97 protein-coding genes, 1 tRNA gene and 5 pseudogenes (1 of these 103 running past the window's edge) are annotated in these 115,343 nt (G+C 72.1%); 56 read left to right on the top strand and 47 right to left on the bottom strand.

Annotated elements, in window-relative coordinates; translation table 11 throughout:
- Positions 1-57 precede the first annotated feature (57 nt).
- Positions 58-1,428: a DUF1015 family protein gene (locus tag ACWGJO_RS00800; RefSeq protein ID WP_387693572.1), complete on the bottom strand. Its 1,371-nt coding sequence runs from the start codon at positions 1,426-1,428 to the stop codon at positions 58-60.
- A gap of 335 nt (positions 1,429-1,763) precedes the next feature.
- On the opposite strand from ACWGJO_RS00800, the gene ACWGJO_RS00805 reads away from it, so the two are divergent.
- Both ACWGJO_RS00805 and ACWGJO_RS00810 read left to right on the top strand, forming a co-directional pair.
- Positions 1,764-2,249, top strand: a complete 486-nt coding sequence (locus tag ACWGJO_RS00805) for a tetratricopeptide repeat protein (RefSeq protein WP_452181502.1) — start codon at positions 1,764-1,766, stop codon at positions 2,247-2,249.
- Positions 2,250-2,465: 216 nt separating this feature from the next.
- Positions 2,466-3,503: an HAD-IIA family hydrolase gene (locus ACWGJO_RS00810; RefSeq protein ID WP_452181503.1), complete on the top strand. Its 1,038-nt coding sequence runs from the start codon at positions 2,466-2,468 to the stop codon at positions 3,501-3,503.
- A 144-nt stretch (positions 3,504-3,647) separates the two neighbouring features.
- Here the strand turns inward: ACWGJO_RS00810 and ACWGJO_RS00815 are convergent, their stop codons facing one another.
- Positions 3,648-3,995, bottom strand: coding sequence for an SCP2 sterol-binding domain-containing protein (locus ACWGJO_RS00815; RefSeq protein WP_452181504.1), 348 nt, complete (start codon positions 3,993-3,995; stop codon positions 3,648-3,650).
- A 199-nt stretch (positions 3,996-4,194) separates the two neighbouring features.
- Between ACWGJO_RS00815 and ACWGJO_RS00820 the strand changes: the two genes are divergently transcribed.
- The 4 genes from ACWGJO_RS00820 to ACWGJO_RS00835 all read left to right on the top strand — a co-directional run bounded on the left by ACWGJO_RS00820 (position 4,195) and on the right by ACWGJO_RS00835 (position 7,227).
- Positions 4,195-5,169, top strand: a complete 975-nt coding sequence (locus ACWGJO_RS00820; RefSeq protein WP_452181505.1) for a hypothetical protein — start codon at positions 4,195-4,197, stop codon at positions 5,167-5,169.
- A 37-nt stretch (positions 5,170-5,206) separates the two neighbouring features.
- Positions 5,207-5,386, top strand: coding sequence for a hypothetical protein (locus ACWGJO_RS00825; RefSeq protein ID WP_452181506.1), 180 nt, complete (start codon positions 5,207-5,209; stop codon positions 5,384-5,386).
- A 35-nt stretch (positions 5,387-5,421) separates the two neighbouring features.
- On the top strand, positions 5,422-6,228 hold the full coding sequence (locus ACWGJO_RS00830; RefSeq protein WP_387693635.1) for a TlyA family RNA methyltransferase: 807 nt from the start codon (positions 5,422-5,424) through the stop codon (positions 6,226-6,228).
- 93 nt (positions 6,229-6,321) lie between these two features.
- Positions 6,322-7,227 carry an NAD kinase gene (locus tag ACWGJO_RS00835; RefSeq protein WP_387693578.1) on the top strand — a complete coding sequence of 302 codons (906 nt, stop codon included), beginning with the start codon at positions 6,322-6,324 and terminating at the stop codon, positions 7,225-7,227.
- 165 nt (positions 7,228-7,392) lie between these two features.
- Here the strand turns inward: ACWGJO_RS00835 and yczR are convergent, their stop codons facing one another.
- Positions 7,393-8,892, bottom strand: a complete 1,500-nt coding sequence (gene yczR / locus ACWGJO_RS00840; protein ID WP_387693579.1) for a MocR-like transcription factor YczR — start codon at positions 8,890-8,892, stop codon at positions 7,393-7,395.
- Between the two features lie 210 nt (positions 8,893-9,102).
- Between yczR and yczE the strand changes: the two genes are divergently transcribed.
- From yczE to ACWGJO_RS00855, 3 genes are all read left to right on the top strand, one after another.
- Positions 9,103-9,723, top strand: coding sequence for a membrane protein YczE (yczE, locus tag ACWGJO_RS00845; RefSeq protein WP_452181624.1), 621 nt, complete (start codon positions 9,103-9,105; stop codon positions 9,721-9,723).
- 88 nt (positions 9,724-9,811) lie between these two features.
- Positions 9,812-11,545, top strand: a complete 1,734-nt coding sequence (recN, locus tag ACWGJO_RS00850; RefSeq protein WP_452181625.1) for a DNA repair protein RecN — start codon at positions 9,812-9,814, stop codon at positions 11,543-11,545.
- A 166-nt stretch (positions 11,546-11,711) separates the two neighbouring features.
- Positions 11,712-12,890: a glycosyltransferase family 4 protein gene (locus ACWGJO_RS00855; RefSeq protein ID WP_452181507.1), complete on the top strand. Its 1,179-nt coding sequence runs from the start codon at positions 11,712-11,714 to the stop codon at positions 12,888-12,890.
- Positions 12,891-12,928: 38 nt separating this feature from the next.
- Here the strand turns inward: ACWGJO_RS00855 and ACWGJO_RS00860 are convergent, their stop codons facing one another.
- A complete protein-coding gene (locus ACWGJO_RS00860; protein ID WP_452181508.1) occupies positions 12,929-14,929 on the bottom strand; it encodes a glycoside hydrolase family 15 protein in 2,001 nt (666 codons plus the stop codon).
- 718 nt (positions 14,930-15,647) lie between these two features.
- Here ACWGJO_RS00860 and ACWGJO_RS00865 point away from each other — a divergent pair.
- From ACWGJO_RS00865 to ACWGJO_RS00910, 10 genes are all read left to right on the top strand, one after another.
- Positions 15,648-17,327, top strand: a complete 1,680-nt coding sequence (locus tag ACWGJO_RS00865) for a CTP synthase (RefSeq protein ID WP_359899194.1) — start codon at positions 15,648-15,650, stop codon at positions 17,325-17,327.
- Between the two features lie 134 nt (positions 17,328-17,461).
- Complete coding sequence (locus ACWGJO_RS00870) at positions 17,462-18,109, top strand: NUDIX domain-containing protein (RefSeq protein WP_452181509.1); 648 nt, start codon at positions 17,462-17,464, stop codon at positions 18,107-18,109.
- Between the two features lie 355 nt (positions 18,110-18,464).
- Entirely contained in the window at positions 18,465-20,777 is a 2,313-nt protein-coding gene (locus ACWGJO_RS00875) for an AAA family ATPase (RefSeq protein ID WP_452181510.1), read from the top strand.
- A gap of 260 nt (positions 20,778-21,037) precedes the next feature.
- The gene (ald, locus tag ACWGJO_RS00880; RefSeq protein WP_387693583.1) at positions 21,038-22,153 is read left to right on the top strand and encodes an alanine dehydrogenase; all 1,116 of its coding nucleotides are present in this window, start codon (positions 21,038-21,040) and stop codon (positions 22,151-22,153) included.
- Positions 22,154-22,579: 426 nt separating this feature from the next.
- Positions 22,580-23,647, top strand: coding sequence for a ParA family protein (locus tag ACWGJO_RS00885; RefSeq protein ID WP_030245868.1), 1,068 nt, complete (start codon positions 22,580-22,582; stop codon positions 23,645-23,647).
- Between the two features lie 41 nt (positions 23,648-23,688).
- Positions 23,689-24,273 (top strand): hypothetical protein, encoded by a 585-nt coding sequence (locus ACWGJO_RS00890; protein ID WP_452181511.1) that lies wholly within the window; start codon positions 23,689-23,691, stop codon positions 24,271-24,273.
- Positions 24,274-24,740: 467 nt separating this feature from the next.
- Complete coding sequence (locus tag ACWGJO_RS00895; protein WP_452181512.1) at positions 24,741-25,706, top strand: segregation and condensation protein A; 966 nt, start codon at positions 24,741-24,743, stop codon at positions 25,704-25,706.
- Between the two features lie 377 nt (positions 25,707-26,083).
- Positions 26,084-26,677 (top strand): SMC-Scp complex subunit ScpB, encoded by a 594-nt coding sequence (scpB, locus tag ACWGJO_RS00900; protein WP_452181626.1) that lies wholly within the window; start codon positions 26,084-26,086, stop codon positions 26,675-26,677.
- Positions 26,678-26,739: 62 nt separating this feature from the next.
- The gene (locus tag ACWGJO_RS00905) at positions 26,740-28,050 is read left to right on the top strand and encodes a pseudouridine synthase (protein WP_452181513.1); all 1,311 of its coding nucleotides are present in this window, start codon (positions 26,740-26,742) and stop codon (positions 28,048-28,050) included.
- Positions 28,051-28,390: 340 nt separating this feature from the next.
- Positions 28,391-29,398 carry a helix-turn-helix domain-containing protein gene (locus ACWGJO_RS00910; protein WP_387693587.1) on the top strand — a complete coding sequence of 336 codons (1,008 nt, stop codon included), beginning with the start codon at positions 28,391-28,393 and terminating at the stop codon, positions 29,396-29,398.
- Between the two features lie 286 nt (positions 29,399-29,684).
- On the opposite strand, the gene ACWGJO_RS00915 is transcribed toward ACWGJO_RS00910, so the two are convergent.
- From ACWGJO_RS00915 to ACWGJO_RS00925, 3 genes are all read right to left on the bottom strand, one after another.
- Positions 29,685-30,047, bottom strand: coding sequence for a DUF952 domain-containing protein (locus ACWGJO_RS00915; protein WP_452181514.1), 363 nt, complete (start codon positions 30,045-30,047; stop codon positions 29,685-29,687).
- Positions 30,048-30,131: 84 nt separating this feature from the next.
- Positions 30,132-31,679 carry a mucoidy inhibitor MuiA family protein gene (locus tag ACWGJO_RS00920; protein ID WP_452181515.1) on the bottom strand — a complete coding sequence of 516 codons (1,548 nt, stop codon included), beginning with the start codon at positions 31,677-31,679 and terminating at the stop codon, positions 30,132-30,134.
- Positions 31,680-31,682: 3 nt separating this feature from the next.
- Positions 31,683-33,965, bottom strand: a complete 2,283-nt coding sequence (locus ACWGJO_RS00925) for a DUF4139 domain-containing protein (protein ID WP_452181516.1) — start codon at positions 33,963-33,965, stop codon at positions 31,683-31,685.
- Positions 33,966-34,348: 383 nt separating this feature from the next.
- On the opposite strand from ACWGJO_RS00925, the gene ACWGJO_RS00930 reads away from it, so the two are divergent.
- The 3 genes from ACWGJO_RS00930 to der all read left to right on the top strand — a co-directional run bounded on the left by ACWGJO_RS00930 (position 34,349) and on the right by der (position 38,138).
- Positions 34,349-35,434, top strand: a complete 1,086-nt coding sequence (locus ACWGJO_RS00930; RefSeq protein ID WP_380546829.1) for a prephenate dehydrogenase — start codon at positions 34,349-34,351, stop codon at positions 35,432-35,434.
- A gap of 359 nt (positions 35,435-35,793) precedes the next feature.
- The gene (gene cmk / locus ACWGJO_RS00935; RefSeq protein ID WP_452181517.1) at positions 35,794-36,507 is read left to right on the top strand and encodes a (d)CMP kinase; all 714 of its coding nucleotides are present in this window, start codon (positions 35,794-35,796) and stop codon (positions 36,505-36,507) included.
- Positions 36,508-36,683: 176 nt separating this feature from the next.
- Positions 36,684-38,138, top strand: coding sequence for a ribosome biogenesis GTPase Der (der, locus tag ACWGJO_RS00940; protein WP_452181518.1), 1,455 nt, complete (start codon positions 36,684-36,686; stop codon positions 38,136-38,138).
- Positions 38,139-38,383: 245 nt separating this feature from the next.
- On the opposite strand, the gene ACWGJO_RS00945 is transcribed toward der, so the two are convergent.
- Positions 38,384-39,262, bottom strand: a complete 879-nt coding sequence (locus ACWGJO_RS00945) for a hypothetical protein (protein WP_452181519.1) — start codon at positions 39,260-39,262, stop codon at positions 38,384-38,386.
- 318 nt (positions 39,263-39,580) lie between these two features.
- Positions 39,581-40,456: a hypothetical protein gene (locus ACWGJO_RS00950; protein ID WP_452181520.1), complete on the bottom strand. Its 876-nt coding sequence runs from the start codon at positions 40,454-40,456 to the stop codon at positions 39,581-39,583.
- Positions 40,457-41,055: 599 nt separating this feature from the next.
- Between ACWGJO_RS00950 and ACWGJO_RS00955 the strand changes: the two genes are divergently transcribed.
- From ACWGJO_RS00955 to ACWGJO_RS00980, 6 genes are all read left to right on the top strand, one after another.
- A complete protein-coding gene (locus ACWGJO_RS00955; protein ID WP_452181521.1) occupies positions 41,056-41,856 on the top strand; it encodes a transglycosylase family protein in 801 nt (266 codons plus the stop codon).
- 353 nt (positions 41,857-42,209) lie between these two features.
- Positions 42,210-42,899, top strand: a complete 690-nt coding sequence (locus tag ACWGJO_RS00960) for an alpha-ketoglutarate-dependent dioxygenase AlkB family protein (protein ID WP_452181627.1) — start codon at positions 42,210-42,212, stop codon at positions 42,897-42,899.
- Between the two features lie 140 nt (positions 42,900-43,039).
- Positions 43,040-43,909, top strand: a complete 870-nt coding sequence (locus tag ACWGJO_RS00965; RefSeq protein WP_387693596.1) for an acyl-CoA thioesterase — start codon at positions 43,040-43,042, stop codon at positions 43,907-43,909.
- 194 nt (positions 43,910-44,103) lie between these two features.
- Positions 44,104-44,895: a DUF1684 domain-containing protein gene (locus tag ACWGJO_RS00970; RefSeq protein WP_452181522.1), complete on the top strand. Its 792-nt coding sequence runs from the start codon at positions 44,104-44,106 to the stop codon at positions 44,893-44,895.
- Positions 44,896-45,056: 161 nt separating this feature from the next.
- The gene (locus ACWGJO_RS00975) at positions 45,057-46,478 is read left to right on the top strand and encodes an MFS transporter (RefSeq protein WP_452181523.1); all 1,422 of its coding nucleotides are present in this window, start codon (positions 45,057-45,059) and stop codon (positions 46,476-46,478) included.
- 136 nt (positions 46,479-46,614) lie between these two features.
- A tRNA-Pro gene (locus ACWGJO_RS00980) sits at positions 46,615-46,688 on the top strand.
- A 64-nt stretch (positions 46,689-46,752) separates the two neighbouring features.
- Here ACWGJO_RS00980 and ACWGJO_RS00985 read toward each other — a convergent pair.
- The 3 genes from ACWGJO_RS00985 to ACWGJO_RS00995 form a co-directional block, all read right to left on the bottom strand.
- Positions 46,753-48,111, bottom strand: a complete 1,359-nt coding sequence (locus tag ACWGJO_RS00985; protein WP_452181524.1) for a tyrosine-type recombinase/integrase — start codon at positions 48,109-48,111, stop codon at positions 46,753-46,755.
- Positions 48,112-48,290: 179 nt separating this feature from the next.
- Positions 48,291-49,433, bottom strand: a complete 1,143-nt coding sequence (locus ACWGJO_RS00990; protein ID WP_452181525.1) for a Voldacs domain-containing protein — start codon at positions 49,431-49,433, stop codon at positions 48,291-48,293.
- A gap of 250 nt (positions 49,434-49,683) precedes the next feature.
- Positions 49,684-50,769, bottom strand: coding sequence for an integrase core domain-containing protein (locus ACWGJO_RS00995; RefSeq protein WP_452181526.1), 1,086 nt, complete (start codon positions 50,767-50,769; stop codon positions 49,684-49,686).
- A 100-nt stretch (positions 50,770-50,869) separates the two neighbouring features.
- Here ACWGJO_RS00995 and ACWGJO_RS01000 point away from each other — a divergent pair.
- Positions 50,870-51,175: pseudogene (locus ACWGJO_RS01000) on the top strand (GmrSD restriction endonuclease domain-containing protein); the annotation flags it as partial.
- A gap of 158 nt (positions 51,176-51,333) precedes the next feature.
- On the opposite strand, the gene ACWGJO_RS01005 reads toward ACWGJO_RS01000, so the two are convergent.
- From ACWGJO_RS01005 to ACWGJO_RS01025, 5 genes are all read right to left on the bottom strand, one after another.
- Complete coding sequence (locus ACWGJO_RS01005; protein WP_452181527.1) at positions 51,334-52,998, bottom strand: trypsin-like serine protease; 1,665 nt, start codon at positions 52,996-52,998, stop codon at positions 51,334-51,336.
- A 74-nt stretch (positions 52,999-53,072) separates the two neighbouring features.
- A complete protein-coding gene (locus ACWGJO_RS01010; protein ID WP_452181528.1) occupies positions 53,073-53,258 on the bottom strand; it encodes a hypothetical protein in 186 nt (61 codons plus the stop codon).
- Between the two features lie 33 nt (positions 53,259-53,291).
- Entirely contained in the window at positions 53,292-53,816 is a 525-nt protein-coding gene (locus tag ACWGJO_RS01015; protein WP_452181529.1) for a hypothetical protein, read from the bottom strand.
- Between the two features lie 46 nt (positions 53,817-53,862).
- Entirely contained in the window at positions 53,863-54,351 is a 489-nt protein-coding gene (locus ACWGJO_RS01020) for a hypothetical protein (RefSeq protein WP_452181530.1), read from the bottom strand.
- Positions 54,352-54,456: 105 nt separating this feature from the next.
- The gene (locus ACWGJO_RS01025; protein WP_452181531.1) at positions 54,457-54,591 is read right to left on the bottom strand and encodes a hypothetical protein; all 135 of its coding nucleotides are present in this window, start codon (positions 54,589-54,591) and stop codon (positions 54,457-54,459) included.
- Between the two features lie 405 nt (positions 54,592-54,996).
- Between ACWGJO_RS01025 and ACWGJO_RS01030 the strand changes: the two genes are divergently transcribed.
- The 4 genes from ACWGJO_RS01030 to ACWGJO_RS01045 all read left to right on the top strand — a co-directional run bounded on the left by ACWGJO_RS01030 (position 54,997) and on the right by ACWGJO_RS01045 (position 60,626).
- On the top strand, positions 54,997-59,031 hold the full coding sequence (locus ACWGJO_RS01030) for a polymorphic toxin-type HINT domain-containing protein (protein ID WP_452181532.1): 4,035 nt from the start codon (positions 54,997-54,999) through the stop codon (positions 59,029-59,031).
- On the top strand, positions 59,013-59,468 hold the full coding sequence (locus ACWGJO_RS01035) for an Imm1 family immunity protein (RefSeq protein WP_452181533.1): 456 nt from the start codon (positions 59,013-59,015) through the stop codon (positions 59,466-59,468). The genes ACWGJO_RS01030 and ACWGJO_RS01035 overlap by 19 nt, the downstream gene beginning before the upstream one ends.
- A 229-nt stretch (positions 59,469-59,697) precedes the next feature.
- On the top strand, positions 59,698-59,979 hold the full coding sequence (locus ACWGJO_RS01040; protein ID WP_452181534.1) for a hypothetical protein: 282 nt from the start codon (positions 59,698-59,700) through the stop codon (positions 59,977-59,979).
- 209 nt (positions 59,980-60,188) lie between these two features.
- Positions 60,189-60,626 (top strand): Imm1 family immunity protein, encoded by a 438-nt coding sequence (locus ACWGJO_RS01045; protein WP_452181628.1) that lies wholly within the window; start codon positions 60,189-60,191, stop codon positions 60,624-60,626.
- Between the two features lie 287 nt (positions 60,627-60,913).
- Here ACWGJO_RS01045 and ACWGJO_RS01050 read toward each other — a convergent pair whose 3' ends face one another.
- Positions 60,914-61,477 carry a hypothetical protein gene (locus tag ACWGJO_RS01050; protein ID WP_452181535.1) on the bottom strand — a complete coding sequence of 188 codons (564 nt, stop codon included), beginning with the start codon at positions 61,475-61,477 and terminating at the stop codon, positions 60,914-60,916.
- Positions 61,478-61,804: 327 nt separating this feature from the next.
- Here ACWGJO_RS01050 and ACWGJO_RS01055 point away from each other — a divergent pair, with 327 nt between their 5' ends.
- Positions 61,805-62,425: a hypothetical protein gene (locus ACWGJO_RS01055; protein ID WP_452181536.1), complete on the top strand. Its 621-nt coding sequence runs from the start codon at positions 61,805-61,807 to the stop codon at positions 62,423-62,425.
- A gap of 129 nt (positions 62,426-62,554) precedes the next feature.
- On the opposite strand, the gene ACWGJO_RS01060 is transcribed toward ACWGJO_RS01055, so the two are convergent.
- The 4 genes from ACWGJO_RS01060 to ACWGJO_RS01075 form a co-directional block, all read right to left on the bottom strand.
- On the bottom strand, positions 62,555-63,457 hold the full coding sequence (locus tag ACWGJO_RS01060) for a tyrosine-type recombinase/integrase (protein ID WP_452181537.1): 903 nt from the start codon (positions 63,455-63,457) through the stop codon (positions 62,555-62,557).
- Positions 63,458-63,529: 72 nt separating this feature from the next.
- On the bottom strand, positions 63,530-64,225 hold the full coding sequence (locus ACWGJO_RS01065; protein WP_452181538.1) for a restriction endonuclease: 696 nt from the start codon (positions 64,223-64,225) through the stop codon (positions 63,530-63,532).
- Entirely contained in the window at positions 64,215-64,958 is a 744-nt protein-coding gene (locus ACWGJO_RS01070) for a restriction endonuclease (RefSeq protein ID WP_452181539.1), read from the bottom strand. Before ACWGJO_RS01070 ends, ACWGJO_RS01065 begins: the two co-directional genes overlap by 11 nt.
- Positions 64,958-65,164 (bottom strand): hypothetical protein, encoded by a 207-nt coding sequence (locus ACWGJO_RS01075; protein WP_452181540.1) that lies wholly within the window; start codon positions 65,162-65,164, stop codon positions 64,958-64,960. The genes ACWGJO_RS01070 and ACWGJO_RS01075 overlap by 1 nt, the downstream gene beginning before the upstream one ends.
- A gap of 559 nt (positions 65,165-65,723) precedes the next feature.
- Here ACWGJO_RS01075 and ACWGJO_RS01080 point away from each other — a divergent pair.
- From ACWGJO_RS01080 to ACWGJO_RS01100, 5 genes are all read left to right on the top strand, one after another.
- Complete coding sequence (locus ACWGJO_RS01080) at positions 65,724-66,509, top strand: restriction endonuclease (RefSeq protein ID WP_452181541.1); 786 nt, start codon at positions 65,724-65,726, stop codon at positions 66,507-66,509.
- 180 nt (positions 66,510-66,689) lie between these two features.
- The gene (locus ACWGJO_RS01085) at positions 66,690-67,268 is read left to right on the top strand and encodes a DUF6932 family protein (protein WP_452181542.1); all 579 of its coding nucleotides are present in this window, start codon (positions 66,690-66,692) and stop codon (positions 67,266-67,268) included.
- A gap of 20 nt (positions 67,269-67,288) precedes the next feature.
- Positions 67,289-68,170 (top strand): hypothetical protein, encoded by an 882-nt coding sequence (locus ACWGJO_RS01090; protein ID WP_452181543.1) that lies wholly within the window; start codon positions 67,289-67,291, stop codon positions 68,168-68,170.
- 214 nt (positions 68,171-68,384) lie between these two features.
- Positions 68,385-69,743 (top strand): AAA family ATPase, encoded by a 1,359-nt coding sequence (locus ACWGJO_RS01095; protein WP_452181544.1) that lies wholly within the window; start codon positions 68,385-68,387, stop codon positions 69,741-69,743.
- Positions 69,740-70,480, top strand: a complete 741-nt coding sequence (locus ACWGJO_RS01100; RefSeq protein ID WP_452181545.1) for an HNH endonuclease — start codon at positions 69,740-69,742, stop codon at positions 70,478-70,480. The genes ACWGJO_RS01095 and ACWGJO_RS01100 overlap by 4 nt, the downstream gene beginning before the upstream one ends.
- A gap of 115 nt (positions 70,481-70,595) precedes the next feature.
- On the opposite strand, the gene ACWGJO_RS01105 is transcribed toward ACWGJO_RS01100, so the two are convergent.
- Entirely contained in the window at positions 70,596-72,101 is a 1,506-nt protein-coding gene (locus tag ACWGJO_RS01105; protein ID WP_452181546.1) for a restriction endonuclease, read from the bottom strand.
- 227 nt (positions 72,102-72,328) lie between these two features.
- Here ACWGJO_RS01105 and ACWGJO_RS01110 point away from each other — a divergent pair, with 227 nt between their 5' ends.
- Together ACWGJO_RS01110 and ACWGJO_RS01115 are read left to right on the top strand one after the other, a co-directional pair.
- Positions 72,329-74,548, top strand: coding sequence for a hypothetical protein (locus tag ACWGJO_RS01110; protein WP_452181547.1), 2,220 nt, complete (start codon positions 72,329-72,331; stop codon positions 74,546-74,548).
- 49 nt (positions 74,549-74,597) lie between these two features.
- Positions 74,598-75,893, top strand: coding sequence for a hypothetical protein (locus ACWGJO_RS01115; protein WP_452181548.1), 1,296 nt, complete (start codon positions 74,598-74,600; stop codon positions 75,891-75,893).
- 66 nt (positions 75,894-75,959) lie between these two features.
- Here the strand turns inward: ACWGJO_RS01115 and ACWGJO_RS01120 are convergent, their stop codons facing one another.
- Positions 75,960-76,997 (bottom strand): tyrosine-type recombinase/integrase, encoded by a 1,038-nt coding sequence (locus ACWGJO_RS01120; RefSeq protein ID WP_452181549.1) that lies wholly within the window; start codon positions 76,995-76,997, stop codon positions 75,960-75,962.
- Positions 76,998-78,165: 1,168 nt separating this feature from the next.
- The gene (locus tag ACWGJO_RS01125; RefSeq protein ID WP_452181550.1) at positions 78,166-79,200 is read right to left on the bottom strand and encodes a tyrosine-type recombinase/integrase; all 1,035 of its coding nucleotides are present in this window, start codon (positions 79,198-79,200) and stop codon (positions 78,166-78,168) included.
- 1,542 nt (positions 79,201-80,742) lie between these two features.
- Here ACWGJO_RS01125 and ACWGJO_RS01130 point away from each other — a divergent pair.
- The 5 genes from ACWGJO_RS01130 to ACWGJO_RS01150 all read left to right on the top strand — a co-directional run bounded on the left by ACWGJO_RS01130 (position 80,743) and on the right by ACWGJO_RS01150 (position 84,764).
- Entirely contained in the window at positions 80,743-81,099 is a 357-nt protein-coding gene (locus ACWGJO_RS01130; RefSeq protein ID WP_452181551.1) for a hypothetical protein, read from the top strand.
- Positions 81,093-81,353: a DUF6296 family protein gene (locus ACWGJO_RS01135; RefSeq protein WP_452181552.1), complete on the top strand. Its 261-nt coding sequence runs from the start codon at positions 81,093-81,095 to the stop codon at positions 81,351-81,353. Before ACWGJO_RS01130 ends, ACWGJO_RS01135 begins: the two co-directional genes overlap by 7 nt.
- A 152-nt stretch (positions 81,354-81,505) precedes the next feature.
- Entirely contained in the window at positions 81,506-83,980 is a 2,475-nt protein-coding gene (locus ACWGJO_RS01140) for a molybdopterin oxidoreductase family protein (protein WP_452181553.1), read from the top strand.
- Positions 83,977-84,468: a hypothetical protein gene (locus ACWGJO_RS01145; protein ID WP_452181554.1), complete on the top strand. Its 492-nt coding sequence runs from the start codon at positions 83,977-83,979 to the stop codon at positions 84,466-84,468. Before ACWGJO_RS01140 ends, ACWGJO_RS01145 begins: the two co-directional genes overlap by 4 nt.
- A 20-nt stretch (positions 84,469-84,488) precedes the next feature.
- On the top strand, positions 84,489-84,764 hold the full coding sequence (locus tag ACWGJO_RS01150) for a DUF6296 family protein (RefSeq protein WP_452181555.1): 276 nt from the start codon (positions 84,489-84,491) through the stop codon (positions 84,762-84,764).
- 32 nt (positions 84,765-84,796) lie between these two features.
- On the opposite strand, the gene ACWGJO_RS01155 is transcribed toward ACWGJO_RS01150, so the two are convergent.
- Positions 84,797-85,327, bottom strand: coding sequence for a CinA family protein (locus tag ACWGJO_RS01155; protein ID WP_452181556.1), 531 nt, complete (start codon positions 85,325-85,327; stop codon positions 84,797-84,799).
- A gap of 111 nt (positions 85,328-85,438) precedes the next feature.
- On the opposite strand from ACWGJO_RS01155, the gene ACWGJO_RS01160 reads away from it, so the two are divergent.
- Positions 85,439-86,536, top strand: coding sequence for a carboxylate-amine ligase (locus ACWGJO_RS01160; RefSeq protein ID WP_452181557.1), 1,098 nt, complete (start codon positions 85,439-85,441; stop codon positions 86,534-86,536).
- 11 nt (positions 86,537-86,547) lie between these two features.
- Here the strand turns inward: ACWGJO_RS01160 and ACWGJO_RS01165 are convergent, their stop codons facing one another.
- From ACWGJO_RS01165 to ACWGJO_RS01225, 13 genes and pseudogenes are all read right to left on the bottom strand, one after another.
- The gene (locus ACWGJO_RS01165) at positions 86,548-88,014 is read right to left on the bottom strand and encodes an aminotransferase class I/II-fold pyridoxal phosphate-dependent enzyme (protein WP_452181558.1); all 1,467 of its coding nucleotides are present in this window, start codon (positions 88,012-88,014) and stop codon (positions 86,548-86,550) included.
- 50 nt (positions 88,015-88,064) lie between these two features.
- Positions 88,065-88,568 (bottom strand): hypothetical protein, encoded by a 504-nt coding sequence (locus tag ACWGJO_RS01170; protein ID WP_452181629.1) that lies wholly within the window; start codon positions 88,566-88,568, stop codon positions 88,065-88,067.
- A gap of 72 nt (positions 88,569-88,640) precedes the next feature.
- A complete protein-coding gene (locus tag ACWGJO_RS01175) occupies positions 88,641-89,606 on the bottom strand; it encodes an SDR family NAD(P)-dependent oxidoreductase (RefSeq protein WP_452181559.1) in 966 nt (321 codons plus the stop codon).
- A 65-nt stretch (positions 89,607-89,671) separates the two neighbouring features.
- A complete protein-coding gene (locus tag ACWGJO_RS01180; RefSeq protein WP_452181560.1) occupies positions 89,672-90,856 on the bottom strand; it encodes an alcohol dehydrogenase catalytic domain-containing protein in 1,185 nt (394 codons plus the stop codon).
- A 160-nt stretch (positions 90,857-91,016) separates the two neighbouring features.
- Positions 91,017-91,220: pseudogene (locus ACWGJO_RS01185) on the bottom strand (hypothetical protein); the annotation flags it as partial.
- A 750-nt stretch (positions 91,221-91,970) separates the two neighbouring features.
- Positions 91,971-93,017, bottom strand: a complete 1,047-nt coding sequence (locus ACWGJO_RS01190; protein ID WP_452181561.1) for a cation diffusion facilitator family transporter — start codon at positions 93,015-93,017, stop codon at positions 91,971-91,973.
- A 37-nt stretch (positions 93,018-93,054) separates the two neighbouring features.
- Positions 93,055-93,666: an endonuclease gene (locus ACWGJO_RS01195; RefSeq protein WP_452181562.1), complete on the bottom strand. Its 612-nt coding sequence runs from the start codon at positions 93,664-93,666 to the stop codon at positions 93,055-93,057.
- Positions 93,666-94,654: pseudogene (gene ligD, locus ACWGJO_RS01200) on the bottom strand (non-homologous end-joining DNA ligase). The gene ACWGJO_RS01195 and the pseudogene ligD (ACWGJO_RS01200) overlap by 1 nt, the downstream one beginning before the upstream one ends.
- The gene (gene ligD / locus ACWGJO_RS01205; RefSeq protein ID WP_452181563.1) at positions 94,651-95,673 is read right to left on the bottom strand and encodes a non-homologous end-joining DNA ligase; all 1,023 of its coding nucleotides are present in this window, start codon (positions 95,671-95,673) and stop codon (positions 94,651-94,653) included. Before ligD (ACWGJO_RS01205) ends, ligD (ACWGJO_RS01200) begins: the two are co-directional and overlap by 4 nt.
- Positions 95,673-96,293, bottom strand: a complete 621-nt coding sequence (locus ACWGJO_RS01210; protein WP_452181564.1) for a DNA polymerase ligase N-terminal domain-containing protein — start codon at positions 96,291-96,293, stop codon at positions 95,673-95,675. Before ACWGJO_RS01210 ends, ligD (ACWGJO_RS01205) begins: the two co-directional genes overlap by 1 nt.
- A 377-nt stretch (positions 96,294-96,670) precedes the next feature.
- Complete coding sequence (locus ACWGJO_RS01215; protein ID WP_452181565.1) at positions 96,671-97,090, bottom strand: CBS domain-containing protein; 420 nt, start codon at positions 97,088-97,090, stop codon at positions 96,671-96,673.
- A gap of 132 nt (positions 97,091-97,222) precedes the next feature.
- Positions 97,223-97,375 (bottom strand): hydrophobic protein, encoded by a 153-nt coding sequence (locus ACWGJO_RS01220; RefSeq protein ID WP_452181566.1) that lies wholly within the window; start codon positions 97,373-97,375, stop codon positions 97,223-97,225.
- A gap of 504 nt (positions 97,376-97,879) precedes the next feature.
- Positions 97,880-98,434: a type 1 glutamine amidotransferase domain-containing protein gene (locus ACWGJO_RS01225; protein ID WP_452181567.1), complete on the bottom strand. Its 555-nt coding sequence runs from the start codon at positions 98,432-98,434 to the stop codon at positions 97,880-97,882.
- Between the two features lie 446 nt (positions 98,435-98,880).
- Between ACWGJO_RS01225 and ACWGJO_RS01230 the strand changes: the two genes are divergently transcribed.
- The 9 genes and pseudogenes from ACWGJO_RS01230 to ACWGJO_RS01270 all read left to right on the top strand — a co-directional run bounded on the left by ACWGJO_RS01230 (position 98,881) and on the right by ACWGJO_RS01270 (position 112,212).
- Positions 98,881-100,668 carry a thiamine pyrophosphate-requiring protein gene (locus ACWGJO_RS01230; protein ID WP_452181568.1) on the top strand — a complete coding sequence of 596 codons (1,788 nt, stop codon included), beginning with the start codon at positions 98,881-98,883 and terminating at the stop codon, positions 100,666-100,668.
- A gap of 3 nt (positions 100,669-100,671) precedes the next feature.
- On the top strand, positions 100,672-103,731 hold the full coding sequence (locus ACWGJO_RS01235; protein ID WP_452181569.1) for an FAD-binding and (Fe-S)-binding domain-containing protein: 3,060 nt from the start codon (positions 100,672-100,674) through the stop codon (positions 103,729-103,731).
- A gap of 235 nt (positions 103,732-103,966) precedes the next feature.
- Positions 103,967-105,076, top strand: coding sequence for an enolase C-terminal domain-like protein (locus tag ACWGJO_RS01240; protein WP_452181570.1), 1,110 nt, complete (start codon positions 103,967-103,969; stop codon positions 105,074-105,076).
- An 82-nt stretch (positions 105,077-105,158) separates the two neighbouring features.
- Positions 105,159-106,919 carry a glycoside hydrolase family 15 protein gene (locus ACWGJO_RS01245; protein ID WP_452181571.1) on the top strand — a complete coding sequence of 587 codons (1,761 nt, stop codon included), beginning with the start codon at positions 105,159-105,161 and terminating at the stop codon, positions 106,917-106,919.
- A gap of 35 nt (positions 106,920-106,954) precedes the next feature.
- Positions 106,955-107,476, top strand: a complete 522-nt coding sequence (locus ACWGJO_RS01250; protein ID WP_452181572.1) for a DUF1360 domain-containing protein — start codon at positions 106,955-106,957, stop codon at positions 107,474-107,476.
- Between the two features lie 34 nt (positions 107,477-107,510).
- Positions 107,511-107,816, top strand: coding sequence for a WhiB family transcriptional regulator (locus tag ACWGJO_RS01255; RefSeq protein WP_402385746.1), 306 nt, complete (start codon positions 107,511-107,513; stop codon positions 107,814-107,816).
- 105 nt (positions 107,817-107,921) lie between these two features.
- Positions 107,922-108,383: pseudogene (locus tag ACWGJO_RS01260) on the top strand (SRPBCC family protein); the annotation flags it as partial.
- A 502-nt stretch (positions 108,384-108,885) separates the two neighbouring features.
- Positions 108,886-111,054, top strand: coding sequence for a catalase (locus ACWGJO_RS01265; RefSeq protein WP_452181573.1), 2,169 nt, complete (start codon positions 108,886-108,888; stop codon positions 111,052-111,054).
- A 201-nt stretch (positions 111,055-111,255) separates the two neighbouring features.
- Positions 111,256-112,212, top strand: coding sequence for a TIGR03557 family F420-dependent LLM class oxidoreductase (locus ACWGJO_RS01270; protein WP_452181574.1), 957 nt, complete (start codon positions 111,256-111,258; stop codon positions 112,210-112,212).
- A gap of 61 nt (positions 112,213-112,273) precedes the next feature.
- Here the strand turns inward: ACWGJO_RS01270 and ACWGJO_RS01275 are convergent, their stop codons facing one another.
- The 8 genes and pseudogenes from ACWGJO_RS01275 to ACWGJO_RS01310 form a co-directional block, all read right to left on the bottom strand.
- Positions 112,274-112,675, bottom strand: coding sequence for a hypothetical protein (locus ACWGJO_RS01275; RefSeq protein ID WP_452181630.1), 402 nt, complete (start codon positions 112,673-112,675; stop codon positions 112,274-112,276).
- Positions 112,630-113,112, bottom strand: a complete 483-nt coding sequence (locus ACWGJO_RS01280; RefSeq protein ID WP_452181575.1) for a hypothetical protein — start codon at positions 113,110-113,112, stop codon at positions 112,630-112,632. The genes ACWGJO_RS01275 and ACWGJO_RS01280 overlap by 46 nt, the downstream gene beginning before the upstream one ends.
- A gap of 20 nt (positions 113,113-113,132) precedes the next feature.
- Positions 113,133-113,273, bottom strand: a pseudogene (locus tag ACWGJO_RS01285) (DNA topoisomerase IB); the annotation flags it as partial.
- A 69-nt stretch (positions 113,274-113,342) separates the two neighbouring features.
- On the bottom strand, positions 113,343-113,924 hold the full coding sequence (locus ACWGJO_RS01290; protein ID WP_452181576.1) for a CinA family protein: 582 nt from the start codon (positions 113,922-113,924) through the stop codon (positions 113,343-113,345).
- Positions 113,925-114,074: 150 nt separating this feature from the next.
- Entirely contained in the window at positions 114,075-114,257 is a 183-nt protein-coding gene (locus ACWGJO_RS01295) for a hypothetical protein (RefSeq protein ID WP_452181577.1), read from the bottom strand.
- Between the two features lie 62 nt (positions 114,258-114,319).
- Complete coding sequence (locus ACWGJO_RS01300; protein WP_452181578.1) at positions 114,320-114,580, bottom strand: DUF4235 domain-containing protein; 261 nt, start codon at positions 114,578-114,580, stop codon at positions 114,320-114,322.
- Positions 114,581-114,679: 99 nt separating this feature from the next.
- Positions 114,680-115,156, bottom strand: coding sequence for a ferritin-like domain-containing protein (locus tag ACWGJO_RS01305; RefSeq protein ID WP_452181631.1), 477 nt, complete (start codon positions 115,154-115,156; stop codon positions 114,680-114,682).
- 185 nt (positions 115,157-115,341) lie between these two features.
- Positions 115,342-115,343: a 2-nt sliver of a Rieske 2Fe-2S domain-containing protein gene (locus ACWGJO_RS01310; protein ID WP_452181579.1), read on the bottom strand. 907 nt of this gene lie beyond the right edge of the window; only 2 of the gene's 909 nt are visible here; its start codon lies beyond the right edge, outside the window — the gene reads right to left on this strand; only part of the stop codon is in view: it crosses the right edge, with 2 bases visible at positions 115,342-115,343.

Genomic DNA, 115,343 nt, shown 5'->3' on the forward strand with positions numbered 1-115,343 from the left:
GGGCCTCACGGCGTTCCGGCCCGGCGTTCCGGCCCGGTGTCCGGGCCGGCGGTGTCGTCAGCCCAGCGCGAGGTTGCGCAGCACCAGCCCGGTGGCCGGCTTCGGCCCGAAGGAGGTGGACTTGCGCGGCATTGTGACGCCCTGTTCGGCCAGCCGTCTCACCACCGACTCCCGGACCGGGTGCAGCAGGACGGCGGTGCCGCCGGTGCGCGCGGCCTCCTGCTCGGCGGCCACGGCGGTGTGCAGGTAGCCGATGTCGTCCGGGCCGTCGGGGACGTGCCAGGTGTGGTCCAGCAGGGTGGCGTGCAGGACGGTGGCGTCCAGGTGGCGCCACTCCTCGGGCCGCCCCTGCGGCACGGTGGCGTCGAGCAGGGACTCCTCGGGCTCGCCGAGCAGCCAGTAGACGCCGTCACCGCCGGTGAGGACGAAGCCGTTGCCGCCGTGCCGCTTCTGCTCGGCGAGGGCCTGGAGCGCGGCGGACAGCGGCCCGGGGACCTCCTTGACCTTCCACTGGTCGCCGAGCCGCTCCAGGGCCTCGGCCACCGGCAGCCGGTACAGCACGCGGTGGATGGCGCGGACCCGCAGCGGGTAGCGGGCGGTGTCCACCAGGAGTACCAGGCCGCGGTCCCAGGGACTGCGCGGCAGGTGGCGGTGCTCGCGCTGGAGGCGCAGGTACATCTCCCAGCGGTGGTGGCCGTCGGCGATCAGCGCCCGGCAGGTGGCGAGGTCGCGGCTGATCCCGGCGATCTCGGCGGGGTCGGTGACCGCCCACAGCCGGTGGTGGGTGCCGTCGCTGGTGGCAGTGGAGAGCAGCGGCTCGCGCTCGACCGTCCGTTCGATCACGCCGGAGGCGCCGCCGTTGCCCCGGTAGGTGAGCAGCAGCGGTTCCAGGTTTGCCCGGGTGGTGCGCATCAGGCCGACCCGGTCGGCGACCGGCCGCGGCATCACGTCCTCGTGCGGGAGCACCACGCCGCCCTCGCGGCCGCTCACCGCGAGGGCGCCGATCAGGCCGCGCTGGAGCAGTTCGGGGGAGTCGTCGGTGGCCGGCACCCGTTGCTCGTAGACGTAGAGCGCGGGCTCGGGGTCGGCGGCCAGGATGCCCTCGCGCTGCCAGGCGGCCAGGAGCCGGGCGGCGTGCCGGTAGCGGGTGTCGCGGTCGGGGCGGTCGCCGGCGTCCTCGGGCTCGGGCCTGGGAAGGATCAGCCGGACCACGTTGTGCGGGTCGGCGGTCTCCAGGTCGAGCCGGCGGCCCGGATCCACGACGTCGTACGGCGGGGACATCACCGCGGCCAGGGCGCCGACCCGGTCGGGGACGTAGCGCAGGCCGCGGAAGGGGGACAGGGACAGGCCGGCGGTGGCGACGTGCCCGGGATCACCGGGGCCGCCCTCGGGAGTCTCGACTCCGTCTTCTGCACTGGGTGTGCTCATTCTGGGCATCGTAACCGGGTACGCGTTGTTGAGAGATCGGAATGCCCGTGCCGATTTGTGGGCCGGGTGTGCGACCGAGGGCGAGGTACGGCATGGACGACGGGCAGGAACGGGTGGACGGCGGCGGCCCGGTCGAGTCGGGCGGACCGGTCGGGTCGGTCGGTGCCACCCGCGGGGATACTCCGGCCGACGGCGTGCCGGGCCGTGCACCGGGCGACGAAGCACCAGGCGACGAAACACCGGGCGGCGGCGCGGGGGCCGGCAGCGCGGGGGGCGACGGTACCGGGGCCGGCAGGGTGCCGCGGCAGAGCCGTTCCGGGGAGCCCGCCGGGGACGTGTACGACTGGTTCCGCCGGGGTGCCCAGCTGCTGGCCCAGGGGCATCCGGCGGCCGCCGAGCAGTTGCTCGCCCGGGCGGTGGCGGCCGAGCCGCACTCGCGCAGCATCCGGGAGGCGTTGGCGCGGGCCCAGTTCGACGCGGGCTCGTACGCGGCGGCCCTGGGGAACTTCCGCGCCGTGGCGCTGGCGGACCCGGCGGACGACTACGCTCAGTTCGGGTGGGGCGTCGCGGCGGCCCGGTTGGGCGATTTCGAGACCTCCGCCGAGCACCTGGCGCTGGCCGTGGCGATGCGGCCGGAGAGCGATCACTACCGGCAGGCGCTGCGGCAGACCCGGGCGACCCTGGCGGCCCGGGCCGGGGCGTACGGCCCGCTGCTGCCGGGAGCACCCGGGTACGCGGCGCCCCCGATGGGTGCCGAGGGCCCAGCCGGAGGGCCGGCGGGCGATGCCGGCGCGGGCGACGGTGCCGACGGCGGCGCCTGACCGCCCGGCGCGAGGACCGGCCGCACGCCGTGACGGACTCCGTGACGCACGCCGTGACGGAAACCGTGGCGCACGCCGTGACGGACTCCGTGGCGGACCAGTGATGGACGCCGTGACGGGCTCCGCCACGCACGAGTGACGGAAGCCGCGCCGCACGAGGACGTGCGGCGCGGACGACGCAGTGAACGACGACGCAGTGAATGAGGTAGCGCAGCCATGACCGAGACGGCCACCCCCTTGCGACGGACCGCCCCCGGCGGCAGCGAGCGGCCGCTGACCGACGCGTACGACACCGCGCTGCTGGACCTGGACGGCGTGGTCTACGCGGGCGCACACGCGATCGAGCACGCCGTGGACGCGCTGGACGCCGCCCGCACCGCCGGGATGCGGCTCGCCTACGTGACCAACAACGCCTCCCGCCCGCCGCGGGTGGTGGCCGAGCACCTGACCGAGCTGGGCGTTCCGGCCGAGCCGGCCGACGTGATCAACTCGGCCCAGGCCGCCGCCCGACTGGTCGCCGAGAAGGTGCCGGCCGGCTCGAAGGTGCTGGTCGTGGGCGGGCTCGGACTGGAGGAGGCGCTGGCCGAGCTGGGGCTGGTCGCGGTCCGCTCGTTGGCCGACGGTCCGCTCGCGGTGGTCCAGGGCTTCGACCCCTCGGTGGGGTGGACGGACCTGGCGGAGGCCTCGTACGCCGTGCAGAGCGGTCTGCCGTGGGTGGCGTCCAACCTGGACCTGACGGTGCCGAGGGCCCGTGGCATCGCGCCCGGCAACGGCACCCTGGTGGCGGCGGTGCGGGCGGCGACCGGGGTGGAGCCGGAGGTGGCGGGCAAGCCGCTGCCGCCGATGCACAGGGAGACCGTGCTGCGTACCGGTGCGGAGCGTCCGCTGGTGGTCGGGGACCGGCTGGATACCGACATCGAGGGCGCGTTCAACGGCGGGGTGGACAGCCTGCTGGTGTTCACCGGGGTGACCACGCCGGAGCTGCTGCTGGCGGCCCCGGTCGAGCACCGGCCGACCTACCTGGCCGCAGACCTGCGCGGACTGCTCGTCCCCCACCCCGCGGTGGCGGCCGTGGACGGCGGCTTCGGGTGCGGCGGCTGGGTCGCGGGCGTCGAGGCCGGTGTGCTGCGGCTGTCCGGGGCGGGGGACCGCTGGGACGGCCTGCGGGCGCTGTGCGCGGCGGCGTGGTCGGTGCTGGACGCGGGCGGCGCGCCGGTGGACGGCCGCAAGGCGCTGGCCGATCTGGGGTTCTGAGGACAGGCCGGCGGTCGACCCGGGGCCGCCCTCGGCAGCGCCGGGTCCGACGGCCGGGTCCGACGGCCGGGTCCGAGGGCCGAATCCGGGAGGGGTCCGGGACGGGCCCGGTGGCCGAACTCGGGACCGGTTCGGCGGCCGGGCTCAGAGCAGGGTGCGCAGTCGCAGCAGGTCGCGGAAGCCCGCCTCCAGCCTGACCCGGCCGCTCGCCCAGGCGGAGGCGAAGCCGAGCCGCCCGCCGACCAGTGCGACCAGGTCGTCGCTGGTCATGGTGAGCCGGATCTCCGCCTTCCCTGCCGGGGCGCCGGGGGAGACCACGATGTCCTGGATCCGGCCGTCGCGCAGTCGCCCGGTGAAGGTCAGGTCGAGGTCGGTGATCCGGCAGCTGAGCGAACGGTCGAGGGCCGCGGCCTTGCGGACGTCGCCGGTGGACTTCGCCATGTTCCGGCTGAGCTGCTCCAGTGCCTCCCGGCACTCCTCGGCGTTCGCCACGGGGCGGCTCCCTCCCCCGGTCGCTACGGTGCTGACTGCGGGCCACGGTACCTCAGGCGGGTTTTGGCGGTAGCGTCGTCCGTGGGGTGCCCGGACGTCGTCTGTGGGGTGCCCGGAACGGCCCGGGTACTGAGGGCGACGGAGCGACGCGCGTACGCGATTGGGAGGCACCCGGATGCTGCCGAGGACGGTTCGGGGAGTGGTGGAGACCGCCGCCGGAGTGGTCGAGGAGGTCGGCAAGCTGGTCGTCGGGACGGCGACCTCGATCCTGGAGAAGGCCGGGGTGGACGTCGCCGGGGTCGAGCGCCGGCTGGGCGGTCAGTTCCCGCCGTCGGTGGAGACCTTGCAGACCCTGGCCGGGGAGGCGGTCACCGCCGGGCGCGCCGGGGTGGACCTGGCGGTCGGTGTGGCGCGCAACGAGGCGGAGAAGGTCTTCGAGAAGGTCGGCGACCAGGTGACCAAGGTCGGCGTGGTGCTGGCGTACCTGGAGACCAAGCTGCGCGAGGTCGAGGAGGAGGCCCCGGCGGCCGGGTCCGGGCCGGGGTCGTACGAGGCCGAGGAGCCGGTGCCGGCGCCGCGGGCCGGTGACCTGTTCGGGCGCGGCTGGGAGTTCGAGGAGGAGCGCTCGGCGGTCCCGGCGACGGGGGAGCCGATAGTCGCCGAGCGGGTGGAGGTGGACGAGCCGGTCGAGGTCGATCCACCGGTTCCGCCCGTGTCCGGGGCCGCCCCGGTCCCGCCGGAGGCGCCCGCTGCCGGGGAGAGTTCCGCCGGGGAGGGCCCGGCGAAGAAGAGCCCGGCCAAGGAGAGCACGGCCGAGGAGAGCGCCGCCGGGGAGGGCCCGGCGAAGAAGAGCCCGGCCAAGGAGAGCACGGCCGAGGAGAGCGCCGCCGGGGAGGGTCCCGCGAAGAAGAGCGCCGCCAAGAAGAGCACGGCGAGGAAGAGCGCGGCCGAGAAGCCGGCGACGACTGGGACGGCCGGGAAGGGGACGGTGGCCGGGAAGGCCACCGCGAAGAAGAAGACGACGACCGTCAAGAAGACCGCCACCGCCAAGCAGACCGAGGCCCGGTCCGAGGCCGCCACCCGGTCCGGGACGCCCGCGAAGCGTGCCGCGACCAGGAAGACCACCGTCCGCAAGGCCACCAGCACGAAGAAGCCCGATGCCCGGGACGAGTGAACCGCCCGAGTCCGTCCGGGATGCCGGGGCGTCGGACATGATCGCCCTCGTGGAGCCGCTGGGCGTCGAGCCGGTCCTCACCGGCCACCCCGGAGTGGACGCCGGCCTGGCCCGGCTGGAGGCTCTGGACGGGGTCCCGGCCGAGGCACACGTCGCGGTGTACGAAGATGTTCACCAGCGGCTGGTCGACACACTGGCCGCGCTCGATCAGGAATGACCCGCAGGATCCGTAGGAGCTGAACACCAGTGGCAGTGGCACGACGCCGACTCGACGCGGAACTGGTCCGCCGCAAGCTGGCCCGATCGCGTGAGCACGCGTCCGAGCTGATCGCGGCCGGCCGGGTGACCGTCGGTGGCACCACCGCGACCAAGCCGGCCACCCAGGTGGAGACCTCGGCGGCGGTCGTGGTGGCCAAGGACGACAACGACCCCGACTACGTTTCGCGCGGCGGCCACAAGCTCGCCGGCGCGTTCGCGGCCTTCGTACCGCAGGGCCTGGTGGTCGAGGGCCGCCGGGCGCTGGACGCGGGCGCCTCCACCGGCGGCTTCACCGACGTGCTGCTGCGGGCCGGGGCCGCGCGGGTGCTGGCGGTGGACGTCGGGTACGGGCAGCTGGCCTGGTCGCTGCAGAGCGACGACCGGGTCACCGTGATGGACCGCACCAATGTGCGCGAGCTGACCCCGGAGCTGATCGGCGGCACCCCGGTGGACCTGGTGGTGGGCGACCTGTCGTTCATCTCGCTGGGCCTGGTGCTCCCGGCCCTCGCCTCCTGCGCGGCCGGGGATGCCGACCTGGTGCTGATGGTCAAGCCCCAGTTCGAGATCGGCAAGGAGCGTCTGGGCAGCGGTGGCGTGGTGCGCAGCCCGCAGCTGCGCGCCGAGATGGTGCGCCAGGTCGCGGGGCAGGCGTGGGAGCTCGGGCTGGGCGTGCGCGCGGTCACCGCGAGCCCCCTGCCGGGGCCGTCCGGCAACGTCGAGTACTTCCTCTGGCTGCGCCGGGACGCCCCGCAGCTGGACCCCGCGGAGGCGGACCGGGCCGTGGCCGAGGGGCCCCGGTAGGGTGCCTTGCGAGCGTCCGGCCCGTCATGCCGTATGGCGCGGCCGCACCGGGGCCAAGGGCGACCCGGCAGGCGTTAGGGAGAGGGCAGCGGCATGAGCGATGAAGAACGTACGGTCTTCCTGATCGCGCACACCGGCCGGGAGGCGGCGCTGCGCAGCGTCGAGGCCCTGGTGCACGGGCTGCTGAAGGCGGGTCTTCGGATCAGACTGCTGGAGGCCGAGGCGGTCGACCTGGACCTGCCGGAGGGCGTCGAGAAGGTGGCGGAGGGCCCCGGGGCGGCGGACGGCTGCGAGCTGATCCTGGTGGCGGGCGGGGACGGGACGCTGCTGCGGGGGGCGGAGCTGGCGCGCTCGCACGGGCTGCCGATGCTCGGGATCAACCTGGGCCGGGTGGGCTTCCTCGCCGAGGCCGAGCGGGACGACCTGGCCGTGGTGGTGGAGCGGGTGGTGGACGCCGACTACGAGGTCGAGGAGCGGATGACGATCGATGTCATCGTCCGCACCAACGGCGATGTGGTCCACGAGGACTGGGCGCTGAACGAGGCCTCGATCGAGAAGGCGGCGCGGGAGCGGATGCTGGAGGTGGTGACCGAGGTGGACGGCCGCCCGGTCTCCAACTTCGGCTGTGACGGCGTGGTGTGCGCGACGCCGACCGGCTCCACCGCGTACGCGTTCTCCGGCGGCGGGCCGGTGGTGTGGCCGGAGGTGGAGGCGCTGCTGATGGTGCCGATCTCCGCGCACGCGCTGTTCGCCCGCCCGCTGGTGACCTCGCCGGAGTCGGTGCTGGCGGTCGAGGTGCAGCCCAAGACCCCGCACGGTGTGCTCTGGTGCGACGGGCGGCGTTCGGTCGAACTGCCCGCCGGGGCGCGGGTGGAGGTCCGTCGGGGCCGGACTCCGGTGCGGCTGGCGAGGCTGCACCGGGCGCCGTTCACCGACCGGCTGGTGGCCAAGTTCGCGCTGCCGGTGACGGGTTGGCGCGGCCGGGCCGGCCACTGCTAGCACCTCTCGGCAGGAGGCCGGCGGGCGGCCGGCCGCGGCTGGTCCGGATGCGCCGAGGCCGGTGCGCGCCAGGGGCTTTCGCCTGTCCCGGGCCGCGCACCGGCCGATCGCATGCCGCTGACGAACCGTCAGGCCGCCAGCGGCTGGGGCTCGTTGGTCGAGCCGTCAGACCGCCAGTGGCTGGGCCTCGTCGGCCGGTTCGAGCCGTCCGTCGGCCGCCGCCTGGGCGGCCAGGGCGGCGAGGCGTTCGACGGCGGCGGGGACGGTCGCGGCGGGCACGGTGACCGGGAGACGGATGTGGTGCTCGAAGGCGCCGTCCGAGCCGAAGCGGTTGCCCGAGGCGATCCGGACCCCGCCGCGCTCCCCGGCCCGGGCCAGTGCGGCGCCGGACAGGGCGCCGGTGGAGACCCACAGCGAGAGCCCGCCGGTCGGCATGGTGAAGCTCCAGTCGGGCAGCCGTTCGGGCAGGGCGGCGGCGAAGGCCCGGGCGGTGGCCCGCAGCCGGGTCAGCTGGTGCTCCCGGACGTCGGGCAGCAGTTCGCCCAGCAGTTCGGCGGCGATCAGCTGGTCCAGCACCGGGGTGCCGACGTCGCTGTAGACCCGCTCGGTGGCCAGTCGGCGCACCAGCGCCGGCGCGGCCCGGACCCAGCCGATCCGCAGACCGCCCCAGAGCAGCTTGCCCGCCGAGCCGACGGTGACCACCTGGGCGGAGCGGTCCAGTGCGGCCATGGGGCGCGGCAGTGGGGTGGAGGGCGGGACGCCCCAGCCGAGTTCGGCGGTGGTCTCGTCCGCCAGCACGATGCTTCCGGCGGTCCGGGCGGCGGCCAGCAGTTCGCGGCGCTGCTCCTCGTCGATCAGGGTGCCGGTCGGGTTGTGGAAGTCCGGGATCAGGTAGGCGACCTTGGGGCCGGCGCCGCGCAGCACCCGCCGCCACTCGTCGAGGTCCCAGGTGGGCCGCGGAGTCCAGGCGTACGGCACCGGGACCAGGCGTGCGCCGGCCAGCCGCAGTGCCTGCAGGGTGTTCGCGTAGCTGGGCGCCTCGACGGCGACCCGGTCGCCGCGGCCGATCAGGGCCCGCTGGAGCAGGTGCAGGGCGCCCATGGCGCCGGTGGTGATCAGGATCTGGTCGGGGGTGGTGGGCAGTCCGCGTTCGGTGAAGCGGCGGGCGACGGCCTCGCGCAGCACCGGGACGCCGGTGGGGTAGTGGCCGTGCCCGGCGGCGTAGTGCGGCAGCTGTTCGACGGCCCGGGCGGCGGCCTGGCCGACCCAGGGCTGGGGGGCGGGCGGGGCGGCGACGCCGAGGTCCAGCATGCGGCTCTGCTCGTCCGGGGGGACGGGGTGCAGGGCCTCGCTGGGGGGCGGGGCGCCCTCGGGCAGGGCGGTCCAGCTGCCCGCGCCGCGCCGGCTGCGCAGGTAGCCGTCGCCGCGCAGGGTCTCGTACGCGGTGGCGACGGTGGTGCGGCTCATCGCGAGGGCGGTGGCCAGTTCGCGCTCGGCGGGCAGCCGGGCGCCGACCGGCAGCCGGCCCTCGGTGACCAGCAGCCGGATCTGCCCGGCCAGGGTGCGGTAGGCGGGGCGGCGGGCGGCGGCCGGCTCGGGGAGCCGGGCGGTGGCGAGCAGCCGCGCCAGGGCGGGCGGGGTGACGGTGGTGTGCCAGTCGACCATGGCTGAATAAGTCCACTTGCTAGAGATTGGCCCTGGAGCAGGCCGCTTTGGACTGGCCATCATGGCAGGGCGGCCGTGCCGGCCGCCACCACCGGGAGCCCCGGTGGTGCAGCACCACCGCAGGAGCAAGCCTTGGCCACCACGACCACACCGGCATCGGCCGCCACCACCACCCCCGCACCGGCCCCCGGGCGGAGCCTCGCCGTCCGGGTGTTCGGCGACACCCACGCCCTCGGCCGCCGGATACCGCAGCTGTTCGCCGGCCTCGTCCTGTACGGCGTGAGCATGGCGCTGATGCTCCGCTCCGGCCTCGGCCTCGACCCCTGGGACGTCCTGCACCAGGGTCTGCAGCGCACCGTCGGGCTGTCGGTCGGCGCCTGGGTGACGATCTGCGGGGCCCTCGTCCTGCTGCTGTGGATCCCGCTGCGCCAGCGCCCCGGCCTGGGCACCGTCGCCAACGTGCTGGTGATCGGCGCGGCCATGGACCTCACCCTGCGGGTCGTTGCAGGCCCCGGCGCCCTGCCCGTCCGGATCGCGATGTCGGCCGGGGCGATCGTCCTCAACGGCCTGGCCACCGGCCTCTACATCGGCGCCCGGCTCGGCCCCGGCCCGCGCGACGGCCTGATGACCGGCCTGCACCGGCGCACCGGCCGTTCGCTGCGACTTCTCCGGACCGGCATCGAGGTGACGGTCCTCACCGCCGGTGTGCTGCTCGGCGGCACCGCCGGGGTCGGCACCGTCGCGTACGCGCTGGCCATCGGCCCGATGGCGCAGCTCTTCCTGCGCTGGTGCACCGTGCCGGTGGCCGCCGGGGACCCCCGGAAGGGATGAACTTCCGGGCACGGAGTTGCCGCGCGCCGTTGTCGCTCGTCGCGCGCCGGGGGCGGAACCTCGTAAGGTCGTCTCCGTGTTGGACGAGATGCGGATACGGGATCTTGGGGTCATCGACGACGCGGTGGTCGAACTCGCCCCCGGCTTCACCGCCGTGACCGGTGAGACCGGCGCCGGAAAGACCATGGTCGTGACCAGCCTGGGCCTGCTGCTCGGCGGCCGCGCCGACCCGGGCCTGGTGCGCAACGGCACCGGACGCGCCGTCGTGGAGGGCCGGCTGCAGCTGCCCGCAGACTCCCCGGTGGCGGTCCGCGCGATCGAGGCGGGGGCCGAACTGGACGACGGCGCGCTGCTGATCAGCCGGACCGTCTCCGCCGAGGGCCGCTCCCGGGCGCACGTCGGCGGCCGGTCCGTCCCGGTCGGGCTGCTCGCCGAGCTTGGCGAGGACCTGATCGCCGTGCACGGCCAGACCGACCAGCAGCGCCTGCTGCGCCCGGCCCGCCAGCGCGGCGCGCTGGACCGGTACGCGGGCGCCTCGGTGGCCGGGCCGCTGGCCCGCTACCGGGAGACCTACCGCGTCCTGCGCGAGGTCTCCGCGACCCTGGAGGAGCTGACCACCCGGGCCCGCGAGCGTGCCCAGGAGGCCGATCTGCTGCGCTTCGGCCTGGACGAGATCGCCGCCGCCGAACCGGTGGCCGGCGAGGACGCGGAGTTGGCCGCCGAGGCCGAGCGGCTCGGCCACGCCGACGCGCTGTCCTCCGCCGCGACCCTCGCCCACGCCGCCCTGGCCGGCGACCCGGTCGACCCGGAGGCGCTGGACGCGGGCACCCTGCTCGCCCAGTCCCGCCGGGCCCTGGACGCCGTGCGCCACCACGACGAGCGGCTGGCCGCCCTGGCCGACCGCCTCAACGAGGTCGGCTACCTGCTCGCCGACGTGGCCGGCGACCTGGCCGGCTACGCGGACGACCTGGACGCCGACCCGGTGCGCCTGTCCGCCGTCGAGGACCGCCGGGCCGTGCTGGCCCAGCTGCTGCGCAAGTACGGCGGCGAGGAGAACTCGCTCGCCGAGGTGATCGCCTGGGCCGAGGCCGGGGCGGTGCGGCTCGCCGAACTCGACGGCGACGACGACCGGATCGACGAGCTCGGCGCCCGGGAGACCGAGCTGCGGGCCGAGCTGGCCGAGCTGGCCGCCGAGGTCTCGCGGGCCCGGCACGCCGCGGCCGGACGGTTCGCCGAGGCGGTCTCCGCCGAACTCGCCGAACTGGCCATGCCGCACGCCCGGGTGACCTTCGCGATCGGCCAGGTCGACGACCTGGCCGGGATCGAGGTCGGCGGGCGCACCGTCGCCTACGGTCCGCACGGCGTGGACGAGGTGGAGGTGCTGCTGGCCCCGCACCCGGGCGCCCAGCCGCGCCCGATCGCCAAGGGAGCCTCCGGCGGTGAGCTGTCCCGCGTGATGCTCGCCGTCGAGGTGGTCTTCGCGGGCGCCGACCCCGTCCCCACCTACCTGTTCGACGAGGTGGACGCGGGCGTCGGCGGCAAGGCCGCGGTCGAGATCGGCCGCCGGCTGGCCAAGCTGGCCGAGTCCGCCCAGGTCGTGGTGGTCACCCACCTCCCGCAGGTCGCCGCGTTCGCCGACCGGCACCTGGTCGTGGTGAAGACCAACGACGGCACCGTGACCCGCAGCGGCGTCAAGGTGCTGAACGACGAGGAGCGGGTGCGCGAACTCTCCCGGATGCTGGCCGGCCTGGAGGACTCGGAGCTGGGCCGCGCCCACGCCGAGGAACTGTTGGCCGCCGCGCGGGTCCCGCGCCGCCGGTAGCCGGCGCCGGCGGCCCCCTCGGACACCGGCGACGCGCCCCCGTGGCGCCGACTGTCCAAGAGGGCCGCCGACCTGGCATGGTGGCGCCTGGACACTGGCTTTCCAGCCCCGAGCGCCGCCGGGCGGGCAATCCTCGCGAGGCGGCGCGCGAACCTGATCGAGTCGGATGCGAGACGACGTGGACCATTCCGCCGCCCGGGCCACCGCGGCCGTCCCCGAACCGGGGCAGCTGCACGTGGTACTCGTCCTGGCCGCCAGCACCGGCGGCATCGGTGCGCACGTGCGCTCCCTGGCCCAGGGCCTGGTCGCGCACGGAGTGAACGTCACGGTCTGCGCGCCGGCCGGCGCGGACGCGCTGTTCGGCTTCTCCCGCACGGGTGCCAGGTTCCACACCGTCGACATCACCCCCACCGCGGGCGCCCGCAGCGACGCCACCGCGATCGGCGAGCTGCGCCGGGCCTTCACCGGCGCCGACGTGGTGCACGCCCACGGGCTGCGCGCCGGGCTGCTGTCCGACCTGGCGCTGCGCACCGCGGGCCGCTTCCCGGGTCTGCGCCCGGAGACCCCGCTGGTGGTCACCTCGCACCACGCGCTGCTGGCCACCGGGATGGAGCGCCGGCTGCAGCGGCTGATGGAGCGCCGGGTGGCGCGCGCCGCCGACCTGGTTCTCGGCGCCTCCTCCGACCTCGTCGCCCGGGCCCGCGAACTGGGCGCTACCGACGCCCGGCTGGGCCCGGTGGCGGCCCCGCCGATGCCCGAGGGGCAGCTCGCCCGCACCGAGGCCCGTACCGCGCTGCTCGGCGCGGACCCGGACCGCCCGCTGGTGCTGGCGGTCGGCCGGCTCGTCCCGCAGAAGGCCTTCGGAGTGCTGCTGGACGCCACCCGGGAGCTGTCCGCGCTGGACCCGGAGCCGCTGGTGCTGCTCGCCGGGGACGGCCCGGAGGCGGGCGTGCTGCGCGAGCGGACGGCCGCGGAGAAGCTGCCGGTGCGGTTGCTCGGCTACCGCACCGACGTGCCCGACCTGCTGGCCGCCGCCGACGTGGTGGTGATCCCCAGCCGCTGGGAGGCCCGCTCGCTGGTGGTGCAGGAGGCGATGCGGGCCGGCGTGCCGGTGGTCGCGACCGCCGTCGGCGGCATCCCCGAACTGGTCGGCGACGCCGCCGTACTGGTGCCCTCCGGCGACCCGGCGGCGCTCGGTCGCGCGGTGCGCGCCGTGCTGGCCGACCCGGCCCGCCGCGAGCAGCTGGTGGCGGCCGGCCGGCAGCAGGCCGAGACCTGGCCGGACGAGGCCGCCACCGTCGCCCAGGTGCTCAGCACCTACGACGAGCTGGTGCAGCGCGGCTAGACCGGCTTCCGGACGGTGGCCCGCCGGACGGTGGCCTGTTAGACGGTGGCCCGTTCGACCCGGTCGGCGGCCGGGCCGTCCGGCTGGGCGGACAGGTACGCGGCGCCGCAGGCGGTCAGCCGCAGCGCGGTGTCGATCAGCGGGACGTGGCTGAAGGCCTGGGGGAAGTTGCCGACCTGGCGCTTGAGCCGGGGGTCCCACTCCTCGGCGAGCAGGCCCAGGTCGTTGCGCAGCGCCAGCAGCCGGTCGAACAGTTCGCGGGCCTCCTGCACCCGGCCGATCATGGCGAGGTCGTCGGCCAGCCAGAACGAGCAGGCCAGGAAGGCGCCCTCGTGGCCGGAGAGGCCGTCGACGTTGTTGCCGCTCTCGTCGTGGGTGGGGTAGCGCAGGACGAAGCCGTCCTCGGTGGACAGTTCGCGCTGGATCGCCTCGATGGTGCCGATGACGCGCTTGTCGTCCGGGGGCAGGAAGCCGACCTGGGGGATCAGCAGCAGCGAGGCGTCCAGCTCCTTGCCGCCGTAGTACTGGGTGAAGGTGTTGCGCTCCGGGTCGTAGCCCTTCTCGCAGACGTCCGCGTGGATCAACGCGCGCAGCGCGCGCCAGCGCTCCAGGTGGCCGCCGGTGGGCTCGTCCTCGGGGGTCTGCTCCAGCAGCTTGATGGTCCGGTCGACGGCGACCCAGGCCATCACCTTGGAGTGGACGAAGTGCCGGCGCGGGCCGCGGACCTCCCAGATGCCCTCGTCCGGCTCCTGCCAGTGCTCCTCCAGGTAGTCGATCAGGCGCAGCTGGAGGTGGTGGGCGTGGTCGTTGCGGACCAGGCCGGTCATGTGGGCCAGGTGCAGGGCCTCGACGACCTCGCCGTAGACGTCGAGCTGGAGCTGTCCGGCGGCGCCGTTGCCGACCCGGACGGGCTGGGAGCCCTCGTAGCCGGGCAGCCAGTCCAGCGAGGACTCGGTGAGCTCGCGCTCGCCGGCGATGCCGTACATGATCTGGAGGTTCTCCGGGTCGCCGGCCACCGCGCGCAGCAGCCACTCGCGCCAGGCGCGGGCCTCCTCGCGGTAGCCGGTGCGCAGCAGGGAGGAGAGGGTGATGGCGGCGTCGCGCAGCCAGGTGTAGCGGTAGTCCCAGTTGCGTTCGCCGCCGATGTCCTCGGGCAGGGAGGTGGTGGGGGCGGCGACGATGCCGCCGGTGGGGGCGTAGGTGAGGCCCTTGAGGGTGATCAGGGAGCGGATCACGGCCTCGCGGTAGGGGCCCTGGTAGGTGCACTGGTCGGCCCACTCGTGCCAGAAGTCGGCGGTGGCGTCGAGCATCCCCTCGGCGTCCGGGGGCCTGGGCGGGTCGAGGTGGGAGGCCTGCCAGGTGAGGGCGAAGGCGATCCGCTCGCCGGCGGTGACGGTGAAGTCGGCGTAGGTGGTGAGGTCGCGGCCGTAGGTCTCGGCCTCGCCGTCCAGCCAGACCGAGTCGGGGCCGGCGACGGCGACGGTGCGGTGGCCCCCGTCGGCCTGTTCGACGCGGTGCACCCAGGGCACGATGCGGCCGTAGGAGAAACGCATCCGTACGGCCGAGCGCATCCGTACGGTGCCCGTGACGCCCTCGACGATCCGGATCACCTGGGGGACGGCGTCCTTGCCGGCCAGCGGGCGCGGCGGCATGAAGTCGATCACCCGGACGGTGCCGCCGTCGGTGTCCCACTCCTGCTCCAGGACCAGCGAGTCGCCCCGGTAGCGGCGGCGGTCGGCGGGAACGGCGGGGGCGGCGGCGGTGGGCGGGGGCACCCGCAGGTCGGCGGTGTCGGCGATGCGGGCCCGGCCCGTGTCGGCGGGGGGCGTGGCGGCGGCCGGCGCGGGGACCTCGGTCAGGACGGCCTCGGCCGGGCCGATCCGCCAGAAGCCGTGTTCATCGGTGCCGAGCAGGCCGGCGAACACGGCCGGCGAGTCGAAGCGGGGAAGGCAGAGCCAGTCCACCGCCCCGTCCCTGCTGACCAGGGCAGCGGTCTGCATGTCCCCGATGAGTGCGTAGTCCTCGATACGGCCGGCCACGTGGATCTCCAGTTCGCAATGTGGTCAGGGCATCGGCGAGCGGAGGGAGCGAGCGGTCTGCGGGGCCGGAGGTCCACCCCGGGACGTCCGGCCTGCCGGGGGTGGTGGCAGGCCTTGCTGGAGTGTCCGCGGGGCTCGGTCGAGCCCCTGGAGTGGGTGGGGATGGGCTGGAATACGGGGAGGTCCGGTCGCGCATCGGGGACCGGGAGTGTCCTGACCCTCCCACGCCCTCCGCGTGCTCGTGCTGTCGGCGATGCGTCCGAGCAGCTTACGACGGACGAAAGGGGCGAAGCACGCGGGCGCAGCCCGGTGTGGCGCCGCAATTCGGCGGAAATGCCGTGCATCGCGAGGGCGCGGCGCAGGATGGTCCGGAAGGATCACCTCCGGCTGGTCCGGCCGGATGAGCCGCGATGGTCCGGTCGGATACCGCGCTCTGGCCCGGTCCGGTGGGTTGTGCGACCGGTGTGAAATCTGTGGCGCGTGATGCGCCGGTGGTGCGCCCCGCGCGCGCCCCCGGTGCGGTGCGCGCGGCCCGGAACGGCGTTCGGGTCCGGTCGCTGATACCCTGGTATCCCGTGGACCGGCGGGATCAAACGCCCCGGACCAGCCGAACCGACGACCCAACGAGCGCCGCGCACCGAGCCGGCCTCCGTCGCCCGGCGAACCCCGAGCCTCCCGCCCACGTCTGCTTCGACACGCGACCCACGGGAGCCCCCTCTTGGCACAGCCCCATTCCGGCAAGGCAGCGAACGGCCGCGCCGTGACGACCAAGCACCTCTTCGTCACCGGGGGTGTCGCCTCTTCTCTCGGAAAGGGGCTCACCGCCTCCAGCCTCGGCGCGTTGCTCAAGGCCCGCGGCCTGCGCGTGACGATGCAGAAGCTCGACCCCTACCTCAACGTGGACCCGGGCACCATGAACCCGTTCCAGCACGGTGAGGTGTTCGTCACCGACGACGGCGCCGAGACCGACCTGGACATCGGCCACTACGAGCGGTTCCTGGACACCAACCTGCACGGCTCGGCGAACGTCACCACCGGCCAGGTGTACTCGACCGTCATCGCCAAGGAGCGCCGCGGCGAGTACCTGGGCGACACCGTCCAGGTCATCCCGCACATCACCAACGAAATCAAGTCCCGGATCCGCCGGATGGCGACCGAGGACGTCGACGTGGTGATCACCGAGGTCGGCGGCACCGTCGGCGACATCGAGTCGCTGCCGTTCCTGGAGGCCGTCCGCCAGGTCCGCCACGAGGTCGGCCGGGACAACGTGTTCTTCGTGCACGTCTCCCTGCTGCCGTACATCGGCCCCTCGGGCGAGCTGAAGACCAAGCCCACCCAGCACTCCGTCGCCGCGCTGCGCAACATCGGCATCCAGCCCGACGCGATCGTGCTGCGCGCCGACCGCGAGGTCCCGCAGGCGATCAAGCGCAAGATCTCGCTGATGTGCGACGTGGACGAGGAGGCCGTGGTCGCGGCCATCGACGCCAAGTCGATCTACGACATCCCCAAGGTGCTGCACGGCGAGGGCCTGGACGCCTACGTGGTGCGCCGCCTGGACCTGCCGTTCCGCGACGTGGACTGGACCACCTGGGACGACCTGCTGCGCCGCGTCCACGAGCCGCAGCACATCGTCAAGGTCGCCCTGGTCGGCAAGTACATCGACCTGCCGGACGCGTACCTGTCGGTGACCGAGGCGCTGCGCGCCGGCGGTTTCGCCAACAACGCCCGGGTCGAGATCAAGTGGGTCACCTCGGACGACTGCGAGACCCCCGAGGGCGCCCGGGCGCAGCTCGGCGACGTCGACGCGATCTGCATCCCCGGTGGCTTCGGCGACCGCGGCGTCAACGGCAAGGTCGGCGCGATCACCTTCGCCCGCGAGAACAAGGTCCCGCTGCTGGGCCTGTGCCTGGGCCTGCAGTGCGTGGTCATCGAGGCGGCCCGCAACCTGGCCGGCCTGCCGGAGGCCAACTCCACCGAGTTCGACGCCGCCGCCAAGCACCCGGTCATCTCCACGATGGCCGAGCAGCTGGCCATCGTCGACGGCAAGGGCGACCTGGGCGGCACCATGCGCCTGGGCCTGTACCCGGCCAAGCTCGCCGAGGGCTCGATCGTCCGCGAGGTCTACGACGGCGAGCAGTACGTCGAGGAGCGCCACCGCCACCGCTACGAGGTCAACAACTCCTACCGCGCGGACCTGGAGAAGACCGGCCTGGTGTTCTCCGGCCTCTCGCCCAAGGGCGACCTGGTCGAGTACGTCGAGTACCCGCGCGAGGTGCACCCCTACCTGGTGGCCACCCAGGCCCACCCGGAGCTGAAGTCCCGCCCGACCCGCCCGCACCCGCTGTTCGCGGGCCTGGTCAAGGCGGCCATCGAGATCAAGACCGCGGCCTCCGAGTAGTCCCCGGTCGTCGCAGTCGGCCGTCGTCGGCTGCGGTCGTCGACAGCGCTCGTTCACCCGACGGCGGCCCCGCGATTCCCGCGGGGCCGCCGTTCGGCGTTAGATTGTGTCGTACTGACGAAAAGGGGAGAACGATGGACGAGCAGGGCCGCCAGGGGATCTTCGACTTGGCCGAGGAGTGGGAGGTCCGGGAGAGCGGAACGCCGTTCCAGGGCAAGGTCACCGGGGTGCGCAGCGAGGAGGTCCGGATGCCCGACGGCAGCTGGGCGCGCCGCGACTACCAGACCCACCCCGGCTCGGTCTCGGTGCTCGCCCTGGACGACGAACAGCGGGTGCTGGTGCTGCGCCAGTACCGCCACCCGGTGCGCCAGCGGCTGTGGGAGCTTCCGGCCGGCCTGCTCGACGTGCCCGGCGAGAACCCGTGGCGCGCCGCGCAGCGCGAGCTGTACGAGGAGGCGTACTGCAAGGCCGGCACCTGGCGGATCCTCGCTGACTACTACACCTCCCCGGGCGGCACCGACGAGGCGCTGCGGATGTTCCTGGCCACCGACCTGGCGCCGGCCGAGGGCGAGCGCTACGCGGCCGAGGGCGAGGAGCAGGAGATCGAGGTCGCCTGGGTGCCGGTGCCGGAACTGATCCGGCTGATCCAGGCCGGGAGGCTGCACAACCCGACCCTGGTCACCGGCACCCTCGCGGTGCACGCCGCGCTCACCGGCCCGGACGGGCTGGACGCGCTGCGCCCGGCGGACTCGCCCTGGCCGGCCCGTCCCTTCGAGGCCTGAGGCGGCCGGTCGGGGTTCGGGACGGCGAGCGGTCGGGGTCCGGGCCGGCCGGTCGGGCTCCGGGGGGCAGACGGGGCGGGGTGGTCGGTCCGGGGCCGGGGTGGCAGGCGGGGGCCGAGTGGGCCGGTCGGGGGACGGCCGGCCGCCGTGCGTTGAGTCGTTGGGGTGATTTGCCGATTCGTACGACCGGATGTCACCTCGGCTGAGCCGGACGGTCGAACTACGCTTCGCAGACAGGGCGCCCGTCCCGGGCCGCCTCCGCTGAGCTCCGGAGGCTGGCACCGGATGCCGAGCGTCGGATGCCGAGCGCGCGATGACGTCGGGAGTGGCACGGGTGGCGAGGAATACGGCGACGATGGACCCCGGCCCCGGCGCGCCCGCCGGGGCCGTCCCGGGCCTTGAGCGGCTGCCGGCCGCGCCCGCGCTGTTCGTCGGGCGGCGCGCCGAGCTGGCCGCGCTGCGGGCGGCCGCCGCCCGCCCGGCGAGCGGACGCTGTCCGGTGCTGGTGCTGGCCGGGCGTCCCGGCTCCGGCCGGACCGTGCTGGCGGCCCGCTTCGCCCGTACCGTCGCCGCCGACTACCCGGACGGCGTGCTGTTCGTACGGCTGTCCGCACCGGACGGCGGCCGGGTGCCGCCGGCCCGGGCCGCCCGGCTGCTGCTGGAACAGCTCGACCCGCAGGCCGTCGTGCCGCTGCCCGGCGCCGTCGAGGACGGGCGGGACGAACCGGGCTGTGCGGCGCTGCGCGAGGCGCTCGCCGGGCTGCGGGTGCTGCTCGTGCTGGACGACGTCCGGGACGCCGGGCAGGTGTGGCCGCTGCTGGCCGACGAGCCCGGCTGCCTGGTGCTCGCCACCACGGCCGGACCGCTCACCGGGATCGAGGACATCGACCCGGTGATCCTCGGCGGGCTGGACCGGCAGGCCTCCGGCGAGCTGCTGGCCGACCTGGTCGGCGGCACCCGGATCTCCTGCGACCCGGTCGGCGGTGCCGACCTGGCCGAGGCCTGCGCCGCCCGGCCGGCCGCGCTGCGGCTGATGGCGGGGTGGCTGCGCGGGAACCCGAAGATCGCGGTCACCGAGGCGGCGCGCGAGCTCAACCGGGTGGTGGGGGAGGAGACGACGGTCACGGCGGCTTCGGTGGACCCTGCCGCGGGAGCCGGGGTCGAGGAGAAGGACAGGCAGAAGGAAAAGGAGAGGGAGAAGCAGAGGGAGAAGCAGAAGGGGCCGGGCAGGGCACCGGGGAAGAGGGAAGGGGAGCGGGAGCGGGCGGCGAGGTCCTCCGGGGCCGCTCCGGCCGGGGCCGCCGGGGCTGCTGGGGCCACAGGGGTGATCGGGGCCACAGGGGCGGTCGGGGCGGCGTCGGGTCCGTCGGGCAAGCAGGGGACAGGCAGGCCCGTCCCGGGGAAGGCGGTTCCGGGGACGGGGGCGGGGATGGGGGCGGGGACGGCGGCGACGCAGGGCCGGGCCGGTGAGTCCGCTCCCGGCGCCGGTGCGGCTGTTTCTCGCGGTGCTGCTGCCGCTTCCGCCGCCGCGGTGACGGAGTCGGCCGGTGATCCGGCGGCCTGGGTGAAGCCCGGCCCGGAGCCGGCCGAGCCGGTGCCCGTCCCCGACAACGACCCGCTGCTCGGCGCGTTCACCCTGCTGTACCGCGGGCTGCCGGCTGCCCAGGCGCGGATGCTGCGCACCCTCACCCTGGCCCCGGCGCAGACCGCAGACCCGCGCACCGCCTCCGCGCTGGTCGGTTGCCCGGTGCCGGACGCGGCCGTGACGCTGGCCGCGCTCGCCGAGCGGGAGCTGCTCGGAGAGGAGGCGCCGGCCGCCGACGGCACCGCGCGCTACCGGGTGCCCGGGCGGCTGTACCCCCGGCTGGTTCGGCTGCGCGAGCTGGAGGACCGGCCCACCGAGACCGAGCTCGCCCGGGCCCGGCTGCTGGAGCGGATGGTCCGGCTCACCGAGTCGGCCCGCGCGCTGCTCGACCCGGCGGTCGGCCCCGTCCCGGAGCCGCTGCCCGCCCCGCTGCGGCTGCGGTCGGCCGCGCACGCCCGTGAGTGGCTGCTCGGCGAGCGGGAACTGCTGCTCGGCGCGGTGGCCGACGCGATCGGCCAGGGCGACCTGGACGGTTCGGCCGGGCGGCTGGTCACCGCGCTGCTGCGGACGCTGCCGCTGACCGGAGCCGCCGCCCCCACCGACCTCTACCGGCTGCACGAGCTGGTGCTGACCGTCGCCGAGCGCGCCGGCCGGCCCCGCCGGGCCTCGGCCGCGCTGCTCAACCTGGGCGACCTCCAGGCCTCGGTGGGCCGCTGGGAGCCGGCCGCCGTCCACTACCGGGCCGCCCTGGAGCACGCCCGCAGGGCCGACGACGAGCCGCTCTGCGCCCGGGCCCTGGAGAGCGCCGCCAACTGTCACCGGGCGCTCGGCGACGCTGTGCGGGCCGCCGACTGGTACGGGCGGGCGCTCGGCCTGCGGCAGGCCCTCGGGGACCACGCGGCGGAGGCCCGGCTGCTGGCCCGGGTGGCCGAGGCGCACACCGCGCAGCGCCGCTTCGACGAGGCCGACCGGGAGTACCGGGCCGCGCTCGCGGTGCTGCGCCGGCTGGGCGACGAGCGGGGCCGGGAGGCCGTCGGCGGGGCCCTCGCGGACCTGCGGGAACGCGTGGATGCCGGGTGGTGATAGGCATTTCGGAGGTATTGTCGAAGATGCCCGGTTGGGACGTCTTTGGCGGGTAAGTCGCAGGGGAAGCCTACGAACCTGCCAATGTGTGCGGGAAAATTATTCACTTTGGAAGGCTGACACGCCGACTGGGCTTCATTACACTCGGACTCAGTCGCGCAGCGATCCCGCCCCGGGCTGCCCCGGAGGCTTCCCCACGTGCGCGTCGCCCACCGGTCTTCTCCGGTCGGGACCCCCATGGCAAGAGGACGTGTTCACCCGTGAAGGTCGGCATCCCCCGCGAGGTCAAGAACCACGAGTACCGCGTGGCCATCACGCCCGCCGGCGTGCATGAGCTGGTCCGTAACGGACACGAGGTCTACATCGAGGACAACGCCGGTGTCGGCTCCTCGATCCCGAACGAGGAGTACGTGGCCGCCGGCGCCACCATCCTCCCCACCGCCGACGAGGTGTGGGCCACCGCCGACCTGCTGCTGAAGGTCAAGGAGCCCATCGCCTCCGAGTACCACCGGCTGCGCAAGGGTCAGACCCTCTTCACGTACCTCCACCTGGCGGCCGACCGGGCCGGCACCGACGCGCTGGTCGCCTCGGGCACCACCGCCATCGCGTACGAGACCGTGCAGCTGCCGAACGGCGCGCTGCCGCTGCTCGCCCCGATGTCCGAGGTCGCGGGCCGCCTGGCGCCGCAGGTCGGCTCGTACCACCTGATGCGCCCGGCCGGCGGCCGCGGCACCCTGCCCGGCGGCGTGCCCGGCACCCACCCGGCCAAGGCCGTCGTCATCGGCGGTGGCGTCTCCGGCTGGCACGCGGCCACCATCGCCGTCGGCATGGGTTACGAGGTGACCCTGCTGGACCGCGACATCAACAAGCTGCGCGAGGCCGACCGCATCTTCGGCACCAAGGTCAAGACCATCGTGTCGAACGCCTTCGAGCTGGAGAAGGCCGTCGTGGAGGCCGACCTGGTCGTCGGTGCCGTGCTGATCCCGGGCGCCAAGGCCCCGAAGCTGGTCACCAACGAGCTGGTCTCCCGCATGAAGCCGGGCTCGGTGCTGGTCGACATCGCCATCGACCAGGGCGGCTGCTTCGAGGACTCGCACGCCACCACGCACGACGACCCGACCTTCAAGGTCCACAACTCGGTCTTCTACTGCGTGGCCAACATGCCGGGCGCCGTCCCGAACACCTCCACCTACGCGCTGACCAACGCCACCATGCCGTACGTGCTGGAGCTGGCCAACCGCGGGTGGAAGGAGGCGCTGCGCCGCGACGAGGCGCTCGCCAAGGGCCTGAACGTGCACGAGGGCCAGATCACCTTCCCGGCCGTGGCCGAGGCCTTCGGCCTGGAGTCGGTCTCCCTGGAGAGCGTGCTCGCCTGAACCCCCTGACCGCCCGGCGGTCGTTCGCCCCCGACCCGATCCCTTCGGGCCGGGGGCTTCGCCGTGCCCGTGATCAGCGGGTCGACCGGGCAGGTCGCTCTGTCGTCAATATCTGTCGGTCACGTCACCCGCCCGCAGAAACGTTGGGGCCGGTGACCCTCTCATCCCTTGACAGCAGCCCGCTCGATACTCGACACATCCTGCCCACTACCGTGGATTGTGTTGCTGCGAACGCCTTGAACGGCCTAGAGTCGCAAACCGTCGGCATGCTGCCACGCTGACGAATCGACATAGAGTCCTGGATGACCCAAGGAGGTAAGACGACTTGTGAATGAGTCGACAATTGCTCCCGGGGGTGGTCAGCCAGGACTGGCGGAGCTCACCGCCGGTCAGCCGAGTGAGGAGTCCGGGGCCCGGCAGCCCTCCGTGGGCTCGGCCGAGGTCGGCTCGGTCGCACTCCGTACTTTCGAAGCACGCCAGAACACAGCACAGGTGACCACGGTGACCGATCACGACGCCGACTTGGCGGCCTACGGCCTGGCCTACGGCGAGTTCGCCTACGGCGCCTACGACGACCCGGACGCCGAGTACGAGCCGGACCCGGAGTACGCCGCCACGCTGGCCCCCGACGCCGCGCGGCAGCGCCGCGAGCGGGTCGGCCCCACCGGCCGTCCGCTGCCGTACTTCCCGATCCCCGCGCCGGTCGCCGAGCACGGCCCCGCCCAGATCATCGCCATGTGCAACCAGAAGGGCGGCGTCGGCAAGACCACGTCGACCATCAACCTGGGCGCGGCGCTGGCCGAGTACGGCCGCCGGGTGCTGCTCGTCGACTTCGACCCGCAGGGCGCGCTCTCGGTCGGCCTCGGCGTCAACCCGATGGAGCTCGACGTCACCGTCTACAACCTGCTCATGGAGCGGGGCCTGACGGCCGATGAAGTGCTGCTGAAGACGGCGGTCCCGGGAATGGACCTGCTGCCCTCCAACATCGACCTCTCCGCCGCCGAGGTGCAGCTGGTCAGCGAGGTGGCCCGGGAGTCCGCGCTGGCGCGCGCCCTGAAGCCGCTGCTGCCCGACTACGACTACGTCATCATCGACTGCCAGCCCTCGCTGGGCCTGCTGACGGTCAATGCGTTGACGGCCGCTCACAGCGTGATCGTCCCGCTGGAGTGCGAGTTCTTCGCGCTGCGCGGTGTCGCGCTGCTGACCGAGACCATCGAGAAGGTGTGCGAGCGGCTCAACCCCGAGCTGCGCCTGGACGGCATCCTGGCCACCATGTACGACTCGCGCACCGTGCACAGCCGCGAGGTGCTGGCGCGCGTCGTCGAGGCGTTCGGCGAGCACGTCTTCCACACCGTCATCGGGCGGACCGTGCGCTTCCCGGAGACCACCGTCGCCGGCGAGCCCATCACGACGTACGCGACCAACTCGGTCGGTGCCGCCGCCTACCGCCAGCTCGCCAGGGAGGTGCTCGACCGGTGCCGCCCCGCCGAGTGAGTCTCCCGGGTGCCGACGAGCTGTTCCGGACCACGGGAGGGATGGCGCTGTCGCCCTCCCTCGCGCCGCGTCCGGCCGCCGAGGCAGCCAGACCGGAGACCGCGCGGACCGTCAACGGCCAGCCGGACGGCGCCGAGGGCACCGAATCCGCCCAGGGCGTCCAGGACGACCGGCAGATGACGCCGGGGCAGCAGGCGCCCTCCTCGGTGCCGGCGCCCGCGCAGCCGCCCGTTCAGCGCTCCGGCGCGACCGTCGGGCCCGGGGCCGCAGGCGCCGCCGGGGCCGGGCAGACCGTCCAGGGCGGCCGCGGAGCCGGTTCCGCCCCGGTGGCCCGGACGCACCAGGGCGCCGCAGAGGAGCAGCCCGGTGCCGCCGGACGTGCCCGGCCGCGCGGCCGCGCGCCGCGCCGGCCCAGCGGGCGCGAGCGGCACGACGAGAAGATCACGGTGTACGTGTCCGCCGAGGAGCTCATGGACCTGGAGCACACCCGGCTGGTGCTGCGCGGCGAGCACGGCCTGGCCGTGGACCGCGGGCGGATCGTCAGGGAGGCCATCGCGGTCGTCCTGGCGGACCTGGAGCAGCGCGGCGAGGCCTCGATCCTGGTTCGGCGCCTGCGCGGCCGGTAGGCGGCGCGGAAGGGCGGCCGGCCGTTGGCGCCGGGCGTCGAGGGGGCGGTCCGTACCGCCGGCTTCGTGGGGGCGGTTCGTACCGCCGGGTGTCGAGGGGCCGCGGGCCCGGCGTGGGGAGGCCGCCGGGCGTGTGGCGTGGCACCGTGGCGTGGCACCGCAGGCGCGCGGGCGTCGGAGGGGGCGCGGGGCGTCGGGAAGGCGCCGAGGGGCGCGGGGTGGGGCCGGGGCGGGGTCCCGGCGCCCGAGGACCGTGTCGGGCTCCGGAGGGGCGTTCCCGGGGATCCAGGGGCGGTCCACGGGTCGGCTGCCGCGTCGAGGGCCTCGTACGGGCCCGGGTGCGCCGGGCGGAGGCCTCGCGGAAGGTGGGCGGGAGGTGGGCGGAGGCTGGTCCGGGGCCCGGTGGAACGGCGTGTCGGTGGCCCTGGGGCGTTCCCGGGGGCGGGGTCGGGTGAAGATGGACCGTCATGTCCAGTACCGCCGAAACCGTCGAAGTCGCTGAAGTCGCTGAAGTCGCTGAAACCTCCGAACCACCGGCCGCGGCCGTCGCGACCGCCACTGCCGTGAGCGCGGCCGAGAACGAGTCGCGGGGCGGTTTCCGGGTCCGGCTGGACAACTTCGAGGGCCCCTTCGACCTGCTGCTCAGCCTGATCGCCAAGCACAAGCTGGATGTCACCGAGGTGGCGCTGGCCACCGTCACGGACGAGTTCATGGCGTACATCCGGGCGATGGGGCCGGACTGGGACCTGGACGCGGCGACCGAGTTCCTGGTGGTGGCCGCCACCCTGCTCGACCTCAAGGCGGCCCGGCTGCTGCCCGTGGCGGAGGTCGAGGACGAGGCGGACCTGGCCCTGCTGGAGGCCCGGGACCTGCTGTTCGCACGGCTGCTCCAGTACCGGGCGTACAAGCGGGCGGCCGCGCTGTTCGGCGAACGCTGGGCGGCCGAGCTGCTGCGCCGGCCCAGGAGCGCCGCCCTGGAGCCCCGGCACGCGGAACTGCTGCCGGAGGTCGTTCTCGGCGTCGGGCCCCAGCGGCTCGCCGAGCTGGCGGCCAAGGCGATGGCGCCCAGGCCCGCGCCGGTCGTCTACGTGGACCACATCCACACCCCGCCGGTGAGCGTGCGCGAGCAGGCCTCCCTGGTGGTGGGGCTGCTCACCGAGCTGGGCGAGGCCTCGTTCCAGCGGCTGGTCGAGGACGCGCCGGACGACCTGGTGGTGGTCGCCCGGTTCCTGGCGCTGCTGGAGCTGTACCGGGAGCGGGTGCTCGCCTTCGAGCAGCCGGAGGCGCTCGGCGAGCTGGTGGTGCGCTGGGTGGCCGAGGCGGGCCGGGTGGCGGTCGAGGTGACGGACGAGTTCGACCGGCCGGCGGGCGAGAGCGGCGGGGTCGGCGGGGTCGGAGAGAGCGGCGGGGGCGAGGAGGGCGAGCGGCGATGAGCGGCGGGAACGAGAACGGGCGGCCGGTGCGGCGCCCGCTGGGGCTGCCCGGGCAGCCGCGGGCCGAGGAGTGGCTGGAACCGGCCTTCGAGCTGCTGCCGGAGCCGGTGGACCCGGCCCGGCCGGTGGAACCCGCGGAGCCCGTGCAGCGCGCCGAGCGGGTCGAGGGTGTGGCGCCGGTCGGGCTGGTGGAGTCGGCGGAGCACGCCGGGCCGGTGGAGCCCGCGGCACCCGCGGCACCCGCGGCACCCGAGGTGCCGGCGGGGGGTGAGGGGGTGGCGGAGGCCCGTCTCGTGCGTCAGAAGTCGGCCCAGCCGACTTCCGGTGCCGAGGGGGCGGCCGACGCCGGGCTGAGGGCCGAGCTGGAGGCTGTCCTGATGGTCGTTGACGATCCGGTGGCGGAGGAGCGGCTGGCAGGGGTGCTGGAGCGGTCCCGGGCCGAGGTGGCGGCCGCGCTGCGCGAGCTGTCCGCCGAGTACACGGCCCAGGGCCGCGGTTTCGACCTGCGGCTGGTCGCGGGCGGCTGGCGGTTCTACAGCCGGGACACCTGTTCCGCGGCCGTCGACCGCTTCCTCCTGGACGGCCAGCAGGCCCGGCTCAGCCAGGCCGCGCTGGAGACCCTGGCGGTGGTCGCCTACCGGCAGCCGGTGTCCAGATCGCGGGTTTCCGCCGTCCGCGGTGTGAACTGTGACGGCGTGATGCGTACCCTGGTACAGCGAGGACTGGCGGAAGAGGCCGGATCCGAGCCCGAAACAGGTGCGATCCTGTATCGGACGACGAACTACTTCCTGGAACGGATGGGGCTCCGCGGCCTGGACGAGCTGCCGGAGCTTGCTCCCTTCCTGCCCGAGGTCGACGACGTGGAAGCGGAGTCCCTGGAGGGCACGATGATCGCGGAGGCGGTCGCCGCCGCTGCCGCGCAGGCCGCGGACGGCAGTGGCGAGGCCGATCGGGCCGGGCCCGATCGGTAGGGGGCGGTGAGGTCGGCCGAAACGACCGCACATCCCAGACGGAACGACGTACGGACACTTTGATGCGTAGCAGTGGCAACGGCAGGAACAGCAGCGGCGGCGGGAGCGGTCGCAGCGGGCAGGGCGGGGGCCGGGGCGGCAGCTCCTACGGCGGCGGCGGCTCGGGCGCGCGCGGGGGTTCGTACGGCGGCGGTGGCCGCGGCGGCTCCGGCTCGGGGTCGGGTTCGTACGGCGGCGGTGGCCGCGGCGGCTCCGGCTCGGGGTCGGGTTCGTACGGCGGCGGTGGCCGCGGCGGCTCCGCTTCGGGGTCGGGTTCGCGCGGCGGCTCGTACGGTCGTGACGACCGGCGCGAGGGCCGCCGGGACGACCGGCGTGACGACCGCCGCTACCCGGACCGCCCGCTGCGGCCCGAGGAGCGCAAGTACGACCGCCCCGAGTACGGCGGCGGCCCCAACGCCACCCCGGCCCGCGGCGGCTACTCCGGCCGGCGCCCCGGCCCGGCCCCGCGCCCGCGCCGTGAGGGCCAGGGCGCCCCGGGCGACCCGCGCCGTCAGCCGCAGCGCTCGCGCGAGCTGCAGGCCAAGATCGAGGACGCCGTCCTCGCCCGGCACGACAAGCCGGCCGTCAAGCTCCCCAAGACCTTCGGCGAGCCCGAGGGCGAGCGCCTGCAGAAGGTGCTGGCCCGGGCCGGCGTCGGCAGCCGCCGCGCCTGCGAGGAACTGATCGAGCAGGGCCGGGTCGACGTCAACGGCAAGCGCGTCACCGAGCAGGGCAAGCGGGTCGACCCCCAGAAGGACGAGATCAAGGTGGACGGCCTGACCGTCGCCACCCAGTCCTACCTGTTCTTCGCGCTGAACAAGCCGGCCGGCGTTGTCTCCACCATGGAGGACCCGGACGGCCGCCAGTGCCTGGGCGACTACGTGACCAACCGGGAGACCCGGCTGTTCCACGTCGGCCGCCTGGACACCGAGACCGAGGGCATCATCCTGCTCACCAACCACGGCGAGCTGGCCCACCGTCTCACCCACCCGCGCTACGGCGTGACCAAGACCTACCTGGCCGCGATCCAGGGCCCGATCCCGCGCGACCTGGGCAAGCAGCTGGCCCAGGGCGTGGAGCTGGAGGACGGCTACGCGCGCGCCGACAGCTTCAAGGTGATCTCCAACGTCGGCAAGAACTACCTGGTCGAGGTGACCCTGCACGAGGGCCGCAAGCACATCGTCCGCCGGTTGCTGGCCGAGGCCGGTTTCCCGGTCGAGAAGCTGGTGCGCACCCACTTCGGCCCGATCGCCCTGGGCGACCAGAAGTCGGGCTGGCTGCGCCGTCTGACCAACCCGGAGGTCGGCCAGCTGATGCGCGAGGTCGGCCTGTAGGCCCGTCCCCGTCCGCTCTGCCGGAGCCCCCGGCCGCACCTGCTGCGGCCGGGGGCTCCGGCGTTCCCGGGGGACGCCGGGCCGGGGCGCGCGGGTGTCCGTGCGCGGGTGTCCACGTGTGGGGGGTGTGCGGGCGGGCGCTGCGGACGTCCACGTTCCGGACGAGTGGTGTGAGCCGGGACGCAACCGCTGGTCACGGCCTTGTCAGCGTCATGATCCGTGGCCGAGGATGGCCACCGGCGCACCACGCCGCCGCGTGGCGGGACTGCGCCAGCACGGGGCGCGCGGGTCGGGGCGGGAACGAGCCAACGGGAACGGGCGAGCAGGGGGAGAGGGCGTCGTGTCCGATGCAGCACTGGGACGGGCCGGCGGACAGGCCCTCGGCGCGCTGGGACTGGCGGAGCCGGACGGGCAGGTCTACGCGGCACTGGTGGCCAACCCGCAGTCCACGGCGGAGGAGCTGGCGGAGAGCTGCGGGCTGACGTTCCAGCAGAGCGTGCGCGCACTGGACCGGTTGGCGCAGCAGGGCATGGCCACCCGGGCGCCGGTGGACCGGCACCGCTACCTGCCGGTCCCGCCGGACGTCGCGATCGGCACGCTGATCGGGCACCGGGAGTCGGAGCTCCGCTACGCGCGGGCCGAGATGCACCGGCTGATGGACGCCTTCCGGGAGGCCTCGCGGTACACCGACCCGGCGCACTCGGTGGAGGTGCTGACGGGCGGCGAGGCGATCGCCCAGCGGCTGGAGCACATCACCGAGACCAGCCAGTACCAGGTGCGCGGCTTCGACCGTCCGCCGTACATCCAGGACCCGGTGGCGCCGATGCCCCTGCAGCGGCGGCGGCTGCGCGAGGGCGTGAAGTTCCGGACGATCTACGACCGGGAGGCGGTGGCCTGGCCGGGGCGGCTGGAGAAGAACATCCTGGCCGGGGTCGAGGACGGCGAGGAGGCGCGGGTCCGGCCGGCACTGCCGATGAAGATGATCATCTCGGACGACCGGATGGCCATCATCCCGATCAGCGTCGGCGACAGCGTGCTGGACGCCGCGTACGTGATCCACCCCTCGGCGCTGCTCCAGGCGCTGGACACGCTCTTCGAGGCGGAGTGGGAGCGGGCCGTGCGGTTGCAGGCGGACGCCGGATCGGAGGACGGCGCGTCGGGACCGGAGGCCGACCACCGCAAGCTGCTGGGCCTGCTGGCGGCCGGGCTCACCGACGAGTCGATTGCCCGTTCGCTCGGCTGGAGCGCCCGGACCACCCAGCGCCGCCTCCAGAGCCTGATGCGCTCGCTGGGCGCCACCACCCGCTTCCAGGCCGGGATGGCGGCCAGGGAGCGGGGGTGGCTGTAGGGAATGTTGTGACAATTCTTGGTGTCGTGACGGCGCGATGCTCCGTGGAGTCGTGGCCATTCGCATTGTTATGACATTTCGCGTGTTCCGCGTGTTCCGCGTGTTTCATGAGTTCCTTGTGTTCCGCGGGAACGGCGGGGAGGGTGGGAGCTGCCGGCTCCTCGGAACCGCGTGAACCCCGGGACTCGCGTGAACCCCTGGAGCGGCGTGAACCCCGGGACTCGCGTGAACCCCGGGACTCGCGTGAACCCCGGGAATTGTCATAACTTTCCCCGGTCGTGCCCCGTCAGCTCCAGGGGCTGAGCGCGGCCCAGCGGCCGTCCGGGCCGCGCTCGACCTTCTCCAGGCCGACCACGGCGGTGCGGTTCAGCCGCCCGTAGATGTGCGGGAACAGCACACCGGGGGTGGCCCCTGGTGGCGGGGCGCCGTTCGGGGCCTCCCACTTCACCATCGGCTCCACCAGCGATTCCTCGATCAGCAGCACCATCAGCGGTTCGGGGGTGTCGGCGAAGAAGGCGTTGGCCACCGCGAGCGCCGTCTGCTCGTCCGCCGAGCAGTGGATGAACCCGTCGGTGAGCAGCGACGCGGTGGTGTACGGGCGGCCGGGGTCGGCCAGCCAGTCGTCCAGGGGAGCAAGGTGGAGGATCATGCTTCCTTTTCTACCTGTTGTCTCCGGTTTGGTCCTGAGCGGCCGTCATCGGCACGGCGGTGTCCGCCGTGCCGACCGCAGCGGTCAGAGTCCGGCCACCTTGGCGGACGCGGACACCTCGTACACCAGGGTGAGGGTGCGCCGGGCGCCAGGGGCGAGTAGGACGTCCCACCGGACGATGCCCTCGGTGTCGAAGGAATCCGGCGCCGGGGCGCACTCCTCCTTGCGCAGCCGTACCTCGACCGCCGACACCTCGCTGACCGGGACCCGCTCGCGCACCGTGACGATCCGCTCGTCGCGCTCCTCCGGGCCGGAGAAGCGGGACAGGTGCAGCCGGACCGTCCGGGTGGTGGTCTGGCGGCCGGTGAGGCCGGCGGTGGCTTGGCGCTCCTCGGCCTCCCGGACCACCCGGTAGCCGTCCGAGCTGCCGAAGGACAGTTCGGCCTCGGCTCCGGCGGCGGTGAAGCGGAGCTCGCCGCGGCCGGTGAAGCCGCTGCCGCGGACCAGCTCGACCGGGCCGGACAGCAGCGGGTGCCCGGCCGTGTTGCGGAACCGGACCACCTGGGTGACCAGCGGGGACAGTTCCGGGGCGCAGGCGTACTCGCTGCTCGCCGGCCCGGTGAAGGCACCCAGCGGTACCCGGTGGGCGCGGCCGTCGGAGGGCACGGTCGCGGGAGCGGGGGCGGGCAGCACCCGGACCTCGCCGCCGTCGTCCACGCCCGGAACCCGGGAGTCCGCGCCCAGGGTGGCGACCGCCTCCTCGCGCAGCTCGACCTCGACCGTGCGGCGCTCCTCGTCGGTGCGCTCGCGCAGCACCAGGACGTCCTCGGCGACCGCGGGCGGGGCGGTGGCGAGGGCGGAGCGGGCGGTGGAGAAGGTGAGCCGGGCGTTCGTCCAGTCCTCGCCGGTGCGCTGCCAGACCACCGCCTCCGACTCCAGGCGCAGGTCGGCGCCGTCCAGGGTCGCCCGGTAGGAGGGCCGCCACAGCGCACAGGGCACCAGGTGGGAGACGGTCAGCTCGGCGGGGCCGGGCTGCGCCGCCTCGACGGTGAGCTCCAGGTGGGCGGTCAGCTCGGCCGGGTCCTCCTCCGCCTGGTCCAGTGCGGTCAGGGCCTGTGAGCGTTCCTGCTCCAGGCGGCGCAGCCGGGAGTGGGTGGCGCGCAGGTCCTCGCCGTAGCGCTCGCGTTCGGTGTCCACCCGGCCGAGTTCCCGGGCCCAGCGGTTGGGTTCGAGCTCGCCGAGGCCCGCGCCTTCGCCGATCTCGCGCAGCAGGTCGGCGGAGAGCTGGGCGAGCAGTGCCAGTCGGGCCTCCAACCGGGCCCGGGTCTGGTCGGCCAGGCGCGTCTCGGCGTCCAGCCGGTGCAGCCGGTGGCGCAGTTCGGAGTCCTCCGGGCCGGGCGGCAGCGGGGCGCGCGGGGTCCAGTCGCGCACCAGCCGGGCGTCCAGCACCCGGACGCCGTCGGTGGCGGATTCGGCGCGCAGGGTGCGGTCGACGGCGAGGGCGGTGAGCGGGCCGAGGCGCAGCCGCTGCACGCCCGCGGCGAGCCCGACCGTCGTGGTGCGCGCGACCTGGCTGCGGTCCTCCAGGCAGGTCACGGCGGTGACGGGGAGGGGAAGGGTCTCGACGGTCATCGCTCAGTTCCTCCGGTTTCCGCCGACGATGGCCTTTCCGGCCGGGATCTTGATCAGGTAGCCGCCGTCCAGCTCGGTGCGCCCGCCCGGCGGCAGGTCGACGCGCCAGAGCCGGGTGCTGGGCGGGCAGTCCGGTGCGGAGACGGTCGGGGCGTGCCAGTCGGCCCGCTCCTCGATCCGGATCTCGCCGTCGGAGGTGACCGGCACCCGCTCGCGGACCTCCACCGTGACGGCGCGTGCGAGCCGGTTGGCCAGCCGGACGTGCACCCGGTGGTCGAGGACGGTGCTGTTGCCCTTCAGCATGCCGGTGGTGGACTCGTGCAGCTCGGTGCGGCGCGCCACCTCGATGCTCTCGGCGACGCCGATGCCCAGCCGCCGGGTGCCGCCGGGCGCCAGGGTGGGCAGGGCGGCGGTGAGCAGGAACTCGTCGTCCACGGTGACCTCGGCCGGGCCGGCCAGGACGGCCTGGTCGGTGCGGTTGGCGAGTACCAGGGTCGCGTACACCTTCTCCTCGACGGCGGGGACGGTGACGTACTCGGGTCGGACGGCGAGGGGGATCTCGCCGACGGTGACGGTGTGCCAGGTGCCGTCGGACGGGATGTCGGCGGGGGCGGCGGCGTCGAAGCGGCGGTCGAAGGAGCCGGCCGAATCGCGGGGCGGGACGGCGTGCCGGGGCAGGGCGAGGGTGCGCAGCTGCGTGGTACCGCTGCCGCCGGGCAGGGGCCAGGACTGCTCCTCGCGCTCGATCCGTTCGGGGCGGGCGTGCAGGGTGCCGCGCCGGGCGGGGGGCTCCACGGGGCCGGCCAGGACGAGGTCGGGGTAGTCGAGCAGAGTGGCGTCCGGGGCGAGGCCGGGCGGAGGCGGCGGTGGGGCGGCGTGGCCGACGCGGCGGCGGGCCTCTCCGGGCGGGAGGCCGCCCGGAGCCTGCGGCAGCGGTGCGTAGGCCGCGACCGGGGCCGGGGACAGGAGCGGCGGCGGGGCGCCGTAGCCGGCGAAGCCACCGGGGCCGCCCGGGGGCGGGGGCATCGGCTCGTCGGCGCTCAGCAGGCCGCCGCCGTACGGGCCGGCCGCGGGGGCGATCTGCTCGTCGGCCCCGAAGGCCTCGGCCCGGGGGCCGCCCGGACGTGCGCCGCCGAGACGGGCGGAGCGGGCGGCGGGGGCGGCGGGGACGGTGGGGACGGGCGTCGGGGCGGGGGCGCCGATCGGGCGGGATGCGGTGAGGTGGGGGCGGTGGTGCGGGGCGGGGCGGTCGGCGTCGGCCGCGTCGTAGCCGGTGAAGAGGTCGGTCAGGCCGGCCGGGGGCTCGCGCCAGCCGGAGGGTGGCGGGGCGGGCTGGCTGCGTCCGATCCGCAGCGAGGCGAGCCGGGGCAGGTCGGTGCGGCGGTCGAGGTCGGCGGTGGACAGGGCGAGGCGCACGCCCGTCCAGTCCTCGCCGGTGCGCTGGGCGACGGCGGCGCGCAGGACCAGGTGGGCGGTGTCGGAGCCGGTCCGGTAGGACAACCGGTAGGCGGGCACCCAGCGGGCGGCGGGGACGCCGTACTCCAGTTCCAGTTCAAGGTCGAGGTGGTCACCGCCGGGGGCGGTGCCCTCGGTGGTGCCGGGAGTGGTGCCCTCGGTGGTGCCCGCGGTGGCGCCCGGGGCGGTGCCGGGAGTGGTGAGAGTGAGCAGGACGGTGGTGCTGGTGCCGATCGGCTCGACCCGGTCGGCGGTGGACGCCCGTTCCAGCCGGTCGGCGGCCAAGTCGAGCTCGTGATCGGCGAGTTCCAGCTCCCGGGTGAGCTGCTCGGCGCGCTCCTGGAGCCGGGCCAGCCGCTCGTCGACGAAGTCGGCGAGCTCCAGCCACGCGTCGGCGGGCGTGCGGCGCAGCGGCTCGTCGCGTCGGCGCTGCGGCGGGACGGCGCGCAGCGCGGCGGTCTCGGCGATCGAGGCCAGGATCAGCCGGTGGCGCTCGGCGAGTGCGCTGCGGCGCTCGGTGGCCTCGTCCAGCGCCCGCTTCAGGTCCGGGAGTTCATCCGGCTCGCGGAGTTCGGCGAGCAGTTCGAGCCGGGCCTCGGTGACGGCGGTGCCAGCCGGTCCGGAGAGCACCCGGGCGCGCAGCGAGCGGCCGTCCAGGGCGGCGGGCAGACCGGTCAGCCGCAGCCGTCCCCCGGGCGGGACCGGGACGGTGGCCCGTCGGCGGCACACCGCGCCTTCGGCGTACACCACGACGGAGTCCAGGACCGACGGGTGGGCCGGTACGGCCGGCGGTTTCGACTGCCCGCTCCGGCCGTTGTGCTGATCGTCCATGCGCAACCCCTTCGTTCGCGTGTTCCCCGAGGTGTTCCCCCGCCGTGTGGCGTCGGCGGTGCGGTGCTCGTCGTGCGGTGTTCCGCTGCCGGTCCGTTTCTTCTGCGTTGCCCAGGTTCCGTGCAGCCGGTGCCTTCCTCCGGGCGGCCAGTCTGCCCCGCTTCGGGGCGGGCGGCGCAGGATTTCCGGGTCCGACGTGCGCACTGTGTGGGACGGGCGCGGGTCCGTGGCGGTTGCCGGTGCCGGAAGCTGCCGGGGCTGCCGTTCGGGTTGCCGGGCAGTGGGTGGGGACTTCGGCGGGGTCGATGAGGGAGGATGGGGCGCGGGTGCTCCCGAACGGTCCCGGCACCTGTCGAGATTCGTGATGAGGAGAGCGACCCGCCATGCGCACTGCCGTCGTCGTCGGCACCGGACTGATCGGCACCTCCGCCGCGCTCGCGCTGACCGCTCGCGGGCTGACCGTCCATCTGGAGGACGCCGACCCGGACGCGGCCCGTACCGCCGAGTCGCTCGGCGCGGGCATCACCGACCCGGTCGACGGCCCGGTGGACCTGGCGATCATCGCCGTCCCGCCCGCGCTGGTCGGCAAGGTGCTCGCCGACTGCCAGCGCCGCAACCTGGCGCACTGGTACACCGACGTCGCCAGCGTGAAGGCCGGCCCGAGCGGCGAGATCGCCGAGCTCGGCTGCGACACCGTTCACTACATCGGTAGTCACCCGATGGCCGGCCGTGAGAGGTCCGGCCCGCTGGCCGCCCGCGCCGACATCTTCGAGGGCCGCCCCTGGGTGCTCACCCCGACCGCGGACACCGACACCGAGACGCTCAACGCCGCGCTGGAGCTGGTCGCGCTCTGCGGCGCGGTGCCGATCGTGATGGACGCCGCCGAGCACGACCGGGCGGTCGCCCTGGTCTCGCACGCCCCGCAGCTGGTCTCCTCGCTGGTCGCGGCCCGGCTGGAGAACGCCGACGAGACCGCCATAAGGCTGTCCGGTCAGGGCGTGCGCGACGTCACCAGGATCGCCGCCTCCAACCCCGGCATGTGGGTCGACATCCTCTCCGCCAACGCGGGCGCGGTCGCCGACGTCCTGGAGGGGGTCGCCCGCGACCTCGCCGAGACGGTCACCGCGCTGCGCGCCATGGAAGCCGTCGAGGAGGACGAGCGCCAGGCCGGTGCGGCCGGGATCGAGGCCGTCATGCGGCGCGGCAACACCGGTCAGGCCCGGATCCCCGGCAAGCACGGGGCGCCGCCCACCCGGTACGAGACCGTGGCGGTCGTGCTGGGCGACCAGCCGGGCGAGCTGGGCCGGCTGTTCGGGGAGGTCGGCGACGCCGGGGTCAACATCGAGGACGTCGTCATCGAGCACTCGACCGGGCAGCAGGTCGGCTTCGTCCAGCTGTCGGTCGCGCCGACGGCGGTGAAGCGGCTGACCAAGGCGCTGCGGGCGAGCGGCTGGAGCGTCCGGGACTGACGTTCCCCGGCGGGCGGCCCGGCCTGTGCCCGGTGTACCTGGTGCACCCCGTGTACCAGTACACGGGGTACCGGCGTACTGGCGTACCGGCATGCTGGGAGTTCGACCGGTCCGAGTCGACCGGCCGGTATCGACTAGTCTTTACCGACCAATCCGTGTCGACCGGCCGAGGTCGACCGGTTCACGCCGACCCGGTTCACGCCGCCAGGTCCGCCAGGTCCGCCGGGTCCGTCTCGACCGGTCGGGCCGGACAGTGGCGGAGAGTGTCACGGCGGCGGTCCATTAACCTTGAGGGAGACAATCCCCGGCCGTCCGCCTGCCCAGGCTCCGGCTCCCATGCTTCGAGAGAGGTTCGCCCCGTGGACACTGCCGACCGAGCGCACGCCCCGGTCGTCGTCGCCATCGACGGACCCTCCGGCTCCGGCAAGTCGACCGTCTCTCGGGCGGTCGCCGCCCGGCTGGGCCTGAGCTTCCTGGACACCGGCGCCATGTACCGGGCGATGACCTGGTGGATGCTGGCCAACGAGGTCGACATCGACGACCCGGAGGCGGTGGCCGTCGCGTGCGGCAAGCCGGTGATCGTCTCGGGCACCGACGCCGACGGCCCCACCATCACGGTGGACGGCCAGGACGTGTCGGGCCCGATCCGCGGCCCCGAGGTGACCGCCAAGGTCAGCGCCGTGTCCGCGGTCCCCGCCGTACGGTTCCGGCTGGTGGAACTGCAGCGCGGCTGCGCCGAGGTCGCCGAGCGCGGCATCGTCGCCGAAGGCCGGGACATGGGCACCGTGGTGTTCCCGGACGCCACCGTCAAGGTCTTCCTGACCGCCTCCGAGCAGGCCCGGGCCGCGCGCCGGGCGGCCGAGCTGCGCGCCAAGGGGGTGGAGGAGGCGACCATCACCGCGATGGCCGCCGACCTCGCCCGCCGCGATGCCGCCGACTCCTCCCGGAAGACGGCCCCGCTGGCCCAGGCCGCGGACGCGGTCCTGGTCGACACCAGCGACCTCACCCTGGAACAGGTGATCGACCGGATCGCCGGGCTGGTGGAGGAGCGGGCCGGGCTGTCCGCGGTCTGACCGGCGGCCGCCGGTCCGATCAGGACCGGTCCGAGCACACTCGGGCCGACCAACGACCGAAGTGAACCGCGGGCCGTCGAGGTGCCGCGGAGACAACCATCGCGCTGCCCCGAGCGGGGCAGGTACGCACGGCACGCCCCTGGGAAGGGCCGGGCCGGGAAACGGAACAGACGAACATGACCGCAGAGCACGCCGCCACCGGCCACGGTGAGCTGGACGCCGCCGACTACGCCGAGTTCATGGCACTCGCCGCCGAAGAGGGCTTCGACCTCGACGGCTTCGACGCCGTGGACGGTGCCGAGCACGTTCGACTGCCCGTGCTGGCCGTCGTCGGCCGCCCGAATGTCGGCAAGTCGACCCTGGTGAACCGCATCATCGGCCGCCGCGAGGCCGTCGTCGAGGACAAGCCGGGCGTCACCCGCGACCGGGTCACCTACGAGGCCAGCTGGAACGGCCGCCGCTTCAAGGTGGTCGACACCGGCGGCTGGGAGATCGACGTCCTCGGCATCGACGCCATGGTGGCCGCCCAGGCCGAGCTGGGCATCGAGCAGGCCGACGCGGTGCTGTTCGTGGTGGACGCCACCGTCGGTGCCACCGACACCGACGAGGCCCTGATCAAGCTCATCCGCCGGGCGGGCAAGCCGACCGTCCTGTGCGCCAACAAGGTCGACGGCCCCTCCACCGAGGCCGAGGCCGCCTACCTCTGGTCGCTCGGCCTGGGCGAGCCGTTCCCGGTCTCGGCCCTGCACGGCCGCGGCTCCGGCGATCTGCTGGACGCCGTCATGGACGCGCTGCCCGAGGCCCCGCCGCAGACCTTCGGCGACGCCGCCCCCGGCGGCCCGCGCCGCATCGCGCTGATCGGCCGGCCCAACGTCGGCAAGTCCAGCCTGCTGAACAAGGTCGCCGGCGAGGAGCGCGTCGTCGTCAACGAGCTGGCCGGCACCACCCGAGACCCGGTCGACGAGATGATCGAGCTCGGCGGCAAGACCTGGAAGTTCGTGGACACCGCCGGCATCCGCCGCCGGGTCCACCTGACCGCCGGCGCCGACTTCTACGCCTCGCTGCGCACCTCCTCCGCGCTGGAGAAGGCCGAGGTCGCGGTCGTCCTGATCGACGCCAGCGAGACCCTCGCCGAGCAGGACACCCGGATCATCTCGATGGCCGTCGAGGCCGGGCGCGCCGTCGTCATCGCCTACAACAAGTGGGACCAGCTGGACGAGGAGCGCCGCTACTACCTGGAGCGCGAGATCGAGCGCGACCTCGTCCAGGTGCAGTGGGCCCCGCGGGTCAACGTCTCGGCCAAGACCGGTCGGCACATGGAGAAGCTCGTCCCGGCGGTCGAGAGCGCGCTGGAGGGCTGGGAGACCCGCATCACGACCGCGCGCCTGAACGCCTTCCTCGGCGAGCTGGTCGCCGCCCACCCGCACCCGATCCGCGGCGGCAAGCAGCCGCGCATCCTGTTCGGCACCCAGGCCGGCATCCGTCCGCCGCGCTTCGTGCTGTTCGCCTCGGGCTTCCTGGAGGCCGGTTACCGGCGCTTCATCGAGCGCCGCCTGCGTGAGGAGTTCGGGTTCGTGGGGACGCCGATCTCGATCTCGGTGCGGGTCCGGGAGAAGCGCAAGAAGAAGTAGTAGTAGGTAGAAGGAGTGGTCGGTCCGCCGACCGACGGCCGGAGGGCCTCGCCGCAGTGGTGGCGGGGCCCTCCGGCGCTTTCGGGCGCGGACGCGGACGCGGGCGCGGGCGCGCGGGGCGGGGGCGCGTCCGGCCAGGTCCGGCCCGTCCTGGCCCGTCCCGGTCTGAGCCGGTCCGGTTCGGCCCGGTGCAGCCGGGCTCGGCCTGGGGCCCCCGCTCGGGTCCGTTCGGGGCCCGGCGGGCGTCAGCGGTGGTCGACCGTGGGACCAGGGGGCAGCGAGAGCATCTGGCGGTGGCGGCCGCCGGTGGACCGGGTGGGGGCGAGGCCGGAGACCGTACCCATCACCGGGGAGGGCGCGGGCGGTGCCGGGGGCTGGGGCGCGGGGACCGGCATCGGGGTGGGGTGCGGGGACGAGCCCAGATAGCCGGCCGCGACCCAGCCCTGACCGTTGGTGAACTGGGCGGCGGGGAGGGCGGGTTGCTCCTGGGCCGGGGCTGCGGTGGCGTGGCCCGGGCCGTCTCCGGCGGGTGTGGGTGTGGGGGTGGTGGCGGTGGGCTCGGGGGGGCTGCCGCGGTGGCCGTGGTGACGGCCGGCGGTGAGGCTTGCGGCGTGGGCGCCGACGTGGCTTCCGGCGGTGTGCGAGCCGTTGTGATCACCGGTGTGACTTCCGTGGTGACTGCCGGTGTGGGTGTTGGCGTGCGCGCCGGTGTGGGTGCCGCTGTGGGTGCCGCTGTGGCCGTGTTGCTGGGCACCGGCATGTCCGTGCTGGTGGCCGCCGGTCGGCCCGGACCCGTGATGCTGGGAGCTCGGCATGAACTGGGGGAGGCCCGGCGCCTGGCCCGCGAGGGTGTGGAAGGCCTGCTGCTGGGGCGCGTACGGGCGCTGCTCGCCGAGCACCGGGTAGCCGTCGCGGACCGCGAAGCCGGTGAACTTCAGGTCCTCCTCCCCTGAGCGGTCGCCGGGCAGGGCACGGAAGAGGCGCCGGTACTCGGAGTACAGCTCGTCGTAGATCGGCGTGGCGGAGTGCGGGTGCTCGGCGTCGTACGACGGGCGCATGCCCGGGATCGAGCGCGAGGCGGTGGCGGACCGGCCGGGGGCTGCGGAGACGTCGTAGCTGTACACGTAGGAGCCAACGAGTGAGAGGGGCGGGGGGATGCGGGGCGCCGGGGTGTGGGTGCGCCCACACGCCGGAGCGTGGAGGGGGAGGGCGCGCCGGGCGGAGTACGGGGGCGCCGGGGTACCGGCCGGGCGGTGCGCCGGGCCCGACGGCGTGGAGGTGGAGGGCCGTGGTGCGGGACGGGCGGACACGCCGGGGTGTCGGGTGTATCGGGGCGCTGGGGCGCTGGGCGCGCGCCCGCCCGCCGGAAGACGGCCGCGGGGAGGAGGCCGTCTTCCGGCGGGTACGGGGCGGGACCGGGCGGGACGGGGCGCCGGGACGGATCAGGTGCCGGCGAGCGGGAGGGAGGCGGCGACCACCTGGCCCAGTGCCACCGCCCGCTCCAGTGCCTGACGCAGCAGGTCCTCGCGGGGCTGGCGTCCGACCATGCCGGCCGGCACGGCGTACATCGTCACCTCGGACAGCTGGTTCGCGGCCATCCGCCAGGCGTCGGTGACCTGGAGCGGTTGGTGCGCCTGCCACCACCCGGTGCTGCCGCCGGCCGCGGCGGGCTGGAGGACCGCGTGCAGCTTGCCCATCGCGACCAGGACGGACCAGCCGGGCAGCTGGTCCGGGGTCTCGTCCAGGTCGGTGACGGGCTGGAAACCGGCGTCGTGGAGCAGGTCGAGGAACTCGTCCTCGCCCGAGGTGCTGCCGGGGCGGCCGACCGGCCCGGTCGGCTCGACCACCAGCGAGGCGTGCCCGACCTTGCCGTGCAGCACCAGCCCGCAGGTGATGCCGAGGACGGCGGCCTGGCCGGGCGCGGCCGGCTGGGTCGGGGAGGGTCCGCCGGGCGCGGCCGCGGCCGGGGCGGGTGCCGGGGCGGAGTCGGGGATTGGTGCGGGGGCGCCCGGCGCGGCGGCGGGGACGGCAAGGTCCGGGCCGCCGGGCTGGGACTGGCTGATGCTGCGGACGGCGCCGGCCAGCTGCTCCTCGGAGACCGGGACCACCTGGGAAGGGATGCAGCGGGCGTGTGCGAAGGCGAGGACGGCGGTCTCCTCGCCGACGAACAGCACGGTGCTGGTGGGCTCCACGTGCGTGTCGCCGGGGGTCCGGCAGGAGGTGCACTCGTAGCCGTCGGGGCCGCGGTCACCGCCTAGCAGCCGGTCGGCCTCGTCGTCGCCGATCTCGGACCGGACCTCGTCGCTGACGTCGAGCATGCGCGGCACAGGGTCTCCTCGGATGGGTGCGGATGGGGGTTCGGGGCGGACACAGGGAGGTCGCCATGCCCAACGGGCCCTTGTGTCAGGCGTCACGGGTGCCCGTCGAGGCTGACGGGAATTGCGTCTGATCCGACCGCGTGGCGTGTTCCCGTGGTCGCAATCTGTCGATGTCGGTGCCTGGACTGCCGGAATCAAACAGTGAGGTGGGTCACGCCGCACTGATGTTTGATCTAGGAATCGATGGCCAAAGCGGACATTTCGGTCACGATTGCATGGTCGTTACCATCGGTAACCCCCGGCTGAGCTGGGCAGATCGTTGAAGTTTTGGCTTCCCTGTCGACCGGCTCGTAGCTTCTTGGTCGGCGCAACGAGCGCCACCCGGGTTCACCCCCGACGCACAGCCCCCCGGTCCGCCGGGTGCGGCAGGTGCCCGCCGACGCGATCGCTCGAACAGGTCGTCGGCGAGCGGCTGGGTGGCCGGGGCGGCAGCGGCACGTCCGACACGTGCACGGCCGTCCGACGGACGCGGCAAGCGAACGAGGCCCCTTCCGGGGCCTGGTTCCGCATGTCCGCCCGGGGCTGTCGAGAGGAACCCCATGACCTTCCGTAACGAGACCGCCGTTGCCACCACCTCCACCGTCACCAAGCGCAACCGCGTTCGGATGGCGGTCGTGGCGGGCGCCGCTGTCGCGGCCCTGCCGGTGGCCGGCCTCGTCACGGCCACCTCGGCCTCCGCCGCCTCCGTCTCCACCTGGGACGCCGTCGCCCAGTGCGAGAGCGGCGGCAACTGGGCCATCAACACCGGCAACGGTTTCTACGGCGGCCTGCAGTTCACCTCCAGCACCTGGGCCGCCTTCGGTGGCACCGCCTACGCCCCGCAGGCCAACCAGGCCACCAAGGCGCAGCAGATCGCCGTCGCCGAGAAGGTCCTCGCCTCGCAGGGCCCGGGCGCCTGGCCCGTCTGCTCCGTCAAGGCCGGTCTGACCAAGGGCGGCGCCCCGGCCGCCGTCGACACCTCGTCGGGCTCCACCTCCGGCTCGACCGCCGCCAAGCCGGCGCAGACTCCGAAGGCCGCCGCCAAGCCGGCCGAGGCCCCGAAGGCTGCCCCCAAGGCCCAGGCCGCGCCGAAGACCGACGCCGTCGCGCCGAAGGCTGCCGCCCCGAAGGCCGACGCCCCGAAGTCCGCGCCGAAGGCCGACCAGGGTGCCAAGTCCTGGAACCGCTCGAACGACGCCAAGCCGGCCGCCAAGGGCGACTACACCGTCAAGGCCGGTGACACCCTGAGCTCCATCGCCGCCGCGCAGGGCCTGGACTGGCACGACCTGTACCAGAACAACGCCAAGGTCATCGGCGGCAACCCGGACCTGATCCTCCCGGGCCAGACCCTCAGCATCTGAGGTCTCCCCGAGCGCTGAGGTCTCCCCGAGCGTTGAGGTCCCGTGCGCAGCCGGCATCGACTGCCGGGCTTCACGGCGCCGGTGCCCGACCGGGCAGCGATGCGCCGACCTGTCGAGGTGCTGACGAACTGATGTACCGACGTGCCGACGTACGGGCATCAGGGCACAGGGACGTGCTGACGTGCTGACGTACGGATGTACGGATGTACGGATGTACGGATGTGCTGACGTACCGATGTGTCGATGTGCACGGCTTCCACGGCCGCTTCTCCGTCCCGCGGGTTCTTCCCGCCGACCGGGGGAGCGGCCGTCGGCGTTCGTGGGCCGGCGCGGTGCGGGAGGATGGTGGGGTGATCCAGGGTGAGCTGTTCGGCGACCCGGGTGGGTGCCCGGACGGGCGCGAGCGCTCCGAACCGGCCCCCGGCGCCGTCCTGCTTCCCGGCTGGCTGGACCTCGGCGCTCAGCAACGCCTGGTCGCCGCCTGCCGGGAGTGGGCCCGCCCGCCGGCCGGCCTGCACGCCGTGCGGATGCCCACCGGCGGGATGATGTCCGTCCGGATGGTGAGCCTCGGCCTGCACTGGTACCCGTACGGGTACCGGCGGGTCGCCGAGGACGGTGCGCCCGTCAAGCCGTTCCCGCCGCTGCTCGGGGAGTTGGCCCGCAGGGCCGTCGTCGAGGCGTACGGGGCCGCCCTGGGGGAGATCGCGGGCGCGGCGTCGTACGAGCCGGACGTCGCGATCGTCAACCACTACGCGCAAGGCGCGAAGATGGGGCTCCACCAGGACCGCGACGAGCGGGCGGACGCGCCGGTGGTCTCGTTCTCGCTGGGCGACGGCTGCGTCTTCCGGCTCGGGAACGCCGAGACCAGGACCCGTCCGTGGACCGACCTGGAACTGCGCAGCGGGGACCTGCTGGTATTCGGCGGTCCGGCGCGGTTCGCGTACCACGGGGTGGTGCGGACGCTGCCGGGGACGGCCGATCCGGCGCTGGGGCTGGTCGGGCGGCTCAACATCACGGTCCGGGAGTCGGGCCTGGGGGAGTAGCCCCGGAAGGCGCGGCCGTCGCTCGTCTACTCGTTCGAGTGAACCGGGGGTTCCGGACTGCTGCGCGGGAATGACCCGGGTCGCCGGAGAATTCGAGTGAGCTGGAGAATGCATTCGGAGTCCGGAGAGGAAGCGTGCGCATGGGTACCCCCGTCGACGACCTGGTCGATCTGCTCGACCTTGAGCAGATCGAACTCAACATCTTTCGTGGGCGCAGTCCCGAGGAGGCGCTGCAACGGACGTTCGGCGGCCAGGTCGCCGGGCAGGCACTGGTCGCGGCAGGGCGCACAGTGGACGACGCGCGCCCGGTCCACTCGCTGCACGCCTACTTCCTGCGCCCCGGAGTCCCCGGCGTGCCGATCGTCTACCAGGTCGACCGGATCCGCGACGGCCGCTCCTTCACCACCCGCCGGGTGCTGGGCATCCAGGGCGGCCGGTCGATCTTCGCGCTCACCGCCGACTTCCACAGACCCGAGGAGGGCGGCATCGACCACCAGTACCCGATGCCGGCCGTCGCCGCCCCCGAGGACCTGCCCAGCGCCCTGGACGAGGTCGGCTCCCGGCTCGGCGAGCTGCCCCCGTTCATCAGCCGCCGCCAGCCCTTCGACATCCGCTACGTCGACCGGCTGCGCTGGACCGAGGAGGAGCTGGAAGGCGTCGAGGCGCGCAGCGGCGTCTGGCTGCGCACCAACGGCCGCCTGCCGGACGACCCGCTGATCCACGTCTGCGCCCTCACCTACGCCAGCGACATGACGCTGCTGGACGCCGTCCGCGCCCCGGTCGAGCCGCTGTGGGGCGAGCGGAACTTCGACATGGCCTCGCTCGACCACGCGATGTGGTTCCACCAGCCGTTCCGGACGGACGACTGGCTGCTGTACCAGCAGGAGTCCCCGATCGCGCACGGCGCGCGCGGCCTCGCGCGGGGACAGATCTTCGACCGGCACGGCCGGCTGGTGGTGTCCGTGATGCAGGAGGGACTGTTCCGTCCGCTGAAGCGCCGCGACGGGTAGGTGACCGGTAGGCGATGTGTGCGGCCGGTTCCGTGCCCCGTGTTGTGCCGCGTGTCGGCGCGTTGCCGCCGTGTTGCGGTTTCGGCGGTTCCGGGCCGGCAGGAATGATCCGTCCGATCGGACGGTGTTGTGGATGACCGAGAGGGGCGGCCCGAACGGCGGGCCGTCCGCGAACCGACCGGGAGGGTGGACCGATGACGGCGACAGCCGCGGAGGACTGGAAGCACTGGAGCGACGGCCGGGCGGCGTCGGTGAGCGCGGAGCACGGCCAGCTCGCACTCACCGGCACCCACTGGCTGGAGCCCGAGCCGGCCGAGATTCCCGGCCTGCCAGGGCGCTGGTGGGCCGAAGCCGAGGGCGTGCGGGTCCGGGCCGCGGCCTCCGACGGCATCACGATCGACGGCGCCGGCGCACCCGTGGACGGCGAGGTGCTGCTCCGCCCGGACAGCGACCCGGCCGCCGACACCGCCACCCTGGGCGCCCTGCTGCTCGTCCCGATCGAGCGCGAGGGCGAGCTGGCCCTGCGGGTCTTCGACCCGGCCGCACCCCGCCGGGTCGCGTTCGCCGGCATCTCCGCCTACCCGTACGCGCCAGAGTGGGCCGTACCCGCCGTCTTCACCCCGTTCGAGGACGACGACGCGCGGTCGGTCGTCGTCCCGAACGCCGACGGCCGGGAACGCCCGCTGGCCGTCTCCGGGCAGATCGCCTTCACCGTGGCGGGCGAGCACCGCACCCTGACCGTCAGCGGGTCGGGAGAGCGGCTCAGCGGCGTGATCGCCGACGCGACCAGCGGCATCGACACCTACCGCTTCCGCTTCATCACCCTGCCGGCGCCCGACGCCGAGGGCCGCACCGTCCTCGACCTCAACCGGGCCTACCTGCCGCCGTGCGCCTTCTCGGACCACTTCATCTGCCCCTTCCCGCCGCCGGGCAACCGGCTGGACTTCGCGGTGGAGGCGGGGGAGAGGCAGGTGCTGAGCCGGTAACGGCCCGGGGGCGGGCGAGGCCGGCTGCGGTTCGGCTCGGGCGGGCCCGGGCCGCGGTTCGGCTTGGGCGTCTTCCGGCTCGGGCGTCTTCCGGCTCGGGCGGGCCCTGGCAAGGGCCCCGGTGGGAGACCGTCCGGGGGCGGAGCGGAGCATGGGGGACTATGTCGAACAATCAACATTCCACGCCGTCCCCGTCGTCGTCCCGGTCCTCGTCGCCCGCCCCGTCCACCTCGCACAGCTCGGCCCTCTCGGCGTCCCCGGCCCCCTCCACCCCCTCGCACTCCGCCGCCGAGTCAGAACCCGATCCCGGGCCGGGGGACGGACCCGGGCCGGGACCGGCGGCCGACTCACCCTGGTACCGGCGGGCGTTCGCCGACCTCAGCCCGCTGCGCGACCACCCCGACTACCGCCGGGTCTGGGCCGGGCAGGCCATCTCCTCCATAGGCCAGCAGATGACGGCCGTCGCCGTCTCCGTCCAGGTCTACGAACTGACCGGCTCCGCCTTCGCGACCGGCCTGGTCGGCATCTTCTCCCTCGTCCCGCTGGTCGCCTTCGGCCTCTACGGCGGCGCGATCGCCGACACCGTCGACCGGCGCAGGCTGGGCCTGATCGGCTCGGCCGGTCTGGCCGTCGTCTCCGCCGCCCTGGCCGCGCAGGCACTGGCCGGCCTCGGGTTGGTCGCCGTCCTGTACGCCGCCGTCGCCGCCCAGGCCGGGTTCTTCGCGATCAGCTCGCCCGCCCGGTCCGCGATGATCCCCCGCCTGGTGCCCAGCCACCAACTCCCGGCGGCGAACGCCCTGAACACCGTCAGCATGAACCTCGGCCTCACCGTCGGCCCGATGCTCGGCGGCGTCCTCATCGGCACCTACGGCGCCCAGGCCGCCTATCTGATCGACACTGTCGCCTTCACCGGCACCCTCTACGCGATGTGGCGCCTGCCCGCCATGCGGCCGCTCGGCGAGCGCAAGGGCCGCGCCTCCGTCCTCGACGGCCTCCGCTTCCTGCGCGACCAGCCCAACCTGCGAACCAGCTTCCTCGCCGACCTGGCCGCCATGGTCTTCGGCATGCCGCGCGCCCTCTTCCCGGCCATCGCGGTCACCTTCTACGGCGGCGACGCCGGCACCGTCGGCCTGCTGGTCTCCGCCCCGGCCGTCGGCGCTCTGATCGGCGCGCTCTTCTCCGGCTGGGTCGGCCGCGTACACCGCCAGGGCGCCGCCATCCTCGCCGCCGTCGCCGCCTGGGGGTTGGCCATCGCGGCCTTCGGTGCCCTCCACAACCTCTGGCTCGGCCTCCTGCTGCTCGCAGTCGCCGGCTGCGCCGACACCGTCAGCATGATCTTCCGCAACACGATGATGCAGGTCGCGGCCCCGGACGAGATGCGCGGCCGCCTCCAGGGCATCTTCATCGTGGTCGTGGCCGGCGGCCCCCGCCTCGGCGACTTCGAGTCCGGCACCGTCGCCGCCCTCACCAACCCCGCCACCTCCGTGATCACCGGCGGCCTCGCCTGCGTCGCCGCCGTCCTCCTCCTCGCCGCCCGCCGCCCCGCCTTCCTCACCTACGACGCCCGCCACCCCACCCCCTGACCCACCCACCCCCCAAACCTGGCAGCGAGCACCCCCCGACGTGCTGTATTGTTTTCCACGTCGCCGGGACAACCGGAGACAAGGTCGAGAAGCCCACAGCAGAGCCCCCCAGGCCCCGCTGCAGGCGCCGAGACCACGGGACGTGGCGCAGCTTGGTAGCGCACTTGACTGGGGGTCAAGGGGTCGCAGGTTCAAATCCTGTCGTCCCGACTGCGAAGTCGGTTGTGAGAGCCGGTACTTGGGAAACCGAGTGCCGGCTCTTCCTGTTGTTCCGTCAGCTGGTGGTCGCATGGTGGTCACCGGGCCACATCGGCCAGGGCGTGGCCGGCTCCGCTGCGCGGGTGTGCTGGTAGGCAGGCAGTTGCCGGTGGAGGCGCGGGCGCTGGCGCCAGGGGCGCTGGGCGCGGCAGGTGGGGAGTCCGAGGACGTCGTGGTCGGCGCTGTCGAGGATCCAGGCGACGGCGTCGACGGCCGCGCGGGCGGCGAGTTTGGTGAGCTCGGCGTAGATGTTGGCGCTGGTCGACAGGGTGCGGTGACGCAGGGTCTTGGAGATGACGGGCAGGGGGACGCCTGCGGCCAGGGCGAAGCTGGTCATGAGATGGCGCAGGTCGTGCAGCGCGATGCGGGGGACGCCGGCCTTGTCGCAGAGCAGGTGGAAGTGGTCGAGGACGTTCTTGGGGTGGAGGGGGCGTCCGTGGCGGTGGAAGACGTACCCGCCGCCGTCGGTGATGTTGCCGAAGGGAGTGTCGGCGCGGTCGTTGAGGGCTGAGGCGACGCGGTCGGAGACGGCCACCCACATCCTGCTGGCCTTGGTCTTCGGGGCGGTGAGCAGGAGCCGGTTGTTGTCGATGGCGGAGAGGGTCGCGCGGACGAACAGGACGCGGTCGGGGAGGTGGACGTCGTTCCAGTGCAGGGCGAGGGCTTCGCCTTTGCGGATGCCGGTGCCGATCATGAGTTCGGCGAGGTCGGCGTAGAGGGGGTCGGTGACGTGGGTGAAGCGCAGGAAGCGGGCGGCCTGTTCCTCGGTCCACAGGCGTCTGGGGGCGGAGGCGGGTCGTGGTAGGAGTGGAGGCTTGGCGGGGTTGCGTGCCAGTCGGCCGTCGTAGACGGCGCTGGACAGGGCGCTGGAGAGGGTGGCCATGATCCGGTAGACGGTGACCTTGCCGCGGCCTCGACGTAGTTGGGCGGTGACGAACGCGCTCAGGTGCCGACGGGTGAGGTCGACCAGGGGGATCGCGCCGATGGCGGGGATCAGGTCCTGCTCGGCGTAGGAGCGGTAGCGGGCCATGGTGGTGGGCTTGAGGCGCAGCTCCTTCTCGTCCAGCCAGTCCCTCAGGTAGTCGCCGGTGCGCTGCCTGGGGTCGGTGATGACACACAGGGCCAGGCCCTCGTTGAAACGCCGCAGTGCGATCCGGGCGTCGAGTTCGTCGGGGAAGCCGGCGCGGCGGATGGTGTGGCGGCGGCCGTCGACGGGCGGCGTGTCGACGGCGAAAGCCCAGGTCCCGTGAAGGGGGTCGACAGCGAGGTGGGGGCAGCGGGTGCCGAGCTGACGGTGGTCGTCGTCGCGGCAGCCGCACCGCCGGTAGACACGCCCCCGACTCTGGTCGCCTGAGGGATTCGGTGAGCAGCGCATGGTGATCGCCTCGGAGGGTCGTGCGCGAGTTGTCCGCACCTCCAGTCTGCGCCCGCGGGCGATCACCATGCGACCACCGGCCGAGAAAAACTACCGCTGATCTGCGGATCTCCCTTGACCAGTGGCAAAGGGAGATCCGCGGGAGGTCGGCTGTCAGCCCCTAGCCGGGGCCGGGCTGGTCAGATGAGCGGTTCGCGGTGGGTGGCGGTTTCGCGGACGAGCTGGGCGAAGCGCTCGCGGCTGCGCTGCTGGTGCTGTTCGGCCTGTTCGTCGGTCCAGTCCTCGGCGCTGGTGTCGTCGTCTTCGTCGTCGAGGTCGTCGTACTGGGTGTGCAGGAGCCAGCAGGCGTGGATACCGGTGTGGAGGTCTTCGAGGAGGTCGCGGGCGGGGCGCTTGGGGTCGAGCGGGGTCAGGCGCAGTTCGACGTCGGCGAGGTCGGGTGCGTCGTCGCCGTAGTCGGCGAGGGTCTCCTCCAGGTCGTCGAGCTGTTCGCGCAGCGAGTCGGGGTCGGGCAGGAGGCCGTCGGCGATGCGCATGGCGTGGCGCACGAGGCCGGTGACGGCTTCGCGGGGGGTGGCGCCGCTCTCGATGAGGCCGAGGACGATGGTCGGGGTCTCGTGGGGGAGGGCTTCGATGTTGTCGGCTTCCTCGACGACCTGCTCGGGGTCGTGTCCGGAGGCGTCGGCGGTGACCTCGGCCGCGGCGGCGAGCCAGTGGGCCGCGGCGACGGCGGCCGCGGTGGGGTCGACCTGGGAGAACAGCTCGGCCGGCCCGAAGGGGTCCTGCTCGAAGAGACGGTTCGCGGCGGCGACCTGGACGGGAGAGGCGTCCTCGCGGCTGAGCAGGACGGCCTGCTGGGCGCGGCCGGCCAGGTCGCCGAGCTCGGCGTTCTGGACGGCGGCGAGCTCGGCGGCGACCTCGGCGAGGACGGCCTCCGTCAGCGCCGGGTCGCCGAGTTCGTGGAGGGCGCGTCCGGCCTGGTGGGCCGATTCGAGCACGCGGCTGTAGGAGACGAGCATCGCGCCGCCGCTGGGCAGGTTCGGCTTGGCGACCGCGTCCGCGACCTCGCCGAAGTGTCCGCGTTCCTGCTCACGGCGCCAGCCCTCGGAGTTGGGCTCCAAGGATCCGGCGGCGCTGGCGGGGTGGGTGTAGGTACGCCAGGCGGCCTCGGACAGGTGGCTGAGTGCGCGGGCCAGGCCCAGGAGGTCGGAGGTGTCGGCCCCGGCGGGAAGGGAGGCCACCCGGGTGGCGAGGTCGCCCTCGCCGGTTCCCCAGGCGGCGATCAGCTCACGCCGGTCGGGGTCGATGCTGTAGCGGGTCACGGTGTGCCTGCCTCCTGGAATGGTTTGGGCCTTGTTGTCTGGCTAAGGCCCAATTCTGGCGCACCGTCAGCAGTGGGCCTGCTGCGGGTCCGCGCATCGTGCCGTTGGCCAGGTTTCGTCGGGAAGGTGACGTCTGGCGCGACGCCGCCCTGCCGTGTCACGAGGGTGCCTGGTGCAGGCGTGCAGAGCCCACCGAAGGGTTCTCCAGATCGCCTCGACCCTGTGCCGTTCGGAAACTCATCGCTGCTGGTCAGGCCGCGTATCGGTACTCATTGATGACGCCGCCGAGCACGCGCGCGCGGAGGAGCCGGTGAGCGGCCAGGCCGGCTCTTGGCACCGGGTGCTCCTGGGCGAGGGGAGGGAGCTGTCCTCGAGCCTGGTGTGGGCGATGGCGGTTGTAGTGCCGGGCGTAGGTGTTGAGGATCTGCCGCGCGTGGGTCTCGTTCCATATCAGCAGGTGGTCGAGGGCCTCGCGCCGCAGCGTTCCGATGACTCGTTCGCAGTGGGCGTTCGCTCGCGGCGCACGAGGCGGCGACTTGATGACCTCCACGTCCTCAGCCTCGAAGACCGCATCGAACGACGCGGTGTACTTCGCGTCCCGGTCGCGGATCAGGAAACGCAGTGAGTCGAGCCGGACGTCCAGCTCGACTGCGAGGTTTCTCGCCTGTTGCACCGCCCAGGGAGCCGTCGGGTGGGCGGTCACTCCGGTGACGTGCAACCGTCGTGTGCCGTGCTCGAGGAAGACCAGCGCGTACACGCGGCGCAGGTCGACCAGGTCGATGTGCACGAAGTCGCAGGCGATGAGGCCCTCGGCTTGCGCGGTCAGGAACTCGCGCCACGTCGGCCCACCGCGGCGCGGGGCCGGATCGATGCCCGCCGCCGTCAGGATCTCCCAGACCGTCGTCGCGCCGATCGGATGCCCGAGGCGGACCAGTTCGCCCTGGATCCGACGGCTGCCCCAGCGCGGATTCTCGTTGGCCAGCCGCAACACCAGCGCCTTCACCGCGTTCGCGGTCGGCGGCCTACCGGGCCTGCCCCGCTGCTTGCTGTAGTCCCACTTCCGGGCGATCAGCCTTCGGTGCCACGCGAGCAGAGTCCCGGGCGTCACCGGAAACACCTGCGCCCACCGACGCTGGGGGATCAGCGACGACAGTGCCGCGAACCACAGCCGGTCTGCCTGCTCGTACCGCACTGGTGCGGTGAGTTGCCTGCGCAGCACCGCGTTCTCATGCCGCAGCACCAGGAGTTCGGCGTCCTTGGCCGTGTCCCGACGCAGCAGTACTGCCGGAAGCGCGAGCAGCTTCCGCGCCACCTTGTAGACCAGTGAGACGATCACCTGGACAGGGTTCCAGGAGGCCGTGACGGCTCGCCAGACCCGCTCCGAACAGCAGCGATGAGTTTCCGAACGGCACAGGCACGGATAACACGTCGTACCCCTCGCCGAAGCCTGGGACAGCGGGGCCTCGAACTGGAGTCCGAAGGAACGTGAGCGATACGGCAACGACCTTGGCGACCCCCGGGCGCTGCTCGCCGTCTCCGCCAAGACGAACCGCTCGAAAGCCGACAAGGATCCTGCGGACTGGATGCCCCCGGCAGGGGACTTTGCGTGCACATATGTCAGCGACTGGGTTGTCGTGAAGACCCGCTGGGGTTTGAGCATTGATCAACGGGAAGCTGACGCGTTGCACCGGATCGCTGCCGGCTGCGAGGACACCGAGCTTCAGGTCGTACTTGCCCGATGAGCCGGTAGGTGCCTCCCGACCTTCTTCTCCATGTGATCTGCATCGCGGGTGTGGTCGGCGGCCCACTTGCCGAGAGTCACTCGCCGATGCGGGAAGTCAGGGTTCCGGTGGGTAGAGCCAAGGCCCTGCCCACCGGAACCTTACTTGACGGTGTGTGATCAAAGACTGCTGGTGATCATGGTTCCCGTGTGATTGCCGGGGATGGTGGTGAGGTCGAGGGCTTCCGGGGTGGCCCAGGTGCCGTCGTTGTGGCGGGCGGTGAGCAGGACCTTGTTGTCGGTGGTGGCGATGGCGAACTGGGCGTCGGTGTCGACGGGGGCGGCGCTGATGCTGGTGCCGGTGACGTTCCCGATGACGCCGCCGAGGGAGGCGACGGGCTGCCAGCTGCCGTTGGCCCAGCGCAGGGTGTGGTACTGACCGTCACTGGCGATGAAGGCGAGGTTGAGATCGAGACTCTGGCGGGAGATGGCGACGGCGGTCACGGGCGCGGTGGCGCCGGCGGCGTCGGCGACCGACCCCCACGCGCCCCAGTTCCCGGCGGCGTTGCGCAGCGTGTGGTAGATCTTCCCGCCCGACACGGCGGCGATGTGCAGGTCACCGCCGGCGGCGCCGGCGGCGGAGATGGACGTGATGCCCTTCAGCGGGCCGGCGACATCGGTGACCACACCGAAGGCGCCCCACTGGCCCGCGCCGTTGCGCACGGTGTGGAAGAGGAAGTCGTCGGCGACGATGGCCACGTGCAGGTTGTCGCCGATGGGGGAGATGGAGACCTGGGTGATGTTGCCGAGGTCGTTGAGGGCGATGTTGAGGTCGACGAAGCGCTGCGCCCAGCTGCCGTCCAGGTTGCGGATGGCGTAGTGCAGGTGCCCGTCACCACCCAGGGCGATGATGTGCGTGGACGTGTTGATGCCGGCGGTGGCGACGGCACGGACGCCGCCGATGTTGCCGGCCGCGGCCTGGACATCCTCGTACGGCGTCCAGGAACCGTCGTACAGACGGGACGCGAAGTAGAGGTTGGCGTCGCTGCGCACCAGGGCCTGGGTCTTCCAGCCCACGGCCTTCGCCCGGGTCTGCTGCACCCAGCCGGCGACATCGTCGACCCGGGCGTTGTAGGCGCCGGTGCGGGTCTCGGTGGCCGGGGTGCCCAGGCAGCCGCCCTGCCAGGAGCGGGAGGCGACGGCGACCAGCTCGGCCATGCCGCCCGTCTCGCGGATCACCGGGGCGCCAGTGTCGCCCTTGCAGACCGCCGAGCCACCGGTGCCGGTGGTTCCGATGCCCGCGGCACTCACGCTGTCGAGGCTGAACGTGCCGGTGTGGAGCTTGAGCGGCGCCCACTCGTCCTTGGTGCGCCCGTACGCGGGCACGCGCAGCGTCTGCCCGGTGGCCGGCGCGGCGGTGGCGACCGCCACCGGAGCGATGCCGTCCACGGGCGTCGCGAGACGGGCCATCACCAGGTCGCGGCCGGCGCGCGGCACCAGCTCGGCGACCTCGACGGTCTTGCCGCCGTTGGTGGTGAGGTCGGTGCGGCCGATGGTGGCGGTGGTCTTCCACTTCGGCGCGCCGGCCGCCAGGGCCTGCGGTTGCGCCGGGTCGTCGGCGAAGCAGGATGCGGCGGTCAGCACCCAGCTGCGGTCGACCAGCGCACCGGTGCAGGCACGCAGGTTGTCACCGATCACCAGGCGTGCGGTGAAGGCGTAGGAGCCGTTGGCGGCGGCGTCGCCGGGGACGGCGCCGGCCGGGGTGAAGGTGGTCAGAGCGCCGGCGGTCGCGGCCGCGACCACTATGCCGGTCCGCCAGGAGCGGGAGCGGTTCTTGTGGGACATGGGTATGGTCCTTCGGGAAGTGCGCGGCGGTCGGCTTCGCCTGACGGCCTTGCAGAGAACGGGTACGGGCGGACTCAGTCAGCGCTGGCGGCGGCAGTGCTCTGGATGGCGCTGCTGGTGACGGGATAGAAGCTGAGCCAGCTGCTGTCGGCTCTTGTGGCGGCGGTCCAGATGTCGTCGGCGTTGCCGACCGCGAGCACGCGCGTGGTGTCGCTGATTGTTGTCACGGGCAGCTTGATGCCGTTGACGGTCGGAAGCACTGAAGCCGCCCGCCTAGATGTGAGCGGTGGTGGTCAGCCGGTGACGGTTAGTTCGACGATGTTCGCCGGGCTGCCGTTGATGCCTTCGCCGATCCCCTTGAAGCCGTCCTTGGGGACGTCGATGCTCTGCGGGGTGGCGCCGGCGGTAAGACCGGCCCGGAGCGAGTGGCCGCCGCTGGTCTGGATGGCGAAGGCATCGGGGAGCTGCAGGGTGAGAAATCCGGTCGTGCCGGCGACGGTAAAGCAGACCTTGTTGTCCGGATTGCCTGGGGCCCGGGTCCAGATCTGGATCTGCGAGGGGTTGGCACAGTCGCCGAGCAGTACGTGGCCGTCGCCGCGCAGCAGCTTCACCTTGGTGATGTCGGCGCTGCTGGGGTAGGAGAAGTCCTCGACGGCCGACGGTGCGGCGGAGTCGTCAGAGGGTGGCGGGGTGGTGTCGGCGGAAGCGATCGCGGAGGCGCCGGCTAGGGCCGCGGCGGTCATCGCGGCGGCGGCCAGCCACCACCGTACGGTGCTACGGCTGGTCTTCCTCGCCTCGCGGTGGGGAGGGTGGGTCACCTGGGGCTCCATCGGGAAGGTGAGCGGGGAGTGTGCTGGCCGGCCGTCAGCCGGTGATGCGCAGTTCGAGGAGTGCGGTCTGCTGGCCGCTGCCGTTACCGATTCCGACGCTGGCGCCGCCCGGGCCCTTGGGGACGTTGATGGTCTGGGAGCCGTCCACGGTGGTGAGCTTGGCGCTGACCGCGTAGTTGTCGGTGCGGATTCGGATCACGTTCGGCACCTCCATGGCCAGGTAGCCGGTGTTGGTGGTGGCCCGGAAGCAGATCTGGTTTCCCTTGTCGTCGGGCAGGTCCATGCTCAGCACCTTGATCTGGTCGTCGACGGCGCAGTCGGACAGGAGGATGTGGCCGTCACCGCGCAGCAGCTTGACGTTGCTGTAAGGGGAGGGGCCAGGGTGGTTAAAGTCCTCGACCGCAGGTGGCGCGGCGGAGTTGTCCGCGGGAGTGCTCTCGGCAGAAGCGAGCGCGGTGGCGCCGAGCGTAGCGGCCAGGGAGATGACGCCGGCAGCGAGCCAGCGGGACATGTTGTTCGCCATGCCTAATCCTTCTCGTTCATCTTTCATGACCAGCCGGGCATCCCCCTTCGGAGACCGGGGGGGCTCGGCCAAATGGTGTGCGAGCCAAAGGTTCTTGACGTTGCGTCAAAAAATGGAATGTTTGATTGCCCGGATGTGGCTTTCCTTCCCCTGCTTGATCGCATGGGAATCGCGGCCATCGAACCAGATGGGGCGGCGAGAAGACAACTCGTGAGCAGCGATGACCTGCATGGATGTCATGATTTGACGGTGCTGAGTGTTTATTGGTGATACGGGATAATTTGGCGATATATGTCTGCCATCTAAGGGCGAGCTGACCTGGCTGTCCATCAACTCGACTACTTCGTACTCTTTCTGTTTGGGCATAATTCCCGGGTAAGCTCCGCTGCGGTCCGACATGGCCGACGTCGACAGTGGAGGTTCCTGGTGCACAATCCGATAGCCCGCTCACGCCGACGAGAGAGGAGAAGACAGCCACTGCTGGACAGAATCTCCCTGAGTCTGCTTCCGCTTGCTCTCACAGTCGGCCTGGTCGGGGCCGGTCTTCCGAACGCCGTCGCAGACGAACCGATCGACGGGCAGGTCCAGCTAAATGACCGCGAGCGCGCTCTGGAGGCGTGGCTCAGCGGTGGGCCCCGCGTTCATATGCTCGCCGAGGCCGCGCTGGCCAGTTCTGATCAGGACGTGAAGCGCTTCCTGGACAGCGACCTGGTCTGGGCTCAGCATGCCGATGACCTGCTTTCTGCCACGCAGATCTCCAGCCTCGGTGGGCCGAAGGTTCGTGAGGCCGCCGGCAAGGCCATGGATGGTACGGTCGCTGACCTGCACGCCTTCCTACAGAACGGTTGGCAGACACCCCTGCAGGCGGACCAACGTCTGTGGATCACCCGGATCATCGACCCCGCCACAGGTACGGGCCGAGGTCTTCAGGCCGCAGGAGATACGGCGCTTCGCGGCAACGGTGACGATCTCCAGCGTTTCCTGACCGAAACCCAGTTCACCGCCAAGGAGGCGGACGACCGGGTCAAACTCGTCCAGATCCTCAGCGCCGGTGGTGTGAACACCCAGGCTGCGGCACGTACCGCGCTCAACGGCACGATCGAGGATGTCCGTGACTTCCTCTCGGTCGGCCAGTACATCGCGCAGAGCCGTGACCAGGAACGCGCGAGCATCGCGCAGTTGGCGCAGCAGGCGAAGGACGCCACCGCCCAGGCGACCCAGGAGAAGAACGCTGCGGTCGAGGCCAAGGACAAGGCGGTCCAGAACTCGGAGGACGCCAAGCGGGATGCCGCGCGTGCGGCGTCCGAGACCCAGCAGGCCGGCAATGACACGGCCAAGGCCACCGCCGCTGCCAATGACGCAGCCACGGCGGCCGGACGTGCGGGTGATGCGGCGCAGACGGCCATGGCCGCAGCTCGCGCGGCCAATGCCTCCGCTCGCGCCGCGGCCTATGCGGCCGCGAACGCGGCGGCTGCCGCCGCAGGTGCCCAGCGGGCCGCTGTGCGTGCTCGAAACGCAGCAGCAGCCGCAGCTGGCGATGCCAGCAAGGCACATGAAGCTCGCGTCGAGGCCGAGGCTGCTGAAGCGGCGGCCAAGCTTGCCGTGGACGCACAGACCACGCTCGACCATGCGAACAAGGCCGCATCGGAGAGCAAGGACGCGTCGAGAGCCGCCCTGAGCGCCAAGGCCAACGCCGATTCGGCAGCAGGATCCGCCGAGCAGGCTGGTGCCTACGCGGACAGCGCTGGTGGGCAGTCGGCGAAGGCCAAGCAGGCCGCAGCGGCGACGCGCCGTCAGGCGGCCGAAGCCGGGCGTGCCGCAGCGGCTTCCCAGAGCCTGGCCGAACAGGCCGCCACGAAGGCCGCAGACGCCAAGGTCTTCCTGAAGTCGGCTGCCGAGCACGCTGCTGCTGCGGCCCAGGCCGCCCGGGACGCCGCCGACCACGCAGGCCAGAGCGCCAATGCCGCGCAGGAGTCCACCGACCACGCGAATGCCGCTTCCAACTTTGCCGCAGACGCGCAGAGCGCGGTCGACAAGGCCAACGAGTTCCAGAACCTGGCCCGTCTCACCGAGGCCGAGGATCTGACGAACCGCACGGCAGCTGCCGTGGAGACGGCGCGCAAGGCCGCCGCCGATGAGGCGGACGAGCGGGCGGAGATCGAAAAGGCAAGTCAGGAGGTTCAGAAGGCCAAGACCGAGGCTGACCGACTGGCCCAGCTGGCCAACCAGCCCGGCGTCACGCCGGAACAGGTTGCCACCGACGGCCGCAAGCTTGCCATCCTCTCCCGGAAGATTGCGGGCTCATGGGGACAAGAGGCAGCAGAAGCAGCCCTAACCGGACCTGACACCGCAGTCCTCTCCTACCTCAAGACCGGACGCCGGGCGGCCGAGGAACACGACGACCGTGTCCAGGCGACGCAGATCTACACCGACTCCGAGAATGAAGCGGTCCGGGCCGCCGCCTACACCGCCCTCCAGGGTGACGCTGTCACGGTCAGGACCTTCCTGGCCAGCGGCCAGTACGTGGCTGCCGCTCCTGCCAACCGGCTGGCGATCACGCGCATCATTGACAAGGCTGGCCCCGCTGTCCAGCGTGCCGGCGACGCCGCGCTGCGGGTCAACACCCCTGAGGCCCTGCGGGAGTTTCTCGAGAAGGGCCTGGCCGACGCACAGGCCGCCGACGACCGGCTCACCGCCACTCGCCTCGCAGATCCCACGTCCACCGAGCTCGAGCTCAAGGCCGCCGCGCAGGTAGCCCTTGAAGGACCCGTACTCAGGCTCCGTGCCTTCGTCGCCGAGGGCCAGTACACGGCACAGCGCAAGGATCGGCTGACCGCCGTCCATGTCGCGGACGTCAAGGGCCTGATCGCCGAGGCTACTGCGACTGTCGCCATAGCCCACAAGGACGCCGCGGAGGCTCAGCAGGCCGCCGCCCTTGCCCGGGGTGCTGCCGAAGAAGCCAAGGGCTACGCCAATACTGCCCAGCAATCGGCCAACACTGCGGTTGAGTATGTTGCCAGGGCCCAGGCCGCTGCCGATGCCGCCCAGGCCGACGCCGCCAAGGCCACCGAGGCCGCGAAGAGCGCGAAGGCAGCGCAGACATCTGCTACACACGACGCGGCAGCCGCCGGCTACTCCGCCAAGCGAGCATCACAGTCTGCAGGAATGGCCAGGTGGGCAGCCTCCAACGCCACGGAAGCCGCCCAGGAGGCACGAGCGTCTGCGGTGGCCGCAGGCAAGGACGCGGACGCTGCTCAGACTGCAGCCGACAACGCCCACGCCGACTGGGAAACAAAGCAGGTAGCCGAAGAGAAGGCCAAGCTCGCCCAGGTCGAGGAGGCACGTGCGAAGGCGGAAGAACTCCGCAAGCTGCACGACGCCACCCAGCTGGCCGCAGACGAGGCGGCCGCCAAGCAGAAGCAGGACCAGGTCTCGGCTCTTGAGCAGGAGATCAAGAAGCAGAAGGAGGATAGCGACAACCTCAACGCCCTCTATCACTTCTTCTCCGAGAGCGTCCACCTCACCCTCGACGTCATCGGAGGCGCCGGCGGCGTCATCGCCCCGGGCCTCGCCGACATCGCCGACCTCGTCAACTGTGCCTACTACGCCGTCGAAGGCCGGACAGCTGACGCTCTCCAGTCCTGTATCGGAGCGATCCCCTTCATCGGTGACGGCGCTGCGGTCGCCAAATTCGCCAAGTGGGCCAAGAAGTTCGGGTCCTGGGGCGAGAAGGCCGCAGAGTTCATCAAGAAGCTCGTCACCCGGGTCCCTGCCTCGTGCCCGATCAACAGCTTCCCCGCCGGCACTCCAGTCCTCATGGGCGATGGAAGCCGCAAGCCCATCGAATCGATCGAGGCCGGCGACACCGTCCTCGCCACAGACCCGATCACGGGTGAAACGGCTCCCAAGGCCGTTGAGCGGCGCATCTACACGCCGAACGACACCGACTTCACCGACCTGACCGTCGCCGGTGAGAGCGGGAACGGGAACCTCACCGCGACCGACCATCATCCGTTCTGGGCCGAGAACCAGCACGCGTGGGTCGACGCCGGCGATCTCGATGTCGGCGACCAGCTGCGGACCCCCAACGGTGCCACCGCGAAGGTGGCCGGGATCCAGCACCGGAATGAGACCCAGGGCGCCTACAACCTGACGGTCCGCGACCTCCACACCTACTACGTCCTGGCTGGCCAGACGCCTGTACTCGTCCACAACGACGCTTGCTTCGACCCCCTCATCCAGACCATGAGGGAGAAGCTCCCGGAGTGGACGAAGGGAAAGTGGACCGCTGGATTCGCCCGCGGTGACGCCGGGGACCGGGCTGGATACAACCTGGCCAGCGGTCTGGATACCGACAAGGACCGCGAGCTGTTCAACTGGGTGAACGATAAGATCAGGGCGGGTGGATATCCCCTGGGCAATGCCACCTCCGCCCGCGCCTCGGACGTGGAGCAGAAGTTCGTCGCCCTCATGTACGAGAAGGGGATGAGCAAGGCCGAGATCGCCATCAACAACCATGGAGGCCCCTGCGGCGACGCGGTCCTCGGTTGCGATGCGATTCTCGACTACCTGCTCGGCGACAAGGATCTGGTGGTGCACTGGCCGGACGCGGTTTGTCGCGACGGCTGGCGGAGCAAGGCGTTTGGAAGGAACAAAGCAACATGGACGAAGGAATGCTGACGAAGGGCGTCGAAGCCAGGTACCGGAAGGGCCACGGGAAGGCGCCGGTCGTCATCACCACCCCGGAGGGCATCGATGCGCTCGTCGATGACCTCCTGGACGGGGAGGACGACTGCTGCACCCTGGCCGAGGTGTACTCACAGGACCGGGAACCGCATCCGTCGGGGTTCCCCGACCACCAGCTCCTGGTCGGTGCGGACAAGAGCCTCGGCCTGGGGCTCGTGTCGTATATGGACCAAAAGGGGAACTTCACTTCAGTCGGAGCGCCGGAGACCCGGACCAAGCCCACGTACCACTTCGTGTGGAACATGACCCAGTTCGCCGACCACTCGGAGATCCCGATACCGCTCGTCCGCCAGGCGGTGAAGGAATTCCTCATTTCGGGCGGACAGCGTCCCACCTGCATCGAGTGGCAGCCTGAGACCTTCGGCGCATAACACCCAGCTGTGATAGCACGTCGGCTCCCTCCGAATTTGGAGGGAGCCGACATGTCTTTCGAGGCAGTCCGGGGAGGGCGACGCCTGGTGTCAGCAGCGCGGTGATTCCGCACCGTCTTCGAAGGGCGTTGCGCGAGTCCGCAGTCAGGCGACGCAAGCCGCCCGCAGGATGATGCCGTCGGCCGTCGGAGGAGTGACCGGTCCACCGAGACGGCCGGGACCGGGCAGCGTGACGGCGGGCGACCAGGTCACGGTGCCAGCGCAGTACGGTGTCGGGCCGCACCAGCAACCGCATCCGACGCAGCACCTGCGTCGGCAGTCCCTGCAGCAGCGCGGCCAGGACTGCCCGGTCGCTTGCTACGAAGCGGACCCGCTGGCGGCTCAGCTGCCGCTCCAGAACGCTGATCTGATGGCGCAGAGCCAGGATCTCCACGTCCTTCTCACGGTCGCTCATCGGCAGCAGCCGCAGCAACGCGAACGCGTTCGTCACACCCAGGTACGCCAGTCGTAGCAGCACGGTCGATCATCATGTCGCGGAGCTCGTCGGCTCTGCCAGAGCGCCTATTCGACTGACGAGGTCGGCGCTTGTGTACCCTGCCTCCCACCAGGCCGGATGAAGTTCTCGGCAAGGGCAGGGTCTTACTGTTTACTTTCCGAATTCGAACGGCGCATGGGACTGTCTAGTTTACGGCGCCCATAGGGTGAAGGGGCGTGGTGGAAGTGGCGGTAAGTGCCGAAATTCGGTATAGGGCAAGTCGGGCTGGTCGGCCAGACCATCTCCACTCTCTTGAGGAAGCCGATGTCCTGATCGACGCACTCCTGGCGGGGCCGGCGAACGAGAATCTGGCGCAGATCATCCATCTGGATCGAGAAGAGTTTGAGTCGGGAATCCCGGATCACGAATTTCAGGTGGGAGTCGATAAAGGGCTGCAGGTTGGGATTCTGCTCTTTATAGACGCCAGTGGAAATTTCGTCTCCGCAGGTCCGCCGGAATCCAGAAACTCCCCCGAGTACTACCTTTGCAGGCACTGGACTCAGTTCCGAGACCAGACGGAGATTCCCCTCGACTTGGTCCGGAAGGCCCTAAGGGAGTTCTTGGAGTCCGGAGGGCAGCGCCCAACCTGCGTATCCTGGAAAAATCAATACCTTGACGACTAGTCAAAAATGAGAAGCTAACACCCTGGTGTTCTGCTCGAATCCGAGCCGAACATCAGGGTGTTAGCTTTCTGATATCGAGGCCCAGCGCTCCCGTCTCGCGGTGGAGGCCGAGCAACTGGCGGGCCGGATAGCTCATGCCTGGCGGTCGCCCTCCGAAGGGGGCGACCGGTAAACACAACCGGGTCGCCCACCGGCAGTAGAGCCCAGATTGCGACGTCCCTCGCTGGGGCGGCCGCCGGGCATCGCAACTCGAAGACCACGTCGAGCAGTGTGACCAGGTGGTTGACTTATGGTGTTGTGCCGGTCCTGCCCGCGACGTTGGGTGCAGCGAAGTCACAATGCACATAGGTGGTGCTGCGACCGTGCTGGCGGGCGATCACGGTGCCGTCACCGAGCCACTGCTCGAGCCAGCCGCTGCCGCCGATCCACGAGCGCTTGTCCGCCTCCTTGATAAGGGGCAGGAGTTTGGTCTTGAGCATGCCTGTCTCGCCCGTCTCGCGGAGTACGTCGAGTAGTTGCGCCTGTGCGCGCTGTTCGTAGAGCTTGCTGGCATTCGGCGACTCCCGAACACGCACCGACGTCTCACCCAGTTCCAGCCCGCGTGCTGCTGCCCAGCTCAAGACGTAGGTGTCAACGGAGTCTTCGTCCGTGACGCCCAGCAGGTGGCCCAGGCAGCGCAGCATCGTATCCTCGCGCATCGCGCTGAGCGTATGCTCCACGTCCTGGAAGTTGGCTCCGCCTCCGAAGCGGCTGGCGTCGTGAGCCTTCCGGTGTGCTTCTTCCCGGATTTGCAGGACATCCCTGATGATGGCTTCAACGGCATCGGCGGGTGAGGCGAAGGTCTGTGTCATGGGCTGACCGTATCGAAGACGATGCCGACCAGCTGAGGCCCACAGGACCGGCCGGCCAGGCATCAGCCCCAGTCTCGACGGTGAGCACTGCCACGGCGACGCCCGCACGGATTCGTCCGGTACCACCAGCGCCCGGCAAAGGCGAGGGCCCCAGCCCCAGCGCCTGGGCGCGGCGTCGCCACCAATGTTGACCGGCCGATCATCGCGTACGCCCTCGCCCATGACGCCACCCCACTGGCAGAACTTCCACCACGCTGTGCCACGCCACCGCAGATCCCCTGTTTCTCATCTTCTTCCGAGCTCCCCGATTTCGCCGCGCTCTTCTCCGTGGAGGACCCGCACTGCGAGGACCCCGAGTGCGAGGACGATCGCTGCCAGTGGCTGCTGACCCCCCGCACGGCCGACCTCCTCCACACCGCCCTGTCGCTCCTGGCTCACGAGGCCTATGAGGATGCGGAGGGACTCGGCGACGGACGCCTCGTACCGGATGAGCACGAAGGCACCTGGGGTGTGTTCCCGCGTCTGCCGAAGCTGACCTTCGCCACCGACCTCCAGCGGCGGCGCCGCTTCGCCCGCGCCGCCGACGACGTCGCGCGCGGCCGCTGGCCGCGGCCGACGTGCACCGCCGAGGAGCTCGCCCTGTACCTCGCCATCGACGACGCCAGCGACAGCGCCGACGAGCTCGAAGACAACCCCGACGACACTGTGGCCGACGCACACAGCACGCTGCCGGTCCACCGTGACGACTACGACTTCGGCGGCTGCACGGACATGTTCTTCCAGGACACCGATGTCCTCATGCTCTACAGCGCCCGCTTCGACGGCATTGAGGACCCCGACGGCGACGCCAACCGGCAGCTGGGCGTGGGCGACCTTCGCGCGCGGGCCTGGTTCGAACCGTTCGGGAACGTCGAGGCCCGCGACCCTCACCGCGGCTTCCGGCGCTGAACCCCGCGCCGGACGGCAGGCTGGGGCGCGCAAGGTGCCTCCGCCCGCCGTCCGCGGCAACCGGGGAGGAAGGCCGACGGGGCACTGTCGGCCCGGCACGACAGGTCGGGTGACCGACCGACCGGGCGGCTATGCGGCGAGCGGCATGTCGTCGTCGCCGCGGGGGACGGCGCGGAGTTGGCCTGCCTGGGCTTGGTCGAGGGCTCGGGCGAGGGCGTTGACGGCCTGGTCGGCGGAGTCCTTGAAAAGGTGGCCGTAGAGGTTGATCGTGGTCGCCAGGGTCGCGTGGCGCAGGGTCTTGGAGACGATGGCGATGGGGATGCCTTCGGCGATCATGATGCTGGCCGCGGTGTGGCGCAGGTCGTGCAGGCCGATCCTGGGCAGGCCGAGCTCGGTGGTGCGTTTGCGGAGCTGGTCGAGGACCCACTGGGGCCGCAGGGGTGATCCGTCCGCGTGGGCGAAGACCAGGCCCTCCAGCCGGCCTTCGGGGTGGGCGGCCATCTGGAGGGCGGCCTGGCGGTGGAGGGCGTCCATGACCCTGGGGGAGAGGCTGATCCAGGCGCGGCTGGCCTCGGTCTTGGGCTGGTTGAAGTGGAGGTCGCCGTTGTCGATCGCGGACAGGGTCCAGCGGACGAACAGCTTGCGGTCCATGAGGTGGACGTCCGGCCAGTGCAGGGCCAGGACCTCACCGCGGCGCATGCCGGTGCCGAGCAGGACCTCGAACAGGTCGGCCAGCTGGTCGGCGTACTGCTCCGCGTTGTGCCGCAGGAACGCCGCGGCCTCCTTCGGGGTCCAGCACGTGCGTTCCTCCGCGCGGGGCTTGGGCGGCACGCAGTGCTCGGCCGGGTTGAACTTCAGCCGCCACGACCGCACCGCGTGGTTCAGCGCGTTGCGCAGCGTCGAGACGACCCGGTAGAGCGTGACCCGGCCCCGGCCGGCCTTGCGCTGCGGGGCCATCCAGTCCTCGATCTGCTTCGGCCGCAGATCCAGCGACCGGCAACGCCCGAACGCGGCGACCAAGCCCCTCTCCATGTAAGTCGTGTACCCGGCGTAGGTGTTCGCGGCGGGCTCTTCCTTCCTCGCCGCCAGGTCCCCGGTGGGTGCTCAGGCGGCGGCGCGGTCCGCTTCGTTGTCGATGGCGTCGTAGAGGTGGGTGCCCTGGGCCCAGTCGTGGAGGATCTGCCGGTTGACCAGGGCGAGGCTGTGGCGGCCGGCGAAGTTGCGGGCGTCCCGGGTGAAGCCGTTGAGTCCGATCATGACGGGCACGTCGGCGTGGTGTTCGGGCCGGGCGGTGCCGTTGAAGGTCTGGACGTCCCGGGAGCCGACCGGTTTGCCGTAGTGCTTGCACTGCATGACCACCTTGCGGCCGAGGTGGTCCCAGGCGATGACGTCCGCGCCGAGGTCACCGGCGCGGCCCGAGTGCTGGACCCGGGTGAAGCCGTCGCGGACGAGCAGAGCGGCGCACGCCCGCTCGAACTCCGTGGCCTCCATCGCGTCCAGGTGATGGATCCCGTACGTCAGGATGGCCGGGGCCTCGTCGTCGAAGTTGTCCTCCACGTAGCGGACGTACCCGCGTGGGGTGAGGAGGCGGGCCGCGAGCATGACGGGTACCAGCGCGAGCGGGGCCGCGATCAGAGCCGACCACCAGGGGTGATCGGTGATCCAGCCCCAGACGTCCACGCTGAGCCAGCGCCAGAAGGTGGTGCTCAGCCACTGCCAGACCACCTTGGCGACGGCGATGGCGAGTACCACCCCGGCGATGGCCTTCAGTAGCGGATCGAATGTGCCGTCATGGCGCACTGTGCGGCCTCTCCTGTGTCGTCTCGGGGCGCCGGGGCCGGATCGGCCGGGCTGCGGGGCGGCGGACTCGTCGCCGGGGCCTTCGGGCCGGCAGGTGCAGCAGTTCGTGGAGGGCCACGCCGTGCTCGGCCCACAGCCGGAGCCGGTCGCGGTCGACCCAGTGCACCTGGTGCTTGTCGCCCCATGCCTTGGCGTCGCGGGTGAAGGCGCCGTTAGTGACCACGACGGCGATGTCGGCACCGTGGGCAGGGCCGGCAGTGCCCTTGACCTGGTACATCACCGGGGAGCCGACCTTTGCGCCGACCGTGGTGTGCTTCGCCTGCAGCACGATCCGGCCCAGCGCCGGATGCCGGCCGATCACGTCGGCGGCCTGGTCGCCCTGCCGGCCGACCTGTCGCGCCGTCCAGCCGTCGCGGACCAGCAGGTCCCGCAACGCGAACTCGAACTCCTGGTCGTCCAGCGCGTCGATGCCGCTCAGGGTCAGCCGCAGACCGGCCCGTCGCGCCGCGCGGGCCCGATCGGCGGAGCGGCGCCGCACCCACCACACCGCCGCGACGACGAGGGCGGTGGCGGCAAGAACGACGAGGACGGGCCAGTACCGGGCGGCGGCCCGGGTACCGGCGATCGCGGCCTGGGCGAGCAACGTGGCCGCCGCCAGGGCGGTGACACCGGCCGCCACATGCTCGGTGGCTCCCCGGGGTCGGCGCAGCCACCGGCGTCGCCCGCGAGCCATCAAGGCGCCACCGGGGCGGAGGTGGCCGTCGGCGCCGGACTGTTCGGCGTGGCCGTGTCGGTGTCGGCGAAGCCGATGAAATGGCTCCACAGCCACACCAGCGCGCAGACGCCGACGATCGTCCAGCCGCTCATCTTCTTCGCGCTCGGCCGCGGGTTGCGGCGGATGTGGCTGCGGACGACGTGGTATCCCTCGGGCACCGGCATCGGATGAGCTCCCCTCCCGTCGGCGGGCCGCCCCTCGCGGCCCGTTCCGCCCTCTGATGTAGCAGCGCCCTCCGACACGAACTGACGGAACGTCGACAATCGATCACGGGCCGCAGCGGGAATCGGACACGGATCTCGTGCCGATGCCGGCTTCCTGGCGAGGCCAGCCGCCAGCATTGGCCCAGGCTGCCGAACTGCACGACGCAGTGGCGCCCTTGATCGCCGAGGCGGCCGCAGCTACGGCCTTCACCGTGCGAACCACCTGTCAGCTGGACGAATGCCCGGCCGTAGCAGGGCGTGGTGGGCATCGTCGATGGATCTGGCGAAAACCAGCGGCGTACGCCGGGGGCGCAGAAGAGGGCGCTCGCGCCCTGAGCCGGTCGGCGGCCGCACGGCCACTGTCAGCCCGTCAAAGCCGCAACCGGCCGTCGAATCAAGGCGATTCATCAGAAACGTGAACCGCGAGTACGGTCGGGCCCTACCCTCTCGTCGGACGGGAAGGAAACGGTGGGTGACAGGTATGACTCCCGGCGAAGGACGCACGCGGCGGCAGGACGGCATGGGTACCGACGACGACAGTGACAGCGGTCTCGCGTTCCTGATGGGCTTCTTCGCGCTCGGCGCCGTCGTGCAGACCGCGGCCTGGCTGTGGGGACATCCACTGGCCGCCACCGCGGCGCTCGGCGGTGCCGCCGCGGTACTCGTCGCTCTGCGTGCGGCACTTCGGCGCACCGCCCTCGGCCCGCCGGTGCGTCGATTCCTGCAACCGTTGTGGGCCCTGGTCCGTGCGGGCATCGCCACGCGATTCAAGCTCGCCCGTACCCGGGCCGCGGCGACCGTCACCGGCCGTATCGAGCAGTGGGCCCACCGACCGGTGCGTCAGGCGACGCCCGCTGAACCCGCCGCGTCCTATACCCGGCGCTCTCTCGACCACACTCTGGAGGCGTTCGAGGCCGCCACACCGACCCGCTTCGAGGAGATGTGCCGCGAACTGCTGGAACGCGACGGGTTCATCGACGCCGTACGGGTCGGCGGCGCCGGGGACCTCGGTGCCGACGTCGTCGCCGTCGACGGCCTGGGACGACGGGTGGTGCTGCAGTGCAAGCGGTACGCGACCCCGCTGAGGTCGGAGGCCGTCCAGAGGTTCAACGGCACCGCCCGGCCCATTCACGGCGCCGCGGTCCCGGTCGTCGTGGCGCTCAACGGCTTCACCGAACCCGCTGCCGCCTTCGCCACCCGGCAACACCTCCACCTCGTCGACCGCGAACGCCTCGCCCGCTGGGGTGCCGGCCAGCACCTCTACCAGGTCCTCGACATCGATCCCGGGCCGGGCCGCCACACCTGACAACCGAGAACCGGCACGGAAGACCCCCTCCCCGACATCCACAGCACCCGAAAGTCAGACCCGGCGAACGGCCACAAGCCACAGGTCCGTGAGATCACATCTCCGCACGATCTTCCGACCAGATGGTCACCGCCGGCCGATCTGCGGCTAGGGTCACTCCACGACCGGTAAGGGGGGCCTGTGCTGCCAGACTTCAACGACCACGGGCACCTGCCGCCCGGCCGCTACCGGCTGACCATCACACAGGCCGCAGAAGCCTTCGTCCACGCGGAGCGCTTCCAAGCCTCCACCAGCCGAGCCCAGATCTGGCAGGGCTTCCAGGAGTACCTCTACCAGTTCATTCACCTTGAGGAGCAGTTCGCGCCGCTGCTCCAGGGCCGCGAACTCATCCACAGCGTCTGGCTGGGAGGCAGCTTCGTCAGCGCCAAGCTGGACCCTCACAACGTGGACGCCACACTGCTCATGAACCCCGAAGCCGAGCGGGCCATTCGAGGCAATCCCGGCTCGAAATGGCTGACGACCGCCTTCAAGAGCTGGAAGGCTATGCAGGACCGGTACCGCGTGGCTCCCCTGCGGATCCCGTACGTGCCGGTGGCCAATGTGTTCCAGCCCCAGGACTTCGCAGCCGAGGAACTGGAGTACTTCCGCGACCGAGGCCGCTGGGACGACTGGTGGCAGCGATGCCGCCGCCCCGGGGAGGGGGAACCGAGCGTGCAGAGCGCCGCTCCGGTACGAGGCTACGTGGAGGTGACCCTGTGACGGCCGAATGGCGAGACCAGATGCGCCGACTCCACGGCGAGAGCACCGCCCGCCGACTGGAAGAGGAAGGCACGGAAGACCGGGACGACGACCTCGTCGAGAGTGACCTGCGCCGCGCCAACCTCGACTACCTCCAGCGCTACGACCCCCGGGCCCAGGTCGAGGAAGAACTGCAGATCCGACTCACCGGCGACCACGCCGCCACCGGGGCCCTCCAGTTCGACTGGGGCAACGCCCTGCTGCGCCCGCTCCAGGACAGCGTCTCGGCGGCAGCCCACCGCCAGGTCCCCCTGGAGCTGACGGGACTGTCCCGGGGCAGCACCGTCATGCACGTACGGCCCCGACCAGCCCCCGATCCCGAACCGGACGACGACGGACTGCCGCTGGACATCTCACCGGCCGACGCCGGCGTGCGCGCACTTGTCAACCTGCTGCGCGCACTCGAGGACGAGCAGGACGTCCGGGCCTGGAGCGAGATCCTCGACCCGGTCGACGTGGTCGTCAAAGCCCTCGACAAATTCGACCTCGGCATGAGCATGAAATGGCTCGCATCCGACGGCGACGTCCGCACCGCCACCCTGACAACCCGCGGCCGGGCGTACGTCGCCCGCCTTCGCGAGACCCACACGGCCGTCGACGTCCAGCACCTGTCCGGCCGGATCACCGAACTGCGCAGCTCCGGCGTGGTACGGATCAAGACCGGCACCTCGAAGAAGTCACCAGCCTGGGACGTGAAGTTCGACGACTCCGAGCAGCTCTTCGCCATGCGCCTGGCCCTCGGCGACCAGGTCCGCTTCGTCGTCGAGCAACGCCGCACCTTCGACGCGATGAGTCGCACCCGGGCGACCGAGTACCGCTTCCTCGACGTCGACCACGGCCCCGAAGCCCTACCTGACAGCTGACCGAGATCCCCAGCTGCGTGGTGGGCCGGGCCGTCCTCCCTTCGGGAGGTTGATCCAGGGACGCTCCTGCGGAGCCGGTCAAGGCCCCACCGGACTGTAGCGGCGTACCACTGGGGGAAGGACGGAAGCCCTTCGCCGACGCGCGGCACGGATAGAGTCGTCGCGGCGGCCCGCGACCGGGACGTGCGACGGAGGAAGGGCTGGAGGACGCGGCATGTACCTCAAGAACGTGCGGGTGCGGAACGTACGCGGCTTCCGCGGCGCCCGTGAGGTGGACCTCGACCTGACCCGGCCCGACGGCTCCTACGCCGGATGGACGGTGCTGGCCGGCCGCAACGGCTCCGGCAAGTCCACCCTGCTGCGCGCCGTCGCCCTGGCCGTCAGCGGGCCGAGTGCGGCACGCGGGCTGGTGACCGGCTTCGACTCGTGGATCAGCGACGAGCGCGGGCGGGCCGTCGCGGAGGTCTGCCTCCAGCCGGATACAGCGGAGGACAGGTTCACCACGGGACGGCCTCCGGCCGGGGTGTTCTGGGCGGGCCTGCAGTGGACCGCGCCGGAATCCGCGACCGCGTCCGGTCGCCATGCCCAGCCGGCCCTGAGCCCAATGGCCTACAGGAAGGCACCGACCGCTGCCCAGCGCGGGCCGTGGGCGGACAACCCGGTGGGCTGGTTCTGCGCGGGCTACGGGCCGTTCCGCCGACTCGTCGGCGGTTCCGGGGAGGTTCAGCGGCGCATGGCCGGGGCGGGCGCAGTGGCCCGGCTGACCAGCCTCTTCCACGAGGACGCCTCGCTGGCCGAGGGCGTCAGCTGGCTGATCGAGCAGCACCTGCGGTCCCTGGAGAACCGCCCGGGCGCGGCCGAGCTGAAGCTCATCGCCCTGGAGATCCTCGGCGACGAGCTCCTGCCCGACGACTACACCATCGGAAACGTGGACTCCGACGGCCTGTGGGTCACCCACGCCGGCCGCTCCTTCCCCCTGCGGGAGATGAGCGACGGCTACCGCACCGTGGCCGCGCTCGTGGTCGACATCCTCAAGCAGCTCCACGACACCTACGGCGCCCTGCGCGTCGAGCACGACAGCGGCCACCCCGTCGTGACCGTTCCCGGTGTCGTGATCATCGACGAGATCGACGCGCACCTGCACGTGTCCTGGCAGAAGCGCATCGGGGGGTGGCTCAAGCAGCACTTCCCGCTGGTGCAGTTCCTGGTCACCACCCACAGCCCCTACATCTGCCAGGCCGCCGACCCCGCCGGGCTGATCCGACTGCCCGGCCCGGACGTCGACGAGGCCCCCGAGGTCGTCGGGACGGACCTGTACGACCGGGTGGTGTTCGGCAGCGGCGACGACGCGGTGCTGTCCGAGCTCTTCGGCCTCGATACCCCGTACTCGCAGCGCGCGGACGAGGCCCGGGCACTCCTGGTCGCGCTGGAGATGAAGATCGTGGCCGGAGAGGCCGGCGAGGAGGAACGGGAACGCTACCGGCAGCTGAAGCGGACCCTGACCAGCTCGCCGGCCGCCCGGGTCGACGAGGTCGCCGCCCGCCTGCACTCCCTGACCGGGCACGTCGCGTGATCCGAATCCATCGGCTCCCCCTGCCGGAGCCGCCGCGCTCCCGCATGGCCGAGTGCACCTGCGACATCGTGCTGGCTCCGGAGCCGAAGGCCAGAGCACGACAGCTGTGGAAGAACACCACCGTGCGACGTGACGTGCACGCTCCGTTGCGCGGCCTGCTCGGGGAGATGGCGGCCGGGCGCGAGCGGTGCATGTACTGCGGGGACAACCAGGGCACCGACATCGACCACTTCGATCCCATCGACCGGGATCCGATGCGCGCCTTCGACTGGACCAACCACGTCCTCGCCTGCTCACTGTGCAACAGCCACCTCAAGAAGGCCGTCTTCCCGCTCGACCCCGACGGGAAGCCGCTGCTCATCGACCCCACGGCCGAGGACCCGACACCACACCTCCGGCTGGTCCTGGCGGTTGGCCAGTACCACCCGCTGACCCCCAGGGGCCGGGCCACCATCGACCTGTTCGACCTCAACCGCGGCTTGCTGGCCAAGGGCCGGGTGAACGCCTTCCACGTCACCAAGGCCTGTGTCGCCCAGTGGGCCGGCGCCACCGCCAAGGGCGACCATGACGACGCCGCCCACTGGGCCGCGGTCGTCAACGAACAGCCGATAGCCGACGTCGTCCAGGCCATGCTGCACCAAGCGCTCGACCCCGCCGCCGAGATCCTCTTCGACGACCCCGAGCTCCTCACCCGTCTCCGCGAACCCGCGCTCCGATCGGCCCTGCTCATCCGGTAGGACACCGCGGGAGGGCCAGTCACCGTTCGGACCCGCGTGCGGCGTTGCGAGCCCGCACGGCCTCGGGGCGGTGGTCCGGCCGCGAGGCCGGTCCCCGAACCCTTCCGGGAGCCGGTCAGTTCGCCGTGTTCGCCTGCCAGCCGCGAGGAAGTTTCGGCAGGCCGATCAAGGCGTCCACCCCCAGGTACTCCAGGAGGAGGGACTTCAACTCCCGGCCGTCGACCAGGTGGAGGCGCTCGCCCTTGCCGGCCGCAGTGTCATAGCTCGCCTTGCCGAACCACGAGGTGGTCACCAGGACACCGCGAGAGGCGTTGGTGAGATCCACGGCGCCGAGCAGGGCACGCACGGTCTCCACCGGGACGGCGTTCTTGGTGCGCTTGGCCTGGACGGCGACCACCGTCACCCCGCCGCCGTCGCGCTTGACCGCGACCGCGTCCAACCCGTCGTCACGCGAGTTCTGGGTCCGCCAGGTCTCGTACCCCATGGCCTCGAACAGCTCACGCACGAGCCGCTCGAACGCGTACGGGTCCATCGTCAGCAGGTCCGTCCGGCTGTCCAGACCGGCCACCGCGCCCACGTCCTTGGCGAGCTTGAAACGCTGCGGGGCGAACTCGACGATCGGCGGGACCGGCTCCAGGTCGTGCGGGTGCTGGGAGACCACCGCCCCCAGGGCACGCAGGCACAACTGCGGATCCAACGTCGGCTCGTCCAGCACCAGTTCGGCGAAGTCCTCACGCCGCGCCACCACGCTCACCACGCACGGCCGCACCGCCCGCCCGGTGGACCGATCGGTCGTCGCCACGAAACCGTTCAGCAGCACCTCGTCCACCAGGTCCGACGGGGTCACGGTGAACACCTCGTCGAGCGCCCTCAGGGCCAGTCGGGCGACGAGAGTGCGGTATGACTGGTGCCGCTCGGCCTCCTTCACCGGTTGGCGGACGACCTCCAGACGCTGGGTCACGAACCGGTAGGCCGCGACGTCCGAAACCACGTCCAGGGAGGGCAGACCGATGTTGATACACAGCTGGCCGGCCTCGGGGTAGTAGCCGACCTCGGCGGACTCACGGCACCCCTCAGGAACGGGCGAGCGACGCAGCAGGTCCTCCACCACCTCTGCCACACCCGTCGCGCCGTCGTGCGCCAGCGCCTGCTCCACCAGCGGATGCCAATCCTCCAGCCCCACCGGACGATTGCGAAGCACCCCCGCCAACTCCGCCCGCACCGCAACCACCTGCTCGGTGCGCTGTTCGGCCTCGTCCTTCAGTTGCTGCTTGTGCGCCTCGCGGTCGAGCCGCTGCTGCTCCCGCTCGGAGCGCTCCCGGGCGCGCTCCTCGGCCTTCGCCCCCCTGGCGCGGGCGGCCTGCCGCTTGGCCAGGTCGGCTTCCACCTTCCTCGCCTGCCTGGCACGGGCATCGTCCTCGCGGCTGAGGATCTTCTCGCCCGCGGCCAGCAGCCGTGCGCGCTCCGCCTCGGGGTCGGGCCTGCGGGGCCTGCGCGGACGCGCCGCCCGAGCCGGTACCGGCTCGGCGGGCTGGGTCGTGCCCGCCTGCGCGGCCTTCGCCTGCTGCTTCGCGAGGTAGGCCTCCGCCAGCAACTCCGCCACCGTCCTGCGCCGCGCCACCGAATCCCCTTCCCACCTCTGCGCCACCGGCCGGAGCCGACCCCGAGGGACCGGATCCTGCGCCAGCACTACCCACGGGTGGCGGCACCCAACCGCCGCCGCCGAGCCCAGGAAGCCGCGCCCGAGTACCAGGAAGATGGCAGCCGCGGCCACACCGCGACGGTTTCCGGGCCCGGCTGTCAGTACCCCCGATTAGGCTCACAAGCCGAGACCGATAGGGGAGTTACGTGCTCGACAGCTCACTGACCGCCGATGTCCCGCTCGGCCCCTTCGAGGGCACGCCCGTCACCGTCCACTCGGCCAAGGGCAAGAACGCCAAGCTCCACGCCACGACGACGTGCACCCAGCTGCGCAGCCGCGACATCACGACGACCCAGGTGCCGCTGAACGCGGACACGATCGGCCGGATGTGCTCGCGCTGCGCGCAGGTGGGCGCGTGGGCGCGGCCGGACACGGGGCTCGGCATCTTCCTGCGGGCGCTCGGCGGTATCGGGCTGCTGTACCAGCTGCAGAGCTACACGGAGGCGGATCCAGACGACGAGGTCACGCAGGAGGAAGCCGAAGGGGCTGCGGAGGTTCTGCGGGCCGAGCCGGTTTCCGAGGAGGACGAGACCTACGATGAGGACCGTGATGCCCGCGACGAGGCGGAGCGGCTCCGGGATCTGACGTTGTCCAGGTGGCGTGACGCCGCGGACAGCCTCCACCTCGCCGAAAGCGTCGCCGCGAAGTTCCCCTGGCTCACCGACTGGGCGCGGCCGAAGGTGGCACTGAAGGAGGAACATCTCCAGACGCTGCACGAACGAGCGGGCCTGTTCGTCGATGCGGCCGCACTTCTGGAAGCAGCGGCGGCCACGAGCCTGGAAATGCCCGAACTCCCCACGGACGAGGAAGCGTTCAGCGCCATCGGCGACCGCAGGGCGGTAGCCGGCCGGCTGCGGTCGATGTGGTCCCGCTGGCAGGGGGCAGCGGCGGACGCATGGGGACTGCCGGGCGACCACCTGGTCACGTATCAGGCCGTCGGGGGAATCCATTCACGGCGCAAGGGGTACGACGAAGCTTGCCGTGCGACAGACCGGCTGCTGGCTTCCTGGGAGGAGGAGGCACGCCGGGTCGCCGGCGCGGCGGACCCGAACGTGACGGTGACGCTGACCGCACACCTGCAGGAACCCCCGGAGGAGGACCCCTACTCGCAGCAGCGTGAGCGGGGGCTGCTGGGCGGCCTCGACAACTGGACGATCGGCGTCCTGCTCACCTACCTGACCAGCGGCGACTGGGGCCGGCGCAGGCTCACTTTTCGCGCACCCCAGCTGATCGTCGACCAACTCCTGGCCCGCGCCGCGCTCGTACGGTGCGAGCCCGAGCCTCCCAGCGCCCCGACGGCTGCCGGCGAAGCGAGTCCCCTGGGGCCGGGTGTCTTCGACGACGCCCCCGTGCACCAGCGCCGCCCCCTCACCGCGGAGCACCTGCGGCTGCTCAGCACCGCGCCCGGCGCCGAGGACCAGCTGTACACCGTGTTCTCCACCGACGCCGGGACGGAGGTCCTGCCCTTCAAGGAACTGGAGCGGCGTGCGGCCCGTGGCTGGCGAGGCGTCCTGCTCGCCAGCTCCGCCGACCTGCCCGCGGCACTCATCGATCCCTGGTCCGAGGCGATCGGCCAGCGCCCCGAGGAGCCCTCCGCCCTGTGGCGGGAACGAATGCGCGAAGCCGACGACCCGCTGTTCGGCGAGCGGCTCGGTCTCGATGCCGGCGCCGAGCGCACCGCCTGGCTGGTCTTCAGCGACAGGCCCTGGGCGCGGGAGTTCAACCTGCGGCTGCTCGCGGTGGCCCGCGGCGTGCCCGACCTGCGCAGTCTGGACTCCGGGTACGACCGGGCCGGGCGTTCGCGCAGCCTTCCCAGCGCGGTCTGGCACGGGCTCCTCGCCCACGGCCAGGACTTGGACCTCGAGCCGTTCGAAGCACCCGACGCCAGCACCTGGAAGCCCAGCGCGAGCGGCATCCCTCTGGGGGCCCTCGAGCAGGTCCAGGTCTACGCGGTCAACGCCGACCCCCGCTACCAGGGCAAGGGGCACTCGCCGTTCTGCTCCCATGTCCGCGAACGCGGTGTCGTCGCAGACGACGACCTGCTCACCATCGCGGACCTGCTCGGTGACACGAAGTTCGACTGGTGCAGCAAATGCGGGGGCTACGCGATTCGCCGCCTGACCGACACCCAGCTGTCCTACTACCGCGCCGCCCACCGGCTCCACGACATCGCCCAGAGCCTCGACCCCGGCCGAGGCGGCCACGACCGCCTCGACACCGAGACGATCACCCGACGGCTCCGTGAACTCGCCGACTGGCGGCCTGCCGGCGAAGACCACTGGTACACGAGCGGAGCGCGGCGCTGGCGGCGCGTCGTCCACGAGCTTCAGGCGAAGGCCGAAGCAGCCGGCCGCGACACCCCGTGACAGCCAACTGCGCAGCACCCCGCACACCACCGCACCGAACGGGCCGCCCATGACCAGCACACCGTCCGAGACCCTGTCACCGCACGCCACCGGCCCCCGGCTGCTCGCCGGGCTCACCGCGCCCCTCCGGCGCGCGGGCTGGACGGAGAACGAACTCTGGGACGAGAGCGACGAGGAGGACGATGAGTCAGGCCCCCGGCCCACTTACCGGGAGTTCTCCCGCTCGAACTTCCACATCAGCGTCATCTGGGACCCAGCCGACGCCCAGCTCACCGTCGACGACCCGACCGAGCACTGGGACTGGGACGACAGCCTGCCCCCACTGTGCCCACTCGACCAACCCCTCACCATCGACCTGAGCACCCACCCCACCCAGGCCGCCAAGGCCGAGGCCGCGCGCCGCGCATTCGCCGAAGCCGGACTTCTCGACGCCACCCGCGTCCACGTTCCCGAAGACGCCCGGGCGCTGCGCCACGACCTGGTCCTGCTGCTGTGGGCGGACACCATCCACGACGCGATCGCCCGGCACCGGCGTGACGGCGACGGGCGTGAGGCCATCGCCGCACTGGGCGAGGAGTTTTCCTGGCGCCTGGGTGACGGGCTGCGTACCTACCCGCTGATCGTTCCGGACCCGGTTCCGTCGGCGGCGGCCCGCGGCATCGCGGAATGGTGCTGGCGTCGGGAGAGCGACGTCGAGGAGTGGCACTTCAAGATCGACGACATCATCATGGCCCGCGCCAACATCGCCGCCACCCGCGCCGTCCTGCCCCACGTCCACCCCGAGGGCGTCGACTGGCCGGCCGTACGACTCGCCCTCACCGCGCCCACCCGACGACTCGCCGACGGCCAGGCCCTCGCCGTCATCTTCGAAGAGGGCTGGACACCCATCCTCGCCTCCGTCCACCGCGAGATCGACCTCTGGCAGCGGGCCGACGAGACGCTCGGCCCCGAAGCCGTCCTGCGCATGCTCACCCTCCACGGCTCCCGCACCGAATCCGTCGGCGAATGGTGGGGATCCGGCTGGTACGAGACCGCCGCCCGCCGCGCCGTCGCCCGCGCGGCGAGCAACGGCAGCCTCCCCGCCGCAGTGTCCGCGGTCTTCCCCCACACCGAACACCTGGCCGACACCGCGGCCACCCACCCCGACCTCCTCGACGACGACACCTTCGCCTGGATCACCGAAGCCGTCTTCAAGGAGGGATCCCTCCTGCGTGAAGCCCGGCTGCCGGTCCCGCCGGCGATGACCCTCCCGGACTGGGCAGCTCACGACCTCCTCGACGTGCTCCGCCCGGACTCCGACGAGGACGAGCCCCCCGCCGACGAGGCGAGGCTCGGGCGTCTCTGACCGGAGGCACGGCCAAAGACGCCCCACCCCACCCAAGCCGCAGTACCGAGGCCGTTCGACGCGAGGCTACGCCGCACGCCGGAGGACCTCGCCGGGCCCGGGGGTCCGACTCCGCCCGGCGGCGGCCCGGTCGAGAGCCTGGGCCAAGGCGAGCACAGCTTGGTCGGCGGAGTCCTTGAGGAGGTGGCCGTAGAGGTTGATGGTGGTGGCGATGGTGGAGTGGCGCAAGGTCTTGGAGATGACGGCGATGGGGATGTTCTCGGCGATCATGATGCTGGCCGCGGTGTGGCGAAGGTCGTGCAGGCCGATCCTGGGCAGGTCGAGCTCGGCGGTGCGCTTTCGGAGCTGGTCGAGGACCCACTGAGGCCGCAACGGCGTTCCGCCCGGGCGGCCGAAGACCAGGCCTTCGAGCCGACCGTCCGGGTGGGCGGCCATCTGGATTGCGGCCTGGCGGTGGAGGGCGGCCATGACCCTGGGGGAGAGGCTGATCCAGGCCCGGCTGGCCTCGGTCTTCGGCTCCCGGAGATGAATCTTCCCGTTGTCGATCGCGGCCAGGGTCCAGCGGACGAACAGATTGCGGTCCATGAGGTGGACGTCCGACCAGTGCAGGGCGAGAACCTCACCGCGGCGCATGCCGGTGCCGAGCATGACCTCGAACAGATCGGTCAGCTGGTCCGCGTACTGCTCCACACCGTGCTGCAGGAAGGTCGCGGCCTGCTCGGGGGTCCAGCAGGTGCGCTCGGCTGCGCGGGGCTTGGGCGGCACCGAGTGCTTGGCCGGGTTGTAGCGCAGGCGCCAGGAGCGCACGGCGGCGTTGAGTGCGTTGCGCAGGGTGGACACGGCCCGGTAGACGGTGACGCGCCCGCGCTGGGCCTCCAGCTGGGCGGTGACCCAGTCGTCGATGTGTTCCGGGCGCAGGTCGAGGAGCCGGAGGTGGCCGAAGGCGGGGACGAGGTCGCGCTCGACGCACGCGGCGTAGCCGGCGTACGTGTTCGGCGCGAGGTGCGGCTTCCTCGTGGCGAGCCATTCGCGCAGGTAGCTCGCGACGGTGGTACGGCGGTTCTCGTAGACCCCGCGCAGCTCACCGTCCAGCACTGCGGCCATCTCGCGGGCCGCCTCTGTGCGGCTGGCGAAGCCGCCCCGTCGACGGGTCCTTCGCTTCCCGTATTCCGGGGCGAGGTCGACGCAGTACGTCCACGACCCGTGACCCGCCTCCTTCAGTAGCCGCACGCACCACGGACCCAGCTGCTTGCCGTGCCCGTCCGTACAACCACACCGCCGGTAGACCCGACCCCGCCGCGCACGCTGTCCCATGAGCTTCCCCTTCTCCTGATCGGGTGATCTGGGACCAAGAGTCGCTGCCCGGTCGGGCGTGGCGGCAGAGCGTGAGAGGCGGTGCGCGAAGTAGTCACAACCACACGGCGACGACACGCTCAAGACGACACACCGCCCGGAAGATCACTATGCGCAACCGATGGGTAAGCGACCATGATCCGCCCGCAGGACCGGGCCCCGCGGGCCGACTGACGGCATCGACGCAGGAGCAATCGGGCAGGTGCGACGCCGCTTGCTGAAGGGCCGACAGGTTCCGATCACGGGCCGTAGCTGTGGTGGGGCGGTCGGCCTGGGGACCACTTTGGGACCACACCTGATGAGCGCCTATGGGCGCCGGTGGTCCGAAACGGACACTTCTGCACGAAGTAAACACTGAGCAACTGTCAGCTCCCTGTGCCACCGCTTCCGTCAAGAAGTGCCAACTCACTTGTGTCCCAGGGTAGTTGAGCAAGAAAAGAGCCGAGGCCATGAGGCCTCGGCTGCCGACAATAGTTGAACCCCTTGCTGGGGGTCAAGGGGTCGCAGGTTCAAATCCTGTCGTCCCGACCAGCGTTTTCGCAGGTCGGAGGCCGTTCTTATCGAAATGATGAGAACGGCCTTTTCCTTTGGTGGTCGCAGTGTGGTCGTGAACGCTCGTTCACACGGCCTTGCGGGGCGTGTTTCCGCAGGCCTGGCCCCTGTGACCCGGCCGTGACGGGGCGTTTGTTTACCTATCCGGGAATCCGCGTGTGGCCGATCGCGGACCGGTCGCCTAGGTGGCGCCGAAATGGGCCCGGATTCGCGGGAAATGGGCATGCCGGTGGAACCTGCGGCGTCGTCTGTTGCGACGGGCCGCACGTTTATCGGGTGGCAGTTATAAGCCGGGAATCCCGGGTACTTGTCGGCCCCGGAGGCCGGAGCGGCTCGGAACGCTGAGTCGACCTCAGGGGTGCGTTGGTCAGGCCGCGTGGCTGAACAGCGGGTTCGGCGAGCCGACGTCGAGGTCGGTGATGTCCCGGCCGGACTGGGTGCGAGCCTCGACGAGGTGGAGCCTTGCTTCGATGGTGTTCACGGCGGCTCTGCCGACGTCCCAGGTCAGGTGGCTGTAGATGTTGGCGGTGGTCGAGAGTGTGGAGTGCCGCAGGGTCTTGGAGATGACGGCCATGGAGACGTTGCCCTCCAGGGCGAGGGTGGCGGCGAGGTGGCGCAGGTCGTGGATGGTGACGTGGGGGAGTGCGGCCTGTTCGCGCAGTTCGTGGAAGCGCCGGCGGACGGCGGTGGGGTGGAGGGGCTTGCCGTCGGGGCCCTGGAAGACGTGGCCGTTGATGGTGGCCGTGCTTCGGGTCATGGCGCGCTGGAGGGCGGCGGCGACGCGTTCGGAAAGGGGCACCCAGTTGCGGCTCTTCCTGGTCTTCGGCGCGGTCAGGACGAGTTCGTGGTTGTCGACCGCGGACAGGGTGTGGCGGATGTACATGACGCGGTCGTCGAGCCGCACGCACGGGCGCTGGAGGCCGAGTGCCTCGCCCTTGCGCAGGCCGGTGCCGATGATGACCTCGAAGAGGTCGGCGAAGGCGGGGTCGACATTGCGGCAGTGGGAGAGGAACTCGACGGCCTGCTCCGCGGTCCAGGGGACGCGCTCGTCGGGGCGGGGCCGGCGCATGGGCAGGGGCTGGGCGGCGTTGAAGGGAAGCCGGTGGGTGCGCACGGCTGTGCCCAGGGCGCTGGAGAGTGTGGCGAGGCAGTGGTAGACGGCCTGGCGTCCGCGGCCGGCTTCGAGCTGTTCGTGGGCGTAGGCGGAGATGTGGTCGTGGGCGAGGTCCTCCAGGCGCAGCTTGCCGAAGACGGGTATCAACTCGCAGAGCACGTAGGTGCGGTAGCGGGCGTAGGTGGTGGGCTTGAGCAGGAACTCCATCGACTTCAGCCACTTCGTGAGATAGGCGGCCACCGTCTCGTGCGGGTCGGCATCGAAGCCGAGTTTGCGGCCATCGAGCAAGCGGCGCAGCGCACCCTCCGCGTGCCACTCATCCTCGAACCCGCTACGGCGCACGGTGCGCCTGCGGCCGTCGAGGGAGGGGATGTCGACGGCGAAGGTCCACGTGCCGTGCCCTTCGTCGGCAAGACGCGGACACCCGGCCCCGAGCTGGCGCCGATCCGCGTCACGACACCCGCACCGACGGTAGACCCGGCCCCGTCGCCGTCCCGAACTGCGCACGTTCTTCTGCCTCCTGCGGTCCTGATTCCGTGATCAGCCCGCGAGGCTACACATCCCGCATCTGGATGGCCTGCTGCGACCACCATGCGATCACCAACACGGAATCATGGCGCTGACCTGCGACTTTCGGTGAGCGCCCGCACCTGGCCCGGGTAAAAGAAGTAGCGGATCGGTGTCATGGACCGAGGTCGGCGGCACGGCAGTTCCGGGGCAGGGAAGGTTGGTGCGGGGCACGGGGCTACACCCCGGGGCTCGTGCAAGGCGCCAGGCGGTGGCGGAGACAGAGATTTGGCATTGCCAAACCGAAATCCGGATTCATGCTTGTGGTATGTCGGGCGAGCGGGAGCCACGGGCGGGCTGGACGTTCCTGACGCACCACGCCCGTGTGCTATTGATGGGCTCGCGGGACGCTGAAGTGCGCCTGCGGGATCGCGGCGGTGTGCGGAGTGACCGAGCGGGCCGTGCAGGTGATCGTCACCGACCTGGCCGCCCGGCCCCTGCGCTCTCAGCCGTGCCCTGGGCGAGGCGCAGGCCAGGCAAGCGGTCACCCTCGCCGCTGCGCTACCCGTCGGATCTCGACGTCGAGCTGCCACCTGCTCGGCCCCGGCGGCAGCGACCGCCTCGACTGGCTCACCGGCCTCGACCTCGAAGGCGACGCCGGTGGCGCTGCCTGGCGGACCTGGGTGGACGAGACCGTCGGGGACGCGAATAGGTCGCAGGCGCGTCGAAATAGGTGAGCGCGGCGGCCCGGTCGGGGAACTCGTCGTCGAGGAACTCGCGGCCGATGCGTCTGAGGACCGCCAGCCAACCGCGCTTGGGGATGTCGGTCGGGCCCGTCGGCGTGTCGCAGGTGCCCGGGCCTGCGCCGGTGCGGTGCTTGCGGATCACTGCCATGCACTGGCGTGTGCCCGGCCTCCGCTCGCCGATATCCCCTCTACCGGGCTCGACTTGGACGGCAGGCATCATTGGGACCCTGGCGATGCGGCGAAGCATCGGAAGTCTTGGGCAGACGGAGCACGCGCCGGAAGACACCCGACGGAAGCCCTCGATCGTAGATCGGTGCTGGTCGCAGCCCGGGTCCGCGCCTGCCTGGCGTTACCGAATCAGGGCGCCCGGTTGGAGCACGCCCACTGGAAGACATCCGCAAGCTGCCGGAGCCTGGAAACGGACGGGCCGGGGGAGGGTACGCCCGTACGGGTAGTGATCGACATGCCGCCCACCGGGAGTGGCGGGCACGGCGCACGCCGTGGTACGTCAGCACGACCGACGAACGCCGCGACCGCAGCAGGCCACGCGGCCATGATCGATACGAGGTGAGACGCGGTGGCTGACGTCCGGTACGCGGAGGACTTCATCGCGGTGCGGCCACGCGACGCGGTGGAGGCCGGGGCGGCCGAACTGGCCGCGCACTGCGCCCGACGTGCGGCCGGTGACACGCATGGGGCGCTGGCAGCCTACGCGTGGGCGCTGAATCCGGCCGGGCCGGCTCCGGTGACCGGCCGGGTGCTCACCGAACCACTGGCGGAAATCGACCTGGCAGTGGAAGAGCGCGCGGCCATCCAGCAGGCCCGGGACGAACAGCGGCCGGTGACCGATCGGGCTTTTGCCCGTGGCGCGGCCGGAGCTCTGCAGTGGCTTCTGGGCTTCCAGCCGCTCGGGTCCTCAGGAGAGCGGTGCTGACCCCGACGACGGATGCGCCCGCCCACGGCTACTTGCTGTCGGTGCGGTCCGCCGGCACCGAGACGCTACTGCGCATCCCCGTAACGCCCACCGGCGCGAGGGGCCCCGCCGGGTACCCGGTCTTCCGTGACATCGAGGGACGGCTGCGTGTGGAAATCGCCCCCGACGGGACCTGCCGTCATCTCATCCGGCGAGGGCTCTACCCGGCCGCCCTCGACGTACTCGCCGCAGAGCACGAGCCGGCCTGCCCATAGCGGCGGCGGTCGTGGGGCGAGGACGGCTACGGCCTCACCCCACCATCGGATCAGCGCTGAAGGTCCGCTGCGGAGCCGTACGGTGCGTAGCGGGTGCACGTACGGGTACACGCCCCGTTCGAAGTTCCCGGAAGAGCACGGAGGTCGTGTCGATGCGAGGCGAGTCGGACCGGATCGCAGACCCCTGGGGCGCCCGCACTCCATTCGGGTCCGGTCGGCCGTGGCCGGTGCGGGTCGACTCCTTCCTCCAGCCCGGTATCCCGGCCGACCTGGTCGAACGGTGGGTACAGACCGCGACGCTGCTGCACTCCAACGGCGACGCGATGGACATCGCCGTCGCCGACGGCCGGATCGTCGGCGTTCGCGGCCGGGCCGGTGACCGGGTCAACCGGGGCCGCCTCGGCCCCAAAGACCTCTTCGGCTGGCAGGCCAACGCCTCTCCGGACCGCCTGACCACGCCGCTCGTCCGGGACGGCGGCCAGCTGGTGGCCTGCGACTGGGACACCGCGATGACCCGGATCGTCACGGAGAGTGAGCGGTTGCTGCGCGACCGCGGGCCGGGCGCGATCGGGTTCTATACGTCGGGCCAGCTGTTCCTGGAGGAGTACTACACCCTCGCGGTGATCGCCCGCGCGGGCATCGGCACCAACCATCTGGACGGCAACACTCGGCTGTGCACGGCGACGGCCGCCGAAGCGCTGAAGGAGACCTTCGGCTGCGACGGCCAGCCCGCCTCGTACACCGACATCGACCACTGCGACACCCTCGCCCTGTTCGGCCACAACATGCCCGAGACCCAGCCCGTGCTGTGGATGCGCGTCCTCGACCGCCTCGAAGGCAGTGCGCCGCCGCGGCTGGTGTGCGTGGACCCGCGGCCGACGCAGGCCGCCCGCCGCGCCACCGTGCATCTCGCACCGCGCGCCGGTACCAACGTGGCACTGCTCAACGCCCTGCTGCACGAGATCATCCGCACCGACCGGATCGACCCCGACTACATCGACGCCCACACCGTCGGCTTCGACGAACTCGCCGCGCAGGTCGCGCACTGCACACCCGCCTGGGCGGCCGACGTCTGCGACGTGCCCGCCCGGAGGATCGAACATGCCGCCGAGGTCCTGGGCAGCGCCGAGTGTCTGCTGTCGACCGTGCTCCAGGGCGTCTACCAGTCGCACCAGGCCACCGCCGCCGCCGTCCAGGTCAACAACCTCCAGCTGATCCGCGGCATGATCGGCCGCCCGGGCTGCGGCGTCCTGCAGATGAACGGCCAGCCCACCGCGCAGAACACCCGCGAATGCGGCGCCAACGGCGACCTGCCGGGCTTCCGCAACTGGGAGAACGACGAGCACGTCACCGACCTTGCCGAGATCTGGAACGTCGACCCCTCCCGGATCCCGTACCACGGACCGCCGACACCGGCGATGCAGATCTTCCGCTACGCCGAGCAGGGCTCGATCCGGATGCTGTGGATCTCCGGCACCAACCCCGCCGTGTCCCTGCCCGACCTGCCCCGGATCCGTTCGATCCTCGGCCAGGAGCGGCTGTTCACCGTCGTGCAGGACCTCTACCTCACGGAGACCGCGCAGCTCGCCGACGTCGTTCTGCCTGCCGCGACCTGGGGAGAGAAGACCGGGACGTTCACCAACGCCGACCGGACCGTCCATCTCTCGGAGAAGGCCGTCGACCCGCCCGGCCAGGCGCGCCCGGACCTGGACATCTTCCTTGACTTCGCCCGACGGATGGGCTTCCGCGACAAGGACGACCGGCCGCTGATCGGCTGGCACGACCCCGAGTCGGCGTTCGAGGCGTGGAAGCACTGCTCGGCCGGGCGCCCGTGCGACTACACCGGCCTCACCTACGCGCGGCTACGCGGCCCCAGCGGCATCCAGTGGCCCTGCACCGAGCAGACGCCCGACGGAACCGAGCGGCTCTACACCGGCGGCATCACCTGGGCCGCCCCCGACGTCTGCGAGTCGTACGGCAGGGACCTGGTCACCGGCGCGGCCGTGTCCGAGACGGAGTACCGGGCGCTCAACCCGCAGGGGAAGGCCGTTCTGAAGGCCGCGGAGTACCTGCCTCCGCACGAGGACACCAGTGACGAGTTCCCGCTGCAGCTGAACACCGGCCGCACGCTGTACCACTTCCACACCCGCACCAAGACCGGCCGGGTGCCGCAGCTGAACGCGGCCGCCCCCGACGTGTGGGTCGAACTCTCACCGTCCGAAGCCGGCCGCCACGGCCTGGCCGAGGGCGACCTGGTCGAGGTCGCCAGCCCCCGAGGGTCGCTGCGCGGCAGGCTCAGGATCACCGGCATCCGCGACGGAATGGTGTTCGTGCCGTTCCACTACGGCTACTGGGACACCCCCGCAGGCAACCGGCCAGGCGACGGCGGGGGCCGGGCGGCGAACGAGACGACCATCACCGACTGGGACCCGGCGTCGAAGCAGCCGCTGTTCAAGACCGCCGCCGCCCGCGTCACCCTTATCGCGCGCGGCGACGGCGCGATCGCGCCGGCACCCACCACCACCGCCTCCGCGCCCGTCCACCCAGGATCGATCCCGCCCACCACCGGAGGACCCGGGGCCGCAGTCGTCCACACCACCAACGCCCCGGAAGGAGCGGGACCGTGACCGGCATCGCGATCACGCTCCGGGCCGTGTACGACGGCGAGCGCCGCCTGGAACACGGCCTGCTCGCCGCCGCCGAACGCCACCGGGCCGATCACGAGGTCCACCACGTCGCCGCCGACGTGGCCCGCTGGTCCCACGAACACGCCGAACGCCTCGCCCGCACCGCACCGCACTACGGCCTCGACCTGGCCCGGACCGCCGACATTGCGCGGGTCGGCCTGTGGGCGGCCGTGCGGGAGAAGACCGCCGACGCCCTCGGAGGACGACCCGACACCCGTCTGGCCCTGTTGCACGACCTGCGGGACCTCCACCTGGCCGCGACCGAGAACTCCCTCCACTGGGAAATGCTCGCCCAAGCCGCCCAGGCCACTCACGACGGCCGCCTCCTCGATCTGACCACCGCCTGCCACCCCCAGACCCTGCGGCAGATGCGCTGGACCAATACCATGATCAAAACCCTCGCACCGCAACTGCTCACCAGCATGTGAGCCCAACCCCGGACCCCGCCATGCCCACGCAATCACCCACACACCCAGCCGACGGGAAGCCGTCCGGCCCGCCACCGCGTTTTGCTGTCACCCTGCCCGGCACTCCCGGCCGCCACGCCCCGCCCGAGGTCGTCATCGTCCACGCCACCGGCGAGCGGGCCGCCGACAACGCACCCGTCTATGCCGACAGCCCCGGGACCTTCCGCGTCGCGATCATCGGGACCACTGCCCGGCTCCTGTCGGAGCCCGGCGGGCCGGGCCGTCACACCTGCCTGCACGCGACCCCGCTACCCTGAACCCCAGGGCCGGCGCCGAAAAAACTGTCGGCCTAGCTCAGGGGCCGCAGCTCGTCGCGGAGAAGTTGCAGGGCCGTGAGAAGGGCCGCGTGCTGGATGCCGTCACGATCGGTGCTGGCGGGAGCGGCCCGAACGGCCGTGGTCGTGCGGGGGCCGGCGACCGCGACGAACACCGTTCCGACCTCACAGCCGTCCTGCGGTGCCGGTCCGGCCACGCCGGTGGTGGCCACACCGTACGTGGCGCGCGCGAGCCGTCGGACACCCTCCGCCATGCGGGCGGCGACCTTCGGATGGACCGCTCCGACCCGCGCCAGCAGCTCGCCCTCCACGCCGAGCAGCTCCTCCTTCAGATCGGTCGCATAGGCAACGAGCCCGCCACGGAACGCGGCCGAGGCACCCGGGGCCTCGGCCAACCGCGCGCACAGCAGCCCGCCGGTCAGTGATTCCGCTGCGGCGACGGTGTGCCCGGCCGCGGTAAGCGCCGCGGTGATCTGGCGGACCAGCACTCCGGCCCGGTCCAGGCCGCTGGGGGACACCGAGTGTTCCTGGGCAAGTGCAACCATGGCCGATCACCTCCCTCGTGCGTCTGCCCCGCCCGGCTCACCCTGATTCCCCAGCCCGGCCCCTGTCGTGGCCGGCCGCATGCGCCTTCCGCACCCGGGTACATGCCCAGCATGGTGACCCTCGGCATCGAAGAGGAATACCTCCTGCTCGACCCCACCACCGGGCTCCCGGCGGCCCGCGCCGCCCAAGTTCGAGAGGCCGCCCGCCTCCAACCCGCCCTGGAGCGCGACGAGGTCCAGCGAGAACTACTCCAGGCACAGCTGGAGATCGCCACCCCCATCTGCCACGACCTGGAGGAAGCCGGAGGGCACCTCCTGCGGATGCGCCTGGCCCTCGGCGACGCCGCCCGGCAGGAAGGCTGCCGCCTCGCCGCGTGCGGCGCCGCGCCCTTCACCGACCGGCTGCCGGTCCCCGTCACCGACACCGCTCGCTACCGCGCCATGCACGCCGACACCCGGCTACTCACCGATCAGCAGCTGATCACGGGCATGCACGTCCACCTCGGCATCCCCGACCGCGGCGCGGGCGTCACCGTAATGAACGGACTGCGTCCATGGCTGCCTTTGCTGATCGCGCTCGCCGCGAACTCGCCGCTGTGGCAGAACACGGACACAGGGTTCGCGAGCTGGCGCACCATTGTCTTCGGCCGCTGGCCCGTGAGCGGGCCGCCGCCGCACTTCCCCGACGCCGGCGCCTACGACCGGCGTACCCGGGCCCTGGTGGACGGCGGGCTGATTCGCGATATCAAACAGGTCTACTGGCACATCCGCCTGTCCGAGCGCTTCCCCACCGTCGAGATTCGCGCCATGGACGTCCAGCTGCGTCCGGACGAAGCGGTGATGCTCGCCGGCGTCGTACGCGCTCTGGCCACCCGCGCTCTGAGTGACGCGGAGGCCCGGTGCGGCGTCCCACCTGTCGAGCAGGAGATGCTCGCGGCCGCCGTGTGGCACAGCGCCCGGCACGGCTGCACGAGCGCGGTGTTCGACCCCCGCTCCGGCAGGCTGTCCACAGTCGGTGATGCGGTGGGCGCGCTCCTGGACCGCATTGCCCCGGTGATCGAAAACAGTGCGGATGAACGGCACATCGTGCCTGTGCTGGAGCGCCTGCTGCGGGACGGCAACGGCGCCGTCCGCCAGTTGCGCCGGCTGCGTGCCGAGGGCCGCGACGGACTCGTGGCGATGATCACCGACCAGACCACCGGCGTGTGACCGGCCCGGTCTCAGTCCTCGACGGCGACGCGCACACTGTCCAGGTCGGGATCGGCCGCGTCCGGGACCACCATGCCCGCCCGCACTCCGCTGTGCAGGTATTCCAGCACGTCCCGGTTCAGGCGCTCGCCCGGCAGTGCGGCGGGAATCCCGGGCGGGTAGGGGGTCAGCATCTCCGCCGTGACCCGCCCCGCCGCCTCGCGCCAGGGCACTTGTTCGGTCGGGCCGAAGAACGCGTCGCGGGGCAGCATGGCCTGCTCCAGGCGCAGCTCATGGGGGCCGGGGATGTGGATCGGTGCGGCGGGGCGCAGCTCGGCGGCGCGGCGGGCGAGGTCGGTGAGGGCGTTCAGCAGTCGTGCAGTGCTCTGGTCGTCGTCGGCGTGGGTGAGCTGGGCGCTGATGCGGCGGTGGTCGCAGACGTGGAGGTTGAGGCGGTGGTGCGCTCGCAGCCAGTCCCCGGCGTCGTAGCCGCTCACGTGCAGGGCGGAGATGTCGACGATGACCTGCAACGGGTCGAGGTCGGCCGCGCGGCCGGGGCCACAGAAGTCCTCGCGGCCGTGGACGTGCATGCCGTCGATCCCGTCGATTGCGCGGCGGGTGCGGTGGGCGAGGTCGAGCGCGTGGTCGTAGAGCTGCGTGCCGTGCTGGACCATCTGGCGGCGCCAGCCGTCGAGGGCGGCATAGATCAGCACGGAGGGGCTCGTGGTACCGAGCAGGTCCCCGCGCTGTTTGAGGACCTTCGGGTCGACGAGGTCCCCCTGGAGGTGGAATACCGAACTCTGCTCGAGGCCGGAGCCCATCTTGTGGACGGAGGTGACGCACACGTCCGCGCCGGCGTCCATCGCCCATGTCGGCAGTTTGTCGTGGAACGGCAGGTGAGCCCCCCACGCCTCGTCCACGATCAGCGGCTTGCCGTACCGGTGGCAGACCTCGGCGATGGCCGCAAGGTCCGCGCCGGTCCCGTACGGCGTCGGGCTGGTCACCAACGCTCCCTTGGCGTCCGGATGCTCCTCGAACGCCTTCGCGAACGCCTCCGCCGAGGGCGGGTGCGCCAGATGCAGCTCCGAGTCCCAGGCCGGCTCGGCCCAGATCGGCCGGATGCCGGAGAGGATCAACCCGGACACGACCGCCTTGTGGGCGTCGCGCCCCACGATCAGCTGCTCGTGCGGGCCGGCGACCGCCAGCATCGCCGACTTCACCGACAAAGAACTCCCGCAGGTCGAGAAGAACGTGTGCTGCGCGCCCACCGCGTCCGCCATCAGCTCCTGTGCCCCCTGCAGGATGCCGTGGGAGGAGGTGCGGTCGTCCAGGCCCGACGTGGCCAGGACATCGGAGGCGAACACCGCCGCGCCCAGCACCTCGAGCACGCGAGGATCGGTGCCGCGTCCCTGTTTGTGCCCGGGCGGCGTGAACGGCAGCTGACCGTCCCGGTGATAGGCGGCGAGTGCTTCCAGTACCGGTGCCTTCTCGTGATCCATGGATCCCGCGTTCCCTGGCCGCCGCGAGGAGAAACGCCCTGCCCGGGGCATCACCCCGTAGGGCAGCTCATCCCCGTGGCCGGCGGCATTCGGCTCGGCGTGTCAGGGTGAGGACCGCGTCCTCGACTGGGCCGTGCGCGGCGACCGGCGCCTCGTCCGCGCCGAGTTCTGCGAGGGCCGGTGCGATGGTGACGTCCTCGTCGAAGAGTTCGATGAGGCGCGGGTTGACGTATTGAGGCACGGCAGACTGCGGGGGTGTTGCCCAGATAGTGGGCGACCTCGCGAATAGCCCTGGACTCAGCGCCCCTGCGCGCGGCCTGCGGGCCGCCGGCGATGGGGTGGGACACGGCGAGGCCCGCCGCGGCGAGGACGGTGGCGTCCCAGGTGCGGAAGTCCTTGGCGGTGAGGTCGGTTCCGCTGGCCTCGTGCAGGTACGCGTTGAGGTCCCTTCCGTGGATCTCGTGCCACTGCCAGCTCTGGCGATGAACCAGCAGCCGGTCGCCCGGATGGCGCCGGTATCCCGGGCTGCGAGGGTCACTGGTTCTCAGGCGTATCGGCCCGTGTTCCGTTCTGGGGTGGGCCGCATCGGCCCGGCGGGGGCCGGTGGGTGCGGTGCCGAGGCGCGCTCAGGGCTCGGTGCGCGGGCGAGGTTCCGCGAACCGCGCGCCTGCCCGGTCCCCGAGGGCGGTGACCCATGCCGGCAGGCTGGACTGCTCCGCCGCGCGGGCGCCCTGGACATCGTGGCGTGGCCGGCCACCGGCGGCGGGCAGGGTCCGAGAGACCAGGCCGAGCAGCCGCGCGGTGGTGGCGGGCGCGAGCCCCTGCAACCGGACGCCGACCTTGGCCGCCGGGGTGAGGACCAGTTCGGGGCGGCGACGCCCGGCCGCCCGGACGATCGCGCGGGCGGCGCGTTCGGCGTCCATCGAGAGCAGCGGCATGGAGGCTGCGGCGGCGAACCAGGAGTACTCGGATCCGGGGCGACCGTGGAAGCGTGCGGCGGTGTGCGATCCGGTGCGCATCAGCCCCGGCAGGACGGTGGTCACGCTCACTCCCGTTCCCGCCAGTTCCGCCCGCAGGCCCTGAGAGAACCCGGCGGCGGCGAACTTGGCGGCCACGTAGGGCAGCAGGTGAGGGGCGGGGATCCGGCCGCCGACCGAGGAGACCGTCACGACGGTGGCGGCGCCGCTGGCCCGCAGGTCGGGCAGCGCGGCGAGGGTGAGGCGCAGTGGCGCGAAGTACATGGTCTCCATGGCCTGGCGGAAGTCCTCCTCGCGCAGGGCCTCCAGGGGGCCGACCTGGATGATTCCGGCGTTGTTGACGAGAATGTCGAGTGGGCCGAATCGGTCGTGCACCGCGTCCAGGAGTCTGCCGGGGGCGTGGGGGTCGGTGAGGTCGCAGGCGAGGGAGGCGGTTTCGGCGCCGTCGGCTCGCAGATGCTGTTCGGCCCGGCCGAGCGCGTCGGCGTCTCGGGCGCAGAGCATCACGCGGGCGCCGCGGCGGGCCAGTTCCCGGGCGATGAGCAGGCCGAGCCCGCGGGAGGAGCCGGTGACCAGGGCGGTGCGGCCCGCGAAGCGGTGGGGTCGTGCGGTCATGGTGGACTCCCGGGGGTTCGGGGGCTCTCGTCGGCAGTGCGCAGTGCGCAGTGCGCATGCGGGGCTCAGGGCTTGAAGAGCACCTTCACCGCGCCGTCCTGCTTCTTCTGGAACATCTCGTACGCCGCGGGGGCCTCGTCGAGCGGGACGTGGTGGGTGGCGAAGGTGTCGACGCCGAGCGGGTCGTCGTCGGTGAGCAGGGGCAGGAGGTCGCCGACCCAGCGGTGCACGTTGGCTTGGCCCATGCGGAGTTGGATCTGCTTGTCGAACATGGTGAGCAGGGGCAGCGGGTCGGTCTGGCCGCCGTAGACGCCCGAGAGGGAGATGATGCCGCCGCGGCGCACGATGTCGATGGCCAGGTAGAGGGCGTGGAGGCGGTCGATGCCGACGTGTTCCATCATCTTGGCGGCCAGGGCGCTCGGCAGCAGGTTGGTGGCCTGGGCGGCGAGTTTCGCTGCGGGCGAGCCGTGGGCTTCCATGCCGACAGCGTCGATGACCGCGTCCGGGCCGCGGCCGTCGGTGAGGTCACGGATGACGTCGGAGAGGTCCTTGCCGTGCTCGTGGAGGTCCAGGACGTGCACGCCCCGGCGCCTGGCTCGGGTGAGGCGTTCGCCGACGAGGTCGACGCCGATCACTTGACCGGCGCCGCGGTGCAGGGCGATCCGGCAGCTCATGTCGCCGATCGGCCCCAGGCCCAGGACGACGAGGCTGCCGCCTGCGGGCACATCCGCGTACTCGACGGCCTGCCACGCGGTGGGCAGCACGTCGGAGAGGAAGACGAAGCGGTCGTCCTCGGGGCCGTGGTCCACCTTGATCGGTAGGTTGTTCCCGAACGGGACGCGCAACAGCTCGGCCTGGCCGCCGGGGACTTGCCCGTAGAGCTTGGTGTAGCCGAACAGTGCGGCGCCGCTGCCGTACTCCCGCACCTGGGTGGTCTCGCACTGCGAGTGCAGGCCCTGCCCGCAGGTGTGGCAGGTCCCGCAGGACACGTTGAACGGGATCACCACCCGGTCGCCCGCCGCCACGGCGGTGACCTCGGGCCCGACCTCCTGGACGATGCCCATGGGCTCGTGGCCGAGGATGTCACCGACGTCGAGGAACGGACCGAGGACCTCGTAGAGGTGGAGGTCCGAGCCGCACAGGCCGCTGGTGGTCACCTTGATGATCACATCGGTCGGATCCTTGATCGCCGGATCGGGAACGGTATCGACACGGACATCCCGCCGGCCGTGCCAGGTCAGGGCCTTCATCGTCACTCCTCACGGGGTCGTACCAACACTCGCTCTTCCGCGTCTGTCCACTTACCTGCCGCGAAAACGGGCACCCCCACGCAGGCCTGTTGCTTGGGCCGAAGCCATCGCTTCGGCCCGGCAACAAGCCCGAACCCCCGCGGCCATGAGGACGGGAGGTTCAGTTCGCCGTTGCCGGGAAGCGTTCCCAGACCCGGTGGGTGCCGAGCTGTTCCACCAGGGCCGAGACGGCCTGCGCGGCGTCGGTGGCGGTGAACACGCCGGGGGCCTGCGGATCGAGCCCCGCCGCCGCCCACAGGCCGCGGGCGCCCGCGAGGCCGGCGAGCGGCTTGGCGTGCCGGTAGGCCTCGTTGACGAGGAGGACGGCACGAAAGTCGAGGGCGGGCCGGCCGCCGAGCGACGGCGCTGACCTGGCCTCGCGGGCACCGTGGTGGTCGGCGCCGCGCGCGGACGCGTCCGGCGATCACGTGCTCGCGCTCGACGGGGCTCAGGTTCAGCCAGAACTGGCGCGGCTGGCTGAAGTGGTCGGCGAACGAGGCGGGCCTTTCGCGGACCGTGGCTGTGGCCGCGATCGGGACGGGGTGTTCGATGTAGGCGTGTTCCCCGGTGCCGGCGAAGGACGGGCAACCGCCGTCCAGCGAGTTCGGCTTGTAGCGGGCGACGCCGCTGTGCACGTCGCCGTGGGAGCGCAACAGGAAGGCGGTCTGCACCCACCGCTCCGCCGCGTCCGTCGCCGTGCCGGGCGTGAGGAAGGAGCGGACCCGGGGGACCGGGGTTCGCTCCTTCCGTATGGGGTGCAGGTGCCGCAGGGGTCCGCGATGCGGTCGCTCCTGATCTCCGTGCTCACCTCCGCGATGGATCACGGCCGCAACCGCACCCGGCACTCCACCGGCCACACACGGGGACGGCGCGGTCTATGGCTGCCCGTGCTGCTGCGGCGGCGAGGAGGGAGAAGGGCTCGGTCGGTGGGGCGGCGCCGGCGGCCCCTCCTCGCCGAAGCCGATCGGGGTGCGGCGGTGACGTCGTCGATGACGCCGAGCACCGCCACCACCGGGGTCGGGTGTGCCACGGCACCCCGTAGAGCAACATCCCGTTCCCGACCGGGTCATGCCGCTCACTCTCCGTGCCCGTCTTCTTCGGCGACGAGACGATCCAGGTCCTGCTTCAGGGCGGACGCCCGGACGCGCTCGGCGAGGTCGGCGTCGACGATGTCGAGGAACACCTGGTCGAAGGCCGGGCACGCTTCTCGCAGCTGGCGCTTGATGCGCACGCACACCTCCTCCACCTCCTCGCTGTCCAGGCCCTCCCGCAGGTCCACGCGGGCCGCCAGCAGGGCGGAGTCGGCGCCGAGCCGCATCGTCAGGACCGTCGTCACCGTGTCGATCTCGTCCTGTTCGGCCAGCAGCGCGCGGGCCCGCTGCTGCAGGCGGGGGTCCACGGCCTGTCCGACGAGCAGGCCGCGGGCCTCGTGACCCAGCCGGAACGCCACCCCGATGAGGAGGACGCCGATGGCCAGTGCGGCCGCAGCCTCCCACATCCGGGAGCCCGTGAGCTGGTGAGCAGCCACGCCGCCGGCCGCCAGCAGCACCCCGAACACCGCGGTGGAGTCCTCGGCGAGCACCGTCCGGACGGTCGGATCACCGCTCTGCCTGATCTGCTGCCAGAGCCGACGGCCCTGCGCACGGGCCTGGAGGTGCAGTTGGAAGAGCACCCGGGTGAGAGAGGCGCCCTCCATGACCAGCGCGAGGGCCAGGACCAGGTAGACGGCCAGGTATCTCTCGGGCTCGGCTGACGGCGTCAGCCAGGCGTGCAGGCCCTGGTAGAAGGAGAAGCAGCCGCCGGTCACGAAGATCCCGACCGCGGCCAGCAGCGACCAGAAGAACCTCTCCTTGCCGTAGCCGAACGGGTGCCGGGTGTCCGGGCGGCGCCGGCTGCGGCTCAGCGAGGCGAGGAGGAACACCTCGTTGAGGCTGTCGGCGACCGAATGCGCGGCCTCGGCCAGCAGCGCGGGAGACGACGCCACCGTCCCGGCCACCGCCTTGGCCACGGCGATCACGACGTTCGCCAGCAGCGCCACCAGGACCGTGCCCCGGGTCGCACGGTCCTGGTGGGCACGGCCAGCCCGTGTATTGCCGGAGGTGCCGTCTGTGTTCATGCCCATCACTTCGTGGAAGGCCGCCGTGCCAGCGGCGAGGGGATCAGTGCTCCAGCCCGGCCCGGACCAGTGCGGCGGCCAGGCGCGGCAGGTCATCCGGTGCCACCAGTTCGGCCAGGTGCTCGGCGATGGCGGGCAGAGCCAGCGAGCGGGCGGTGCTCAGGGCGCGCCCGTCGAAGAACGGTCGCAGCTCGGGCCACAGGCCCTGCGCCTCGCGGCAGAAGATGGCGGCACCGACCGGGCCGATCCGTGGGACCTCCTGGAGCAGCTCGCGCAGTCGCCCGGGACTGCCGTCCGCTTCCTGCCGCAGGCGGCGCAGGTCGCCGTTCCAGCGCTCGAGGAGGAGTTCGGCGCCTTTGAGGAGGGCGGTGGCGGTGCTCTCGTCGTAGCGGCGGTAGTGGGCCCGGCCGAGGGCGTCGACGATGGTCTGCCAGTCGGTGTCGGCCATGGTGCGGGCGGTGCGCAGGCGGGCTCGGAACAGTTCGCGGGCGGCGTCGGTGGCGATGTCGGCCTTGATCCTGGCGGAGCACAGGACGGCCAGCACCAGCAGTTGGTAGAGCGGCGACGGCTTGTCGCGCAGCGTGATGCCGGCCTCGTCGGCGTAGGTGCGGCCGTGTTCGTCCAGGAGCTGGGAGATCTGCTCTGCGGTGTTCATCAGGGGGACCCGCCTGTTCGGTCCGATTCGGCTGCGGGTGCGTCCGAGGGCCGGACAAGGGCGGCGAGCCGCCTGCGCGCGGGTGTGGGGAGCGGCTGTGTCGCAGGGTGTTCTGCCATGGGTTCTGGTCGAGGCGCTCGGCGACGGTCTTCAGGGTCCAGCGCCTGGCGTCGACGCCGCGATCCTCCAGTTCGTCCCAGGTCAGCGGCGTGGCGACCGGGGCGCCTGGCAGGGCGCGTACGGCGTAGGGGGCCACCGCGGTCTGCGCGTAGGCGTTGCGCTGGACGTCGAGGTAGAGCTGTCCGTTGCGGTCCTGTTTGCGGGGGGCCGTGGTGAGCCGGTCGGGGTGCCGGGCGGCGAGGAGGCCGGCGACGTCGTGGGCGAAGGCGCGGACGTCGTGGAAGGGAGCGTGACGGTCCAGCGGCACGAGGACGTGCAGCCCGCGGGATCCGGTGGTCATCACCGCCGACGGCAGTCCCAGCTCGTCCAGCAGGCCGTGCAGGTGCCGGGCGGCGTCGCGCACGGACTCGAAGTCGTCGCCACGGGAGCGCCCCCGGCCGCCGGCCGGGGAAGGGTCGAGGTCGAACACCAGGCGGTCCGGGTGATCCGGCCGGTCCGTCCTGGAGAGCCAGCGATGCGGGGTGATGCACCCCTGGTCGGCGAGGTAGACCAGGGTCGGCGCGTCGTCGCACACGGCGTAGGTGACGGTGCCGCCCTCCTTGGGGAGTTCGGCCCGGTGGATCCAGTGGGGGAAGTAGTCGGGGACGTCCTTCTGCATGAAGGTGCCGCCGTCGATCCCGTCCGGGTGGCGCTCCATCATCAGTGGCCGGCCGCGCAGGTGCGGCAGCATGTGCCGGGCGGCGGTGCGGTAGTAGCGCGCCAGGTCGGCCTTGGTGATGGCGTCGTCGGGGAAGAACACCTTGTCGGGGCGGCTCAGTTGCACGGTGTGCCGGCCGGCCCGGAGCTCCGCTGTCGCGGTGGGGTTCATCGGGTGCCTCCGAGGGGTTGTTCGCGGACCACCGTGGTGGCGGGCTTGTCGTCGCGCAGCCCCAGGTAGCGGGGGTGGCGCAGCAGGCCGGCGCGGGTCCACTCGGTGAAGCCGATCTGCGCGACGAGTTCCGGGCGGACCCAGTGGAGGGCGCGCTCGCGGATCTCGTCGGTGAACGGTCGGCGGTCCTGCCGGCGGGTGTCGAGGCGTCGGCGAAGGTCCAGGAGGGTGCGGGTGTGGTAGCCGGTGCCGACCTTGCCCGCGTAGCGCAGATCGCCGTCCTGGTAGTAGCCGACCAGGAGCGCACCGAACCCGACCCGGGTGCCGGCGGGCTCGGTGAAGCCGCCGATGACGAGTTCCTGGCCGAAGCTGCACTTGAGCTTGAGCCAGTCTCCGGAGCGCCGGTGGAGGTAGGCGGAGTTGGCCCGTTTGGCGATCAGGCCCTCCCAGTCGCGGGCGCACCCGTGGTCGAGCAGGTCCTGGTCCCATGTGTTGCGGTGCGGGGTGAAGCGCAGCGGGTTGTCGAAGTCGAGGGCGTCGCGGAGCGGGGCCTTGCGGGTGCGCAGCGGCAGGGCGGTCGTGTCGCGCCCGTCCAGGCGCAGGAGGTCGAAGAGGTAGTAGAGGACGGGGACGCCGCTGGCAAGGGCGGCGTCGGGGTCGGTCAGGCCGCTGCGTTGCTGCAGCAGCGAGAAGTCGGTTCGTCCGTGGTGGAGGGCGACGATCTCACCGTCCACGGCGAAGTCCCGGCAGTGCTGGGTGCCGAGGGCGTCGACGAGTTCCGGGTTGGTGGCGGTGCGGAGTTGGCCTCCTCGGGAGAGCAGGCGGACCCGGTCGCCGTCGCGGGCGGCCAGGGCGCGTACGCCGTCCAGCTTCCGTTCGAACAGCCAGGCGTCGTAGAAGGAGCGGCGGTCGGAGAGCACGGCCGGCATGGGCCGCTGGGCCTCGCCGTCCTCGCGGCGCGGGGCCGGACGAAGGCGGCTGAGCTGGTCGGCGGGCAGCCGGTCGAGCAGCGAGGTCATCACGGATCCCCTGGTGCGGCGTCGGCGGCGACCTGCTTGAGCGTGCGGCCGGTGTGCGCGGAGCGGGCGCGCGTGGGCTCCGGTGTGCCGCGGGCCGAGGCGTGCCGGTCGTCGTGCTTGACCAGCAGCCAGGCCTCGCGGCGGTCGGACCGGTCGGTACGGATACGGGTGAGGGCGTAGCCGCCGTGCAGTTTTCTGCCGTCCAGCCAGAACGACGCGTGGCCGTTGTCGAGCGCCGTCGCGAACGGGATCTCCCTGCCGCTGCGGTCGGTGGCGAGATTTCGGTAGGTGCCCTCGTCCCAGACGATCACACTCCCGGCGCCGTACTCGCCCCCGGCGATGGCACCCTCGAAGTCCGCGTACTCGAGCGGGTGGTCCTCGGTGGGCATGGCGAGCCGCTTGTCGTGCGGGTCGCTGGAGGGCCCCTTGGGGACTGCCCATGACTTCAGCACCCCGTCGACCTCAAGCCGGAAGTCGAAGTGGAGGGTGCTCGCGTCGTGGATCTGCACCACGAAGACGGGGCGCCCACTGGTCCTGTCGGTGTCGGAGCCCCGGGGCTCTCTCGTCCTCGCGAAGTCGCGTCGTCGCTGGTACTCGGCCAGAGCGTCCTTGCCGGCCATCGTCGGCTCCTCCTCTCGGGCACGCCGTACACCGGGCGGCGACCAGCCGCCGACCGCTGGACCGAACGCGTCATGTGACCGGTTCGGGGCGGCCGGGCCCGGGCAGAGGGCCCGGCTTAGGCCGCGGCTCCGGTCCTGGAACGGGTGACGGCTGGGGATCGGGCTCGGGCTGTGGCGGAGCCGGCGGCACGGGATCGGGTCCGCCCGGTCCGGGCAGCGGCCCGGGTAGCGGGCCGGGGCCCGGCCCTGGCCCCGGTGCGGGCGTGGGGTTCGGTGGGACCGGATCGTTGGGAGGTGTGCTCACGGCACCCCCTGGGAGGTTACGGCTCCCGGGGTGGGCTGCGCGGTCGTGCTCGCCCACTCCTGCGGAGCCTGGGTCAGCTGTTGGGCTCGGCCGCGCTGATATCCGCGAGCGCCGAGCGGCGGTCCCGTTCGAGGGCGAGGTCACCCAGGGAGACGATGCCCACCGGGCGCTCGTCCTCGGTGACGGGCAGGCGGCGCAGCGCGTGGTCGCGCATCAGGTCGACAGCTCGCGCGACATCGTCATCGGGTCCCACGCGAACGAGGTCGTCGCTGCAGACCTCGTGCACGGTCGTCTGGCCCGGGTCCTTGCCCTCGGCCATGGCGCGGACCAGGAGGTCGCGGTCGGTGACGAGGCCGCGGAGCCGACCGTCATCGACCACCAGGACGTCTCCGATGTCGGCGTCACGCATCCGGCGGGCGGCCTCGGTCAGTGAGGTCAGCGGGCCGACGGCGACCGGGTTCGTGGTCATGATCTCTCGGATTCGCTGTGCCATGGTGCTACCTCCCTCGGTTCGAGAGGCGATCGGTCCTGTTCGCGGCTGTCCGGCCTCGGCCGGTCCCACCGCTGGTCATAGAGGGCGTGAGTGCCCCGGGGCGGCTTGGTCGGAGGCGGTTCACCAGGCGGTTCACCATCTGTACCAGCGACCGCTCCCGTGGAAGACGAAGCCGAGCACCCAGAGCACCAGCACGACGAGAGCGACCCACCAGAGCACATGAACGGCGAATCCGGCACCGCCCAGAATCAGCGCCAGCAGCAGAACGGTGATCAACGCACCCATGAGTATCAACCTCCGCAGCCGCGTGTGCCCCAGGCGCATTCAGCTACACCCCGTCCCGGGGAAAAGAGGCTCGGCGGAGAACTCAGGAACGACAGGGAAACGGGGCACGGGTCCGTGCCTAGTGCCAGCCGCTTCGCGGCGCGCGCCCGAACGTCGACCGCCCGGTGGCACGGCTGACCGGGCAGACCACCGGCCACGACGCCCACGAGGAAGCCCAGCTCCTCCCCGCAGGTGCGTGCGGCGAAAGCCCTCCCGGAGCTGCAGCACCTGGGATACCGGCTCCGGGATCCGAAGGAACTGACCGTCGGCCTTCCCCGGACCGAGGCTCTGTCGGCGCAGCCGGTAGATCCGCTGCCGCCACCGGAGCGCGGCTTGGTGCGGCGATTGCGGGAGTTCTTCGCCCCCACACCGGCAGCAGGCCCTGACGACACCCAGGAGTGGATGGCCAGTCCGTGCGGGGGAGCACCGCTGCCCACGCATGTCGGTCGGTGTGGTCGCCGGCCGCTAAGTCTTGGCGAAGACGGTGACCAGCGCGGCGCCGAACGCATCCAGGTCGTCCGGCTTGCGGCTGGTCACGAGCACGTTGGGTCCGGCGGTACAGACCTGGACCTGCTCGTCGACCCATCGGGCGCCGGCGTTGACCAGGTCGGTGCGCAGGCTGGGCCACGAGGTGAGCGTGCGCCCATGGACCGTATCGGCCTCGATCAGCGTCCACGGGGCGTGGCAGATGGCGGCGACGGGCTTCCCGGCGTCGAAGAAGGATCTGGCGAAGCCCACTGCGGCGGAGTCGAGCCGCAGCGCGTCCGGGTTGGCGACGCCGCCCGGAAGCACCAGGGCGTCGTACTCGTCGGCCGAGACGTCGGCGACGACGTCGTCCACCTCGAAGGTGTCGCCGCGGTCCAGGTGGTGGAACGCCTGGATCCTGCCGCTCTTCGTGGACACCAGGCGCGCTGTGCCACCGGCCTCGGCGACCGCTTGCCAGGGCTGGGTCAGTTCCACCTGTTCCACGCCTTCGGGCGCGGCGAGGAACGCGACGGTCTTTCCCTGCAACGTGGCCATGAGCAGCGGTCCTTCCGGCATGTGTCGTGTCTGGGCGCCGATGGCCCGGGGACACCGGTTGACAGCGTCAGTGCGCTGCGGTGAGCAGATTCAAGGCTTCCACACACCCCCGTTTCCTGCCCGCTCGATCACCCGCGTCCACCCACGGCCCGTCGCACGTACGAACACCTCTCCACTGGTCGGGAGGCCAAGGCCTGCCGACTTCGAGACCCGAGACCGTCCGGCATGGGCGCGGCCATCCCGCCACATGGGGCGCCCACACGGGTGCGTCCGGCACGCCTTCCGGCCGGACGTGCCGGACCCGGTGACACTGCCCGAAGCTTCGAGCGCCCGCCGTGCCGATGCTGCGAAGGCCGGTTTCATCGCGGCACCAGCGGTTAGCCGCGCTCATAGGCCCACCCCGGCGCCCCCACGGTGCCGGGACCGCGCAGTGGAGGAGTTGGGTGATGAAGGTTTCCGATTACGTGCTGGAGCGGCTGCGCGCGTGGGGGGTGGAGTACGTCTTCGCCTTCCCCGGGGACGGGATCAACGGGCTGCTCGCCGCCTGGGGCCGCGCCGAGAACACGCCTCGGTTCGTGCAGGCGCGGCACGAGGAGATGGCCGCGTTCGAGGCCGTCGGGTACGCGAAGTTCTCCGGGCGCACCGGGGTGTGCGCGGCCACGTCGGGCCCTGGCGCGATCCACCTGCTGAACGGGCTCTACGACGCCAAGCTCGACCACGTGCCGGTGGTCGCGATCGTCGGCCAGACCGACCGCAGTGCGATGGGTGGCTCCTACCAGCAGGAGGTCGACCTGCTCAGCCTGTTCAAGGACGTGGCCTCGGAGTTCTGCGAGATGGTCACCGTCCCCGCCCAGCTGCCCAACGTCCTGGACCGCGCGATGCGCATCGCGGCCACCCGGCGCACGGTCACCGCTGTGATCATCCCGGCGGATGTGCAGGAACTCGACTACGAGCCCCCGGCGCACGCGTTCAAGCAGATCCCGTCCAGCCTCGGTGTCCCCCGCTACGCCCCGGTCCCGGCCGACCAGGATCTCGCGAAGGCCGCGGAGATCCTCAACGCGGGCGAGAAGGTGGCGATGCTGATCGGGCAGGGCGCCCGCTCGGCCCGGCCCGAGGTGGAACAGGTCGCTGACCGGCTCGGCGCCGGCGTTGCGAAGGCGTTGCTCGGCAAAGACGCGCTTCCCGACACCCTGCCGTACGTGACCGGATCGATCGGCCTGCTCGGCACCCGCCCGTCCTACGAGATGATGCGGGACTGCGACACGCTCCTCGTGATCGGATCCAGCTTCCCCTACACCCAGTTCCTGCCCGAGTTCGACCAGGCACGGGCGGTGCAGATCGACATCGACCCGTCCATGGTCGGACTGCGCTACCCGTTCGAGGTCAACCTCGTCGGCGACGCCGGCGAGACCCTTCGCCGGCTGATCCCGCTGCTGGAGCCCAAGGCGGACGGCACCTGGCGCAAAACAGTGGAGGACAACGCGGCGCGCTGGTGGGAGGTCATGCAGCGCCGCGCCGAGGTGTCCGCGGACCCGGTCAACCCCGAACTCGTCGTCCACGCCCTGGACGCGCTACTGCCCGACAACGCGATCCTCGCCGCGGACTCCGGCTCCGCGGCGAACTGGTACGCCCGCCATCTGCGGATGCGCGGTGACATGCGCGGCTCTCTGTCGGGCACGCTGGCGACCATGGGGCCGGGCGTGCCGTACGTGATCGGCGCGAAGTTCGCGCACCCCGACAGGCCGGCGATCGCGATCGTCGGTGACGGCGCCATGCAGATGAACGGCCTCGCGGAGCTGATCACCGCTGCGAAGTACTACCGGGAGTGGGCCGACCCGCGCATGGTCGTCGCCGTGCTGAACAACCACGACCTGAACCAGGTCACCTGGGAGATGCGCGCGATGCAGGGCGCCCCGCAGTTCGAACCCTCGCAGAGCCTGCCCGACGTCCGCTACGCCGACATCGCCAGGACATTCGGCCTTGCCGGGGTGAGGGTGGAGCGGCCCGAGGACGTGGAGTCGGCGTGGCGTCAGGCGCTGGCGGCGGACCGCCCGTTCGTCATCGACTTCCGCACCGATCCGGCGGTGCCGCCGATTCCGCCGCACGCCAGCTGGGACCAGATCAAGGCCGCGGCGCTCTCCGTCCTCAAGGGCGACAGCGACCGGTCATCGGTGGTCCAGCAGGGCGTCAAGGCGAAGATCCAGGAGTTCCTGCCCGGCAACGGACGGAGCTGACCGATGTCCGGCAGCCAGAAGGTCGATCTCGCCGCACTGGAACACGCGCTTCGCGCGGAGGTGGACGGCGAGGTCCGCTTCGACGCGGGCAGCCGCGGGGCGTACGCGACCGACGGCTCCAACTACCGGCAGATCCCGATCGGCGTGGTCGTACCCCGCACGGTGGAGGCCGGTGCCGCCGCGGTGGCTGTGTGCGCCCGCTTCGGCGCGCCGGTGCTCTCGCGCGGGGGCGGTACCAGCCTCGGGGGGCAGTGCACCAACGAGGCGGTGGTCATCGACTGGACCAAGTACTGCAACCGCCTGCTCTCGGTGGACCCCGAGGCGCGGACCTGTGTGGTCGAGCCGGGCATCGTGCTGGACGAACTCAACCGGCAACTCGCGCCGCACGGCCTGAAGTTCGGGCCCAAGCCGTCCACGCACAGCCACTGTGCGCTGGGCGGCATGATCGGCAACAACAGCTGCGGGGCCTCCGCCCAGGCCTACGGCAAGACCGTCGACAACGTCCACCGCCTGGAAGTGCTCACGTACGAGGGAACCCGATTCTGGGCCGGCCCGACGGACCGGGCGCAGTTCGAGCGGATCATGACCGAAGGCGGCGGGCGCGCCCGGCTGTACCAGGGCCTGAAGGACCTCGCCGACCGCCATCTGGCCGAGATCCGCACGGGCTACCCGAAGATCCCGCGTCGGGTCTCGGGCTACAACCTGGACTCCTTGCTGCCGGAGAACGGCTTCGACCTCGCTCGGGCCTTGGTGGGCAGCGAGGGCACCCTGGTGACCGTCCTGCGGGCCGAGCTCGAGCTGGTCGACGTGCCGGCCGCCGAGGCACTGCTGGTCCTGGGCTTTGACGACATCTACCAGGCCGCCGACGCCGTCCCGGACCTTCTCGAGCACAGCCGCCCCACCCAGTTGGAGGCCATCGATGGACGCATGGCGCAGCTCATGCGCGAGGAGCACGCCTACCTGGACTCGCTGGACAGCCTGCCCGAGGGCGACAGTTGGCTGCTGGTCCAGTTCACCGGCGACACGAAACAGGAGGCGGACGCGCAGGCGTACGAGCTGCTGCAGGCGCTGGACCGCGAGGAGGACGACCCACGGGTGGCGCTCTCCGACGATCCGGCGCGCGAACAGGAGATGCTCAGGGCCCGCGAGGCGGGACTCGGCGTCACCGCCCGGCCGCCGGACGGCTCCGAGACATGGGAGGGCTGGGAGGACTCCGCGGTCGCGCCGGAGAAACTGGGCGACTACCTGCGCGACCTCGAGCGGCTCTTCGACCGCTACGGCTACCAGCAGGCCTCCCTGTACGGGCACTTCGGGCAGGGCTGCGTGCACACCCGGATCCCGTTCGAACTGCGCGAAGGCAAGGGCATCGAGGACTTCCGCGCCTTCCTGTTCGACGCCGCCGACCTGGTCGCCTCCTACGGCGGGTCGCTGTCGGGCGAGCACGGTGACGGGCAGGCCCGCGGCGAGCTGCTGCCCCGCATGTTCACGCCCGCCCTGATCGAGGCGATGGGCGAAGTGAAGGCGCTGTTCGACCCGGGCAACCGGATGAACCCCGGCAAGGTCGTCCACCCCCACCGCGTGGATACCAACCTGCGCCTCGGCGCCACCTGGCGGCCCGAGCCATTGGAGACGCACTTCGCGTATTCCGAGGACGGCAACGACTTCGGCCGGGCGGTGCTGCGCTGCGTCGGGATCGGCAACTGCCGCACCCACCAGGGCGGCGTGATGTGCCCCTCCTACCGCGCCACCGGAGAGGAGGAGCACTCCACCCGCGGCCGGGCACGCCTGCTGTTCGAAATGCTCGGCGGCCACGACGACTCCCCGGTCACCGGCAGCTGGCGCTCCACCGAAGTCCGCGACGCCCTCGACCTGTGCCTGGCCTGCAAGGGCTGCAAGTCCGACTGCCCGGTCGGCGTCGACATGGCCACCTACAAGGCCGAGTTCCTCGCCCACCACTACGAGGGCCGGCTGCGCCCGGCCGCCCACTACGCCATGGGCTGGCTCCCGCTGTGGGCACGGCTGGCCCGTGTCGCACCGGGCCTGGCCAACGCCGCCCTGCACGCCCCTGGTCTCGGGTGGCTGGGTAAGCGGTTGGCGGGGATCGACCCGCGCCGCGCCGCGCCCCTGTTCGCCGCCGAGTCGTTCCAGGAGTCCTGGCACCGACCCGGCAGGCATGAGCCCGATCCGGCTGATCCGCGCACCGTACTGCTGTGGCCGGACACCTTCACCAACCACTTCCACCCCCACATCGCCGAGGCCGCGGTCCGCGTGCTGGAGGACGCCGGGTTCCGGGTAGCGGTGCCGGACGGGCCGGTGTGTTGCGGCCTGACGTGGATCTCCACGGGCCAACTCGTCACCGCCCGAACAGTCCTGAAGCGCACCACGACAGTGCTGCGGCCGTGGCTGGAGGCCGGGACGCCGATCATCGGTCTCGAACCCTCCTGCACCGCGGTCTTCCGCACCGACGCCCCCGACCTGCTCGCCGGGGACCAGGACATCACCCGCCTCGCGGCGCAGATGCGGACCTTCGCCGAACACCTCGTCAACCACGCGCCCGACGGCTGGCAACCCCAGCGGATCAGCCGGGCCGCGACCGTGCAGACCCACTGCCACCAGCACGCCGTCCTTGGCACCGACCCGGACCGCGAACTGATGCGCCGCGCGGGCCTGGATGCGAACGTGCTCGACGAGGGTTGCTGCGGCCTGGCCGGCAACTTCGGCTTCGAGCAAGGCCATTACGACCTGTCCCGAACCATCGCCGAGCAGGGCGTCCTGCCCGCCGTCCGCGACACCGCGCCCAGCGCCTTCGTCCTGGCAGACGGCTTCAGCTGCCGCACCCAGATCGACCAAGCCGACACCGGCCGCCAGGCGCTGCACCTGGCCGAGGCCCTCGCCCTGGCCATGGACGGACCACCGCCCAGCGACCACCCCGAGAAGGCGGTCCCGCGCCCCGGGCCGCGCACCGCCGCGGCCCGGCTGCTGACGGCAGGCGTGGCGGGAACCGTGACCGGCCTGGCGGCGGGCGCTGTCCTCGCCGCCCGACACCGTGCCAGGAGGAGGTAATTACCGTGGATTCCCTGCACGAGCGGCTCCACCGCGGGACCCGGGCCGCCAGCGTCAACGGCGACCGCCGCCGACGCCCACCGATATCCCGGCCCGAAGGCGCCTGCGGCCCCGCCGAACGGGGGCAGGACCTGTGCCGCGACGCTTCGCGCGAAGCACTCCGCGAGCCGGTCGGCTTCCGGCTCCGCACCGGCCCCGGGCCCGGCCTCGCCCAGCGATTCGCTGACGCAGCGTCATGACCGCTGCCACCGCCCCGATCGTCGAGGAACTGAAGGTGCAGGTCCTCGACTTCCCCACCGACGCCCCGGAGGCCGACGGCACACTCGCCTGGGACTCCACCACCATGGTCCTGGTCCACGCGCGCTGCGGCAGTACCACCGGCGTGGGCTGGACCTACGGCGCACCCGCCACCGCCCACGTGATCACCGGACAGCTCCGGGACACGGTTGTCGGTCGCCCGGCGTTCGACGTCCCGGCCGCGAACGAGGCGATGAGCCGCGCGGTGCGCAATGCCGGCCGGCCCGGCGTGGTCGCCGGCGCGATCTCGGCCGTCGACATCGCCCTGTGGGACCTCAAGGGCCGCTTGCTCGACCTCCCGCTCATCGACCTGCTCGGCGCCGCCCGGGGCGAGGTCCCCGTGTACGGAAGCGGCGGCTTCACGACCTACACCGAGCGGCAACTCGCCGAGCAGCTCGAAGGCTGGGCGGAACAGGGCTTTACCCACTTCAAGATCAAGATCGGTGAGAGCTGGGGCACCGAGGAGCGGCGCGATCTGGAGCGCACCGAGCAGGCCCGCCGCGTGGTCGGCGACGACGCCGAGCTGTACGTCGACGCGAACGGCGCCTACACCCGCAAGCAGGCCGTCCGCGTCGGACGGACCCTGGCCGGTGTGGGTGTGAGCTGGTTCGAGGAGCCAGTCTCCTCCGACGACCTCACCGGCCTCGCCCTCGTCCGCGACGCCGTCACCGCCGACGTCGCGGCCGGCGAGTACGGCTATGACCTGCCCTACTTCGCCCGCATGGCCCCGGCCGTCGACTGCCTGCAGGCAGACGCCACCCGCTGCGGCGGCATCACGGTCTGGCTGCGCGCCGCCGCCCTCGCGCAGGCGCACGGTCTCCAGCTGTCCGGGCACTGCGCCCCGCACATCCACGCCCACGCGGCCGCCGCGATCCCCAACCTGCGCCACCTGGAGTGGTTCCACGACCACGTCCGGATCGAGAATCTCCTGTTCGAGGGAACCCTCAGCCCGGTCGGCGGATCCGTGCGCCCGGGCCGGAGCGGGGAGCCCGGCCTCGGCCTGACGATCCGGTCCGAGGTGGCGGAGCACGTTCGTGTCCACGCCTGAGGAGGCCGGCCCACCCGCGACAGCGACCGCCGGGCGCCATCCCGCCCGCGGACGGGTGGCCCCGCATCGAGGAGATGAGACGTTGACCGGCTTCACCGATGACCCGCCCGCCCCACACGCTCTGCGCGACTACGCCCTGCTCGCGGACGGCGAGCGCGGCGCCCTGGTAGGACCGCGCGGCGACATCGTGTGGATGTGCGCACCCACCTGGGACAGCGACGCCGTCTTCTCCGCCCTCATCGGCGGCCCCGGCTGGTACTCCGTCACCCCCACCGAACCGTTCGTCTGGGGCGGCTACTACGAGAGCGGCAGCCTCATCTGGCGCAGCCGCTGGATCACCACCAGCGGCATCATCGAGTGCCGCGAAGCCCTCGCCCACCCCGGCGACCCGCACCGGGCGGTGGTGCTGCGCCGGATCCTGGCCGTCGACGGTGACGCCCACCTCGATGTGGACCTGCGACCGGCAGCAGGCTTCGGCGCCCACCGGCTGTGCCAGGTGCGTCAGGACGGCCAGGGACGGTGGACGGCCCGGGCCGGGGAGCTGTACCTGCGCTGGAGCGGCGTACCGGACGCACGCAGCAGCGACGCGGGGCTGCGCACCACCGTGCGGCTGGAATCCGGGGCCGGCCACGACCTGGTCCTGGAGATCTCCGACCGCCCGCTGCCGCGACCGGAGCCGGCCGATGTGCTGTGGCGGGGCACCGAGGCGGCCTGGGAGAGGCGTGTGACCGACCTCGCGGGAACGATCGAGCAGCGCGACGCCCGGCATGCCTACGCGGTCCTGGCCGGCCTGACCGGCCCCGGCGGCGGCACGGTGGCCGCGGCCACCACGAGCCTGCCGGAGCGGGCCGAGCAGGGCCGCAACTACGACTACCGCTACGTGTGGATCCGCGACCAGGCCTACATCGGCCAAGCCGTCGCCGCCGCCGGACCGCACCAGCTGCTGAACGACTCCGCATGCTTCGTCACCGCCCGCCTGCTCGAACACGGCCCGGCGCTCGCTCCCGCCTACACCGCCACCGGTGCGCCAGTGCCCGACCGGCGCACCCTCGACCTGCCCGGCTACCCCGGCGGCTTCGACGTGGTCGGCAACCACGTCAACCGCCAGTTCCAGCTGGACGTGTTCGGGGAGAGCCTGCTGCTCCTTGCGGCAGCCGCCCACCACGACCGCCTCGACGCGGACGGCTGGCAGGCCGCGCTCACCGCCGCCGACGTGATCGCCACCCGGCACCGCGAGCCGGACGCCGGGATCTGGGAACTGCACGACGACCGCTGGGCACACAGCCGCCTCACCTGTGCCGCCGGCCTGCGCGCGATCGCCGCCGCAGCCCCTCGCACCGACACTGGGCGCGCCGGCGGCTGGGAGGCGCTGGCGGACGCGATCGTCGCCGAAACCTCCGCCGACTGCCTGCACCCCACAGGCCGGTGGCAGCGCTCCCCGGACCAGGCGGGGGTGGACGCGGCCCTGTTGCTGCCCGCCATCCGCGGCGCCCTTCCCGCAGAGGATCCCCGCACCACCGCCACCCTGCACGCGGTGCGCGCCGACCTCGCCCAGGACCACTACGTCTACCGGTTCCGCCATGACCAGCGGCCCCTCGAAGACGCCGAAGGGGCTTTCCTGCTGTGCGGGTTCGTGATGGCCCTGGCCGAGCACCAGCAGCACAACGAGGTGGAGGCGGTGCGCTGGTTCGAACGCAACCGCGCCGCCTGCGGGCCGCCCGGCCTGTACGCGGAGGAGTTCGACGTCGCCCAGCGCCAGCTGCGCGGCAACCTGCCCCAGGCCTTCGTCCACGCCCTGATGCTCGAAGCCGCCGCCCGTCTGGCGCGGCCTGGCCAGTCCTGAACCGCCGTCCCACCCGCAGAAGGCAGGAGTCGACCGTGAGCCTGACCCGTCCGATCCGCTGGGCCCGGCGCGCAGCCGCCGACCAGCAGGACGCCTACCAGGGCGAGGAGGAGCGGCCACTGGCCGGCTACCTCGCCTTGCTGGGCACGTACACGAGCGTTGTCGCGGGGATCGGCGGCGCCGCGTGGGCCACCCGGCGCGCGCTGCCGCGCCTGGGGCCCTTCGAGGTCGTGATGCTCGCCGGCGCCACCCACCAACTGGCGCGGATGCTGACCAAGGACCCGGTCACCAGCCCCCTGCGGGCCCCGTTCACCCGGTACCGCGGTACCGCAGGACCTGCAGAGCTGGCGGAGGACGTGCGCGGCACCGGCATGCGCCACGCCGTGGGCGAACTGGCCACCTGCCCCTACTGCGCCGGCCTGTGGACCGCCACCGCCTTGACCGCGGCCCACATCTTCGCCCCCGCCGCCGCGCGCGTGACCACTACCGTCCTCAGCGCTGTCGCCGGCGCCGACCTGCTGCAGTTGTGCCGCGGCCGACTCCAGGGCGACTCCTGACCGCGACGCCCCTGCCTATCAAGAGAGGAATCCGATGACCGACATCTCGCGCCTGCCCGGCGCCTTCGAACACCACTGGAACTGGCAGCTGCGAGCGGCGTGCCGGCACCTCGGCACCGACCTCTTCTTCCACCCTTCCGGGGAGCGCGGCCAAGCCCACGACAGCCGCGAGGAAGCCGCGAAACAGGTATGTGCTCGCTGCCCGGTGGCCGACGCTTGCCGTGAGCACGCTCTGGAGGTTCGGGAGCCCTACGGGGTGTGGGGCGGCCTCACCGAAGACGAACGCCTCGAACTCCTCGCTCCCGCGCCCTCCCGACCCGCCGCGCGGCACGCAGCCTGACGCGCTGCCCGCGACCCGCTTCGGGCGATTACGACGGGGGACACCGGGAAGGCGCCCGACCGGTGACGAAAATATCCGGGCTGAATCCTTCAGGAGGAAATCTCAATGAGCACCGTGAAGGAATCCATTGACGTCGACGTCCCGCTGCACCGCGCCTACAACCAGTGGACGCAGTTCGAGGACTTCCCCCGCTTCATGGCCGGAGTGGAGGAGGTCCGCCAGACCGACGACCGGCACTGCCACTGGACGACCAAGGTGGCCGGCGCCCGCCGCGAGTTCGACACCGAGATCATCGACCAGCTCCCGGACACGCGGATCGCGTGGCGCACCGTGAGCGGCGACGTGCAGCAGAAGGGCGTCGTCAGCTTCGAGTCACTGGACGACGCCCACACCCGCGTCGTCCTGGCCATGGAGTTCGATCCCCAAGGCGTGACCGAGAAGGCGGGCGCCATGCTCGGCGTTCTCGACCGGCAGGTGAAGGGTGACCTCAAGCGCTTCAAGGGCTTCATCGAGGAGCGCGGCCAGGAGAGCGGCAGCTGGCGTGGGCGCGTCACCCCGGGCGATGCAGCGGGCCCGGCCACCGGGGACGCCCCCGTGCGGGAGACCCCACAGTCGCGGATGACCGCCGAAGGCGCTCCGCCGCCGCCCGACGACGCCCAACCGGGCTCCCAGGGTGATCCGGCCTCCTCAGTCATCGACCCGGACGACATGCGTCACGGCTGACAGGCACGGCCGACCGGTGGCCCGCCGATGTTCGACGGCGGCACCGCCCAGGCTGCCCCCGCTCTGGAACGCAGTCCCCGGCAACGTCGAGGTCCACGATGGCCTCGGCGTCGCCGGGATTGGGCGGCCGGCTGCGGGCGGCCGGTTGGCCGGCGCCCGGCGTCGAACATGCTGGGCTCCGGGGAGGTGGGGCCGCTGACGCGCTTTCGGGCTGCGGGCTCGCGGAGGCGCCTCTGGGCTCCGATCGGGGCGAGCCGGTTTCCGACGCCATCCGGTGGGCAGCCGCGACCGTAGCGCGGGTGGCCACGGCCTGCCCGGTACCGCTCGAAGGACGGAGAGCTTGGAGATGACCATCAATCCCGGACCGCCCGAAGGGCGCCCCCACGCGCCCCTGGTCACCGAGACACCCGACCCGGGCCCTCCCGCTCGGGACGAGCGCGACGCCAAGGACACCGCACTGGACGCCTTCCGGGCACCCGCCCCGGACGGTCCGCTCACCACCGATCAGGGGGTGCGCGTCGACGACACCGACAACTCCCTGACCACCGGCGAGCGCGGCCCCACGCTGCTGGAGGACTTCCAGCTGCGGGAGAAGCTCACCCGCTTCGACCACGAGCGCATCCCCGAGCGGGTGGTGCACGCCCGCGGCGCGGGCGCGTACGGCTTCTTCGAACCGTACGAGTCGCTGGCCGAGTTCACCTGCGCGGATTTCCTCCAGGAGGCCGGGCGCCGAACCCCGGTGTTCGTGCGCTTCTCGACCGTCCAGGGCCCGCGCGGCTCGGCCGACACCGTCCGCGACGTGCGCGGCTTCGCCACCAAGTTCTACACCCGGCACGGCAACTACGACCTGGTCGGCAACAACATGCCGGTGTTCTTCATCCAGGACGCGATCAAGTTCCCCGACTTCGTGCACGCGGTGAAGATGGAACCTCACAACGAGATCCCCACCGGCGGCTCGGCGCACGACACGTTCTGGGACTTCTGCTCGCTCCAGCCGGAGTCCACGCACATGCTGATGTGGGCGATGTCCGACCGGGCGATCCCGCGCAGCTTCCGGATGATGCAGGGCTTCGGCGTGCATACCTTCCGCCTCGTGAACGCCGACGGGCGCGGCACCTTCGTCAAGTTCCACTGGAAGCCGAAGCTCGGCGTCGCCTGCCAGGTCTGGGACGAGGCCCAGATCACCGCCGGACGCGACCCCGACTTCCACCGCCGCGACCTGTGGGAGGCGATCGAGGCCGGCGAGTACCCGGAGTGGGAACTGGGCGTCCAGCTGATCCCGGAGGAAGACGAGTTCGCGTTCCCGTTCGACCTGCTGGACCCGACGAAGCTGGTACCGGAGGAACTCGTGCCGGTGCGGCCGGTGGGGCGGATGGTGCTGAACTGCAACCCGGAGAACTTCTTCGCCGAGACCGAGCAGGTCGCCTTCCACACCGCGAACATCGTCCCGGGTATCGACTTCACCAACGACCCGCTTCTGCAGGGCCGCAACTTCTCCTACCTGGACACCCAGCTGATCCGCCTGGGCGGCCCCAACTTCTCCCAGCTGCCGGTCAACCGACCGCTCGTCGACGTGCGCAACAACCAGCGCGACGGCTACGGCCAGCAGGTGATCCACTCTGGTACCAGCTACGCGCCCGCCTCGGTCGGCGGCGGCTGCCCGGCCGCCATGGGCGGCGGCCGACTGCCCGAGGGGGTCTTCGAGCACTACCAGGAGCGGATCGACGGCGCGGCGATCCGCCGCCGCAGCCCCAGCTTCGCCGACCACTACAGCCAGGCCGCACTGTTCTGGCGCAGTATGGCCGACTGGGAGCAGCAGCACATCGTCGCGGCGTTCGCCTTCGAGCTGGGCAAGGTGGCCGACCAGGAGGTGCGGCGGCGGATGGTGGCCAACCTGGTCCACGTCGATGCCGGCCTGGCCGCGGACGTCGCGCGGCACGTGGGCCTGCCGGAACCGGACGCGGAGCCTGTGGACCCTGGCTCGGTCGAGGACGGAGGCGAGGCCGCCGGGCCGCGCCTGTCCCCGGCACTGAGCCTGGACAACCTGGGTGCCGCCGGTATCCGCACCCGCAAGGTCGCTGTCCTGGCGGGGCCGGGGGCGGACGCCGCTCAGGTGCGCTCCGCCCACGAGCGGTTGGGCGCCGAGGGCGCCACGGTGGAGACCCTGGCAGCACGGGGCGGAGAGCTGGCCGCCCGCGATGGCGAGAGTCTGCCGGTGGACCGCGCGTTGCCCACCACCGCCTCGGTGCTCTACGACGCTGTGATGGTGCCGGACGGAGCCGACCAGGCGCTCGTCACCGACCCGGACGCCGTCCGCTTCGTCACCGAGGCACTGCGGCACGGCAAACCCATGGCCGTGCTCGGCTCCGGGACCGCGCTCCTGCAGGCCGCAGGGGCCGGCGAGCCGGACCGGATCGCCGGAGTCGCCGTCTGCGGACCGGGGCAGCCGGCCGGAACGTCGTTCTGGGACGACTTCGTCCACCTCGTCGAACAGCACCGGTTCCCCCACCGCTGACTCGCGGGAGCCGAGCCGCCAGGTGCTGTCCTGTCCGCCCGCCGGTCTCCGTCCGCATCACCCGTTCGCGGTGGAGTGCACCGGCGGGCGGCGTTGTCAGGGACCGCTCGATGGATCTTCGGCTTAGCGTGGTGTCCGGCGCTGCCGGGGGTAGCCGCCTGACGAGCGGGGGCAGAACATTGTGCGAAGGAGCGGGATCCGATGACCGAGTACGGCTACTTCCTGTCCTGTGAGGAGTTCACCCCGGCGGAGCTGATCGACCAGGCCCGCCGGGCGCAGCAGGCGGGCTTCACCCGCCTGGCCATCTCCGACCACTTCCACCCGTGGAACGAGGCGCAGGGCAACAGCGCGTTCGTGTGGTCGATGATCGGCGCACTGTCGCAGGCCGTGAGCCTGCCCGTCACCACGCTGGTGACCTGCCCCACGGTGCGGCTGCATCCGGCCGTCACCGCGCAGGCCGCAGCGACCTCCAGCGTCCTGCTCGACGGCCGGTTCGCCCTGGGCGTCGGCTCCGGGGAGGCGTTGAACGAGCACATCCACGGCGACCGGTGGCCCTCGTTCGAGGACCGGGCCGAGATGCTGGAAGAGGCGGTCGAGGTGATGCGGGAGCTGTTCACCGGACGGCAGACCAGTCACCGCGGCCGGCACTACACCGTCGACAACGCCCGTCTGTACAGCGCGCCCGAGCAGCCGCTGCCGATCCTCGTGTCCGGATTCGGCCCGAAGGCCGCGGAGCTGGCCGCGCGGATCGGGGACGGGTTCGTCACCATGACCCCGGACGCGGACCTGGTGACCGCATTCCGGGACGGCGGCGGCGTCGGCAAGAAGGTCGTCGGCGGGGTGAAGGTGTGCTGGAGCAGCAACCGGGACAAGGCCGTCGACGTCGTACACCGCCTGTGGCCCACCGAACTGCTGCCCGGCGAGCTGGCACAGATCCTGCCGACCCCGGCCCACTTCGAGCAGGCCAGTGAACTGGTCACCCGCGACATGATCGCCGACGCCGTCACCTGCGGCGACGATGTGGAGGAGCACGTCGAGACGGTGCGCGCCTACGCGCGGGCCGGCTTCGACGAGGTGTACGTCGGACAGGTCGGCCCGGACCAGGAGGTGTTCTTCGACGCCTACCGCGAACTGGTGCTGCCGGCCCTTCAGCGCTGACCTGCGGCACAGCAGGTGCGCCGCGGTTCGGTGACGATCCCGGCGCCACACTGATACCTGGTCAGGAGCTGAGCAGCGCGATGACGGCGTGCTCGATCCACTCGCCGGTCCCGGGTAGCCCCGGCCCCAGGGGATCGGCGCCGGCCTCCGGCGGGGTCGAGGCGATGGTGACGCCCTGGTCGTAGAGCTCGAACAGCCGGGGGTTGATGTAGGAGGCGCGGCACACCGCGGGGGTGTTGCCCAGGTAGGAGGCGATCTCGCGTACCACCCGGGCGCACGCCCGGCGCCGCGCGGCTTGCGAACGCTGGGCGGCGGGCCAGGAGACGGCCAGGCCCACGGCGGTCAGCACGGTGGCGTGCCAGGTACGGAAGTCCTTGGCGGAGATGTCCTGGCCGCTCGCCTGACGCAGGTAGCCGTTCAGCTGCCCGGCGTCGACCGGCTGCCAGCTGCGTGCTCCCAGCAGGCCAGGAGCTGGGGCCCGGTGTCGCTGCGGCGCAACAGGGCACGAACGGCCCGGGCCGCGGTCGGATCCGTGAGGCTGACGTCGCGCTGTCGGCCGGACTTGGCGCGATGGGCGAAGCTGACCGTCGGGCCCTGGACGTTGACCTGGTCGCGCAGGAGGGTGGTCAGGCCGTAGGAGCCGTTGTCCTTGGCATAGGCGGCGGAGCCGACGCGGAAGAAGCCGAGGTCGAGCAGACGTGCCGCGCAGGCCAGCACGCGTCGGCGCTGCAGGCCGCGCAGGGCCAGGTCGGTGGCCACGCGGTCGCGCAGTGCGGGCAGAGCCGCGGCGACGGTGAGGACGGGCTCGTGCTTGGCCAGCTCCTGGCGGGCCCGGAAGTCGGGGTGGTACAGGTACTGGCGACGGCCTGGATGTGGCCGCCCGGCTCCGGGCAGATCCATACCTGCGTCCATGCCGGCGGGATGGCGAGGTCCCTGAGCCGGCCCAACACCTCGGTGCCACGCAGGGGCGCGCCGTGGGCGTCGCGGTAGATGAAGCCTCGGCCGTGGCGAACACGCGTCCAGCCGGGACGGTGCGGATCGCTGGTCGACAGGCGCACCATCGGTCTTCCCTTCCTCGCCGACCCGCCGCGTCCGGTCAGCGCCGGACCCGCCCAGCGCCGGTGACTGCGTCACCTGGGTGGGCGAAGTCGGTCGTGCAACAGCTGAAGGGCGGCGAGGACGGCTGCGTGCTGGATCCCGCTGCGGTCGTGCGTGCTCGGGCGGGCGCGGATGGCGGTGGTGGTGTGGGGTGTGGCGACGGCGACGAAGACGGTCCCCACGTCCTGCCCGTCCTGGGGGGCGGGCCCCGCGACACCGGTGGTGGCCACGCCGTAGGTCGCCCGGGTGATCGTCCGGATGCCCTGCGCCATCTGGCGGGCGACTTCCGGATGGATCGCGCCGACCCGCTCGAGGAGGGCGCCGTCCACGCCGAGGAGCCGCTCCTTGAGGTCGGTGGAGTACGCGACGATGCCGCCGACGAACGTGGCGGCGGCGCCGGGTGCGTCGCCCAGTGCCTCGCACAACCCGCCACTGGTGAGAGATTCCGCCGCCGCCACGGTGTGGCCGGCAGCCGCCAGCGCGCGGTTCACCTCACGCGCCAGCGCCCCTGGCCGGCCAAGCCCCGGCCGTGGTGCTTCCTGCGCCGGCTCTTCGACCCTGCCGTTCTCCGCGGCGCGGACATTCATCGCGGGTCCACGTTGCTGCTTGGCCATGGGAGCAAGGGTGCGATCAACGGGGTTCGAGTGCCAGTCCGCGCGGCTTGCCCAGGCATGAGGGAAGGGGGCGGCGCGCCCGTCCAGCCGACAGGGAGACCTTCTCCGCCCACCCGGCGGGCGCCGTCCCCTTTTCGGCGGCCACCCGGATCAGTCGGACCGGGACCTCTGCGGCTGCTCGGCGGCACCGTGCTCAGGGTCGTGCTGGCGGATCTCGTCCTCGTGCTGCTTGACACGTTCAATGTGCTCGGTGTTCTTCTCGTCGACGTCGTCCTTGAGATGCGACAGGTTCTTGGACTTCCGTTGGGCCTGGTCACGGTCGAACTCGTTCAACGGGCTGCCTTCCTGTGTCGGCCGCAGGCGACTGGCGCGGCGGTCCCGGGCGGGTGGCGAGGTCAGTCGGGCCAGATGCCGGTCAGGCGGCGCGTGCCGACGGCTCCGCTGCGGTCGACCGCGGCCTTGACGAGGGCGAAGACCGCTCCTTGCAGGGCGGCGGCGGTCAGCACCTCTTTCCAGCTGCGTCCCTGATCGGTGGCCTGGGGCGCGTCGTCCTCGTGCCCGAGCAGGGCCCACAGGCGCCTGAAGACGGCGCCCGCGATCAGGCCGCCGAGGGCTCCGAAGAGGAGCCCGAGGGGTTTGTAGAGGATCTTCACCATCTCGGTCTCCTCCTTCGGGTCGCCGTGGCCGGACGGCTGCTTGTGCGTCTGTCCGCCAACCGTCCGGCCAATCCTGCGACGGTGGTCGACCTGTCCGGATCAGACGGCGAGAAGGTCGGTGAGGTCGTCGGCGTGTTCTTCCTCCTCTTCGAGGATGGACTCGATGAGGCGGCGGGTGGTGGGGTCGTGGTCGCCGAGCCAGCGGGCGATCTCCTGGTAGGTGGAGATGACGATCCGCTCGGCCAGCAGGTTGTGCTCCAGCATCGCCTTCAGATCCTTCTCGTCCGGCGCGGTGTAGTCGGTGTGGGCGCGCTGGGCGAGGGTGGCGGGGTCGAAGTCCGGTTCGCCGCCGAGCTGGGCGATCCGCTCGGCAGCCCGCAGGGCGTGCTGCATCTCCTCGGCGGCGTGCTCGGTGAACTCCGCCGCCACCTGAGCACGGTCGATGCCGGTGGCGGAGATCGCGTGCCGGGTGTAACGCAGCCAGCACACGACCTCCGTGGCGACCACGTCGTTCAACACTGCGATCACTTTTTCGGTGTCGAGGCCGTAGGTGCTCGTCACGGCGCCTTCGGCCATCTTCTGCCGGGCCTCGTCCCGGATCCGGCTCACGTCGATCACGAAGTCGTCGCCTGCCACGGTGTGCTCCCAAGAGTTGGAGAAAACGGTGCGACACGCCTTCCCGACACCGGGGGCCGTGACACCGGTATGTGTCCGGCACCACCGATTAGCACCACAGCCGCCTCGGTGGCGGCCCGGCGCATTC

The organism is Kitasatospora sp. NPDC054795, assembly GCF_053611565.1.

Excerpts from the sequence above, each read along its gene's own strand:
- ACWGJO_RS00800 (WP_387693572.1), bottom strand. The coding sequence starts at position 1,428 with ATGAGCACACCCAGTGCAGAAGACGGAGTCGAGACTCCCGAGGGCGGC.
- ACWGJO_RS00810 (WP_452181503.1), top strand. The coding sequence starts at position 2,466 with ATGACCGAGACGGCCACCCCCTTGCGACGGACCGCCCCCGGCGGCAGC.
- ACWGJO_RS00825 (WP_452181506.1), top strand. The coding sequence starts at position 5,207 with ATGATCGCCCTCGTGGAGCCGCTGGGCGTCGAGCCGGTCCTCACCGGC.
- ACWGJO_RS00835 (WP_387693578.1), top strand. The coding sequence starts at position 6,322 with ATGAGCGATGAAGAACGTACGGTCTTCCTGATCGCGCACACCGGCCGG.
- yczR (WP_387693579.1), bottom strand. The coding sequence starts at position 8,892 with ATGGTCGACTGGCACACCACCGTCACCCCGCCCGCCCTGGCGCGGCTG.
- recN (WP_452181625.1), top strand. The coding sequence starts at position 9,812 with ATGCGGATACGGGATCTTGGGGTCATCGACGACGCGGTGGTCGAACTC.
- ACWGJO_RS00855 (WP_452181507.1), top strand. The coding sequence starts at position 11,712 with ATGCGAGACGACGTGGACCATTCCGCCGCCCGGGCCACCGCGGCCGTC.
- ACWGJO_RS00870 (WP_452181509.1), top strand. The coding sequence starts at position 17,462 with ATGGACGAGCAGGGCCGCCAGGGGATCTTCGACTTGGCCGAGGAGTGG.
- ACWGJO_RS00875 (WP_452181510.1), top strand. The coding sequence starts at position 18,465 with ATGGACCCCGGCCCCGGCGCGCCCGCCGGGGCCGTCCCGGGCCTTGAG.
- ACWGJO_RS00890 (WP_452181511.1), top strand. The coding sequence starts at position 23,689 with ATGGCGCTGTCGCCCTCCCTCGCGCCGCGTCCGGCCGCCGAGGCAGCC.
- ACWGJO_RS00895 (WP_452181512.1), top strand. The coding sequence starts at position 24,741 with ATGTCCAGTACCGCCGAAACCGTCGAAGTCGCTGAAGTCGCTGAAGTC.
- scpB (WP_452181626.1), top strand. The coding sequence starts at position 26,084 with ATGGTCGTTGACGATCCGGTGGCGGAGGAGCGGCTGGCAGGGGTGCTG.
- ACWGJO_RS00905 (WP_452181513.1), top strand. The coding sequence starts at position 26,740 with ATGCGTAGCAGTGGCAACGGCAGGAACAGCAGCGGCGGCGGGAGCGGT.
- ACWGJO_RS00915 (WP_452181514.1), bottom strand. The coding sequence starts at position 30,047 with ATGATCCTCCACCTTGCTCCCCTGGACGACTGGCTGGCCGACCCCGGC.
- ACWGJO_RS00920 (WP_452181515.1), bottom strand. The coding sequence starts at position 31,679 with ATGACCGTCGAGACCCTTCCCCTCCCCGTCACCGCCGTGACCTGCCTG.
- ACWGJO_RS00925 (WP_452181516.1), bottom strand. The coding sequence starts at position 33,965 with ATGGACGATCAGCACAACGGCCGGAGCGGGCAGTCGAAACCGCCGGCC.
- ACWGJO_RS00930 (WP_380546829.1), top strand. The coding sequence starts at position 34,349 with ATGCGCACTGCCGTCGTCGTCGGCACCGGACTGATCGGCACCTCCGCC.
- der (WP_452181518.1), top strand. The coding sequence starts at position 36,684 with ATGACCGCAGAGCACGCCGCCACCGGCCACGGTGAGCTGGACGCCGCC.
- ACWGJO_RS00950 (WP_452181520.1), bottom strand. The coding sequence starts at position 40,456 with ATGCTCGACGTCAGCGACGAGGTCCGGTCCGAGATCGGCGACGACGAG.
- ACWGJO_RS00955 (WP_452181521.1), top strand. The coding sequence starts at position 41,056 with ATGACCTTCCGTAACGAGACCGCCGTTGCCACCACCTCCACCGTCACC.
- ACWGJO_RS00965 (WP_387693596.1), top strand. The coding sequence starts at position 43,040 with ATGGGTACCCCCGTCGACGACCTGGTCGATCTGCTCGACCTTGAGCAG.
- ACWGJO_RS00970 (WP_452181522.1), top strand. The coding sequence starts at position 44,104 with ATGACGGCGACAGCCGCGGAGGACTGGAAGCACTGGAGCGACGGCCGG.
- ACWGJO_RS00975 (WP_452181523.1), top strand. The coding sequence starts at position 45,057 with ATGTCGAACAATCAACATTCCACGCCGTCCCCGTCGTCGTCCCGGTCC.
- ACWGJO_RS00985 (WP_452181524.1), bottom strand. The coding sequence starts at position 48,111 with ATGCGCTGCTCACCGAATCCCTCAGGCGACCAGAGTCGGGGGCGTGTC.
- ACWGJO_RS01005 (WP_452181527.1), bottom strand. The coding sequence starts at position 52,998 with ATGTCCCACAAGAACCGCTCCCGCTCCTGGCGGACCGGCATAGTGGTC.
- ACWGJO_RS01020 (WP_452181530.1), bottom strand. The coding sequence starts at position 54,351 with ATGGCGAACAACATGTCCCGCTGGCTCGCTGCCGGCGTCATCTCCCTG.
- ACWGJO_RS01025 (WP_452181531.1), bottom strand. The coding sequence starts at position 54,591 with ATGACATCCATGCAGGTCATCGCTGCTCACGAGTTGTCTTCTCGCCGC.
- ACWGJO_RS01030 (WP_452181532.1), top strand. The coding sequence starts at position 54,997 with ATGCTCGCCGAGGCCGCGCTGGCCAGTTCTGATCAGGACGTGAAGCGC.
- ACWGJO_RS01035 (WP_452181533.1), top strand. The coding sequence starts at position 59,013 with ATGGACGAAGGAATGCTGACGAAGGGCGTCGAAGCCAGGTACCGGAAG.
- ACWGJO_RS01050 (WP_452181535.1), bottom strand. The coding sequence starts at position 61,477 with ATGACACAGACCTTCGCCTCACCCGCCGATGCCGTTGAAGCCATCATC.
- ACWGJO_RS01060 (WP_452181537.1), bottom strand. The coding sequence starts at position 63,457 with ATGGAGAGGGGCTTGGTCGCCGCGTTCGGGCGTTGCCGGTCGCTGGAT.
- ACWGJO_RS01070 (WP_452181539.1), bottom strand. The coding sequence starts at position 64,958 with ATGGCTCGCGGGCGACGCCGGTGGCTGCGCCGACCCCGGGGAGCCACC.
- ACWGJO_RS01075 (WP_452181540.1), bottom strand. The coding sequence starts at position 65,164 with ATGCCGGTGCCCGAGGGATACCACGTCGTCCGCAGCCACATCCGCCGC.
- ACWGJO_RS01080 (WP_452181541.1), top strand. The coding sequence starts at position 65,724 with ATGGGTACCGACGACGACAGTGACAGCGGTCTCGCGTTCCTGATGGGC.
- ACWGJO_RS01090 (WP_452181543.1), top strand. The coding sequence starts at position 67,289 with ATGCGCCGACTCCACGGCGAGAGCACCGCCCGCCGACTGGAAGAGGAA.
- ACWGJO_RS01095 (WP_452181544.1), top strand. The coding sequence starts at position 68,385 with ATGTACCTCAAGAACGTGCGGGTGCGGAACGTACGCGGCTTCCGCGGC.
- ACWGJO_RS01115 (WP_452181548.1), top strand. The coding sequence starts at position 74,598 with ATGACCAGCACACCGTCCGAGACCCTGTCACCGCACGCCACCGGCCCC.
- ACWGJO_RS01120 (WP_452181549.1), bottom strand. The coding sequence starts at position 76,997 with ATGGCCGCAGTGCTGGACGGTGAGCTGCGCGGGGTCTACGAGAACCGC.
- ACWGJO_RS01140 (WP_452181553.1), top strand. The coding sequence starts at position 81,506 with ATGCGAGGCGAGTCGGACCGGATCGCAGACCCCTGGGGCGCCCGCACT.
- ACWGJO_RS01150 (WP_452181555.1), top strand. The coding sequence starts at position 84,489 with ATGCCCACGCAATCACCCACACACCCAGCCGACGGGAAGCCGTCCGGC.
- ACWGJO_RS01155 (WP_452181556.1), bottom strand. The coding sequence starts at position 85,327 with ATGGTTGCACTTGCCCAGGAACACTCGGTGTCCCCCAGCGGCCTGGAC.
- ACWGJO_RS01160 (WP_452181557.1), top strand. The coding sequence starts at position 85,439 with ATGGTGACCCTCGGCATCGAAGAGGAATACCTCCTGCTCGACCCCACC.
- ACWGJO_RS01165 (WP_452181558.1), bottom strand. The coding sequence starts at position 88,014 with ATGGATCACGAGAAGGCACCGGTACTGGAAGCACTCGCCGCCTATCAC.
- ACWGJO_RS01175 (WP_452181559.1), bottom strand. The coding sequence starts at position 89,606 with ATGACCGCACGACCCCACCGCTTCGCGGGCCGCACCGCCCTGGTCACC.
- ACWGJO_RS01180 (WP_452181560.1), bottom strand. The coding sequence starts at position 90,856 with ATGAAGGCCCTGACCTGGCACGGCCGGCGGGATGTCCGTGTCGATACC.
- ACWGJO_RS01190 (WP_452181561.1), bottom strand. The coding sequence starts at position 93,017 with ATGGGCATGAACACAGACGGCACCTCCGGCAATACACGGGCTGGCCGT.
- ACWGJO_RS01195 (WP_452181562.1), bottom strand. The coding sequence starts at position 93,666 with ATGAACACCGCAGAGCAGATCTCCCAGCTCCTGGACGAACACGGCCGC.
- ligD (WP_452181563.1), bottom strand. The coding sequence starts at position 95,673 with ATGACCTCGCTGCTCGACCGGCTGCCCGCCGACCAGCTCAGCCGCCTT.
- ACWGJO_RS01210 (WP_452181564.1), bottom strand. The coding sequence starts at position 96,293 with ATGGCCGGCAAGGACGCTCTGGCCGAGTACCAGCGACGACGCGACTTC.
- ACWGJO_RS01215 (WP_452181565.1), bottom strand. The coding sequence starts at position 97,090 with ATGGCACAGCGAATCCGAGAGATCATGACCACGAACCCGGTCGCCGTC.
- ACWGJO_RS01220 (WP_452181566.1), bottom strand. The coding sequence starts at position 97,375 with ATGGGTGCGTTGATCACCGTTCTGCTGCTGGCGCTGATTCTGGGCGGT.
- ACWGJO_RS01225 (WP_452181567.1), bottom strand. The coding sequence starts at position 98,434 with ATGGCCACGTTGCAGGGAAAGACCGTCGCGTTCCTCGCCGCGCCCGAA.
- ACWGJO_RS01230 (WP_452181568.1), top strand. The coding sequence starts at position 98,881 with ATGAAGGTTTCCGATTACGTGCTGGAGCGGCTGCGCGCGTGGGGGGTG.
- ACWGJO_RS01235 (WP_452181569.1), top strand. The coding sequence starts at position 100,672 with ATGTCCGGCAGCCAGAAGGTCGATCTCGCCGCACTGGAACACGCGCTT.
- ACWGJO_RS01240 (WP_452181570.1), top strand. The coding sequence starts at position 103,967 with ATGACCGCTGCCACCGCCCCGATCGTCGAGGAACTGAAGGTGCAGGTC.
- ACWGJO_RS01255 (WP_402385746.1), top strand. The coding sequence starts at position 107,511 with ATGACCGACATCTCGCGCCTGCCCGGCGCCTTCGAACACCACTGGAAC.
- ACWGJO_RS01265 (WP_452181573.1), top strand. The coding sequence starts at position 108,886 with ATGACCATCAATCCCGGACCGCCCGAAGGGCGCCCCCACGCGCCCCTG.
- ACWGJO_RS01270 (WP_452181574.1), top strand. The coding sequence starts at position 111,256 with ATGACCGAGTACGGCTACTTCCTGTCCTGTGAGGAGTTCACCCCGGCG.
- ACWGJO_RS01280 (WP_452181575.1), bottom strand. The coding sequence starts at position 113,112 with ATGGATCTGCCCGGAGCCGGGCGGCCACATCCAGGCCGTCGCCAGTAC.
- ACWGJO_RS01290 (WP_452181576.1), bottom strand. The coding sequence starts at position 113,924 with ATGGCCAAGCAGCAACGTGGACCCGCGATGAATGTCCGCGCCGCGGAG.
- ACWGJO_RS01300 (WP_452181578.1), bottom strand. The coding sequence starts at position 114,580 with ATGGTGAAGATCCTCTACAAACCCCTCGGGCTCCTCTTCGGAGCCCTC.
- ACWGJO_RS01305 (WP_452181631.1), bottom strand. The coding sequence starts at position 115,156 with ATGGCCGAAGGCGCCGTGACGAGCACCTACGGCCTCGACACCGAAAAA.